The sequence below is a fragment of the Streptococcus oralis genome (assembly GCF_001578935.1).
Lineage (GTDB): Bacteria > Bacillota > Bacilli > Lactobacillales > Streptococcaceae > Streptococcus > Streptococcus oralis_R.
In genome coordinates this window covers 1,053,071-1,134,419 of sequence record NZ_KQ969521.1, presented here as the reverse complement: position 1 = coordinate 1,134,419, position 81,349 = coordinate 1,053,071, and the positions used below count along the sequence as shown (strand labels likewise).

The following is an 81,349-nucleotide window of genomic DNA, read 5'->3' as shown; positions in this document are numbered from 1 at the left end:
AATCCGCATCATTAAGCTCAAGTCAATCAGCGTCAGCCAGCCAGTCAGCATCGACAAGTACTTCAACTTCTGCAAGTGCTCTGGCATCTACTTCAACAAGCACCTCTCTCTCAATGGCAAACATTGCAAGCCAAGGTCAATCCGCTTCAAGCAAGCCGAAACAAGCCTTGCCAAATACAGGAGCGTCGACTTCGGTAGCATCTGCTTTGTTGGGAGCATTGGCAGCTGTGACAGGTATCGGTCTTCTTGCAAAGAAGAGTCAGAATGACGATCAAGAAAGTCATTGATAAGATATAAAAATCAATGAATAAATAGTGAAATGGAAAACCTTTGAAAACATGATTTTTCAAAGGTTTTTTCTATATGTGAGAAGGGGGAAATCCTCTTTTGAGTTTGAAATAAACTAGGGGAAAAGGTATAATAGGAAGGTGAGATAATCATCGAAAAATCAGAATTATAGTAGTAGAAAAGTAGTCAAAAGAATGTGAAAAGAAAAGGGGACGAAATGAAAAAAGAGCTTCAAAAAGCCATTGTACTCGGTGGTGATAATGCTTATATGGACAAGATTGAAACAACAATCAAGTCAATCTGCGCCCATAACCGAGCAGTGACTTTTTATGTTTTCAATGATGATTTGCCATCAGAATGGTTTCAGCTCATGGAGAGACGTCTAGAGCCTCTAGCCTCAAAAATCGTCAATGTCAAGATTAGTCATCATGGCTTAAAAGAGTATCATCTTCCCTTGTCTCATCTAAGTTACGCGGCTTACTTTCGCTATTTTATTCCTCAGTATGTCAGCGAAGACCTAGCCTTGTACCTGGATTCGGATATCATCGTTAGATCAAACTTAGATCAACTCTTTTTAGAAGATATGGCGGACTGGCCAGTAGCTGCTGTCGCAGATGCTCTAGTTCCTAGCACTTTTAATTCTGGAGTCATGCTAATCAATGTCGCTCTCTGGCGTCAAGAAAAGGTGACGGAGCACTTGTTGAGCTTGACAGACCAACTGCATGACCAAGTTTTTGGTGATCAGGGCGTGTTGAATCACCTCTTTGAAGGTCGTTGGAAATCGTTGCCAGCTACCTATAATTTTATGGTTGGTATGGATACAGTGGCTCGAAATTACCAGATGGATTCTTGGTATAGGGATTCTCTTGCTACTGAGAAGACAGCCAAGATTATCCATTATACAGGGGACAAGCCTTGGTACCAAATCAACCTCAACCGTTTCAGGGAGGATTGGTGGTTTTACTACGGACTAGAGTGGTCTGATATCGTCATGAAAAAATGTGATTTCCATAAAGGATTGGCATCTTTAGTTCAAGCTCCTCAGTATGCGACCGCTATTTTTACCAATACGTGTCACATAGAGAGAATCGAACACCTGATCCAAGAATTGCCCGATGTTGAGTTCTCTATCCTAGCTCATACCAATTTTGCGCCGGAAATCATGAACTTGCAATCGCATCTGAATGTACGCCTCTATCCTTACTTTAATCCCATGAATGTCAAAAAAGTCTTAGAAAAGATTGACTTTTACTTGGATATCAATCATGAGGATGAAATTGCAAACATTATCCAAGAGGTACAGCAAAGAGAAATCCCTATATTTGCTTTTGAGACCACTAGTCATGACTCGAGTGGTTACAGTCACGTTTACTCACCAGCAGCCGTAGGTCAAATGATCGAGTCTATCCGCACGCTTTTGGAATCAAAGAAGCAGTCGTTGTGAACTGAAGGAAACTAAATGAAAAAAACAATTGTTCTCGCAGGAGATTATGCCTATATCCGCCAGATTGAAACAGCACTTAAGTCTCTCTGCTATCATAATAGCCGTATCAAGGTTTATATCTTTAATCAGGATATTCCCCAGGAATGGTTCCGTGCTCTCAGACCGATAGTAGAGCAAATGGGTGGTGAGTTAGTGGATGTCAAGATGCTTGGCGCCCAGTTTCAGATGAACTGGAGCAACAAACTGCCCCATATCAACCACATGACCTTTGCCCGTTATTTTATCCCTGATTTTGTTGAAGAGGACAAGGTTCTTTACTTGGACAGTGATTTGGTTGTGACGGCTGATTTGACGTCCCTCTTTGAAATGGACTTGGGAGAAAACTACCTGGCTGCTGCGCCATCTTGTTTTGGAGTTGGGGTTGGCTTTAATGCAGGTGTTCTCTTGATCAATAACAAAAAATGGCGGGCAGAAGCTGTGAGACAAGAGCTAGTTGAGTTGACAGAGCGGGAACACCAACATGTGAGTGAGGGAGACCAGTCCATCCTCAATATGCTCTTTCATGACAGCTATGCTCCTCTGGATCAGAACTATAATTTCCAGATTGGTTTTGACAGTGGGGCTGCCTCGCATGGACATGAGTTCATCTTCCAGATTCCCCTAGAGCCCCTGCCAGCCATCTTGCATTTCCTATCCCAAGACAAACCTTGGAACACTCATTCGGTTGGGCGTTTGCGTGAGGTTTGGTGGCACTATCATCTGATGGAGTGGTCTGCCATTAGTGAAAAATGGCGTCAGGCTGGAATTGACTATCCAGTCACAGTCTATCAGCCAGCTATGTCTTGTGTTAATTTGACCAACTCCTGGAATCTTGAGAAAATCGACTATCTGGTTCAAGCCCTACCAGAGGTGCATTTCTACATTGCAGCCTATACGACGATGGCACCGGAACTCATGCTCTTGTCACGTTTTGAAAATGTGACCCTCTATCCCAACACCTTCCCTCTCTTGGTCGAGAAACTGATCCAGCAGACAGATGTCTATCTCGATATTAACCACGATGACAAGTTGAGTGTCGTTTATGACTATATTTCACGCTTTGAGAAACCAATCTTGACCTTTGACAATACCCAGTCGCGGGAACTGCCTGAAAGTGCCTATGTGGGTATTTTCTCAGTAGAAAGACCGGAAGAAATGGTGGTTGCTTTAACGGCTTATCTGGCCGAGAAAACTCACGAAAACTGAGATAGAGATTTGAAGAGGCTAAGATAAAAAGGCTGGATTGGCCCCATGTGACAGGACAGAAAGATAAAAAAGAAAAGGAGGAGCCAGTGAAAGAATTTCGTTCATCGATAGCAGTAAAAAAAGGGATGCACACACTGTTTTTGCTCTTTATTTATGTGCTCGGGAGTCGTCTGGCTCTTCCTTTTGTTGATCTCAATAGTCGGGATTTTCTCGGAGGAAGCGCAGCCTATCTGGACTTTTCAGTAGCCCTGACTGGTGGAAATCTTCGCAGCCTCTCTCTCTTTTCCATCGGACTTTCACCTTGGATGTCAGCTATGATCTTGTGGCAGATGTTTTCCTTTTCAAAGAAGCTGGGCTTAAACTCGGTTTCTTCGGAAGTTCAGGATAGACGGAAAATGTACTTGACGTTAGGGATTGCCTTGATTCAGGCCTTGGCCTTGACTACAAACCTTCCTGTCCAAGCTTCCTACAATCCCTTCTTGGTCTTTCTCCTCAATACCAGCCTTTTGGTTGCGGGGACCTTCTTCTTGGTTTGGCTGTCTGACATCAATGCGTCTATCGGAGTTGGAGGCCCAATCGTTATTTTATTGGCAAGTATGGTTGCTTCACTCCCTCAGGACATCATCCAATCGGTCCAAGTTCATAAGATCTCTCCCTGGTTGCTTTTCCTATTGGTAGTGCTTGGTGTCCTCTTTACCTATCTAGTCGTTCTCTTTTACCGAGCGCGATACCGCATCCCTATCAATAAAATCGGACTTCATTCTCGCTTTAAACGCTATTCCTATCTGGAAATCATGCTCAATCCTGCTGGTGGCATGCCTTATATGTATGTGATGAGTCTCATGGGCTTGCCTTCTTATCTCTTGCTCTTGCTTCAACATCTGGACAAGGGTAATCCTCTCTACCCTGCCCTACTGGAGCAGTATGCGATGGGGAACCCCTTGTGGATTTACGCTTATATCCTTATCCTCTTTGTCTTTAGCATTGCCTTTGCCTTTGTCAATGTGAGTGGCCAACAAATCGCAGATCGGATGAAACAATCAGGAGATTACATCTACGGGGTCTATCCTGGTGAGGATACCAGTCGCTTTATCAATCGCTTGGTTCTACGATTTGCTCTGATAGGTGCAGTCTTTAACGTTACCTTGGCTGGACTTCCAATCTTGTTTGTCTTGAAGGATGAGAGTTTGTTAAAAGTCAGCATGATTCCCGGACTCTTTTTAATTTTGAGTGGCATGTTATTTACGATTCACGATGAACTGCAAGCGCTCAGACTAAATGAAAGGTATCGGCCACTATTCTAGGAGGTTTTGATGTATTACTTTATCCCAGCCTGGTATGGCAAGGAGCGTCCCTGGCATGCTGATTTGACACCTTGGTATTTTTCTCATTTTAAGCTAGAATTTGATGACACCTTCAATCAGATTCGCCTGATGCAACACCAAGGGATTCCTGCACAGATCCTCCTCATGTCCTATCAGCCTCATCTTCGCTATTTTCTCCATCGCCAAGGTATTTTAGAAGCACCGGTTTATTCCTTATTTGATGAATTGCAGGATTTTCATGAGATTCGACCTCAGGTCTTGCAACTAAGAGATATTGAGTGGGAAGAGGACTGCGACTTTGTTTACAGTCCCTTTACTATTCTGGTGCTGAAGGATGGCAAGCCCTATGCCCAGGTAGAGCATGGGATAGAAGGTTTTATCAGTACGATTCAGTATTTCAAGGAAGATGGGCTTTTGTCTGCCAATTACCTAATGGATGATCGGGGGCTGGTTTCCAGTGTGATTTACTACGAAGAGGGCCAGGCTCTCTACCAAGACTACCTCAATCCCAAGGGACTGTGGCAGTTTAGAGAGTACTTGCAAGATGGGGGGCGTATCGAGGTCAATCCTATCTTTGCTTTTCGCTTCCAAAAAGAGTCTTACCAAGATATGGGAGAATTGATTGCGGAGTTTTTTGACAAGAAAATAGCTCAACTCCCTGAGGAAGGAGCGACCTATTTTCTGCCTGCATGTGATCAACACAATGCCTTCCTTTTAGAACGATTGCCTCACCAAACCACCAAGGTTCTCAGTCTTTTTATCGGACGAAATCCTCAAGAACAATTACCGCAACTGGCAGGTCTGCTGGATAAGGTGGACCTTGTTCTGGTCGACAGAGAGGACACCTTGCGCTTGGTTCAGTCTGTTTTTTCAGAACAAGCAACGAAATTTCGTCATTTATCGCCTTTTGATACCCGCTTGGAGCTGGGAAAGAGCCAGACTCGGAAGGAGTCGCTCCTCTACTATCAACTGGACTTTGAGCAGGGGATAGAGGACCAAGCTCTCTATCAGGTCTTGCGTTTCCTTTCTGAAAACAAGGATACGGAGCTGATCTTTGGAGCCTTTGCTGCTAATCAAGAAGAAATGAAGCAGCTGGAAACACGAGTTGCTAAGATGGTCTCAGATCAGTTTCAAGACCAGGAACTGGAGAAGGAAGTTGATTACCAAGGAGCTGAAAATCCACTTGAGGACAATCGCCATCAGAGCAAGCGCTATTCGTTTGTCAATATGAAGGATGAATCGGAGTTAATCAAGCAACTGGAATTTGTTCGTTTGATTGTCGATTTGAACAGGCAGCCTCTCCTCTATACCCAGATAGCGGGGATTAGTGCCGGTATCCCTCAAATCAATAGGGTCAAAACTGAGTATGTCAGCCATCAGAAGAATGGCTATCTGTTGGAAAACACTGCTGATTTTGCGCAAGCGGCCCATTACTATCTCGATAGCCTGCAGGTGTGGAATGATGCTCTGATCCATTCCATTGAAAAGATAAAGGAACACACTGGCGAGCAATTTCTGATTAAACTAGAGAAGTGGTTGGAGGAGGTGACTCATGGAAAAGAAGTATAAGATCTTGCAAATCGGTCCAGAGGATTGGCGAGATACACTTGCCCTACCAGCCCAACTTGACTGGTATCATGTTCCTCCCAACACACCGTCTGCTATCCAGAAAATCATGGATGAGAATGACTTGGAGCAATTTCATGCTGTCATTCTCACGGATGGGGCCTATCTAGTAGATTTGCTGCCTGTTACATCTAGCTTAGAACCCTATACGGTTTTCTATCCAGAACAGTTTGCAAGTCAGGATCAAGATCTTCAAAATCTCATCAAACAGCACTGCATGCAAGCGATGGACCTGTCAGACCGACAGGGCTTTGTTCGAGACCTTTCCACCTCCCTCTTTGAAGGCGGTTATGGAGACAAGCTGAGTCCAGCTACGATACGGATTCACCCGAGTTTTCAAGGCTCTGTCTCCTATCAAGGGTTTGAGCATCTGGAGTTAGAAGGAGACTTTGGGAAGGTCTATACCCAGCTGGTCTCTTGGGCCTATAATCAGACTGTCCAAGCCCATTCGCCAATCGAACTCTGGCTCGAATATGAAAAAACTGGACCCGTGGAATTGCGCCTGCGTTTGCGAAAGATCCCAGCAGGATCCGTTTCAGAGATTAGACAGGACATTCTCCTTGAGGAAGCAGACTTTGCCTCAGCAATCATAGTGGAGCAAGACTATGATGCTTATCTGAGCATTTCTCTTGAAGCGCGTGGCCAGGGAAAGGTCAACATCGGCAATCTCCACCAACGCTGGAGCCGGAAACAGTTTGGAAAGTTTGTTCTCGGAGGCAATATCCTGCATGACAAAAAACGTGAGGAAATCAACTATTTCTTTCACCCGGGGGATTTCAAGCCACCTCTAGCAGTCTATTTCTCAGGTTACCGTCCGGCAGAAGGTTTTGAGGGTTACTGGATGATGAAGAATCTCCAATGCCCCTTTCTCCTCTTTTCGGATCCCCGATTAGAAGGGGGAGCCTTTTACCTAGGAACTGAGGAATTAGAAGATAAAATTCAAGCAACCATCCAACATTATCTAGACTATCTAGGCTTGGATAGAAGTGACTTGATCCTATCTGGGCTGTCAATGGGAACCTTCCCTGCCCTCTACTACGGAGCCTACTTTGAACCCAAGGGAATCGTAGTCGGAAAACCCTTGACCAATCTAGGAACCATTGCACAGCGGGGACGGCTAGAGGCGCCAGGAGTCTTTCCAACTAGCTTTGATGTCTTGCACCTTCAGACTGGAGGAGTGAGTCAGAAAGACATGAAGGACTTGGATCAACGTTTTTGGACCCGATTTGAAAAAGCTGATTTTTCCCAGACGATCGTTGGTCTTTCTTACATGAAGGACGAGGATATGGATAGTGGTGCCTACGACCAGCTAGTGGAGACTCTTTGCCAGACAGGTGCCAAGATCTTGTCGAAAGGGACAGCAGGTCGACACAATGATGATACAGGAACAAATGTTGCCTGGTTTATTCATTTTTACAAGATGATACTAGAAGAATACGGAAGAGGTGAGACATGATTATCATCAAGAGAGAGGATATTAGGTGGGGCGAGATGGGAGCCACTTATCTTTATGGTAGCCAGATCACCTATCATGCAGACGGTCATGTTACCCTGAAAAATCCTTTGCTGGCTTCAGGTGAAACCCTTAAAACCTGGTTTTCCAGTGTCAACTACCAGGCTACTAGAAGTCAGCCTAGCCTCCCTCTTCTTAAGAAAAATCACACCTACCGTCTATCTATGAAGATGCAGGTTCAACCAGCCAATGGTCTCTATCTCAAACTGACCTTTTTAAACCGTTATGAGGAAATCATCGAGGAGAAGATTGAAAGGCAATTTTTCTTTAGCTTCACCTATCCTGAAGGGGCCTACACCTATCGCCTTTCCTTGATTAGTGCAGGATTTGAGGCTCTTGATTTTGTTTCGTTTTCTATTGAGGAGGATGCTGGTGTTTAATCGTTTGTATCAAGAAAGACAACTGAGAAAGGTCAAGAAGCTTTTAAGCCAAATCAACGCCCTCAAAGAAGAGATGGCAGCTCTCAGTGATGGGGAAATGGCTGCAAAGACAGAGGAGTTTCGCCAGCGCCTTGCCCAGGGAGAAACCGTGGATGAGCTATTGGTAGAAGCCTATGCCCTTGTCCGTGAGGTCGATAAACGGGTCTTGGGTCTCTTTCCCTATGATGTGCAGGTCATGGGAGCCATTGTGATCCACCAAGGAAATGTGGCAGAGATGAATACGGGTGAAGGCAAGACCTTGACTGCAACTATGCCTCTCTATCTCAATGCCCTAACGGGAAAAGGCAGCATGCTAGTCACGACTAATGACTATCTGGCTAGACGGGACGCAAGTGAAATGGGCCCAGTCTACCAATTTTTAGGTTTAACTGTCGGACTGCCCTTTTCAGATGATCCAAAAGAGGACTTGACTGCCGAAGAGAAAAGAAAGATCTATGCCTCAGATATCGTCTACACGACCAATAGTGTACTGGGCTTTGACTATCTCAATGACAATATTGCCTCCACTCGTGAAGGGAAATTCCTGCCTCTCTTTAACTATGTTATCATCGATGAGATCGATGGCATTCTACTCGATAGTGCCCAAACTCCCTTGATTATCGCAGGTTCTCCCCGTGTCCAGTCTAACTATTATGGGATGATTGATACCCTAGTGACGACCTTGGTCAAGGGGGAAGACTACATCTACAAGGAAGAAAAAGACCAGGTTTGGTTAACCCGAAAGGGGGCCCAGACGGTTGAAGCTTTCTTAGGAATTGATCATCTCTACAAGGAAGAGTACGCCAGTTATGTTCGGCATCTAGTCTATGCTCTCAGAGCTCATACGCTCTTTACCAAGGACAAGGACTACCTGGTTCGAGGGCAAGAAATGGTCTTGTTAGACAAGGGAACAGGTCGCCTGATGGAAATGACCAAACTTCAAGGAGGTCTCCATCAAGCCATCGAAGCCAAGGAACATGTGAAGCTCTCTCCTGAAACCAGAGCCATGGCTTCAATCACCTACCAGAGTCTCTTTAAAATGTTTCGCAAAATCTCAGGTATGACAGGAACGGGAAAGGTGGCAGAGAAAGAATTTTTCGAAACCTACCATATGGCTGTCATTCGCATCCCGACCAATCGCCCACTTAGGCGGATTGACCATCCGGACAATCTCTATGTGACCCTCCCTGAGAAAGTCTATGCCTCTCTGGAAGCAATCAAGACCTACCACGCCAAAGGCAATCCACTCCTGATCTTTGTCGGATCTGTAGAAATGTCCCAGCTTTATTCGTCCTTGCTCTTGCGAGAGGGGATTTCCCACAATGTCCTCAATGCCAATCATGCGGCGCGTGAAGCCCAGATCATTGCAGAGTCTGGACAGATGGGGGCAGTGACAGTTGCGACTTCTATGGCAGGTCGAGGGACAGATATCAAACTCGGTCCAGGAGTCGCAGAATTGGGCGGTTTGATTGTGATTGGTACCGAGCGGATGGAGAGCCGACGGATTGACCTGCAAATCAGAGGTCGTTCTGGCCGCCAGGGTGATCCAGGCATGTCTCAATTTTTCGTGTCGCTTGAAGATGATGTGATCAAAAAGTTCGGGCCGTCTTGGGTTCACGACCTGTATCAAAACTACCAAGTGGAAGATATTAGCAACCCCATACTACTCAAGGCTCGCAAGTACCGCAATCTCGTCAGAAAAGCCCAAGAGGCTAGTGATAGTGCCAGTCGTTCAGCACGCAGACAAACCTTAGAGTATGCGGAAAGCGTCAATATTCAGCGTCAGATGGTCTACCAAGAAAGAGATCGTTTGCTGGATGGGAGCCGTGATTTGGAGCATATCCTTGAGGATATACTGGCAGACTATACCAAACGAATCTCAGAAAAAGCCTATAGCAGCCCCCAAGAACTCTTTCACTTTATCGTGACCAATATTAGCTTTGGGATGAGAGAATCACCAGCTGATTTGGATTTAGCTGATGCAGATCAGATTCGGGAGTTACTAGAGGAAATAATAGCCAAGGAAATCGCAGCTAAAAAGGAAGTCCTCCAATCTCACCAGCTCTATGATTCTTTTCTGAGAATATCCATGCTCAAGGCTATTGATGACAACTGGGTTGAGCAAGTCGACTACCTGCAACAGCTCAGTCTAGCAATCGGGAGCCAGTCTGCTTCTCAAAAGAACCCTATCGTGGAGTACTATCAGGAGGCCTATGCCGGTTTTGAAACCATGAAGCAACAAATCCGTACAGATATGGTACGCAATCTTCTCATGGGGATTGTGGAAGTAACGCCCAAAGGTGAGATTCTCACCCATTTTCCATAAAAAGAGGATCATATGACAATTTACAATATAAATCTAGGGATCGGTTGGGCGAGCAGTGGTGTCGAATATGCCCAGGCTTACCGAGCAGGGATTTTTAGAAGTTTAGACCTAGCATCTAAGTTTATCTTTACCGACTTGATTTTAGCAGACAATATCCAGCACTTAACGGCCAATATCGGCTTTGCGGATGACCAGGTAATCTGGCTTTACAATCATTTTACAGATATCAGGCTAGCACCGACCAGTGTTACAGTTGACGATGTCTTGGCTTCTTTTGGTGGCCTTGAGAGTCATAGAGAGCAGGATGGCAAAGTCTTGCGCGTCTACTTTTCAGATGAGGATAAGTTTGTGACCTGCTACTTGGTAGACTCGGCTAAGAATCTAGTACAACATGCAGAGTATGTATTTGGGGGGAACTTGATTCGCAAGGATTATTTCTCCTACACACGCTACTGTACAGAATATTTCGCGCCCAAAGACCAAGTGGCTAGGCTCTATCAACGAACCTTTTTCAATGAAGATGGTAGCACTGCTTACGATATCTTACTGACTGAAGGACAGGAAGAGGTCTATCGATTTAAAGACCGGATTCTGTACGGAAAGCCAGCCCTTATGCGCTATTTTATGCAAAGTTTGAACTTGAGCAAGTCTGATTTGGTCATCTTGGACAGGGAAACAGGGATTGGTCAGGCTGTTTTTGAAGAAGCACAAAAGGCCCATCTAGCAGTTGTCGTTCACGCAGAGCACTATAGTGAAAATGCTGGCAACGAAGACTATCTCCTCTGGAATAACTATTATGAGTATCAGTTTACAAATGCGGACAAGGTCGATTGTTTTATCGTGTCTACGGATCGGCAGAAGGAAGTTCTCGAAGGTCAATTTGCCCAGTACAGTCAGCATCGTCCACGAATCGTCACGATTCCAGTTGGGAGCATTGATCAGTTGATGGAGCCTGCTAGGGAACGAAAGCCCTTTTCTCTCATTACCGCTTCGCGTCTGGCCAAGGAAAAACACATCGACTGGCTTGTCAAGGCGGTTATCCAGGCGCATCAAGTCCTTCCAGAGCTTACCTTTGACATTTATGGCAGTGGGGGTGAGGAGTCCCTTTTAAGGGAAATCATCATGGCTCACCAAGCGGAGAACTATATCCAGCTCAAAGGGCATGCAGACCTGGCTCAGATCTATCCCCAGTACGAAGTCTATCTGACAGCCTCAACCAGTGAAGGCTTTGGTCTGACCTTGATGGAGGCAGTTGGTTCAGGCTTGCCCCTGATTGGTTTTGATGTGCCTTATGGAAACCAGACCTTTATCCAGGACGGTCAAAATGGTTACTTGATCCCAAGTTCGGATGACCATGTTGAAATGGCGATTAAAAGGGCCTTCGCAGAAAAGATCTGCCAGCTCTATCAGGAAAATCATTTGCCAGCTATGCAAACAGCATCTTATGACCTAGCGAGAGAATTTTTAACAGATAAAGTAAGGGACAAGTGGAAGAAAACGATAGAGGAGGTCCTGCATGATTCAACTATTTGATCGATATGGCCAGGAAAGTCGAGATTTACATGAAAGTCTAGAAGTTGCTGGTCTGTCCCATGTCACAGTTGTGATCGAGCCAGATGACTTTCTCCCAGATGGGATTCTTTCTCCCTTTACCTACTATCTAGGTTATGAGTCGGGAAAAGCTCTTTATTTCAATCAAGTAGTCGTACCTGAATTTTGGGAGATTGCGGGCAATAACCAGTCTGCGCATATCCTAGAGGATTCTCGGGATAGGGGCGTGATTCACTATGTGGAGGCTCCTCAGGCTCGTTTGGTCAAGCAAGTCGACTGGAAGGACCTATCCGGTCGCATCTACCAAGCAGACCACTATAACCGATACGGAGCCTGCTTTGCCAAGACCACCTATAGTGCAGATGGGCAGGCTATCCTAACAAAGTACCAGGATGCGAAGGGACAGGAAATTGTCCTAGAAAACCATGTGACAGGCGATATCCTCCTAACCTTGCCCAGACAAGGTCTGCGCCATTTTAAAAATCGAGTGGAGTTTACGATCTTCTTTTTGCAAGATTTAGGAATCGACACTCGCCACCTTCTCTTTAATACTCTCGCCACCTCTTTCTTGGTCTCATACCATTATCCAGACAAGAGCGGACAGGATATCTTAATCTGGCAAGAACCGCTAGATGATTGTCTTCCTGGAAATATGCAGCTACTCTTGGAGCAAGAGGGGATGAGAGCCAAGCAGATCCTCATACCAGATAAAGCTACCTATGAACAGGCCTTGACCTTGACCAATCCTGCCTATCATGACAAGTTTGTCCATCTAGGTTATCATTATCAGTTCAAAAGAGAAAATTTCGTTCGACCAGATGCCTTGATCGTTACCAACTCAGATCAGATCGAGCATATCGAAACCCTGATTGAGTCCTTGCCAATGGTGACCTTCCGAATCGCGGCAGTGACTGAAATGTCGTCCAAGTTGCTGACCTTGCTTTCCTATCCCAATGTCGTTCTCTATCAAAACGCCAGTCCGCAAAAGATTCGAGAACTATTTCAGCTGTCGGATCTCTATCTAGACATCAATTACGGAAACGAGCTTTTGGAAGCTGTCCGTCAAGCCTTCGAGCACAATATGCTTATCCTAGCCTTTGATCAGACAGCTCATAACAGATCTTACACAGCTCCAGAACACCTCTTTAATGTGCAGGCTGTTGGAGATATGATTGCGAAGATTCAAGAAGATCTCAGCAGTCTTGACAAGATGGGCCGAGCCCTTGGACATCAAGGTCGTCATGCCAACTATGTGGACTTGGCTACTTACCAAGAGAGGATGGAAAGGATAATAGGGGAAGGACATGACTAAAAAAGATTTATTTTACAAGGATGTCGAGGGGCGAATGGAAGAGTTAAAGCAAGGAGCGCTTAAGAAAGAAAAGCCTACCCGAGGAGAAAAGATCAGTAAAACCTTCTCCATTTTACTCGGCTTGCTCATCCTTCTTACCCTGATCTTTACATTATTAGGAATCTTGAGGTGAAATTGATGGAAGTTTTGATGATTGTAGGAATAATCCTAGCCGTCGCCTTGATTGTCCTGGTTCTCATCCAACCTCGCCAAAGCCAACTCTTTTCCATGGATGCGACCAGCAATATCGGAAAACCAGGCTACTGGCAGAACAACCGCTTGGTAAAAATTGTAACCCTCTTGATTAGCCTAGCCTTGTTTGTCTTGCTTCTCGTTTTTATGATGGTAACCTATCAGTAAGAAGCGGAACCATTCACAGATAAAGGATACTAGAGACGGGGAAAATACATCTAAACCGGAGGAACATATGGAAAAACAGATTAATGAGAAAATTATCGAAATTGTGCATCAAGCTAACGATATGATTCCAGTTGAGTGGGATGATCTTTATATCAATTTTGAAGTAGATAGAACTTTGAGTGGGGGAATTAACTTTTTCTTTAGATATAATAGAGAGTACCATTATTTCTTTTACATTCCTCGAGATTTTGGTGTCTCTAAGTCGGAATTTTTTGATGAATATGATAAATTATTTGAACAGGCTCAGGAATTAAAAAAAGTATTCATAGATAATGAATTGAGTGATTGGTCGGCAGGGTTAATTCATGTGGATGAAAATAACAAGCTATCAGTGGACTTTGACTATACTCCATGGCTCGAAAGTGATTTTGGCCCAAGTGCTAGAACCTCTTTTTTCCAATATAAATACTTAGGAAAACAACCAGCTAATGAAAAAGAACTAGAACAGTTCAAAGCCATGGAAGACTTTCAGCAAAAATATAACGAAAACTAGTTTCATGGATAAACGGCCACCCTCGAGGTGGTCTTTTATGGTATACTGGGAGTGTAGAGCCAGTAAATTTGGTGATAACTTAGCATCGGTCAGAAAGCAAGCAAGAAATTTCCAAAAAAGTATTGAGATAAAAGGAGAATGGGGATGGGAAACAAACTGTTAATGCCAGGAATGTCGTTCGGTCACGTTAGTTCAGTAGTGCTTGAAGATTTAAAAAGGGGCTTACTTTCAGTAAATGATGAGAGAGAATGTGTATTGCTGATTGCTGAAATCTTAAAAAAGGGAGATTTTACAGTAAAAAACTTGCTGATTGACTTGATGAACCAGACAAAAGATGAAGCCGTGCTCAATCTTTGTATTCGATTGTTTTGTTCAGTTTGTACACATGATGATTTAAAAAAGGTTGAAAATTTTCATTTTTTAAGTTCGGCTTCAGAATTTGCGGTATTTACTTTTGTCGCTGGCGCTGTGGAAACAATGTCCTATGAAGTCGTTCCTTACCTTCTTACTCTGTGGGAGGAGTGGGAAGATACAGAAACCGATGTGGAGTACGCTATTCAAGATGCTTTGGATAGCTTTCTCAACTATCGTTTAATTATAGAGGAAAATGCAAGATTAGAAGAAGTTGGAAGTTTATATTTTGATGTAATAAAGAACAAGAACTTAGATTGCTATTATTACAAAACTCTTCAGGTTTTTCCTGGTGTGTTTACACAAGAAATTATGACTGCTCTATACATCGCTGCTCAAAAAGAACAGAAATACCATCTTTATCTTCAGGCATCCCTTCTGTCTATTTACACAGGCAAGCAGGTCCCAGTGGATACCAATACTCTTATTTCAAAAAATGAAATTGATTTGATGGTTCGTTATATTGATGACTTATCAGACAAAGACTGGACGGAAGGTATGAAATATTTTTACGGCCATCCAGTTGAGGAACTTGTAAAATAATGAAATGGACGATTGATAACAAAGGATACCTTCATGGTGGTCTTTTATTGTTTTCCAAACGCTAGTCCATAGGGTTTATGGTATACTGGGATTATAGAGTCAGTTAATTTGGTGATAATCTGGCAGAGGTATCATCAAACTCTAACGCCTTTTGTGAGAATTTCCATAAGAGTGTAGTGAAACTGAAAGATAACATAGCTCATGCTGGAGCAAACTTTAAGAGGAGAATCAAATGAAATACGATAAAATTAAAATTGCACAGGAAATAGCCAGAGCTGTAGGGGGAGTTCCTCAAGCCTATACATTTAGAAATCACGATAACAAATTAGATTTATTTATTGGAGAGAATCGTCCGGACGATGATTTAACAACTGCAGCAACAATCGGTTTATCAGAATATACCATTTATCGTCGAATAAATGATAAGCCTTTAAGAGTTGAAATCATTGGAGCAGCTGATGCAGAGCTGGAATATTTTCCAAATATTATAGCAGATTGTGGTTTTAATATCGTGAGGGGAGAGTACAGTATCTCTCCAGGTGCAGTCTATCCGAATATTATTAGAAATTACTATCCTAATGCGAAAGTAAATCATATATTTTTCACTCAGCCTTTCTTGTGGGAATTGGAGTCTTTTGATTTTGATGAAGAGTATGTTACGTGGCTACAAGCTATCCCTATTACAGAAGCTGAGCTTCAATTTATAGAAAAGCATGGAGCCGAAGTAGGAGCGCAGAAGTTGGAAGCATTGTTTGAAGAGCATCAGATAGATGTTTATGATTTTATGAGGCCTTCTGTAGTGTAATCAATTTTTTATCTTTTTTCAGGAGCAGGAGTAGAAACCTGCTTTTTTAAAACTCTTCAATATCCGTTGTAAGCCCGATCTTCCTTTCAGCTGATGTGCGAATTCCGTCATTGATGTAATCTACTACATATCTGATGGGAATGAGGCACGCAATTTGATAGAGTAGCTCTCCGAAAGGAGCTGGTAGTTACGATGAACACTCTATGGATTTGGATTTTTGCCTTACAATTTATTAGGTCAAAAAATTTTTTGCTCTAACCACCTTCGAGGTGGTCTTTTTGCAGTTTATCAAGGAGTGGGATATAGGGTTTATGATATACTAGGATTGTAGTGGAATAATGATAGAATCAATTGGAGGAAAATATGGAACAACAGATTAATGAAAAAATTATCGAAATCGTGCATCAAGTTAATGATATGATTCCAGTTGAGTGGGATGATTTGTATATCAACTTTGAAGTAGATAGAACTTTGAGTGGAGAAATTTATTTCTTCTTTAAATACAATGGAAAGTACCATTATTTCTTTTATATTCCTCAAGAATTTGGTATCTCTAAATCGGAATTTTTTGACGAATATCGTTTACTATTTAAAAAAGCTCAGGAATTAAAAAAAGTATTCATGGATCATGAATTGAGTGATTGGTCAGCGGGGTTGATTCATTTGGATGAAAATAACAAGTTATCGGTAGACTTCGATTATGCACCATGGCTTGAAAGTGACTTTGGACCAAGTGCTAGAACTTCTTTTTTTCAATATAAATATTTAGGTAACCAGCCAAGAAATGAAAAAGAACTAGAGCAGTTCAAGGCCATGGAAGCTTTCCAAAGAGAGCATAATCAAAAGTAGAGTAAGCTTGATTACATTTTGAAGAATGTGATTTTTTGAGCCTTGCTGTTATCGTGAAATGGAGGATAAAATGTTAGAAAACTTTGTTAAAGTGGCAGATATGCCACAAGAAGTGATTGAAAAATACCAGAATCAAGTTCCAGCTGAGTTGGTTCAAATTTGGCAGGAGGATGGTCTAGGAACTTTTTTAGACGGTTATCTAAAAGTCATTAATCCAGATGACTATCTTGAGCTTCTCCAAGATAGTTATTTCAGAGGAGACATTGCTTTTCCTATGTTCGTAACAGCATTTGGAGATATTATTACTTGGGAAAAGAATACCTATGTGGGAATTGTCCAATACAATATTCAGGATTTAGATATTATGATTAAGCGTATGGATCGTTTCATAGAGTATGTTGATGATAAAGATTTCAAAGATGATTATTTTGATATCCCACTCTATAAAAAAGCTGTTGCCAAACATGGTCAATTAGCCTACGATGAGTGTTTCGGTTTCGTTCCACTTTTGGCATTAGGAGGCTTTAAAGATGTAGACCACATGGATAAGGTAAAAGTCTTGGAGCACATTTACCTCATGTACCAGCTTACAGGCGGTGTGATGGACGACTAGGAGTTGCTATTTCTTTTTTGAGAATAGTACGAGAGGGAGAAATTTTCCTCCAAATGCAAAACACAAGAACCTCAGAGGAAGTCCTCTGAGGTTCTTTGCGTTCTAGTTTCCATATTTCTGGTAAAAATCGACCTTGACCTGGATAAAGGTTTCGGCTTCGCGTAGTAGTTGCAGGAGGGTGGCACGGGTTTCAAACTCCTGACGTGTTTTAGGGAGACTCCGATTGCGGAAAACTTGCAGATAGCGTTCGATGTCATCAAGTAGGTCATGAGCAGGATTGGTCTGGCTTAGCTGGGCAGCAATCTTTGAAAAGAGCTGGGCCAAGATCAAACTCTCACTTGCGGCCAGATGACAGGTATTGATCTGCTGGGCCATATTTCGCAGGATGCGACTTTGTCGCTGTCTCATCTCAAAGTAGTGGATGTGATAGTCCGTCTGGTGAAAGAGGTGGTCCGAGTGATCCAGGTAGACTAGTTTGAGGGCATCATCGAGGAGCTTGTCTAATTGGTCAACGAGTTGGGCTTGATTGCGTCCGTCTCCTCTTGACAGATAGTATTTAAAGCGAAGCAAGATGTCTTTTAACTTTTCTTCGACCTGAAGGTGGTAGCTTTGGATGGCTTTCTCACGAGAGGGCATATAAAGGTTGACCAACAGAGCAAAGCTTGTCCCGATGAGAAAGAGGAGCACTTCATTAAGCAAGAGATCTGGGGAAGTAGACTCCTGTACCAAGAGATGACCGACCAAGACACTGCTAGGGGTGATGCCGATTTCCCAGCCCATTTTGTAAGCAAGAGGGACATAGAGAGCCAGGTAGAGGCCCAGACTCCAGATGTGAAAGCCCGTCAGCTGAAAGGCTATAACACCGATAGCGAGCGCTAGGAGCATGGAAAAGAGGCGGTTACGTGCTAATTTCAGCGTGCTTCTGCGCGTGTCGGAGAGGCTTAAGAGAGCGATGATTCCAGCTGAAACTGCTGATGATAAATCTAAAAAATAAGCGAGAAAACAAGCGAGACAGGTCGCTAAGATCAGTTTTGTCGTGCGTTGAGTGAGGGACATGAAAATTTCCTAAACTAATAGAATCAAGAGTTTAACGAGGAGTCAGAGACTAGGGGCGAAGTTTTCGGTTTGTTGCATACTCGGCAACCGCTGTAAAGAGGACATCTGTTGAAGAGTTGAGGGCTGTTTCACATGAGTCTTGGATGACACCAATGACAAAACCAACTCCGACAACTTGCATAGCCAAGTCGTTGGAAATCCCAAAGAGGCTACAAGCAACAGGGATTAGAAGGAGCGATCCTCCAGCAATACCAGAAGCGCCACAGGCAGAGATAGCAGCAACTATACTGAGGACAACAGCGGTTCCAAAGTCTACTGAAATCCCTAGAGTGTTGACGGCAGCAAGAGTTAGGGTTGTAATAGTAACTGCTGCGCCAGCCATATTGACAGTAGCCCCTAGAGGGATAGAGACAGTATAGGTATCAGGGTTCAATCCTAAGTCTTTACATAATTTCATATTAACAGGGATGTTGGCTGCAGAACTACGGGTGAAAAAGGCAGTTACTCCGCTGATACGTAAACATTTCAAAACAAGGGGATAGGGATTTTTTCTCATAAAGAGAAAGGCGATAAGCGGGTTAATGACGAGAGCGACAAAGGCCATGGTTGCGATCAAGAGTCCCAGAAGGACACCATAGTTGGCAAGACTGGCAATTCCTTTGTCAGAGATGGTCTTGAAAACCAAGCCCAAAATACCAAAAGGAGCCAGATTGATAATCCACTCAACAATCTTTGAGGTGACATCTGCCATGGTTTTGAGTAATTCCTTGCTATTTTTGCTAGCTTCTCTCATGGCAAGTCCAAAGACCACAGCCCAAGAGAGAATTCCGATATAGTTAGCGGTAATGACTGCATTGACAGGGTTGTCAACGACGTTGAGTAAGAGATTCCCAAGAACTTGAGCAATACCGTCAGGGGCGGCGGTTGCAGTTGTACTTGCGTCGCTGAGGGTGATTTGGATAGGAAAGAGAAAATTAGCGACCACAGCGACGAGAGCTGCTGCGAAGGTTCCGAGCAAGTATAAGAAAATCACAGTTTTCATATTGGTATTTTGCCCCTTTTTGTGCTGGGAGAGGGCATTGGCAACAAGGGCAAAAACCAAAATAGGAGCAATCGCTTTAAGTCCACCTACAAAGAGATCCCCCAGCAGACTAATCCCTGTAAGGTTTGGAAAGAGCATCCCCAATGTAGCTCCCAAAATCATTCCAATAAGGATCCGTTTGATGAGGCTTGCCTTGGTCCAGGCTCTAATGATTCGTTTCATACATGTCTCCTTTAAAGTGTATTGTTTATAATTATAGGATAAATATGCTATATAGGCAAGTGTTTTTTTGAAAAAAAGAATAATAGATGAATAATTATGAAGAAAAAGAAGAGGCGTTTTATGGTATAATAGTAAAAAGGAGTTTTATATGCAAGATTTTTTTCAACGCTATTTTGATAGACTTGACTTAACAACTATTTTAGAGAATCTATTGACCAAAGTGATTTCTCTTTTGATTTTGTTTTTGCTATTTTATATAGCTAAAAAGATGCTTCATGCGACTGTACGAAAGATTGTCAAGCCCTCACTTAAATTTTCCAATCGAGATGCAGGAAGACAAAAAACCATTTCTCGTTTGCTGGAGAATGTCTTTAACTACATTCTTTATTTCTTTTTGCTCTACTGTATCCTGTCTATTTTAGGTTTGCCAGTTTCGAGTCTCCTTGCTGGTGCGGGGATAGCTGGGGTGGCCATTGGTATGGGGGCGCAAGGCTTTCTATCCGATGTCATTAATGGCTTTTTCATCCTTTTTGAACGTCAGCTTGATGTGGGTGATGAAGTAGTTCTCACAAATGGACCGATTACCGTTTCTGGAAAGGTCGTTAGCGTAGGAATCCGTACAACGCAACTGCGAGGTGACGATCAAGCCCTTCACTTTGTTCCTAATCGTAATATCACAGTTGTCAGTAATTTTTCCCGAAAAGACTAGGCCTGTCATTTTGTCTGAAATGTGATACAATAGAAGGAGTTTGGTGAAGGAGCAGATATGCTATTTGTAGAGAAAAAATTAGGTCACGATTGTACATGGATAGACCTTGATGTGGACAAGATTAAAAATATGGAAGACCTTTCTAAAGTCTATGGACTGGACAAGGAAACCATCGAGTATGCTCTGGATAGAAATGAGCGTGCCCACATGGACTATCACCGTGAAACGGGAACGGTAACCTTCATTTATAATGTTCTTGACTTAGAAAAAGATAAAGAATATTATGAAGCGATTCCGATGACCTTTATCGTTGAAAAACAACGGCTGATCACAATTAGCAATCACAAGAATAGCTATGTGATTAAACGTATGGCAACCTACCTTGAAAGCCATGAAGTTGTTTCAATCTACAAATTTCTTTTTGCCAGTTTAGAGATTATTAGTAATGCTTATTATCCAGTGATTGAAGAGATGGATAAAGGTAAGGATGAAATCAGTGCACTTCTTCGTCAAAAAACACTAAAAAAAATCTTTTTGCCCTCTCTGACTTGGAAACTGGTATGGTTTACCTGACAGCAGCTGCCAAACAAAATCGTCTCCTCTTGGAACACATCCAAGGGCATGCTCTTTATCGCAACTTTAATGAGGTAGAAAGAGAACAGTTTGACGATGCCATGATTGAAGCGCATCAGTTGGTTTCGATGACAGACTTGATTTCTCAAGTTTTGCAACAACTCTCAGCCTCTTACAACAACATCCTAAATAATAATCTAAATGATAATTTGACAACTTTGACAATTATCTCAGTCTTGCTAGCTATCCTTGCAGTTATTACAGGATTTTTCGGAATGAATGTTCCCTTACCGCTTGTAGATGAACCAAATGCTTGGATTTATATTTTGCTAGCTAGTCTTATTTTGTGGGTAGTCTTAGCCCAATATTTAAAGAATATTGCTAGAAATTAAAAAGAAAAGGAGCCAGAATGGCGATTGAAAATTACATGCCAGATTTTGCTGTGGAAGCAGTTTATGATCTGACAGTCACAAGCCTGCAGGCGCAGGGTATCAAGGCTGTTCTGGTCGATCTGGACAATACCCTCATTGCTTGGAATAACCCTGATGGAACGCCAGAGATGAAGCAATGGCTACATGACCTCCGCGATGCAGGTATTCGCATTATCGTGGTCTCAAATAACACCAAAAAACGAGTTCAACGTGCAGTTGAAAAATTTGGGATTGATTACGTTTATTGGGCCTTGAAGCCTTTCACATTTGGGATTGACCGTGCCATGAAGGAATTCCACTATGAGAAAAAAGAAGTGGTCATGGTCGGCGACCAACTTATGACGGATATACGAGCAGCCCACCGTGCAGGCATTCGCTCTATCTTAGTCAAACCCTTGGTCCAACACGACTCCATCAAAACGCAGATTAATCGAGCTCGCGAGCGCCGTGTCATGCGAAAAATAACGGAAAAGTACGGACCGATTACATATAAAAAAGGAATTTAACTATGGAAGAAATTCTCTGTATTGGTTGTGGAGCAACCATTCAGACGACAGACAAGGCTGGTCTTGGTTTCACTCCCCAATCAGCGCTTGAAAAAGGTTTGGAGACTGGAGAAGTCTATTGCCAACGCTGTTTCCGTCTCCGCCATTACAATGAAATCACTGATGTCCAGTTGACAGATGATGATTTCCTCAAACTCTTGCATGAGGTGGGAGATAGCGATGCTTTGGTGGTCAATGTCATTGATATCTTTGACTTTAACGGCTCTGTCATCCCTGGCTTGCCACGCTTTGTATCGGGCAATGATGTCCTCTTGGTTGGAAATAAAAAAGATATTCTACCTAAGTCCGTAAAGGCTGGCAAGATTAGCCAATGGCTCATGGAGCGTGCCCACGAAGAAGGTCTTCGTCCTGTGGACGTCGTTCTGACTTCGGCTCAGAATAAGCATGCCATTAAGGAAGTCATTGACAAAATCGAGCACTATCGTAAGGGGCGTGATGTCTATGTGGTTGGGGTAACCAACGTTGGAAAGTCAACCCTTATCAACGCCATTATCCAAGAAATCACGGGTGACCAAAATGTCATCACGACTTCGCGTTTCCCAGGGACAACCTTGGACAAGATTGAGATTCCGCTTGATGACGGATCTTATATTTACGATACACCGGGGATTATCCACCGTCACCAGATGGCCCACTACTTGACAGCTAAAAACCTCAAGTATGTCAGCCCTAAAAAGGAGATCAAGCCCAAAACCTATCAGCTTAACCCTGAGCAAACCCTGTTTTTAGGTGGTCTTGGACGCTTTGACTTCATATCAGGAGAAAAGCAAGGATTTACAGCTTTCTTTGACAATGAACTCAAACTCCATCGTACTAAGCTTGAAGGCGCTAGTGCCTTTTATGACAAACACCTTGGAACCCTTCTGACACCACCAAATAGCAAGGAAAAAGAAGATTTCCCAAAACTAGTCCAGCATGTCTTTACCATCAAGGACAAAACCGACCTAGTCATCTCAGGGCTAGGCTGGATCCGCGTAACAGGCACCGCCAAAGTCGCCGTCTGGGCACCAGAAGGCGTCGCCGTCGTCACACGAAAAGCCATTATTTAAACACAGAAAGGAAAGGGTTATCTGAATTCGGGCGAGCCCTGCGAGCCCATAACGAATACTTTTCGCCGTGGTGTCAGTTGGTACAAGGAGTTGTACCAACTGCGGAAAATTTGAGACCTTAGGCTCAAATTTTAGTCATGAAAGTCCGAAGGACTTTGCTGACGTCCGTCACCACTTCAGAAAAGTATAAAAAGAAACTCTTTTAAAGAAATTATGTCATTAACATCAAAACAACGTGCCTTCCTCAACAGCCAGGCACACACACTCAAACCCATCATCCAAATCGGGAAAAATGGACTCAACGACCAAATCAAAACCAGCGTCCGTCAGGCTCTTGACGCTCGCGAATTGATTAAAGTTACGCTCTTGCAAAACACAGATGAAAACATCCACGAAGTAGCTGAAATCTTGGAAGAAGAAATCGGTGTGGATACGGTCCAAAAAATCGGACGCATCTTGATCTTGTTTAAACAATCCAGCAAGAAAGAAAATCGCAAGATTTCCAAGAAAGTCAAAGAAATCTAAAACCCTACTCCAAACAACTGTTTTTACAGAGAATTAAAGGAAGACGAGCCTATGGCAATCGAATTATTGACTCCCTTTACCAAGGTAGAGTTGGAGCCAAAAATCAAGGAGAAAAAACGCAAACAGGTCGGGATTCTAGGGGGAAATTTTAACCCTGTTCACAATGCCCATCTTGTTGTGGCGGACCAAGTACGACAACAGTTAGGACTGGACCAGGTCCTGCTTATGCCCGAATACCAACCACCTCATGTGGATAAAAAGGAAACCATCCCCGAGCACCACCGTCTCAAGATGCTTGAGTTGGCGATTGAGGGGATTGAAGGCTTAGCCATTGAAACTATTGAGCTGGAGCGCAAGGGCATTTCCTACACCTACGACACCATGAAGATTTTGACAGAGCAACATCCTGACACAGATTATTACTTTATTATCGGGGCTGATATGGTGGACTATCTGCCTAAATGGTACCGAATTGATGAGCTGGTCGACATGGTTCAGTTTGTTGGAGTTCAGCGCCCACGCTACAAGGCAGGGACTTCCTATCCAGTTATCTGGGTGGATGTGCCTCTCATGGACATCTCGTCCAGCATGGTGCGTGACTTCATTGCCCAAGGTCGGAAACCTAACTTTCTCCTACCTCAGACAGTGCTAGATTACATCGAGAAGGAGGGGCTTTACTGATGGCATACCAAGACTATATCAACTCTTCCCGAGAGGCTTTGTTGGAAAGAATGGCAGAGCTTCTGCCTGAAAAACGTTTAACCCATTGTCTAGGTGTGGAGCGTGCAGCCATAGAACTGGCTCAGCGATTTGGAGTAGATGTTGAGAAAGCTGGTTTAGCTGGTCTCCTCCATGACTATGCTAAAAAGCTGTCAGAACAGGAATTTCTAGACTTGATTGACCGTTACCAACTAGACCCTGAACTTAAAAACTGGGGTAATAATGTCTGGCATGGCATGGTTGGCATCTACAAGATTCAGGAAGATTTGGATTTGCATGATCCAGAAATCCTGCGAGCCATTGAAATCCATACAGTCGGGGCTGGTCAGATGACTGATCTTGATAAGGTCATCTACGTCGCAGATTATATCGAGCACAATCGTGCCTTCCCAGGTGTGGATCAGGCGCGTGAGATTGCAAATCTGTCACTCAATAAGGCAGTGGCCTACGAAACAGCTCGTACCGTGGAGCATCTAGCTCATCAGGAATTCCCCATCTATCCCCAAACCCTTGAAACCTATAACGCCTTTGTGCACTATTTGAAAGAGGACTAAATGAACGAAAAAGAATTACTAGAACTAGTCGTGAAAGCGGCTGATGAGAAACGTGCGGAGGATATCCTCGCACTTGACGTACAAGATTTGACCAGCGTGACGGACTATTTTGTCATCACTAGCTCGATGAATAGCCGTCAGTTGGACGCTATCGCAGATAATATCCGTGAAAAAGTAGCGGAAGCAGGCTTTAAAGGCAGTCATGTTGAAGGCGATGCAGCTGGAGGCTGGGTCTTACTAGACCTAGGCGGTGTCGTCGTGCATGTCTTTTCAGAAGAAATGCGTGCCCACTATAACCTAGAAAAACTATGGCATGAGGCGGCTTCTGTAGATATTTCAGAAGCCTTGGCCTAGTAGATGAACTCAGTTGCAGTCAACTGGGTTTTATTTGCTTATGTTAGAAAAAATGGATAGAAAGGTGAGAGCGTTGTGTTTTGTTCATCTCGAAACTGAACACGAGCTAAAAACTGCGAGAAAAAGAGTAACTTCCTTTGTATCTGATGATACAGCAGAAAGTTTCCTATTTTCTCCTTGTTTTTAATGCTCTTTGTATCTTAGAAAGGATTTGAACCCGTCCTGTAATCGTCGGAAAATAGATAGCTTTCCTTGGAGCTCGGCTCCATCGTCAAGCTCCTAATTTTCATTCCGATTACGGGCGGACTTGGTATCATGAATATGGCTACTTATGAAACCTTTGCGGCTGTTTACGATGCTGTGATGGATGATAGTTTATACGATAAATGGACGGATTTTTCTCTGCGTCATTTGCCTAAGACCAAGGAGAGAAAGAAACTCTTGGAGCTGGCTTGTGGGACAGGTATCCAGTCTGTCCGCTTTTCTCAGGCTGGCTTTGATGTGACAGGACTTGACTTGAGCGCGGATATGCTGAAGATTGCTGAGAAGAGAGCGACTTCAGCCAAGCAAAAGATTGATTTTATTGAAGGCAATATGCTGGATTTATCCAAGGCTGGTAAATATGATTTTGTGACTTGTTACTCGGACTCTATCTGCTACATGCAGGATGAGGTGGAAGTAGGAGACGTCTTTAAGGAAGTCTATAATGCCCTCAATGAAGACGGAGTTTTCATCTTTGACGTGCATTCGACCTACCAGACGGATGAGGTTTTTCCAGGCTATTCTTACCATGAAAATGCGGAAGATTTTGCCATGCTTTGGGATACCTATGAGGACGAAGCTCCTCACTCCATCGTGCATGAGTTGACTTTCTTTGTCAAGGAGGCTGACGGTTCCTTTAGTCGCCACGATGAAGTGCATGAGGAGCGGACTTATGAGGTTTTGACCTATGATATTTTGCTGGAACAGGCTGGCTTCAAGTCTTTCAAACTCTATGCGGACTTTGAGGACAAGGAGCCGACAGAAACCAGCACCCGTTGGTTTTTTGTCGCGCAGAAGTAGGAGATGGATATGGTTCGATCAAAATATTCTTGGGAAGAAGTTTCGCAGTTTAATCGTATTCGTCAAAATGGAACGCTTTGGGAGAAAGATGGGCAATACTTCTATGTTCAGGAAGAAGGAACCGTATTTTCAGAGTTAGTCGTTTACGATATGTCTAAGAAACTTTTTGATATGTTAGTAAATGAAATAAAATCGGAGGATGATATCCGACATATGCTGATGTATGGAACATGGCCAATGACAGTTGCTGGATGCCATAGACCAACTATGTTGATAGCTTATCCTGAGTTACAAAAAAATTATAGTAATGAACAACTGGCAGAAATCCTTCCAGTAGGAGAAAAACAATGGCTTAACTGGAGAGGAAGATTGCCTGAGCGGTATCGTAGATTTCGTCATTAGAATAGGAGAACATCATGACCATCACAGGTATTATCGCGGAGTTCAATCCTTTTCATAATGGGCACAAATACTTGCTTGAGCAGGCGGAGGGACTGAAAATCGTTGCCATGTCTGGGAATTTCATGCAGCGTGGAGAACCTGCTATCGTGGACAAGTGGACACGGGCTCAGATGGCGCTTGAAAATGGAGCGGATCTGGTAGTGGAATTGCCCTTTTTAGTCAGTGTTCAGGCGGCAGATTTCTTTGGCCAAGGAGCTGTGGATATCTTGGCTCGCTTGGGTATTGATACTCTAGCTTTCGGGACAGAGGAAGTTCTGGATTATCAAAAGATATCTGACTTATACACAGAGCAAGGTACTGAGATGGAGAAATTTGTGGAAAATCTGCCTGATTCCCTTTCCTATCCCCAGAAAACCCAAGCCATGTGGAAAGAATTTGCAGGTCTAGATTTTTCAGGCAATACGCCTAATCATGTCCTTGCTCTGGCCTATGCAAAGGCGGTTGCAGGACGCAACATCAAACTGCATCCGATTCAGCGTCAGGGGGCAGGTTATCATTCTGTGGACAAGGATGTGGACTTTGCCTCGGCAACAGCCATCCGTCAGCACCAATCAGACCAAGATTTCTTAGAACGCTTTATGCCTTCTGCTGTCCTCTTTGAGCAGGCCAGTAAGGTGAGTTGGGATGACTATTTTTCCTTGCTCCGTTATCAAATCTTATCAAATCCAGACCTGACGACCATCTATCAGGTCAATCAAGAAATGGCTGTGCGCATCAAGGAAGCTATTAAAACAGCCCAGTCTGTGGACGAATTGGTCGAGGCAGTTGCCACCAAGCGTTATACCAAGGCGCGTGTCAGACGCCTCTTGACCTATATTTTGGTGCAGGCCAGAGAAAGCGACTTGCCAGAAGCCATTCATGTTCTTGGCTTTACCGAGAAAGGCAGACAACACCTCAAGTCTCTGAAAGGGCAGGTCCATCTAGTCAGTCGAATTGGCAAAGAACCTTGGGATGCTATGACTCAAAAGGCAGACCAGATTTACCAACTAGGATACCCAAGCATCGCAGAGCAGAATTTCGGCAGGGTTCCGATTAGAATAGAAACAAACTAAGTCTACTGAAAGGTAGGCTTTTTTATTGTATAATTTAATGAAAATACTATTTTAAAGATCTAGAAAGTTTGTTTTGCGATTTCAGAACTTTCTTCTAAAATTAACACAAAACTCTTCAATTTGGGTTTGTGAAAATCGATTTTTTATGATAGAATATTAAGGAATGTATGTCATTCGATAAACAAATTTAATGAGGTAAAAACATGGAAATCATGACACTTGCGATTGCTGTTTTTGCCGTCATCATTGGTTTAGTCATTGGATATGTCAGCATCTCAGCTAAGATGAAATCATCCCAAGAAGCTGCAGAGTTGATGCTTTTAAATGCTGAACAAGAAGCAACTAATTTACGAGGACAAGCTGAGCGCGAAGCGGATTTATTACTAAATGAAGCCAAGAGCGAAAGCAAGTCTCTTAAAAAAGAAGCACTATTGGAGGCCAAAGAGGAAGCCAGAAAATACCGTGAAGAAGTGGACGCTGAATTTAAGTCAGAACGTCAGGAGCTCAAGCAAATTGAAAGTCGTTTGACGGAGAGAGCTACGAGCCTTGACCGTAAGGACGACAATTTGACGAACAAAGAAAAAACACTTGAACAAAAAGAACAAAGTATTTCTGATAGAGCAAAAAACCTTGATGCACGTGAAGAGCAATTAGAGGAAGTCGAAAGACAAAAAGAAGCTGAACTTGAACGTATTGGTTCCCTTTCTCAGACTGAGGCTCGAGATATTATCTTGGCTCAAACAGAGGAAAACTTGACTAAGGAAATTGCTAGTCGCATTCGTGAGGCTGAGCAAGAGGTGAAGGAACGTTCAGACAAGATTGCGAAAGATATCTTGGTTCAGGCTATGCAGCGTATCGCTGGTGACTATGTAGCAGAGTCAACAAACTCAACAGTTCACCTACCAGATGATACCATGAAGGGGCGCATTATCGGTCGTGAAGGTCGAAACATTCGTACCTTTGAAAGTTTGACAGGGGTTGATGTGATTATCGACGATACACCAGAAGTGGTAACCTTGTCAGGATTTGATCCGATTCGTCGTGAAATTGCTCGTATGACCATGGAAATGTTGCTCAAGGATGGCCGTATCCACCCAGCTCGTATCGAAGAGTTGGTGGAGAAAAACCGTCAAGAGATTGACAATAAAATCCGTGAATACGGTGAGGCTGCTGCCTACGAGATTGGTGCGCCAAACCTCCATCCAGACTTGATGAAGATCATGGGACGCTTACAGTTCCGTACTTCATATGGACAAAATGTCTTGCGTCATTCGATTGAGGTTGCTAAGTTATCTGGTATCATCGCCAGTGAACTTGGTGAAAATGCAGCTCTTGCCCGTCGTGCTGGATTCCTTCACGACATCGGGAAAGCTATTGACCGCGAGGTTGAAGGTAGCCATGTTGAGATTGGTACGGAGTTGGCTCGTAAGTACAAGGAACACCCAGTTGTGGTGAATACCATTGCTAGCCACCACGGAGATGTGGAAGCTGAAAGCGTCATTGCAGTAATCGTTGCTGCAGCAGATGCCTTGAGTGCAGCGCGTCCAGGTGCTCGTAGCGAGTCTCTTGAAAGCTACATCAAGCGTCTCCATGACTTGGAAGAAATCGCCAACGGCTTTGAAGGAGTGCAAAATAGCTTTGCCCTTCAAGCAGGACGTGAAATCCGTATCATGGTTAATCCAGGACAAATCAAAGACGACAAAGTCACAATCTTGGCTCACAAAGTTCGTGAGAAAATTGAAAACAATCTCGATTACCCAGGAAATATCAAGGTAACCGTGATCCGCGAACTTCGTGCAGTAGATTATGCTAAATAAATAAGAAAGAGCAGTTGAAAAATTACTGCTTTTTTGTTACACTAGATAGAAAGACTGTAGAAGGATAACTGACGCGATTATCAGTATCCGAGAGAAATTTTACTTTATTTCACAGACTAACTAAAGGAGACATAATGGCAGACCGAGGCTTGCTAATCGTTTTTTCTGGTCCTTCAGGAGTTGGGAAAGGAACGGTTAGAAGAGAGATTTTTGAGAGTTCTGAGAATCAATTTCAATACTCTGTATCGATGACGACGCGTGCGCAACGTCCTGGTGAAGTGGATGGAGTGGACTATTTCTTCCGTACTCGTGAAGAGTTTGAAGAGCTGATCCGTCAAGGTCAGATGTTGGAATATGCAGAATATGTCGGTAACTACTATGGAACTCCGCTGACCTATGTCAACGAAACCCTAGATAAGGGAATCGATGTCTTTCTTGAGATTGAAGTTCAAGGAGCTCTTCAGGTTAAGAAAAAGGTTCCAGATGCTGTCTTTATCTTTCTAACGCCACCAGATTTGGATGAATTGCAAGATCGTTTGGTAGGTCGTGGAACAGATAGCGCTGAAGTGATTGCCCAACGAATCGAAAAAGCCAAGGAAGAAATTGCTCTCATGCGTGAGTATGATTATGCCATTGTCAACGATCAGGTGCCCCTCGCTGCTGAACGTGTCAAGCGTGTGATCGAAGCAGAACACTTCCGTGTGGACCGTGTCATTGGTCACTACCAGGAGATGTTGCCAAAATCTCCAACTACTCGATAAACTATAGGAAACAGGTACAAGCAAATGATGTTAAAACCCTCTATCGATACCTTGCTAGACAAGGTACCATCAAAATATTCACTCGTAATCTTGGAAGCAAAACGTGCCCACGAACTAGAAGCAGGTGCGCCAGCAACTCAAGAGTTTAAGTCTGAAAAATCAACTCTTCGCGCTTTGGAAGAAATCGAGTCAGGAAATGTAACCATTCACCCAGATCCAGAAGGAAAACGTGAAGCGGTTCGTCTCCGTATTGAAGAAGAAAAACGTCGCAAAGAAGAAGAAGAAAAGAAAATCAAAGAGCAAATTGCTAAAGAAAAAGAAGATGGTAGAAAAATTTAAGGTTGGGGGACTCAATCTTATTTTTTCTATTGCAAGAATGTACTGACAAGAAGGAGGTGAGAAGATGGTTATAGCAAAGATTATCGTGGATGTTCCCCTGATGCAGACGGACCAGCCCTATAGTTATAAGGTCCCAGAGGAATTTGTAGAGATGCTGGAAGTCGGTATGCGGGTCCATGTTCCTTTTGGCAAAGGCAATCGTTTGATACAAGGAATTGTTCTTGGCCTGGAGTCCCAGTCGGATGAAGAGGTGGCTGATCAGGACTTGAAAGAGATTGCGGAGGTGCTGGACTTTTCTCCTGTCCTCACGCAAGAGCAACTCTGGCTAGCTGAGGAATTACGAAAGTCCGTCTTTTCTTATAAAATCTCCATTCTAAAAGCCATGCTTCCAGGATTTTTAAACTCCAGCTATGATAAGATTCTCTATCCTCTGGAAGGTCTGGGTCAGGCAGACAAAGAGCGTTTGTTTGGTTCAGAAGATTCGCTAGCCTTTTCTTCTTTAGACCTTGCTAAGCAAGCTGAGATGATGCGCTTGACCAGGAAAGGTCTGCTCCGTTTAGAATACCAGGCAGTCGATCAAAAAAAGGTCAAGACCCAGTCTTGGTATGAAGTTGATGCCACTCAGCTAGAGAAGATCGAGATTTCTGCGCGTGCTAAGAAAAAAGCAGAGCTGAGAGACTATTTGCTGTCTCATCCTGAGAGTGCTCCTCTGGCTAGCTTGTTAGAGTATTATTCGCGGGAGCAAGTCAACTTCTTTGTGGAACAAGGTGCTGTGTCCATAGTCCAAAAGGAAGTGCAACGCTCAGCCGCTTATTTTGAAGGCATTGAAGCAAGTACACCTTTGGAATTGAATCCAGAACAAAGACAGGCGCGTGATGCCGTTGTCAGTGCTATTGGCAGTCAACAGCCTCCATTCCTCCTTCAAGGGATTACAGGAAGTGGGAAAACGGAGGTTTACTTACAGATCATCCAAGGAGCCTTGGACAAGGGTAAGACAGCTATTTTACTGGTTCCTGAGATTTCTCTGACGCCACAGATGACGGAGCGTTTCATTGCTCGATTTGGTGAGAAAGTAGCCATTCTTCACTCAGGCCTGTCCAATGGTGAGAAGTATGATGAATGGCGCAAGGTTGAACGCGGCGATGCCCAAGTTGTTGTTGGCGCTCGATCAGCTATCTTTGCTCCTCTGAAAAATCTAGGTGTCATGATTATCGACGAAGAGCATGAAGCTAGCTACAAACAAGACAGCAATCCCCGTTATCATGCTAGAGAGGTCGCCATTCTACGGGCCCAGTACAATCAAGCAGCCCTAGTCCTTGGTTCAGCAACACCGAGCTTAGAAAGCCGTGCGCGGGCTGGAAAAGGCGTCTATCAACACTTACGTCTGACCCAACGAGCCAATCCTTTAGCCACTATTCCTGAGGTTCAAGTGATTGACTTTCGGGACTATATCGGGCAGAATGAGACATCAAACTTTACGCCTCCTTTGCTAGAGGCCATCCAAGACCGTTTGGATAAAAAAGAGCAGGTAGTCCTCATGCTCAACCGTCGGGGTTATTCTAGCTTTGTTATGTGTCGGGAGTGTGGGACGGTAGATAGCTGTCCCAACTGTGACATTTCTCTGACTCTCCACATGGATACCAAGACCATGAACTGCCATTATTGTGGTTTTTCCAAGGGGATTCCTCATGTCTGTCCCAACTGTCAGAGTAGCAGCATTCGCTACTACGGGACGGGGACTCAGAAAGCCTACGATGAGCTAGCAGAGCTCTTTCCTCAGGCCCGCATTCTACGGATGGATGTGGATACGACTCGCAAGAAAGGCAGTCACCAAGCTATTCTTGACCAGTTTGGCCGAGGGGAAGCAGATATCTTGTTGGGAACTCAGATGATTGCGAAGGGCTTGGATTTTCCAAATGTGACCCTAGTCGGAGTTCTCAATGCGGATACGGCCCTAAACTTGCCTGATTTCCGTTCCTCTGAGAGAACCTTCCAACTCTTAACTCAGGTGGCAGGCCGTGCAGGTCGTGCAGAAAAGGCTGGGCAGGTCTTGATCCAGTCTTATAATCCTGAGCATTATGCTATTCGTTTTGCCAAAGACCAAGACTACGAAGGCTTTTACACTTATGAAATGGGCATCAGGCGCCAACTCGGCTATCCGCCTTATTATTTTACGATTGGGATTACCCTCTCTCACAAGAAAGAAGAAGAGGTTGTCAAACGTGCCTATGAAGTCATGGGGATTTTGCGCTCAGGTTTATCGGACACTAGTAAAATCCTTGGGCCAACGCCAAAACCCATCGCCCGTACCCACAACCTTTATCATTACCAGATTTTGATTAAATACCGTTTAGAAGATGAGCTGGGGCAGACTCTCAACCAGGTTCTGGCCTTGACTCAAGAAAGGGAAAATAGTGAGCTCCGTCTCAGCATTGACCATGAGCCGCAGCAATTTTTATAAGAAGGAGAAGATATGACAAAACTAATCTTTATGGGAACACCCGACTTTTCAGCAACAGTTTTGAAGGGGTTGTTATCAGATGATCGTTATGAGATTCTAGCTGTTGTGACCCAGCCAGACCGCGCTGTCGGCCGTAAAAAAGTCATCCAAGAAACCCCAGTCAAGCAGGCTGCCAAAGAAGCAGGCCTTCCTATCTACCAACCTGAAAAATTATCTGGAAGTCCAGAGATGGAAGCTATTATGAAGCTAGGAGCGGATGGAATTGTGACTGCTGCTTTTGGGCAGTTTCTTCCAAGTAAACTCCTTGATAGCATGGATTTTGCGGTCAACGTTCACGCCTCTCTTCTTCCTAAACACCGTGGTGGCGCCCCCATTCATTATGCCCTGATTCAAGGGGATGAGGAAGCTGGTGTGACCATTATGGAGATGGTCAAGGAGATGGATGCAGGGGATATGATTTCTCGTCGCAGTATTCCTATCACAGATGAGGACAATGTCGGCACCTTGTTTGAGAAATTAGCCATTGTTGGTTGTGACTTGCTTTTGGACACCCTGCCTGCCTATATTGCTGGGGAGATTAAGCCTGTGCCTCAGGACCCAAGCCAGGTCACTTTCTCGCCAAATATTAAGCCAGAAGAAGAGAAACTCGATTGGACTAAAACCAATCGCCAACTCTTCAACCAAATCCGCGGCATGAATCCATGGCCTGTTGCCCACACTTTCCTTAAAGGCGACCGCTTTAAGATTTATGAAGCTCTACCAGTAGAAGCTCAGGGAGCTCCAGGAGAGATTCTATCTATTGGAAAGAAGGAATTGATCGTCGCTACGGCAGAAGGTGCTCTATCTCTCAAGCAAGTGCAGCCAGCTGGTAAACCTAAGATGGATATCGCTTCCTTCCTCAACGGAGTGGGACGGACATTGACTGTAGGAGAACGATTTGGTGACTAAAGTAGAAACGGCTAGAAGTCTAGCTCTAGCAGTGCTAGAGGATGTTCTAGTCAACCAAGCATATTCGAATATTGCTTTAAACAAACACCTTAAGGGGAGTCAACTCTCTGCCCCAGACAAGGGGTTGGTGACAGAGATTATCTACGGAACGGTAGCCCGAAAACTCACTCTGGAGTGGTACCTATCCCACTTTATCGAAGATCGGGATAAGCTAGATAACTGGCTCTATATCCTGCTCCTTCTGAGCGCCTACCAACTTCGGTATCTGGATAAGATTCCTAATCACGCTGTTGTTAATGAAGCGGTGGAACTAGCCAAAGCCCGTAAAAAAGGCAGTGAGAAATTGGTCAACGCCGTCCTGCGTCGTATCTTACGAGAAGGCTGGCCAGATATTGACAGCATTAAGCGAAAAAATAAGCATGATTCCATTGCCTATTCTCTCCCAGTTTGGCTCGTGTCTAAACTCAAGGAAGAATACGGTGAAGAGCGAGCACAAGCCATCTTTGAAAGTCTCTTGGTACGCAACAAGGCTAGCATCCGGGTGACCAACTTGAGTCGAAAAGAGGAAATCAAAGCCTTGTTAGAGGCGACTGATTCCCCTTTGGCTGCCACTGGTCTGGTCAAGGAGCAAGGCCACTTTGCAGGACATGATTTGTTCGCAGAAGGGGCTATAACCATCCAAGACGAGTCCAGTCAACTGGTTGCTCCGACTCTTGATCTACAAGGTGATGAACAGGTCCTGGATGCCTGTGCCGCTCCGGGTGGAAAAACAGCCCATATGGCTTCTTACCTCACATCCGGTAAGGTGACAGCTTTGGACTTGTATAATCATAAGTTGGATTTGATCCAAGAAAATGCGGAGCGTTTGGGTGTGGCAGATCGGGTTCAAACACAAAAGTTGGACGCCAGAAAAGTGCATGAGTTTTTCGGTCGGGACTCTTTTGATAAGATTTTGGTAGATGCCCCCTGTTCTGGGATTGGACTTTTACGTCGCAAACCAGACATCAAATACAATAAAGAAACAGCAGATTTCACATCCTTACAGGAAATTCAGCTGGAAATATTAGGTAGTGTTTGTCAAACGCTACGAAAAGGTGGTATAATAACTTATAGTACCTGTACTATTGTCTCTGAGGAGAACTTTCAAGTCGTTGAGGCGTTTTTAGAAAGTCATCCCGAGTTCGAGCAGGTTAAACTAGAACACGAATGTAAAGATATCCTGAAAGATGGCTGCATCCTGATTACTCCTGAATTGTATGGAAGTGATGGATTTTTTATCAGCCAATTTCGTAAGATATCCGAATAGGAAGGAACTGACACAATGGAAATAGCATTATTAACAGATGTTGGTCAGAAACGGACAAATAATCAGGACTATGTCAATCACTTTGTCAACCGAGCAGGACGCACTATGATCATCTTGGCTGACGGGATGGGAGGACACCGTGCAGGAAATATCGCTAGTGAAATGGCGGTAACAGACCTCGGTGTGGCTTGGGTGGATACCCAAATTGACTCAGTCAATGAAGTTCGTGAGTGGTTTGCCCATTATCTGGAGATTGAAAATCAAAAAATTCATCAACTAGGTCAGGACGAAGCCTACAGAGGCATGGGAACAACGCTAGAAGCTGTTGCGTTTATTGACAACCAAGCCATCTATGCTCACATTGGAGATTCTCGTATCGGTTTGATTCGTGGAGAAGAATACCACCAGTTGACAAGTGACCATTCTTTGGTCAATGAATTGCTCAAGGCTGGTCAATTGACTCCAGAAGAAGCAGAAACTCACCCTCAAAAGAATATCATCACCCAGTCTATCGGACAAAAAGATGAAATCCAGCCAGATTTTGGGATGATTACACTGGGGTTAGGAGATTATCTCTTGCTCAATAGTGATGGTTTGACCAATATGATTTCGGCAAGCGAGATTTATGATATCGTAACCAGTGATATTTCCCTAGCAGACAAGGCGGCAACCCTCATTCGCTTCGCTAACAATGCAGGAGGTTTAGACAACATTACGGTTGCCCTTGTTTACATGAACGAGGAGGCAGCAGAATGATCCAAATCGGCAAGATTTTTGCCGGGCGGTATCGGATTGTCAAGCAGATTGGTCGAGGAGGCATGGCAGATGTTTACTTGGCCAAGGATTTGATCCTCGATGGGGAAGAAGTAGCAGTTAAAGTTCTTAGAACCAACTACCAAACGGACCCTATAGCTGTGGCACGTTTCCAGCGTGAAGCGAGGGCCATGGCGGATCTGGACCATCCTCATATCGTTCGGATAACAGATATTGGTGAGGAAGATGGTCAACAGTACCTAGCTATGGAATACGTAGCAGGCCTTGACCTTAAGCGTTATATCAAAGAACACTATCCTCTTTCAAATGAAGAAGCAGTTCGGATCATGGGGCAAATCCTCTTGGCGATGCGCTTAGCCCATACTCGAGGAATTGTTCACCGTGATTTGAAACCTCAAAATATCCTCTTGACACCTGACGGCACAGCTAAGGTCACGGACTTTGGGATTGCCGTAGCCTTTGCGGAGACTAGTCTGACTCAGACAAACTCAATGCTGGGTTCCGTTCATTATTTGTCACCTGAACAAGCGCGTGGTTCTAAAGCGACCTTCCAGAGTGATATCTATGCAATGGGGATTATCTTCTATGAAATGCTGACGGGACATATCCCTTATGATGGGGATAGTGCGGTGACCATTGCCCTCCAGCATTTCCAGAAGCCACTTCCGTCCGTCATTGCTGAAAACCCATCTGTCCCTCAGGCTTTAGAAAATGTTGTCATTAAGGCAACTGCTAAGAAGCTGTCAGATCGTTATCAGTCTGTTTCGGAAATGTATGTGGACTTGTCAACTAGCTTGTCTTATAATCGTCGGAATGAGCCGAAACTGGTCTTTGACGATGCGAGTAAGGCAGACACTAAGACTTTACCTAAAGTTCCACAAAGTACATTGACATCGATTCCTAAAGCTCCGGCGCAAGAAGAACGCCCTCAGCCAAAGAAACCAACTCAACCGGTGACAGAGCCAGCTCCAGCGCCAAAGCCAGCCAAGAAACGGAAGTTTAAGGCTCGCTATATGATTCTTTTGGCTAGTCTTCTATTGGTTGCAGCCTCTTTGGTCTGGATTTTGTCAAGAACACCAGCAACGATTGCTATTCCTAACGTGGCTGGACAAACTGTTGCAGAGGCTAAGGAAGCTCTGAAGAAATCCAAGTTTGAAGCCGGTGAAGAAAAGTCAGAGGCCAGCGATACCGTAGCAGAAGGACGTGTTATTCGAACGGATCCAGAAGCTGGTAGTGACCGAAAAGAAGGAACCAAGGTCAATTTGATTGTTTCTTCTGGTAAGCAATCCTTCCAATTGAGCAATTATGTCGGACGCAAGTATACGGATGTCGTGGCTGAACTCAAGGAAAAGAAGGTTCCAGAAAATCTAATTAAGATGGAAGAGGAAGAATCTAGTGAAAGTGAACCAGGAACCATCCTTAGACAGACCCCTGCTTCGGGTACGACTTATGATCTCTCGAAAGCAAACACGATTACCTTGACGGTTGCTAAGAAGGTAACTAGTGTCAGCATGCCGAACTACATCGGTTCAAGTCTCGAGTTTACAAAGAATAACTTGACTCAGATTGTCGGTGTGAAGGAAGCAAATATTGAGGTTGTAGAAGTATCGACTGCTCCTGAAGGAACGGCAGAAGGAACTGTTGTAAGTCAAACGCCAAGAGCAGGTGAAATGGTTGATCTTGCAAGTACGCGTATCAAACTTTCCATCTACAAACCAAAAACACCACCATCAACTTCATCCTCTAATCCTGCCCAACGTGGGAACCAGGGTTCCACAACCACTCCAAACCAGGGGAACCAACAAGGAAATCAACAAGGGAACACTCCTTCTAGCAGTTCATCCAATAGTGAAGGAACTCACGAAAGTTCTCGAGATTAAACGAATCTTTGTCATGATTTCATGACAAAGATTTTTTTTCACAAGATTTTGTGATAAAATATAGGAAGTAGAAAAAGGAGGAGAAAATGGACGAATCGAGAGAGTTGAATGCCGTCATTGATGTGATTATGCTAGCAGGAACCATTCTCCTGAAAAGTGGCTCAGAGATTCATCGGGTTGAGGATACGATGATCCGTATTGCCCATTCGCAGGGAATAATGGATTGCAATGTTCTTGCCATGCCCGCAGCTATTTTCTTTTCTATTGAAAACACCAATATTTCTCGGATGAAACGGGTGACCTCATCCTCTTATAACATTGAAAAAGTCTGTGATGTCAACCAAGTATCACGGGAGCTTGTCGGAGGGCAGATTGATCTCTTGACAGCCTTTAAAAAGCTGAAAGAAATCGGCAATCAAACCCTTCCTTATACCAAGTTTCAAGTGACCGTAGCAGCGACCCTCAGTGCCCCTTTCTTCTCGATTATGTTTGGGGGTAATGTCTATGACGCTTTTGGCGCAGCTATTGCGACCTTATTTGGTTTTACCTTCTCTCTCTATGTAGAGAAGTTTGTCCGCATTCCTTTTGTAACGGCCTTTGCGGGTGCCTTTGTTTTCGGATTGATTGCCCAGTTCTGGGCCCGCTATACTGGATTTCCTTCGACAGCAGACCTGATTATAGCAGGAGCCGTCATGCCCTTTGTTCCAGGGATTGCTCTGACAAATGCGGTACGGGATATCATGACTAACCATATCAACTCTGGTATGAGCAAGATGTTTGAATCCTTGCTCATTACCCTCGCTTTAGGGGCAGGCACCTCTGTCGCCCTGGTTTTGATGACATAAGATGACTCTAACAAGTATTTTGCTCCAAGCAGTGGCGAGTTTGCTCGCCATTATCACCTTTCTAATCGTACTGAATGTCCAACGATCCATGCTCTTACCTGGTGGTATTTTGGGAATGGGCGTTTGGCTCCTCTATCTCGTGCTCAAAGAACCAACCAATGTTATTGTCGCGACCTTTATCGCAGCGGTGGTTGGCTCTTGCATCAGCCAGATTTTAAGTATTGTCTATAAGACACCAGCGGTGGTCTTTGTCTTAGCGATTCTTGCCCCCTTGGTGCCGGGTTATTTATCCTATCGAACGACAGCTTTCTTTGTGACAGGCGATTACAGCCATGCTATTGCCAGCGCGACTTTGGTAGTTATGTTAGCTCTGGTCATTTCTATCGGAATGGCAAGTGGAACAGTGATTCTGAAGCTTTATTACTATATCCGAAAGCAGCGAGGAATCTCTTCCTAATGCAGTCAAAGCAAAGACTTGATTTGGTGAATCAAGTCTTTTTTCTCTCTTTTGTCCCTATTTATGATAAAATAGAATGAAACGATTTTTTACAATGAATGAAAAAACAGAGGTAAATATGACAATCGGTATTGATAAGATTGGTTTTGCGACCAGTCAATATGTCTTGAAATTACAAGACTTAGCAGAAGCAAGGGGAGTTGATCCCGAAAAATTTAGCAAGGGACTCTTGTTAAATGAAATTAGTATTGCGCCACTGACTGAAGACATTGTTACCTTGGCAGCTAGTGCAAGCAACTCTATTTTAACAGACAAAGAAAAAGAAGAAATCGACATGGTCATCGTGGCGACCGAGTCAGGGATTGACCAGAGTAAGGCAGCGGCAGTCTTTGTTCATGGCCTATTAGGTATTCAGCCTTTTGCCCGCAGTTTTGAAATCAAAGAAGCTTGTTACGGAGCGACAGCTGCCCTCCATTATGCTAAATTGCATGTAGAAAATTCTCCAGAGTCTAAGGCTTTGGTCATTGCCAGTGATATTGCCAAGTATGGTGTGGGGACTCCAGGTGAACCAACTCAGGGTGCTGGAAGTGTAGCGATGCTAATCACTCAAAATCCGCGCATCATGGCCTTTAACAATGATAACGTTGCCCAAACGCGAGACATCATGGATTTCTGGCGTCCGAACTATTCAAGCACTCCTTATGTAAACGGCATGTACTCGACCCAACAGTATCTTGATTGCCTGACAACGACTTGGGATGAATACAAGAAACGCTATGATTGGACTATGGATGACTTTGCGGCTATCTGCTTCCACTTGCCTTATCCTAAGTTGGCCCTAAAAGGCTTGCGCAAGATGATGGACAAAACTTTGTCTAAAGAAAAACAGGATAGTTTGCAAGAGAACTTTGATAAGTCCATTCTCTACAGTCAGATGATTGGGAATATCTACACAGGTTCCCTTTTCCTTGGTCTCCTTTCTCTTTTGGAAAATGCAGAGACTTTGAAGGCTGGAGATAAAATTGCCCTCTACAGTTACGGAAGTGGAGCTGTTTCAGAGTTCTTTAGTGGTGAATTGGTAGAAGGTTATGAAACTTACCTTGATAAGAATCGTTTGAGCAAACTCAAACAACGTACAGCATTGTCTGTTGCAGACTATGAAAAAGTCTTCTTCGAAGACTTGCAGTTGGATGAGTCTGGCTCAGCTCAATTTGTAGGTTATGAACATCAAGACTATGCCTTGGTTGAAATTGTCGACCACCAACGCCGTTATAGCAAGGTTGAAAAATAATGAAGTTAAGTTGGAATGGATTTTCTAAAAAATCATACCATGAGCGCCTTGAGTTGCTGAAAGCTCAGGCGCTCCTTAGTCCTGAAAAGCACACGAGTCTCGAGCAGGATGAACAAGTCAGCTTGGCAGTTGCAGACCAGCTGAGTGAGAATGTGGTAGGAACTTTTTCTCTGCCTTATTCTATCATTCCAGAGCTTGTGGTGAATGGCCAGGACTACACAGTTCCCTATGTGACAGAAGAACCCTCAGTGGTTGCTGCGGCCAGCTATGCCAGCAAAATCATCAAGCGAGCAGGTGGCTTTACTGCTCAAGTACGTGAGCGCCAGATGATTGGGCAGGTAGCCCTTTATCAAGTTGCTGAACCTGAACAAGCGCAAGAGAAGATTGCCAGCAAGAAAGCCGAACTCTTGGAACTTGCCAATCAAGCCTATCCTTCTATCGTTAAACGTGGTGGTGGGGCGCGTGATTTGCATGTAGAACAGATCAAAGGTGAAACAGACTTTCTCGTTGTCTATCTCCATGTCGATACCCAGGAAGCCATGGGAGCCAATATGCTCAATACCATGCTGGAAGCCTTGAAGCCAGTCTTAGAAGAACTCAGTCAGGGACAGAGCCTTATGGGAATTTTGTCCAACTACGCGACCGATTCTCTGGTGACTTCAAGCTGTCGTATCGCCTTTCGCTACTTGAGCCCTCAAAGGGATCAAGGACGAGAAATTGCGGAGAAAATAGCCTTGGCTAGCCAGTTTGCGCAGGCTGATCCCTACCGAGCAGCGACTCACAATAAAGGGATTTTTAATGGTATTGATGCGATTTTGATTGCCACTGGTAATGACTGGCGTGCCATCGAAGCTGGGGCCCATACCTTTGCAAGTCGGGACGGACACTATCAAGGTCTCAGTCGATGGAGTCTAGATAGGGACACAGAAGAATTGGTCGGTGAGATGACACTACCTATGCCCGTAGCGACCAAGGGTGGCTCTATCGGACTCAACCCTCGTGTAGCCCTCAGTCATGAACTACTAGGAAATCCTTCAGCCAAGGAATTAGCTCAGATTATCGTGTCCATCGGTCTTGCCCAAAACTTTGCGGCCCTGAAAGCCTTGGTCAGTACGGGCATCCAGCAAGGTCACATGAAACTACAGGCCAAATCGCTAGCTCTCCTAGCTGGTGCTAGTGAGTCTGAAGTTGCTCCCCTAGTTGAGCGCCTCATAGCAGATAGAACCTTTAACTTAGAGACAGCCCAGCGCTATCTGGAAAATTTACGATCATAAAAAACTCAGACGAATCGGTCTGAGTTTTCTTGTGTTTAAATACTTTTCCCTGGTAATAATGTAACCGGTAAGAAGTAACCGGTTGTTGCGACTTCCTTGCCTTCAATCTTCTGTAAGAGGAGATCAACAGTGAGTTGGGCAATCTCTTTCATAGGCTGCTTAATCGTTGTCAAGTGAGGATAGTAGTTCTCGATAAAGTAGGTACCATCATAGCCGATGACCTTGAGCTCCTCAGGAACAGAAATTCCCAGTTCTTGAGCAATTTTAATGACCAGAATAGCTGTCAAATCATCCGAAGCAAAAATCGCATCTGGTTTTTGTTTGGTCAAGATATTCTTGATTTCCATTTCTTTTCTGACGGGAGAGAAGTCACTCGAAACATTGATAATGGGCGCTTTTGGGAGAATAGAGGCAAAGCCAGCGTGGCGCAGTCCAGTCGGTGAGTTCGAGTTGTCATTTCCTGTAATCATGATGATAGACTGTGCTCCTGTCTTGACTAAGGTTTGGGCGGCGAGAACCCCGCCACCGTAGTTGTCAGAGGAGACGACAGGGATGTCAGGTGATAGATTTCGGTCAAAGGAAATGATTGGGGCTGTCACACGATTGTAGTCTTCGATTCCCAAGTTGTGACTCCCAGAAATGATACCGTCTACCTGGTTGGCCTCCAGCATTTCAATGTACTCCCGTTCTTTTTCGGAGTCATGTTCGCTGTTACAGATGATGGTCTTGTAGCCATTCTTGAAGAGTTGGTGTTCCAACTTGTCAATCAACTCCGCATAAAAGACATGACTGATGTTTGGGAAAATGAGTCCAATCAACTTGGCAGACTTTCCTTGGAGACTGCGAGCCAGATTGTTGGGCTTGTAGCCCAATTCTCGCATGGCTTCATTGACCTTTTGAATAGTTTTTTCAGATAGATAACCCTTTTTATTGATGACCCGTGAGACGGTAGTAGGGCTGACGCCTGCAAGTTTTGCGACATCAGTTAGTTTTGCGACCATAATCTAATTCATAGTAAGTTCCAGTTGGGTTTCCAGACTTGATGAGGATACCATTTTGGTCCGCATGTGGGAAGACACGACCAGAAAATACTTTTTCTCCTTTATTGATGAAAATTTCAAAGACTGACTTGTCGATGAAGATAGTGGCAGTAGTAGTTTGGTTATCGATAGGGCAAGAACGAGTTGTCCCAAATTCTTGGGCGTACTGTTCACCAGCCAGACTACGATCCACTGTGACTTGACCATTTACAAGGTCAAAGTTGATTGAAAGCCCCTTGCCTTCTTTGTCAGCGAGCAAGACAATTTCGCTTTGGCTATTGGCCTCCAAGTTGAGCTCCAGTTCATAGGTGTTTTTGGTTTGAGTACGATTTGAGAAGACCTCTTCAGAAGAACGAAGTTCTTTGACGGCTGAGACAGGATATTGGTAGAGTTTGCCATCTTTGATAGTGAGTTCTTTGACCAATGAGAAGGTTCCTTGGTGGTCAAAACGATCAGATGGATAGGAAACATCTGGCAGTCCAAGCCAACTTACTGCTAGTGCACGCCCATCCGGAGCGTTGAAGGCTTGAGTTGCATAGGCTTCAAAACCATAGTCTAGATTTTGCAATGGAGACACATCTATCATTTTAGCATTCTCAGGATCAAAGGATGCTCCGATTTTGTACATATTTGGATAGATATTGTCGTAGTCTAGAACAGCTTTATCCAATCCTTGTGGACAGTAGAGAAGGACAGGGTGCTCGCCTACAAATACCAGATTTGGACATTCCATCATATAGGCAGTACGGTCGTTAGCAAAGTCAAGGTCGCCAACTGTTTGCCAGTTTGTGTAATCATTGTTCACAGCCTTGTAGAGACGGACGAAGCCTTTTTTCTCCAAGTCCTGTCCACCGACGATAGCATAATATTGTCCCTTAAAGTTAAAAATTTGCGGATCGCGGAAGTGGTCAGTAGCGTCTGCGGGCTGGTCAATCAAGACTTTGTCAATCTTTTCAATCTTCCCAGTCTTGTCCATTAAGGCGCCAATTTGGTAGGGGTGACGGATCCAATTTTCATCACGGACATTTCCAGTATAAAATAGGAACAACTGATCGCCAAACTGCATGGCAGAACCAGAGTAGGCACCGTGGCTATCTAATGGAGTATCTGGCAAAACTTTGACTCCAGTTTCTGTAAAGTGCACTAAATCATCACTTTCAAGCTGCACCCAAGACTTCAGCCCATGGGCTGCACCAAAGGGGAAGTTCTGGTAAAAGAGAATCCATTTGCCATCAAAATAAGAAAAGCCATTCGGGTCATTGAGAAGCCCCATTTTAGGCTCGACATGGTAACGAGTATGCCAAGGAGATTGTGCCATATTTTCCTTAATTTGCTTGATTTCATCATTAGACCAGTCTTCATAGCGTCTATAACGGCGCTCGGTTGTCCATTCCATTTTATCTTTCCTCCATAAGTTCTATTCTATAATAATAGTAAACGTTTTCGGGAAAAAAAGCAAGTCTTTTATGTCAAAAAAGAGAAAAATATGTCAAACGTTCGTTATAAATTAAGTAAAGGAAATCTGGCAAATTTTCACGAAAAAATGAAAGAAAATGTAAACAAAAGCCTTAGTTCTTCAAATATAAAGATATTTTTTTGAGAAAAAAGAGAATATCCCTCAAAAACGAGCAAAAATAATCAGAGAAAAAAGAAAGGGAATAAAAATTTCTGCAAAACGCTTGACATATTTTAGAAACGTGATAAAATAATAGTCGTAGGGCGAATAAAATCGCTTTCAAACAATAACAAAAATTTTATAAGGAGATTTTTGCAAATGAACAATCAGGATATTGCAAAAAAGGTCATCGAAGCCTTGGGTGGACGTGAAAATGTCAACAGTGTAGCCCACTGCGCGACTCGTCTACGTGTTATGGTCAAAGATGAAGGGAAAATCAATAAGGAAGTGATTGAGAACTTGGATAAAGTTCAAGGAGCTTTCTTTAACTCAGGTCAATACCAAATCATCTTTGGTACTGGAACAGTAAATAAGATGTACGACGAAGTCGTTGCACTTGGTTTGCCAACATCTTCTAAAGAAGATATGAAAGCAGAAGCTGCTAAACAAGGAAACTGGTTCCAACGTGCTATCCGTACTTTCGGTGACGTCTTCGTGCCAATCATTCCAGTTATCGTAGCGACTGGTCTCTTCATGGGTGTTCGTGGTCTCTTGAACGCTCTTGGAATGACACTTCCAGAAGATGTTACCATTTACAGCCAAATCCTCACAGATACAGCCTTCATCATCTTGCCAGGTTTGGTGGTATGGTCTACCTTCCGCGTATTTGGTGGTAACCCAGCTGTTGGTATCGTCCTCGGTATGATGCTGGTTTCTGGCTCACTTCCAAACGCTTGGGCAGTAGCATCAGGTGGTGAAGTAACAGCTATGAACTTCTTTGGCTTCATTCCTGTTGTTGGTTTGCAAGGTTCTGTTCTTCCAGCCTTCATCATCGGGGTGGTCGGAGCTAAGTTTGAGAAGGCTCTTCGCAAAGTAGTTCCAGATGTCTTGGATCTTTTGGTGACACCATTCGTGACACTTTTGGTCATGTCTATCCTTGGACTCTTTGTCATCGGACCAGTCTTCCATGTTGTTGAAAATTACATCCTTCTTGGAACAAAAGCTATCCTTGGCTTGCCATTTGGTCTAGGTGGTTTGGTCATCGGTGGGGTTCACCAATTGATCGTCGTATCAGGTGTACACCATATCTTTAACTTGCTTGAAGTGCAATTGCTTGCTGCTGACCATGTGAACCCATTTAACGCTATCATCACTGCAGCGATGACAGCTCAAGGGGCTGCAACTGTTGCCGTTGGTGTTAAAACTAAAAATCCTAAACTGAAAACACTTGCTTTCCCAGCTGCTCTTTCTGCCTTCCTCGGTATTACAGAGCCTGCTATCTTCGGGGTTAACTTGCGCTTCCGTAAACCATTCTTCCTTTCATTGATCGCTGGTGCTATCGGTGGTGGATTGGCTTCTATCCTTGGACTTGCTGGTACTGGTAATGGTATCACCATCATCCCTGGTACAATGCTTTATGTTGGTAATGGTCAATTGCTTCAATACCTTCTTATGGTAGCTGTATCATTCGTCCTTGGTTTTGCTCTTACTTACATGTTTGGTTATGAGGATGAAAAAGAAGTTGCAACTGAAGTAGCGACAGAACGTTTGGTTCAAGAAGAAACAACTGGCGACCTTCCAGTAGCTCGTCAAGATGAAACGATCTTAACTCCAGTTGAGGGGGAAGTAGTTGCCCTTAGCGATGTAAATGATCCAGTTTTCTCTAGCGGTGCTATGGGGCAAGGAATTGCTGTAAAACCAAGCCAAGGTGTGGTGTATGCTCCTGCTGATGCCGAAGTAACGATTGCTTTTGCGACAGGACATGCTTATGGTTTGAAAACTGCAAACGGAGCTGAGCTCTTGATCCACGTGGGGATCGATACAGTCACTATGAACGGTGAAGGATTTGACCAAAAAGTTGCTCAAGGCGACAAGGTTAAAGCTGGAGATGTTCTTGGAACCTTTGATTCAAGTAAGATTGCAGCAGCAGGACTTGATGATACGACTATGATCATCGTAACTAACACTGCTGATTATACTTCCGTAACTCCGGCCGCATCTGGAACAGTTACTAAGGGAGATGCAGCAATCGAAGTCAAAGCTTAATTTCTGACGAACTAGAAATGAAAACGAACAAATGTGATGTTTGTTCGTTTTTGCTTGAATGATATGATTTACAGAGGAAAATCTAAAATCTAGAGTCATTTCTATCTAGAAATTATGCTATAATAAAAGAAATAATTAAAAGAGGTTTATCATGACAAAATTATATGGAAGCTTAGAAGCGGGCGGTACAAAGTTTGTCTGTGCTGTCGGAGATGAAAATTTTAACATTGTAGAAAAGACACAGTTTCCTACAACAACTCCTATCGAGACTATCGATAAAACCATTGAGTTCTTTTCAAAATTTGACAATCTTGCAGGTCTTGCCATCGGTTCTTTCGGTCCAATTGATATCGATAAAAACTCAAAAACCTATGGCTTTATCACAACGACTCCAAAACCTCACTGGGCAAATGTAGACTTGCTAGGTAGTCTCCGTCGTGCCCTAAACGTGCCGATTTATTTCACAACAGACGTAAATAGTTCTGCCTACGGTGAAGTCGTTGCTCGTAACAATGCTGGTGGCCGTATCGAAAACTTGGTTTACTACACAATCGGTACAGGTATCGGTGCAGGTGTCATTCAACGTGGTGAGTTTATCGGCGGTAGCGGTCACCCTGAGATGGGTCACTACTATGTGGCTAAACACCCAATGGATATTGAAAAAGAATTCAACGGTGTTTGTCCTTTCCACAAGGGATGTTTGGAAGGTTTTGCGGCTGGTCCAAGTCTGGAAGCTCGTACAGGTATTCGTGGTGAAAACATTGAACTGAACAGCTCTGTCTGGGATGTTCAAGCCTACTATATCGCTCAGGCTGCGGTCAATGCTACCGTGACGTTCCGTCCAGACGTCATCGTCTTTGGTGGTGGCGTTATGGCCCAACAACACATGCTGGACCGTGTGCGTGAGAAATTCACAGCTCTCCTCAACGGCTACCTACCAGTACCAGACGTGCGTGACTATATCGTGACTCCAGCAGTCGCAGGGAATGGTTCTGCCACACTTGGGAACTTTGTCCTTGCTAAGAGTGTCGCAAAATAAAACAAAGAAAATATCCGCTTGGGAAACCAAACGGATGTTTTGTTTGACGAAAATGTTTTTGAGCCTTTCCTTAAGTGATGACGGACGGTAGCGACTTTCTTCGAAATTCCATACCTAAACTTTGAGCCTAATGTCTCAAAGTTTCCCAACACCTGAAACCATTAAATTTCAGGTGTTTTTATCACGGCGGAAAGGCTAGGTACGTCCTCGATTCACTATCAAAAAATAGGCATGATTTCCATACCAAAGTATATTTAGTATCAGGCTATAGTCTATCTATGATCTAAAAATCCGTTTGATTTCCCAAACGGATTTTTCTATTCTCAAAACATCTGCCAGAAGAAATCAATAATATAAGTCAAACCATAAGTATAAACCACTAGGGTAAAGGGCTTGGTCAAAACAATGATAATCATATAGCGTTTGAAGGTCATCTTGGTCAGGGCAGCCAGCATACAGAGAAAGTCAGCTGGGCTAACTGGCCAGATCATCATAAAGATAAAGAACCGCTCGAAACGATTGCCCTTATCTAGCCAACCGATGTACTTGTCATAGGTGCGCTTGCTGACGACGGACTGGACAAAGGCAGCCCCATAGAGACGGACGAGGTAAAAGATAATGGCACAGCCAATCACGATGCCGATATAGTTATAGATAGTTCCGATGATGTGGCCGTAAATAAAGACCCCAGCCACCGAGGTCAATGCTCCAGGAATGATCGGAACGACGGTTTGTAGGATCTGTAAAAAGATAAAGAGTGGTGGCCCCCAAACCCCAGCTTGCTGGATAAAGGCCGATAGGGTTTCCTTGGACTGTAACACTCCTGCCTGATAGGCCCAAATACAGAAAATCAAGGTGCCGACTCCCCCGACGATAGATGAAATATTGATGACTTGCTGTAGAAGGGGAGAAACAGCTTTCATTTGCTTATCCTGTGACATGTAAACTCCTCATAGATAGTATGATTCTACTATACCATATTTCATGGAGAAAAACTATCTGGATTATCTGACTGGTGAAATAAGTGTGGTAAAATGAGAATAAGAAAATGATGGTATAGAATAAGGGGTATCATGTTAGGTTTAAACTTTAAAGGAAGCTGGCGCCAATATCAAAAACAGGTCTTGGATCGTTTTCAGGACTATCAAGCAGACGGTCATGTTCATCTAGTGGCAGCTCCAGGGTCTGGAAAGACAACCATTGGTATCGAGCTAATCGCTCGTTTTGGCAACCCAGCCCTCATCTTAGTTCCAACTGTCACTATTCGTGAACAATGGGTAGATAGGATTCAAACTGCTTTTCTAGGGGAGGGTCAGAGACTTTCAGATCTCGTTTCCCAAAACTTAAAGGAGATGAAGGCATTAACGATTGTGACCTATCAGGCTTTTCATAGTGCCATGAACCAATTGCAATCACAAGAAGATGGAGAAGCAGAGGATTTTGTGGGGTTTGATTTGCTTGCAAGCCTAAGAGCTCAGAAAGTTGCGACTCTTTGCTTGGACGAATGCCACCACCTGCGCAATGAATGGTGGAAAAGTCTGGAAGCCTTTCGCAAACAGTATGAACCGCTGCAAGTCATCTCCCTGACAGCGACACCACCATATGACAGCGAGCCAGAACTCTGGGAACGCTATATCCGAATGTGCGGGGAGATCGATCAAGAAATCACGGTACCTGAACTAGTCAAGGAAGACACTCTTTGCCCTCATCAGGATTTTGTCTATATGTGTTCACCAACAGCTGAAGAGGCGGAACGTCTCAAACGGTTTGAGGAGACTAAGCGGGACTATATTCATCACCTTATAGTCAATCCTGATTTTCAAACATTTGTAACAGGGTCTAAGGTACTCAAAGGAAACATTTCATCCGATGTTCTACTAGAAGACCCCAAGTACTTGTCTGCTATGTTGATTTATATGCATTCTCAGGGGTTAACGATTCCTCCCTCTTTACAAAATTTACTGGGAACCCAGAAGCTTCCAGCATTGACCTCCTACTGGCTGGAGACGCTGTTGCAGAGTATACTCTATCAGACACCAGATTGGTATGAGGAACCAGATGGATATAGGAAAAAGTTAGAGGCTGACTTGAAGGCGCGTGGGTTGGTGGAAAAACGTCAGGTTTATCTAGTTAAGTCCAAGGCTTCCGATCAGCTTTTAACCCAATCTCTGGGGAAGTTGTCTGCCATTGCCGATATCTTCTGGGCAGAGTATGAGAGTCTAGGTCAGGAACTGAGACAGTTAATACTAGCTGACTATATTCGCAAGGATTTTGCCGCCTATCTGGGAGATGATCAGGCAACCATTTCTCAGTTGGGGGTTCTCCCTTATTTTGAAAGCATTCGTCGAAAAGCTCAGGAGCAAGAGATCCCTGTATCTTTGGCTGTCTTGTCAGGTAGTGTCGTTATTTTGCCTACCGATGTGGCAGCAGAGTTGAAGGAACTCTTGCCTCAGGTTCCTCTTAGTTTCTCATCTATTGGTCAGTTAGACCAAGAGGATTATGTGCTGGTGGGATTCCCTAGTACGGCTAAGGGTATTGTAGGGGCGGTGACGGAGCTTTTTCAACGAGGGCGGATTCAAGTCCTAGTCGGAACCAAATCTCTCCTCGGAGAGGGTTGGGATGCTCCTTGTGTTAATTCCCTAATCCTCGGAAGCTTTGTGGGGAGCTTTATGCTGAGTAACCAGATGCGCGGGCGTGCCATTCGTATCTGGCCGGGGCATCCAGAAAAGACCAGCAACATCTGGCATCTGGTAGCCGTTCAAGCGCAAGCACTTATCACTCTTCCTGGTGAGGAGCCTAGACCAGAGAGCAATCAGGATCTGCAGACCTTGTCGCGACGGATGGAGCATTTTCTTGGACTGGCCTATAATCAGGAGAGTATTGAGACCGGTTTGGATCGTTTGGATTTTCCAAAGCCCCCTTTTAAGAAAAAGCAAATCAGAGAGTATAACGAACGGATTAAGATGTTATCCAAGGATCGAGCAGGCTTGAGACAAAAATGGCAAGATGCTCTTGTCGTAGCGGATCAGTTCGAGATAGTTACAGAAGTCGCAACTCAAAAACAGAAAATCCCAGTCATTCTCTTGCTTGATGCATTAAAATGGGTTCGCATGTTATTGCTCTTGTTGGCAGTAGATTTGTTGGTCTTGCTATTTAGATTGAGATTGATCGGTGTTTGGTGGCTTACAGCAGCCTGTCTCCTCTTTTTGGTCTTTGCATCTTGGCGCTACCTCCGCTATAAGAGTCCCTATAAACGCTTGCAGTCTCTGGGTGAGCAGATCCGAAAGGCTCTGCTAGATTCGGGGCATCTAACGGATGATCAATCCCGTGTTCAGGTAGAGGAGAATAAGGAAAATTACATGGTCTTTGCCTATCTCAAGGGAGGAAGCATGAGGGACAAGGAGCTGTTTGCGCAGACTGTGGGAGAGTTCTTTGCACCAGTGGACAACCAGCGCTATCTCTTGAAGGCAGAGAAAATCCGACAAGGTCAGTCACCTTACTATGTCGTGCCTAGTCTTTTTGACAAGCGCAAGGAAGAAGCACAGAAATTCCTCGACTTTCTGACGCCGACTATCGGACGTTATCATCTCGTCTACACACGAACAGAGACCGGACGGAAAACCCTTCTAGAAGCTCGTATCAAAGCTCTCTCCAATCAAAACGACCGTACCTTGACTAAGAAGAAAGTTAAAAGCCGATTGGAGTAGGGGAGGTAAAATATTACCCCTCTAGAAAATAAAAAAGCAAAGGGAGAAAATATGGCAGATACTATTCTAATTCTGGGTAATGGTTTTGATATTGCTATGGATCGAAAAACAAAGTATACCGATTTTATTGACTTTGAAAAACAATTATTCTCTAATCCAAATGAGGAGTTACTGGAGTTCCTAAAAGTTAAAAATATAAGGATTGAGAAATACAAAGATAATCTATATTTGAGATTTATTAATGAAAACGAAGAAACTCTAGGGATAAATTGGTCGAATATTGAACTCATTATTTCAAGACTTTTAGATGCTATTATATATTTTAAAAACAACAGTGATGTGTTATTTGAAAGTATTGGCTATTTTGATACTTATGAATTTGATAATGTTTTATTAGATAGAAGAAATTATATTGCAAAATATTATGTTGTTAAAGTGATTGCGGAGAATTTTGGTCAGATTGAGTTTGATAATAAACAAAAAGAGCTACTAATAGAGAAACTTGATGAGTTATTTCTTGATCAACTTGATTTACTAATTGAACTATTAGAAATCTATCTGTCTTATTTGGACTATCTTGATTTTAGTGTTCGAAATATTCAGGTAAGACCAACGGCTTTGGATGCAGTACCTCATTTATTAAGTTCTTATGTTTTAAATTTTAATTATACTAACACGTCAGCTTATTTATTTGGAACTGTTGAAGAAAGAACTCATTTCATACATGGGCGAATTGATTTAGATAGAACGTTTAATAGGATCAATACCATGGTCTTTGGAATAGAGGATAAAGAAAATGATGTCAACAGTGATTTGATTCCTTATCAGAAGTATTACCAAAGAGTTGTTAAAGAGAGTGGAAATCAATTTGAAGAATTTTTCAAACCAAAAGACAAGTATTCAAATGAGGGAGTATCTAAATCACTATCAAAAAATATCATTATTTATGGGCACTCAGTAGACCCCTTGGATAAAGAGATATTTCAAAAATGTTTTGAATTAGCAGCTCTTGGTGGGTATCCATATCGATTTATTTTTACTTATTACGATGAATTAGCTAAACGATCAATTATTAAGAATCTCGCAATCATCCTTGGGAAGGAAAAACTGATAGAGTTAACAGGTAAACGGAATGTCGTATTTGTAAAGAGTGATGATAAGGACCGTATGAACAAAGAGCTACTACCTTAATAAAGTTAAGAATAGTTTATAGCCCACTCGCTCTAGTCAGGTCGAGTGGTTTTTCTTGAAATATGATAAAATAGAAAAGATAATACATTAATTAAGGAAAGTAAAAATGGCAAGTAAAGAAAATGCAGAACGCAAGGAGCTGCATCGTAAAATTTGGGCGATTGCAGACGATGTTCGTGGAGCTGTAGACGGTTGGGATTTTAAGCAATATATCCTAGGAATCCTGTTCTATCGTTTTATTTCAGAGCACATGGCAGACTATTTTGACCGTGCGGAGCATGAGGCTGGTGATTTAGAATTCCGTTATGTTGACTTAAGTGACCAAGAAGCTGAGCAAGATTTCAAACCAGGGACAGTTGAGGATAAGGGGTTCTTTATCCTTCCAAGTCAATTATTTGAAAATGTCGTCAAGAACGCCTCGCAAAATGAAAATCTAAACGAAGACTTAGCCAATATTTTCCAAGATATTGAGAAGTCGGCGATTGGATTCAAATCAGAAGATGATATCAAAGGTTTGTTTGATAACTTGGATACCCGAAGCAACATCCTTGGTGGAACTGTTCCAGAAAAAAATAAACGCCTTTCTGACATTCTAAATGGTATCAATAGTATTAACTTTGGAAACTTTGAGGAAAATGACATTGATGCCTTTGGGGATGCCTATGAGTTCTTGATTTCCAACTATGCGAGCAATGCTGGTAAAAGTGGTGGGGAATTTTTCACTCCTCAGACAGTTTCTAAATTACTAGCTCGTTTGGTAATGGTTGGTAAGGACAAGATTAACAAAGTCTATGACCCAACATGTGGTTCAGGCTCTCTCCTTCTTCAAATGAAAAAACAATATGAAGAGCATATCCTAGAGGATGGATTCTTTGGTCAAGAAATCAACATGACCAACTATAACTTGGCTCGTATGAATATGTTCTTGCACAATATCAACTACAATAACTTTGATATTAAGCGAGGAGATACCCTTTTAAATCCTCAGCATTTGGAAGAAAAGCCTTTTGATGCTATTGTTTCTAACCCTCCTTACTCTGTCAAATGGGTGGGAGATGGAGATCCAACTCTGATAAACGATGACCGTTTCGCTCCAGCAGGGAAACTAGCTCCTAAGTCAAAAGCTGACTTTGCCTTTATCATGCACAGTCTCAACCACTTGTCTAATAAAGGTCGAGCAGCTATTGTTTGTTTCCCGGGCATTTTCTATCGTGGAGGTGCTGAAAAGACCATTCGTCAGTATCTGGTAGATAACAACTTTGTTGAAGCGGTTATTGCCCTTCCAGACAATCTCTTCTTTGGCACTTCTATTGCGACTACAATCTTAGTTCTGGCGAAGAATAAACTAGAAAACAAAACCCTCTTTATTGATGCGAGTAAAGAATTCAAAAAAGAGACCAATAATAATGTCTTGACAGATAGTAATATCGATTATATCGTTGAATTATTCACTAATTATCAAAGTGTAGACTATAAAGCAGCTCTTGTTGATAATCAAATGATTGGTTCAGAGCAGGACTATAACCTTTCTGTCTCTACCTATGTTGAACAAGAAGATACACGTGAGAAGATTGATATTGATGAGCTCAATAAAGAAATCGCTGAGACTGTTACTAAGATTGACTACTTACGTGCAGAGATAGATAAGATTGTAGAGGAGCTTAGCCATGGCAAATGATGTGATTCTCTATAGAACTGATGACGGGGAGTCCTCTATTGAACTCCACTTGGATAATGGAACAGTCTGGCTGACCCAACAAGAACTAGCTGAGCTTTTTCAGACTTCCAAGCAAAATATTAGCAAACATATCAAGGCTATCTTTGAAGATGGTGAATTATCAGAAGAGGCAACTGTCAACTATAAGTTGACAGTTCAAAATGAGGGTAATAGAAGTGTTCAGCGAAATGTCGCCTACTATAATCTCGATATGATTTTGGCGATTGGTTATCGAGTTCGTTCTCCTCGTGGAATCCAGTTTAGACACTATGCTTCGACAGTCTTGAAAGAGTATCTGATCAAAGGCTTTGCTATGGATGATGAGCGCTTGAAAAACTTGGGTGGAGGCTCTTACTTTAAAGAACTCCTGGAAAGAATCCGAGACATTCGCTCCAGTGAAAAAGTCTTTTACCGTCAGGTTTTGGATCTTTTTGCGACATCAAGTGACTACAATGCAAATTCACTAGAGGCAAAGAAATTCTTTGCGACAGTTCAAAACAAAATGCATTATGCTATTCACCACAATACTGCCAGTGAACTCATTTATAACCGTGTTGATAGTGAAAAGGAGTTTATGGGCTTGACCACTTTTAAGGGCGATCTCCCTACTCTATCTGAAGCAAAAGTTGCCAAGAACTATCTGACAGAGAAGGAGCTTCGTGGGCTTAATCAGCTTGTATCGGGATATCTAGACTTTGCTGAAAGGCAGGCAGAGCGAGAAGAAGTCATGACCATGGCTGACTGGGTGGTTCACGTAGATCGTATTCTTCAGGCTACTGGCGAAGACTTGCTGGATAATAGTGGTTCTATCTCTCGTGAACAGATGAGGCAGAAGGTAGATAAGGAATATAAGAGTTACCAAGCCAAGACCCTTAGTCAAGTTGAAAAAGATTACCTCAAAGAAATTAAAAGCATTGAAAATCTAGCCAAGGAAGGAGGTAACTGATGAACATCCTAGAAGAAATACAAAACTGTCCTGTTGAATGGAAAGAGTTGGGGGAAGTGGTTGAATTTCATAGAGGGAACGGGTTGCAAAAGAAAGACTTTGTTGATGAAGGAAAACCTGTAATACATTATGGTCAAATATATACAAAATATAAATTTTCGACAAAAACCACTGTATCTTTTACTGATGATAGTGTATTTTGTAAGTTAAGAAAAGCGAAGCCTAATGATATTATTATGGCGACGACGTCAGAAAATATAGAGGATGTAGGGAAATCCATTGTATGGGAGGGAGATGAGGAAATAGGCATCTCTGGAGATTCCTATGTTTTAACGACTAATCAGAATTCAAGGTATATCAACTATTATTTTAGAACTTTTCAATTTCAAAAGCAGAAAGAGAGAAAAGTGACAGGGACTAAAGTAATTAGAATTAATTCTAAAGATATGGAAAAATTTTTAATTCCAATCCCACCTCTAGAAATTCAAGAAAAAATCGTGCAAATACTTGACAAATTTACCAATTATGTTACAGAATTGACCTCAGAATTGACCTCAGAATTGACCTCACGTAAAAAGCAATATTCTTTTTATAGAGATAAACTGTTATCATTTGATGATGAGGTTTATCAGGTTGAGTGGAAGAAGTTGAACGAATGTCTTAAAAAAGGAAAAGGAACTAAAATTACAGCTAGTCAGATGAAATTACTTCACAAAGATGGTGCGCCAATCCGTATCTTTGCAGGAGGAAAGACTTACGCTGATGTGAACTATGGAGATATTCCCGATAAAGATATTCACACAGAAGAGGCAATTGTTGTAAAATCTCGTGGAATTATTGATTTTGAATACTGCACAGAACCATTTAGTTTTAAAAATGAATTTTGGTCATACAGTTCAGACAATGAAAATATCAACTTAAGATATATTTATCATTACTTAGTTCATAATAAAGAACATTTTCAAAACATCGCTAATAATATGCAGATGCCACAAATTTCTAGTAATGATACTGAAAAATTCAAAATTCCAGTCCCTTCCCTCGAAATTCAATCTCGCATTGTTCAAGTTCTAGACAACTTTGATACGGTTTGTAACGACTTAAACATCGGACTTCCCAAGGAGATTGAACTACGCCAAAAACAGTATGAATATTTTAGAGAAAAACTCTTGACATTCGTCGCCGAAGGCGAGTACACTGAGAGTAGAGTAGAGTAGAGGAGTGGGACAACTCCGCTATTATCAAGCTTTTACAGTGGGTATTTGGTCCAATTCGAGTGAAGTTGGGAGTAATTTGTGATTTTGTAAGAGGAAATGGACTTCAGAAGAAGGAGTTTACAGAAAATGGGAAATCTGTTATTCACTACGGACAAATTTACACTAAATACGATTTTATAGTTGTTGAAACTCTTTCTAAAACTAGTGAAATAGTATTCGAAAAGTTAAAAAAAGCCTATCCTAATGATTTGATAATGGCAACAACATCTGAAAATGTTGAAGATGTTGGGAAATCAATTGTTTGGGAAGGAAAAGAAGAAATTGGAATTTCTGGAGATAGTTATATCATTCGTACGAGTCAAAATTCACGGTACTTGAATTATTGGCTAAGATCGATTTCGTTTCAATCTCAAAAGGAAAGAAAAGTGACCGGGACAAAAGTTGTCCGAATCAATTCGAAGGATATGGAAAAATTTAAAATTGTTCTGCCTCCTCTCACTGAACAAAAAAGAATTGTCTCCATTCTTGACAATTTCAACACCTTAACCAACTCTATTTCTGAAGGTCTTCCAAAAGAAATCGAACTAAGACAGAAACAGTATGAATACTGGAGAGACAGAATATTAGATTTTGATGAAAAGGAAAAAGAGAATTATGACGGATTATAAAAGTTTTAAATCACTGGAAGATGTTGCAAATGATCTTATTTTAAGAAAATCTAAGAGTTCTCTTCTATATGCTTTCAATGGAAGTGGAAAAACTAGACTTTCCATGGTAGTCAAGCAAATTTTAGATGATAATCGAGATAAGGTAGAACAAGAAATATCTATCAAGGACAAGAAAATTTTTTACTACAATGCTTTTACAGAAGATCTTTTTTCTTGGAATAATGATTTGGATCAAGATGAAGTTAGAAGTCTAAACATTAATCCCGATTCAAAATTTGTAAAGTATATTATTGAGGAACAAGGATTGGATAGAAATATAATTAATCTGTTTCAAGATTACCTAGGCATTTATCCAGTAGGTCATGTTAAAAGAAACCACCAGCAGATAATTGAGCCAAGATTTAATGATTATACAAATGTTTCTTTTTCAAAAACTTATACTGATAAAAATGAGAATGGAACATCTACTAGAATTACAGAGAACGATATAAAAATTTCTAAGGGAGAGGAAACAAATTTTATATGGAGTCTTTTCTATACTTTTATAAATGAAGTTATTGAAAGTAAAAATGATGATCCAGATTCTTTTCCAGAACTTAAATATATTTTTATTGATGATCCTGTTTCTTCATTAGATGATCGGAGAATCATTGAAATTGCTGTTGATTTAGCTAGTTTAATAAAGAAAAGTAATTTTAAAAAAGAAACATCAGAAGCATCTATATCAGCGGGTTTAAAATTCATTATTACAACACACCATCCTTTATTTTTTAATGTATTGTTTAATGAACTTAGAGGAGATTCACTTACAAGATTGGTATTTGAGCACAGAGTATCATCAAATGATGGTAGAGAAACATACTATCTAAAAGAGACTAATGATTCTCCATTTGCCTATCATTTGAAGGTAATTGACATTATTGATGAAGCAATCCAACAAGAACAATTGGAAAAATATCATTACAATTTATTAAGGACAGTTTTTGAAAAAACTTCTACTTATTTAGGGTATAAAGAGTGGAAAGGACTTTTACCTGTTAACGAAAATACAGCTATTTATAATAGATACTTAAATTTATTTAGTCATGATAAGCAGTCCTCCGAGGAATTTCCAGAGTTGACAGAGGATGATAAAGTATATTTTAAAGAAATATATAAAACGTTTATTGAAAAACTATATTTTAACAAAGATATTAATCATTTAAACTAGAATATACATAGAATAACGAGAGATTATGATTATGGTTGATTATTCAAAAGTACATGAAGTAATTGCGGAAACAAATGAAGGGATTCTCTTGGCTGAGTATCAACCAGAGTATCGCACAGATAGAGAATTTCAGTCTGAGGCAGATTTGGAAAGACAATTGCTTACGGATTTGGTCAATGGTCTCAATTATGAACGATTGGATATCCATACTCCTTCAGAGCTTTTAGCGAATGCAAAGGTTCAAATTGAAAAGCTTAATAAGGTGAGCTTTACGGATGCTGAATGGCAACGTTTTGTAGTCGAGTATTTAGACTGTCCCAATGAAGGTTTGGTTGAAAAGACACGAAAAATCCAAGAAAATCATATCTATGACTTTGTCTTTGATGATGGACGGATTAAAAATATTTTCATCCTCGACAAGAAAAATATTCACAACAACAGCATGCAGGTCATCAACCAAGTGACGCAAGTGGGGAGTCATACCAACCGTTATGATGTCACTATTTTGGTAAATGGTCTTCCGCTAGTTCAGATTGAATTGAAGAAGCGTGGAGTTAGTCTACAAGAAGCCTTTAATCAGGTTCACCGTTATAGTAAGGAAAGCTTTAACAGCGAAAATTCTTTGTATAAGTATGTTCAGATTTTTGTGATTTCGAATGGCACTTATACACGCTACTTTGCAAATACGACAGCTCAAAATAAAAATCACTATGAGTTTACCTGTGAGTGGGCAGACCGTAAGAATAAGACTATTCACGAATTGGAAGATTTTACTATTACTTTCTTAAGTAAGCGTGTCCTCTTGGAAGTCTTGATCAAGTATTGTGTTTTTGATGTGGATAATACCTTGCTCATCATGCGCCCTTATCAGATAGCAGCAACTGAAAGTATCTTGCGCAAGATTCATTCTTCCAATGAAATGAAGAATTTTGGAACCATCAATGCTTGTGGTTATATCTGGCATACGACGGGTTCAGGGAAAACCTTGACCAGCTTTAAGACTGCACGCTTGGCAACAGAGTTGGACTATATTGATAAAGTAATTTTTGTGGTGGATAGAAAAGACTTAGATTATCAAACCATGAAGGAATATCAAAAATTCCAACCAAATTCAGTCAATGGTAGCAATAACACAAAAGAACTACAACGCAGTATCGAAGAAAATGATGATCGAATTGTTGTCACAACTATTCAGAAGTTAAATAAATTTATAACAGCAAATCCAAATCATGAAATCTACAATAAAAAATGTGTTTTGATTTTTGACGAGTGTCACCGCTCCCAGTTTGGGAAGGCGCAAAAGCGTATTAAGAAGGCCTTTAAACAGTACGCCTTGTATGGATTTACAGGAACACCGATTTTCCCAGAAAATAGCTTAACGGGAGAAACGACCCAGGAAGTTTTTGGAGAACAACTTCATAACTACGTTATCACAGATGCTATTCGAGATAAAAAAGTATTGAAGTTCAAGGTTGACTATAACTATATCAAGCCTGAAATCAATAAATATAGAGAAGCTGAAAAAGCAGTTGGCCAAGAGATTGATGAGAAGAAACTCAAAAAGATGGAGAAGGAACTCCTTTTGCATCCAGAACGGATCGCAACTATCACAGAGTATCTGTTGAGAGTTTATAATGACAAAACGCATCGAAATCAACATTATACTCATAAGCAAAAACAACTGTTTGGATTTAATGCCATGCTAGCTGTACAAAGTATTGAAGCTGCTAAACTATACTACGACGAACTCCAGCGACAACAAGCAACTTTACCAGAAGCTAAACGCTTGAAAGTTGCAACCATCTTTAGCTTCGCACCAAATGAAGAACAGTCAGCTTATGGGGAAATTCAAGATGAAGAGCTCGAACCGCAAGATACAGCCATGCCACAATCTTCTAAAGAGTTTCTGGAAAAAGCGATTGATGACTATAATCACATGTTCAAGACTAACTTCTCAACTGATGGGAAAGAGTTTCAAAATTACTATCGTGACCTTTCTAAACGAGTTAAGTCTAAAGAAGTGGATTTGCTGATTGTAGTTGGTATGTTCTTGACGGGATTTGATGCCCCGACTATGAATACACTCTTTGTCGATAAAAATCTACGTTATCATGGTTTGATTCAGGCATTCTCGAGAACCAATCGGATTTTTAACAAAGTTAAACCTTTTGGGAATATTGTTTGTTTCCGTGATTTAGAAAAGGCTACGCAAGAAGCAATTAAGACTTTTGGGGACACCAATAAGCTTGAAATCATCTTAGAAAAAAGCTTTAGTGAATACATGGATGGTTTCGTCGATCAAGTAACGGGTATCGAGGTCAAAGGATATACTGAGGTTTGTCAGGAAATTCTGGAAAGATTCCCGAACCCGCAAGAAATTGAGACAGATCATGAGAAAAAAGAGTTTGTTAAGTTATTTGGTGAGTTGTTGAAACTTGATAATGTTCTTCGAAATTATGATGAATTCCAAGAAATCGACAAACCTATTTCAGAAGGTTATCTTCAAGATTTAAGAAGTGCCTATGTGGAAATTCGAGATGAATTTTTGAATCTTAAAAACTATGAAAAGACTAAGGATTTGGATGTTGACCTTTCAGATGTCGAATTTGAAATTGAGTTACTAAAAACTGATGAGATTAACCTAGACTATATCTTGGCGTTAATTGTTGAAAAATCGAAGAATTCTGAGTCTAAAGAAGTAATGAAAGCAGAAGTTAGTCGTGTAATTCGTTCTAGTATCGATATTCGTGCCAAAGAAGAGTTGGTTATCGGATTTATCAATGACACCGATTTGCAAAAATTGAAAGACCATGATGGGATTATCAATGCTTTCTATGAATATGGCAAGGAGCGCAAGAAAATCGCGATTCACGACCTAGCCGAGGCTGAGAAACTTGTAGCTGATTATCAATTGTTTATCGACAAATCAATTCAACGAGGTTATGCTGAAAATAGTGGGACTGATTTAGATTCGATTATTCCACCAACTTCTCGTCGACAGGGAGCGCGTGAACGGAAAAAGCAAGAAGTTTTACGTAAGATTCAGTTGTTAGTAGAGACTTATTCAGGTATTTAAGGGGTTGTCGAACAAGGTTTATTAGAAAAATCAGGAACCACACCAGAAGCCGATGCTGAACTTAAAGAGTTTTTGAAAAACTTTAAAGGGTGATGGAGTAATTGATTCGCTCATTTTATAGAAATAACTTTGTTTCCATATTTCCCGGAAACGGATAGAAAACAAGGAGAAAGATGGAACAAACTAACCCAAAATCCCAGTGTCAGCAACTCTGGGCTAGAAACAAATACCTCGTTTTGAGTCATTCTAGCAATATTTACAATGAGATTCGCCAGTATCTAAAGCAAGAAGTGGTGGAGCTGAGTCGGGTTCAAGAGATGATTGATCGTGCTTGCCGGATTCCAGAACATAGAGGTCAGGTTTGCAATGCCTTTCAGCATATTTGGGGCTATTTCAAAAAGAAAGCGACAGATGCTGAGCGCAGAGACTATATGCTCTTGCTGGATCGCTACCGCTTTGGTCAAGCTTCTAAGGAAGATGTGATTGCTAAGACTCGAGTGTTGCTGGATTGCTATCCCAATACCTACTTGCAACATTCTACCTTACTGAAAGGAGACTCCCATGAGACTTTGGCATGAAGCTTTGATTTCACAACTTCCCCGTCCTCAGCTCTTGGGGCAACATCGAGAGTGTTGCGCCCTTCGTGGCAATGGCTGGGGCAGAAAGCATGCGACGGTGAACTATGTCTTTACCCACTCGCCCTATCGTCTCTATGCCTATCATCGCTTGATCATGGAGGAGATGGCTAACCGTGGCTACAATGTCAGTCAAGAGTGGCTGGACAAGAACTACCGTGGCAAAACCTGTCCTCCTTATGAAGACTTGCCTGAGGAAAAGTTGGGGAATCCCGTCTATAGTGAGCATGATGCAGAATACTATGAGGAGTGTCTGGCTAATCTCCGAGAGAAAAGCATTGAGCTGGAGTAAGAGTCAGGCTTAGCTCCACATTATAACTCTTCTCGTAAATTTTTCGAATAATAAAGATGAGACCTTTAGAAAATGATTCTAAGGTCTCCTTTTTATGAATATTAGAATTTACTTTTAATAACTTTTGAGTTATAATTGAGTTAGAAAGAGGGTACTTGGTGCATACGATTTACTTCTATAAGGAAAAAATGGAAATGAGCCAGTCTTAGATTATATGAGAGAATTGGCTAGAAAGAAGAGTAAGGACAAGTCGCATCAAACTCAATAAACTAAATGACTATATCGAGTTGCTTAGTCAGCATGGGACTAGAGCTGGTGCAAACATTTGGAAGATGAGATTTGGGAACTAAGACCTCTGAGGGATAGGATATTATTTGTGCCTTGGCTTGATGGGAGTTTTGTTCTCTTACATCATTTTGTCAAAAAGACTCAGAAAACTCCTAGGAGAGAAATTGAAAAAGCCAAGCGTGGACTGAAGGACATAAAAGAAAGAGGGTTAAGTGATGAAGAATAGTGCCATTGGAAGTAATTGGAAGGATGTCCGAACAGAACTCTTTACCAAGGAAGAAATTCTTGAAAGTGATATGCGAGTGGCTATTATGAGTGAGTTGATTGAGGCTAGACATGAGCAAGGTATCAGTCAGAAAAAACTAGAAGAACTCAGTGGAGTAAGCCAGCCTGTCATAGCTAGGATGGAAACAGGAAAGACTAGTCCTCAGTTGGATACGGTCTTGAAAGTCTTAGCCAGTTTAGGAAAGACACTAGCAGTCGTCCCACTTGAACAGGAAAAAAGTTGATAGAGATGAGATTACTTGGTTGGCTAAAATCATCCACAGAACAATTTTACCTCCCGTCCGCACTTTTTCAGGGAAATATCAAAAATACCAAAGGAAAATCAACCTATAGTCTTTTCTAATAGCAAGCCATAGTCACTTATAAGAATTGTCAATGGCTCGTTTGAGCATTTCAACTAAAATACAGCCATAAAACTAGCAATACAAAGGATTTGAGACGCAGGTCTCAAGTCTTTTTTTGTTACCCAAAGAGTGATATAGTTTCAAACTATATCAAAGCCTAATTATTTACAATTATACAGACAGTCTCTTTTCTGTTAAGATAGTTTCAACAACAAATTTTGGAGGACACATCATGTCAACTACGATCATCGGTTTCCCTCGTTTGGGCGAATTCCGCGAATTAAAATTTACAACTGAAAAATACTTTAGAAAAGAAATCTCAGAAGAAGAACTTTTGGCAGCAGCTAAAGACTTGCGCGCAAAACACTGGAACATTGTCAAAGAAAAAGGCATCACTGAAATCCCATCAAATGACTTTTCTCACTATGACAACTTCCTAGATGCAGCCTTCCTTTTCAACGTGGTCCCTGCATCTGTTCAAAACTTGGACTTGTCTGAGCTTGAGCGTTACTTTGCTTTGGGACGTGGTTACCAAGGAGAAAAAGGGGATGTTCGTGCCCTTCCGATGAAGAAATGGTTCAACACCAACTATCACTACATCGTTCCTAAATTTGAAAAAGACACTCAAGTTAAATTGGCTGGTCACAAGATTTTTGATGAGTTCCAAGAAGCAAAAGAACTTGGATTGAACACTCGTCCTGTTCTTGTAGGTCCATTCACTTTCCTTCAATTATCAGACTTTGAAGAGGGCGTGAAAGCAGAAGACTTCGTAGACAGCTTAGTAGCTGCTTACCAAGAAGTTTTTGCAAAATTGGCTGAACTTGGTGCGACTCGCATCCAACTCGACGAAGCGGCTCTTGTCAAAGATTTGACAGCTGAAGAAAAATCTCTCTTCTTGAATATCTACAACAAACTCTTGGCTGACAAAAAAGGTCTCGAGGTCTTGATTCAAACTTACTTTGGTGATGTGCGTGACGTTTATGTTGATCTTGTGAACTTGCCAGTTGATGCCATCGGTCTTGACTTCGTTGAAGGTAAGAAAACTCTTGAACTCGTTAAAGGTGGTTTCCCAGCTGACAAGACTCTTTATGCAGGTATCGTCAATGGTAAAAACATCTGGCGCAACAACTACGAAAAGAGCTTGGCTGTTCTTGAGCAAATCCCAGCTGAAAACATCGTATTGACAAGCTCATGCTCACTTCTTCATGTGCCATTTACAACTGCTAACGAAGAATTTGAACCAGCAATCCTGAACCACTTTGCCTTTGCAGTTGAAAAATTGGAAGAACTTCGTGATTTGGATGCTATCCGCAATGGTCAAGGTGCAGAAGCACTTGCTGCTAACAAAGAACTCTTTGCTACTGAGCGTGTGGGTGAAAATGCAGAACTTCGTGCGCGCATCGCTGGTTTGACAGATGCTGACTACACTCGTTTGCCAGCCTTTGCTGAACGTGAAGCCATCCAAGAAGAAGCTTTCAAACTTCCAGCCCTTCCAACGACAACGATTGGTTCCTTCCCTCAAACTAAGGAAATCCGTGCCAAACGTTTGGCTTACCGTAAGGGTGAATTGTCACAAGAAGAATACGATGCTTTCCTTGCTGAAACGATCGACGAATGGATCAAATGGCAAGAAGAAGTTGGATTTGACGTGCTTGTACACGGTGAGTTCGAGCGTAACGACATGGTTGAGTACTTCGGTCAAAACTTGTCAGGTTACCTCTTCTCTAAAAATGGTTGGGTACAATCATATGGTATGCGTGGGGTGAAACCACCGATCATCTGGGGTGATGTCACTCGTCTCAACCCAATCACTGTCAAATGGTCTAGCTACGCACAAAGCCGTACAAACAAACCTGTTAAGGGTATGTTGACAGGACCTGTTACCATCCTTAACTGGTCATTCCCACGTGAAGACATCTCTATCAAGGACTCAACTCTTCAAATCGCTCTTGCCATCAAGGATGAAGTTCTTGATCTTGAAGCTGCTGGTGTGAAAATCATCCAAATCGACGAGGCTGCTCTTCGTGAGAAATTGCCACTCCGTCGTAGCGACTGGTACGAAGACTACCTTGACTGGGCAATTCCTGCCTTCCGCTTGGTACACTCTACAGTTGCGCCAGATACTCAAATCCACACTCACATGTGTTACTCAGAATTTACAGATATCATCCCAGCTATCGACAACATGGACGCGGACGTTATTTCCTTTGAAGCAAGCCGTTCAAACCTTGAAATCTTGGACGAACTCAAAGCGAAAAACTTCCAAACAGAAGTGGGACCTGGGGTTTACGATATCCACTCACCTCGTGTGCCAAATGAAGGTGAAATTGACCACACAATCGATGCTATTCTTGCCAAAGTTCCAAGCAAGAAAGTTTGGATCAACCCTGACTGTGGTTTGAAAACACGTGGTATTCCAGAAACAAAAGAAAGCTTGATTCGCCTTGTCGAAGCAGCAAAAGCTGCGCGTGAGAAATTATAAGATAAGATTTCTCTCTTGACCCTGGCTGATCAAGGAACTGCTTGGCCCAAGCCGGCTTAGCAATCATGAAATCAAAAAGAAAAGGATAATGACTATGTCACGCCAAACGCCGTCACTTTCATTTGAAGTGTTCCCTCCAAACCCAGCTGTGGGTAATGATAAAATTATTTCAGCTTTGCAGGATATGCGGGAGCTGACGCCGCACTTTATCAGTGTGACCGCCAGCAATAATAAATTTAATATCAAGGAAACAACGGTTCGGTTGGCTGACTTTATCCAAAATGACTTGGAGATTCCAACCATTGCCCACTTACCAGCCATCTATTTGACTAAGGACAAGGTTGCTGAAACCATTGCAGACTTGGATAAGGTTGGGGTACAGAAAATCTTGGCCTTGCGTGGGGATATTATCCCTGATGTGGAACCACAAAGGGATTTCCGCTACGCAACAGATTTGATTGAGTTCATCAAGGAACAAGCTCCTCACTTTGATATTATTGGCGCTTGTTACCCAGAGGGGCATCCTGACTCGCCAAACCAAATCTCAGATATTCAAAATCTCAAGAAAAAAGTGGATGCTGGCTGCTCTAGCTTAGTTACCCAACTCTTCTTTGATAATGAGCGCTTCTATGATTTCCAAGACAAGTGTACCCTGGCTGGGATTGATGTTCCTATTCATGCAGGGATTATGCCTATTCTGAATCGAAATCAGGCTCTCCGCCTCTTGAAGACTTGTGAGAATATCCACCTTCCACGTAAATTCAAGGCCATCTTAGACAAGTATGAGCATGACCCTGAGTCGCTCAGAGCAGCAGGACTTGCCTATGCAGTGGATCAAATCGTGGACTTGGTAACCCAGGATGTCGCCGGTGTACATCTCTATACCATGAACAATGCTGAAACAGCAAAATACATCCACCAAGCAACCCATGCCTTGTTTAACCATCAGTCTTTAGGATAATAAAAAGCAAACCATTCTTCTCAAGTGAGGGGAATGGTTCCTTTTTAATAGAAAAGCCCGCACTTTTTAAGAAAAATATGATAAAATAGACTCTGTACGTACTTGATACAAAGATGAGGGTATAAAAGTTTTAAAGGCTTTGTCGATTCTCGATTTTATGACAGAAATTTTTTCATAATTTGTTCTTTTTAGCATTTAGTTGAAGCGACACGAACGAGTCAAATCGATAATATTTGACGAGAGAGCTAGCAAAGCATTTAGTTAATCGTCTGATAGCGATTAGCGTGAAAGGATTAGATGCTTTAGCATCAAACCTTTCTAATGATTTGTATCTTGAAAGTTGAACACGGGCTAAATCCCTAGTGAAAAAGATAGGTTTCCTGGTGTGCATCGCACACTGCGTCAATCTCCTATTTTCATACGGGATTCTTTACGCCCTTTGTATCCTGATTTTTGTAGGCAAGACGTATAATATAATCAATCCAAAGGGGATTTTAATGACAAAACAAGTGTTTCAAACGACTTTTGCGGGTCGTGAGTTAATCGTAGAGACTGGTCAGGTTGCTAAGCAAGCAAATGGCTCTGTTGTCGTGCGTTACGGTGAGTCAACTGTCTTGACTGCTGCCGTTATGTCTAAGAAAATGTCAACTGGGGATTTCTTCCCACTTCAAGTCAACTACGAAGAAAAAATGTATGCGGCTGGGAAGTTTCCTGGTGGCTTTATGAAACGTGAAGGACGTCCTTCGACAGACGCAACCTTGACAGCGCGTTTGATTGACCGTCCCATCCGTCCTATGTTTGCGGAAGGTTTCCGTAATGAAGTGCAAGTCATCAACACAGTGCTTTCTTATGATGAAAATGCCTCTGCACCAATGGCAGCTATGTTTGGTTCATCCTTGGCGCTTTCTATATCAGATATTCCGTTTGACGGACCAATCGCTGGGGTACAAGTAGGTTATGTTGATGGCCAAATCATCATCAACCCAAGTCAAGAGCAAGCAGAACGTTCACTTCTTGAATTGACAGTAGCTGGTACCAAGCATGCTATCAACATGGTTGAGTCTGGTGCCAAAGAATTGTCAGAAGAAATCATGTTGGAAGCCCTTCTAAAAGGGCATGAAGCCGTTAAAGAATTGATTGCTTTCCAAGAAGAAATCGTTGCAGTAGTAGGTAAGGAAAAAGCAGAAGTCGAATTGCTTCACGTAGATGCTGAATTACAGGCTGAAATTATCGCAGCCTATAACAGCGACCTTCAAAAAGCCGTTCAAGTCGAAGAGAAATTGGCGCGTGAAGCTGCGACTCAAGCGGTTAAAGACCAAGTAACTGCAGTTTACGAAGAAAAATACGCAGACCACGAAGAATGTGACCGTATCATGCGTGATGTAGCTGAAATCTTGGAACAAATGGAACACGCAGAAGTGCGTCGTTTGATCACAGAAGACAAGGTTCGTCCCGACGGTCGTAAGGTCGATGAAATCCGTCCTTTGGATGCGGTTGTTGACTTCCTTCCTCGTGTGCACGGTTCCGGTCTCTTTACTCGTGGACAAACGCAAGCCCTTTCTGTCTTGACCTTGGCTCCGATGGGAGAAACTCAAATCATCGATGGTTTGGACCCAGAGTACAAGAAACGCTTTATGCACCACTATAACTTCCCTCAATACTCTGTAGGGGAAACAGGTCGTTATGGTGCGCCAGGTCGTCGTGAAATTGGTCACGGTGCTCTTGGTGAGCGTGCTCTTGCTCAAGTTTTGCCAAGTTTGGAAGAATTCCCATATGCGATCCGCTTGGTAGCAGAGGTCTTGGAATCAAACGGTTCTTCATCTCAAGCCTCTATCTGTGCGGGAACTCTTGCCCTTATGGCTGGTGGTGTGCCAATCAAGGCGCCAGTAGCAGGGATTGCCATGGGTCTCATCTCAGATGGAAATAACTATACAGTATTGACAGATATCCAAGGGTTGGAAGACCACTTTGGAGACATGGACTTTAAGGTTGCCGGAACTCGTGACGGGATTACAGCCCTTCAAATGGATATCAAGATCCAAGGGATTACTGCAGAAATCTTGACTGAGGCTCTTGCTCAAGCCAAGAAAGCGCGTTTTGAAATCCTTGATGTGATTGAAGCAACGATTCCAGAAGTTCGTCCAGAATTGGCTCCAACTGCTCCGAAAATTGACACCATCAAGATTGATGTGGACAAGATCAAGATTGTTATCGGTAAGGGTGGTGAAACCATCGATAAGATTATCGCTGAAACGGGCGTTAAGATTGACATCGACGAAGAAGGAAACGTCTCTATCTACTCAAGTGACCAAGACGCCATTAACCGTACCAAAGAAATCATTGCCGGTTTGGTTCGTGAAGCTAAAGTGGATGAAGTTTACCACGCTAAGGTGGTTCGTATCGAGAAATTTGGTGCTTTTGTCAACCTTTTTGATAAGACAGATGCACTTGTGCACATTTCTGAAATGGCTTGGACTCGTACCAACCGTGTCGAGGACTTGGTAGCTATCGGTGATGAAGTCGATGTTAAGGTTGTCAAGATTGATGAAAAAGGCCGTATCGATGCCTCTATGAAAGCTCTTCTTCCTCGTCCTCCAAAACCTGAGCATGATGAAAAAGGTGAAAAGTCTGAGCGACCTCACCGTCCACGTCATCACAAGGACCACAAACCTAAGAAAGAAGTTACAGAAACACCAAAAGATTCAGAATAAGAAAAGGAGAAATGTATGGGATGGTGGCGCGAAACCATTGATATTGTAAAAGAAAATGATCCAGCGGCACGCAACAGTTTGGAAGTTTTGCTGACTTATCCAGGTGTTAAGGCCTTAGCGGCTCACCGTCTCTCGCATTTTCTCTGGAAGCACGGCTTCAAACTCCTAGCTCGGATGCACAGTCAGTTTTGGCGCTTTTGGACCCAAATCGAGATTCATCCGGGTGCCCAGATTGACTCAGGTGTTTTTATCGACCATGGTTCAGGTCTGGTGATTGGAGAGACGGCTATTGTTGAAAAAGGCGTTCTTCTCTATCATGGAGTAACACTTGGTGGGACAGGGAAAGATGTTGGCAAACGCCATCCGACTGTGCGTAAAGGAGCTCTCATATCAGCCCATGCCCAAGTCATCGGACCGGTAGAAATCGGTGAAAATGCCAAAGTCGGTGCTGCTGCAGTAGTCGTGGCAGACGTACCTAGTGATGTGACAGTTGTCGGTATTCCAGCTAAGATTGTTCGCGTTCATGGACAGAAGGATGAACCAACGATCCACGAAGTCGAAGAAAAACGAGAGTACTACGTCAATAAACTCGAGCAGGCTAGAGAAGCCAGCCACAGATCGTCTGGTTTGTAGAGGATACCTATATGATTCAAGCAAGAAATAAGTTGAGCCAAGAAGAGTTATTTGAAGCGAAAAAACTAATTGACTGTTGCCAAGCCTATGATGGAACTTATCGTGCTCCTTATCTCTCTAACATGCTTAATTTTGACCCAAACATGCCCGCCTTTTTCCTTTATTATGAAAAAGGCGAACTTGTTGGTCTATTAACTGTCTATGCTGATGACCAAGATGTGGAAGTGACGATACTGGTTCATCCAAATCATCGCCGTCAGGGAATTGCGCGTGCTTTGTTTACGAGTTTTGAGAAAGAAACGGCTTCTTTCCCTATTCGTTCAGTTACTTTTCAGACAGAACGTATTTTTCTAGATCGTCATCCTGATTTTGTCAGCAACTGGGGATTAGTCGAGGATGAAGATACAGAAACCTGGTTAGGTAAGGATAGAAGACCTTATCCGTTAGTAAAACTTTCCAATCTTGAAGTTTTGTTAGCAGATAGTTCATATCAGGAGCAAATTAGCCAGTTAAATTTTCAGGCATTTTCAGAGGAACATGAATCGAGAGAAGTTGCAGATAGATATGTTGCTGAAGCTCTAAAAGATCCAGAAAGTCGCCTATATATTTTATTAAAAAACGGTCAGGTTATTGGGACTTGCACGGTAGATTTATCGACTAATACGAATTACTTCTACGGTTTAGCAATATCGGAACCTGAACGTGGAAAAGGCTATGGAAGCTACTTAGCAAAATCTCTTGTCAACCAACTGATTGAGCAAAATGATAAGGAATTTCAGATTGCAGTAGAAGATAGCAACGTAGGTGCCAAGCGCTTGTATGAAAAAATTGGCTTTGTCAAACAGACCCAGGTGGTTTATCTGAATGAGAAAGGGTAGAAAATGCTCTTGGAAGAATTCGAAAATGTACCTGCTGTTATCGAACCAACTGATCCAAGTCTTTGTGGTGGTGGAGAAGTCTGTGAGACGATTATTTTATCTTTTAATGGAGAAATCCTTGAAGGAGTCAAGCAGTGTGAAGGTGTTTATGAAGCTGGCTATCTCACCAATCTAAATGGTAAATTTCCATGGTATATCTATAAAGTAGCTGGTCGTAAACTTGCAGTAGCCATGATTGGGATTGGGGCTCCGATGGCTGTAGGACTCTTAGAAGAGCTCAAAGCGAGAGGGTTTAAAAACTTTATCATTTTAGGATCTTGTGGCGTTCTGGATCAGTCTATTCAGGCGGATAAGATTATCCTACCAAGTTCAGCTATACGTGATGAAGGTACAAGTTACCACTATGCTCCTGCAAGTGATGAGATAGCTTATGACGAAACTTTGCTCTTGACCATGGAAGAAGCTTTGAATAAATCTGGTATTGAGCATATCCGCACCAAAGCTTGGACGACGGATGCCTTTTATCGAGAAACGCCTGATAAGGTCAAGCGTCGCTTGGCTGCTGGAGCCAAAGTGGTGGATATGGAAGCTTCAGCTATCATGGCTTGGAGTCAATTTCGACAAGCAAAAGTCTATCAGTTCTTCTACACAGCTGACTATGTGGATCATCATAACCGAACCTGGGATGCCCGCCGTGAAGAGCGGACAGCTGATGCCATGACTTTTTTCACTATCGCTTTGACAATAGCAAAGGAACTAGAAAGGTAACTACAAGAATGGCAGTATATTTTTACGGCTGTATTACCATGGATGGCTACTTGGCAGACAGCCAGCACAGGATAGACTGGTTGCATCAGCTTGGTTCTGTAGAGGATACAGGATATGATGCCTTTTACAGGCAAATGGATATCACCATCATGGGCAAGCGGACCTTTGAGGAAATCCAAGATTTGCAAGATGTAGAAAGTTTTTATCAAGCTACGGAAAACTATGTCTTTACGCATGATAGGCACCTGCCTGTCAGCCATTACCAGCCAGTAGCTGGGGATGTGGTGGACTTTGTTCGCCAGATTGACAAAGGCAAAAATGTCTTTGTGATTGGTGGTAATTCCTTGGTAGGACCGCTCTTGGATGCGGATCTTTTCGACCACCTCATTATTCAGATAGCGCCCCTTATCCTAGGAAAGGGGGTTCCCCTCTTTACCCAAGAGGAAGGGCAGCGCTTTTACCAACTGGATAGCCTCAGACAATTTGGTCCTTTTGCAGAGCTGGTTTTCAGCCGAAAAATTCAGAAATAGAGAAGGGAGTGGACCACATGATTAAAATTTACGACACCATGTCTCGTGATTTACGAGAATTTGTCCCAATCGAGGACGGCAAGGTTAAAATGTATGTCTGTGGACCGACAGTCTACAACTATATCCACGTGGGGAATGCCCGTTCGACGGTGGCTTTTGATACCATTCGTCGTTACTTTGAGTACCGTGGCTACGAGGTTGCCTATATTTCCAATTTTACGGATGTAGATGATAAGATCATTAACCGTGCCAAGGAAGAAGGCATCACGTCTCAGGAGGTTGCGGATAAGTACATCGCAGCCTTTCGGGAGGATGTAACGGCTCTAGGTGTCAAACCTGCGACCCGCCATCCACGAGTGGTGGAGTTTATGGATGACATCATCCGTTTTGTGGAAGACTTGATTGAGAAAGGCTTTGCCTATGAGAGTCAAGGGGACGTTTACTTCCGTGTGGAAAAATCCCACAACTATGCTAAGTTGGCTAATAAAACCTTGGAAGATTTGGAGCTGGGTGCTTCAGGTCGTACTGATGAAGAAACAGCTCGCAAGGAAAATCCTGTAGACTTTGCCCTTTGGAAAGCTGCAAAACCAGGCGAGATTTCTTGGGACAGTCCTTGGGGACCTGGTCGTCCGGGTTGGCATATCGAATGTTCAGTCATGTCGACAGAGATTTTGGGAGATACCATTGATATCCACGGTGGGGGAGCCGATCTGGAGTTTCCGCATCATACCAATGAAATTGCCCAGTCAGAAGCCAAAACAGGCAAGACTTTTGCCAACTACTGGATGCACAATGGCTTTGTCAATATCGACAATGTCAAGATGTCTAAGTCCTTGGGCAACTTTATCACCGTCCATGATGCCCTCAAAACCATTGATGGTCAAGTGCTTCGTTTCTTCTTTGCGACTCAGCATTACCGTAAGCCTATCAACTTTACTGAAAAAGCAGTGCGAGACGCCGAGACTAACCTCAAATATCTGAAGAACACTTACGAACAACCATTTACAGAAAACGTGGATACCCAAGAGTTACAAGCCTTTAAAGACAAGTTTGTAGCTGCTATGGATGAGGATTTCAACTCTGCCAACGGTATCACAGTCGTCTTTGAAATGGCCAAGTGGATCAACTCCGGCAACTATGATGCAAGTGTTAAGCAAGCTCTTGCGGCGATGTTGGAAGTCTTTGGGATTGTCTTTGTTGAGGAAGTTTTGGATGCAGACATTGAATCCTTAATCCAAAAACGCCAAGAAGCGCGTGCTAATCGTGACTTTGCGACAGCGGACCAAATCCGTGATCAATTGGCTGCTCAAGGAATTAAGCTCCTTGATACCAAGGATGGAGTGAGGTGGACTCGTGATTGATGTCAATCTCATTAACGGGATTGCGCTGGCTTTTGAAGGAGATGCGGTTTATTCCATGTATATTCGTCGCCATCTCATTCTCAAAGGCATGACTAAACCCAACAAGCTCCACCAAGAGGCAACTAAGTATGTGTCAGCCAAGGCTCAAGCTCACTTGATTGCCCTCATGTTGGAAGAGCAAGTCCTGACGGAAAAAGAAGAAGAAATCTACAAACGAGGTCGCAATACCAATAGTCATACAAAGGCTAAAAATGCAGATGTGGTGACTTACCGCATGTCTACTGGCTTTGAGGCGGTGATGGGCTATCTCCATCTGACTGAAAATGTGGAGCGCCTAGAGACCATAATTTCTTGGTGCATCCAAAAAGTGGAGGGCTAGAATATGATTGCAAAGGAATTACAAGACTGGTTTCCTGAAGCTCAGATTTCAGATCAGCCAGTAGAGAAACCAGGCTATCTCACTCTCCCTTTAGCTTCTCAGCAGTGGATTTTACTGGAGGAAGATGGGCTCAGCGAGCGTGAAAAGCAGCTGGTTGCCCTTTTGACCCAGCAAGAGCAGGCTCGTTCGCTCAATCCTTGGTATCCCTATCTGATTGAGGGGAAGGGGCAGGCACCGCAAGCATTTAAAAAAATTCAGCTGGTTTATTGCCATCTTTCCTATTTCCAACAGGAAAGTCTATCCTCTTGGCTAGACATGATGCGGACTCTTTTTCCCAACTGTCAGACGGTACTTCAGGTCGGTGCTCAGGATTATGTATTTGTGCTTCAACAAGATAAATATACCTCTGTTCGCTCAATCTTATCTGATACGATTGAAGCGGTTGAGTATGACTTTGGCCTTCGTCTGTCTATCATGTTAGGCCAGGTTTGGTCTCAGACAGGTCCTCAAGCCCTGTCAGACCTAATCAAAACGGAGCGAGATTTGTTTAAGACTTGGTGGCGTCAGGGACATCAAGGTGTACACACCTTTTCACAACTCTATCTGTGGAGTATGGGAGAAAGACTAGTGGACCTGAAGGTAATCAAGGAATGCCTGCACCAGATGATCTTGGATCAGGATCAGATTCAGGAAATTATTCTCTCCCTTTGGGAAAACAGTGCTGTTCTGACTAAAACAGCCCAGCAACTCTATCTGCACCGCAACTCTCTCCAATACAAGATTGACAAATGGGAAGAATTGACAGGACTTCAGTTGAAGGAGTTAACGGATCTCACCTTGTGTTATCAGTTGATTTTACCAGATATTCTTTAAAGTTTTGTGCAAGTTGCACAGAACTTTTTTATTTTTTTGGTCACTTTGCCATAGAAAAGTAAAGCGTTTTCATTTATAATAAAACTATCAAAAGACAAAAGGAGTTCACCTCGATGGTAGAATTAAATCTTAAAAACATTTACAAAAAATATCCAAACAGCGAACACTACTCAGTTGAAGACTTCAACTTGGACATCAAAGACAAAGAATTTATCGTTTTCGTAGGTCCTTCAGGATGTGGTAAATCAACAACTCTTCGTATGATTGCTGGTCTTGAAGACATTACAGAAGGTACTGCATCTATCGATGGCGTGGTTGTCAACGACGTAGCTCCAAAAGACCGTGACATCGCCATGGTATTCCAAAACTACGCTCTTTACCCACACATGACTGTGTATGACAACATGGCTTTCGGTTTGAAATTGCGTAAATACAGCAAAGAAGACATCGACAAACGTGTGCAAGAAGCGGCAGCAATCCTTGGTTTGAAAGAATTCTTGGATCGTAAACCTGCTGACCTCTCAGGTGGTCAACGTCAACGTGTTGCCATGGGTCGTGCCATCGTCCGTGATGCAAAAGTATTCTTGATGGACGAACCTTTGTCAAACTTGGATGCCAAACTTCGTGTATCAATGCGTGCTGAAATTGCGAAAATCCACCGTCGTATCGGAGCTACAACTATCTACGTAACGCACGACCAAACAGAAGCGATGACACTTGCGGACCGTATCGTTATCATGTCAGCAACTAAGAACCCTGCTGGTACCGGTACTATCGGACGTGTTGAACAAATCGGTACACCTCAAGAAGTTTACAAAAACCCAGTTAACAAATTTGTAGCAGGATTCATCGGAAGCCCAGCTATGAACTTCATCAATGTGAAATTGGTTGGTAGCGAAATTGTTTCTGACGGTTTCCGCTTGAAAGTTCCAGAAGGTGCTTTGAAAGTTCTTCGTGACAAAGGCTACGAAGGAAAAGAATTGATCTTCGGTATCCGTCCAGAAGATGTGAATGCAGAACCTGCTTTCCTTGAAACATTCCCAGAATCAGTTGTCAAAGCTACTATCTCAGTATCAGAATTGCTTGGTTCAGAATCTCACCTTTACTGCCAAGTTGGTAAAGACGAATTTGTTGCAAAAGTGGATGCTCGTGACTACTTGCAAACAGGTGCAACAGTTGAACTTGGATTTGACTTGAACAAAGCACACTTCTTCGACGTAGAAACTGAAAAAACAGTCTATTAAGCAAATGAAATGTCAAAACACTGCTAGAGAAATCTGGCAGTGTTTTTGGTGGTTAAAAAGAAGCAGGACGAGTCTCGCCTTGCTTCTATTGTGTTATTCTTCCTTTTTCTTGAGAGAAAGTCCAAGCCCTGCTAGAATGACACCTAGGAAGGTTAGGATAGACGTTTTCTCACCTGTATTTGGTAGGGTAGTAGCTACTGGATTATGAGCGCTTGGTAAAATAATAGTTTGACCACCGTTTGCAAGAGTGATTGCATCGCCTTGATTTTGTCCCTGCGTATCTTGGAACTCGTGGTGATTTGTTTCTGCAGGTTCAGTCTTAGGCTCTACATAGAGAAGGCGGTATTCGCCAAAACCTTCTTGGTCAGAGCTTGCTAGATATTGAATGTCACCATCTGTGCCGACCAAGTCTTTGGCTTTATCAGCTGTCAAGAAACGCACATCCAACCCTTTTATGCTGTTTGTGAAGTGCCAGTTTTTATCTGCACTTGGGTTGATATTTTTTACATCGAGGATATAGTTGATGATAACTTGGCGATTTTCAAGTCCGAGGAGACGATTGAGGCTAGCATCACGAACACCAGGGAATTTACCATTTGCGCGATAATTGTTGGTTACCACGATGAATTCCTGATCTGGACGGACATCTTTTCCTTGGTATTTTAGATTGCGGACACGACTAGCATCTGGGTGGATCAACTTACCTTCGCGATCGTATTTATTTGGTTGGGTGACGTCGTACTCATAGGTTACACCGTCAATCACATCAAAATTATAAGTACGGTAGCTTGGATTGATGAGCTGTTGCGCTTCTTTTTTAGTTGGATCAATCGTGTTGAACTGACCAGCAGACATTTCCAACCATTCTTTGAGTTGAGCTCCAGTGACTTTTAGGATAGCCGTGACATTGTCGTAGAGGTAGAGATCGGCTACATTTTTGATGGCGATTGGGCCAGCTGGAATATCTGTATAGGCAGTAGCATCTCCACGGGTTCCCGCCTTAAATGGTGCCGCAGCCGAGAGAATAGGAAGATCTCCTTCAGGAGTTCCTGCTAGTTCTTTCTTAGCATACCAGATTTGCGCGTTATTGACGATTTGAACAGATGGATCATCCTTGACAAGGGCAAAATAACTTGTGATTGGTGCAGTTGTTGTTCCGACTTGTTGGCGAACGTATTGGATGGTTCCTTCGTGGGCTGTTTTGGCAATTTCCTTGATTCGTTCATCAGCGTCTTTGGACTTAGTGTGAATCTTGCGAATAGAGCCTTTGCTGTTGGCAACAGTCCATTTTCCATTTTTGTAGATAAGGTTGAGGTCGATAATGCCGAGGTGATCCCCATATTTTCCAGCCATGGTTACAGGAGTACCATTAATCTTACCATTTACGCCATCAACACCAGCATATTTTTCATAAAAGCCAGTGCCATTTCCACTTGGAAATTCAGCGTGAGAATGCCCTGTTACGACTGCATCCACACCAGGTAGGCTTGCAATTTGATAGCCTTCGTTTTCTTCCCCTTTTTCGTACTTATCATCTCCGATACCTGAGTGAGAGAGTACAAGAGTGATGTCTGCACCTGCTTTGCGCATTTCAGGGATTATCTTTTGGATAGCTTCTACGGAGTCATTGACCTGAATTTTTCCTTCGAGGTTGGCCTTATCCCAGCTGAGAATTTGAGGGGGAACAATTCCAGTCACCCCAATTTTGACGGTCGTTTTGCGACCAGTTTTATCAACAAAGGTTTTGCTGATGATTTTATAGGGATCGTAGACATAAGCGCCCGTTTTAGGATCTACAACATTGGCGTTGACAATTGGCATTCCAGCTGTATCAATGACACGTTTGAGGTAGTCTAAACCATAGTTAAACTCATGATTTCCTAGTGTACCAGCTTCAAAACCGAGCTTTTGAAGGGCTGCATACATAGGGTGTTGTTCTCCTTCTTTGACCGGGTTAACGATGGCCTTGTAAGTTCCAAGTGGCGTTCCTTGGATGGTGTCTCCATTATCTACGAGAAGTGTATTGCTATTTTCTTTTTTAGCTTCCTCGATGAGAACAGCTGTCTTTGCTAGTCCAACGTTCTCAGCAGGTTTGTCTTGGTAATAATCATAGTTAACTAGATTGGTGTGAAGGTCAGTTGTTGCAAGGATGCGGACATCGACTTCCTGTCCTTCTGTTGGTTGAAGGGCTTTGTCTTTTGCAAGGTTAGAAGGGGGTGTTGCAGTACTTGCTACTGGAGTAGCATTTTCATCTTGTTTAGCAGGAGCGTCCGTTTTTTCAGATGCCGTTTCCTTCTCATTTCCAGTAGCTGCAACAGTTTTTTCTGATTGGTTTGCTACTGGTGTAGGTGTTGTGCTAGTATCTAGATTTGTAGCTTTTTCATCTGCTTGTGCAGTAGAAGCTGCAAATACAGCTGCAGTCAGACCTAAAAGGACTGCTTGTTTACGAAATGATGACATAAAAATCTCCTCAAAAATAGTTTCACTCTATTATACAGGATGGAAGCCAATCAATCAAGTTAGATACGAATGTTTTTATAAAATTTATTAAAAATGATAAGAAATAGCTAGTTTGTTTATAAAATCCACTCATTAATTATAAAAGTAAATAGAAATAATAAAACAGTTTAAAGTTTATTGTTCTTTTTGAGATCCTTGTAAGGAATGGAGTAAATTATAGAACTGCAGAGCTTTTCTAGTTTTCATATCCTTAAAAAAGTGATAAAATGGTAGGAAGAATTGGAGAGTATAGATGCCGAAAGAAGTGAATTTGACGGGCGATCAGGTAGTCGCTTTAACGAAAGAATATTTGACAAAGGAAGACGTTGCTTTTGTACAAAAAGCATTGATTTACGCAGTTGATTGTCATAGTGGGCAGTTTCGGAAATCAGGTGAGCCCTATATTATCCACCCCATTCAGGTAGCAGGCATTCTGGCTAAGCTCAAGCTGGATGCCGTAACCGTTGCCTGTGGTTTTTTGCATGACGTTGTTGAGGACACAGATGCGACACTGGATGATCTGGAGCGGGAATTTGGTCATGATGTTCGGATTATCGTTGATGGGGTGACCAAGCTTGGTAAGGTTGAGTACAAATCACTTGAGGAACAATTGGCTGAAAATCACCGCAAGATGCTCATGGCCATGTCTGAGGATATCCGTGTTATCTTGGTTAAATTATCGGACCGTTTGCACAATATGCGGACTCTCAAACACCTACGAAAGGACAAGCAAGAACGGATCTCCAGAGAAACCATGGAAATTTACGCACCACTTGCTCATCGTCTAGGGATTTCCAGTGTCAAGTGGGAGTTGGAAGATCTATCTTTCCGTTATCTCAATCCAACTGAGTTTTATAAAATCACCCACATGATGAAGGAAAAACGCAGAGAACGTGAGGCTTTGGTCGATGAAGTCGTAACCAAGTTGGAAGAGTATGCTACCGAACGCAATCTCAAAGGGAAAATCTATGGTCGTCCTAAGCATATCTATTCGATCTATCGCAAGATGCAGGATAAGAAGAAACGCTTTGAGGAAATTTATGACCTGATTGCCATTCGCTGTATCTTAGATACCCAGAGCGATGTTTACGCCATGCTGGGTTATGTACATGAACTTTGGAAACCTATGCCAGGCCGCTTCAAAGACTATATCGCCAATCGTAAGGCCAATGGTTACCAGTCTATCCATACAACCGTTTATGGGCCAAAAGGGCCGATTGAATTTCAGATTCGGACCAAGGAAATGCACGAAGTGGCTGAGTACGGGGTTGCGGCTCACTGGGCTTATAAGAAAGGCATTAAAGGGCAGGTCAACAGTAAGGAATCTGCTATTGGGATGAACTGGATCAAGGAGATGATGGAGCTCCAAGATCAGGCTGATGATGCCAAGGAATTTGTGGACTCTGTTAAAGAGAACTATCTGGCGGAGGAGATTTACGTCTTTACTCCAGATGGTGCGGTTCGCTCCCTTCCAAAAGATTCAGGACCGATTGACTTTGCCTATGAAATTCATACCAAAGTCGGTGAAAAAGCGACTGGTGCCAAGGTCAATGGCCGTATGGTTCCACTGACAACCAAGCTCAAGACAGGGGATCAGGTTGAAATTATCACCAACCCCAACTCCTTTGGTCCGAGTCGTGACTGGCTCAATATGGTCAAGACCAGCAAGGCACGCAACAAGATTCGTCAGTTCTTTAAAAATCAAGACAAGGAATTATCCGTTAACAAGGGCCGTGAGATGCTGATGGCCCAGTTCCAAGAAAACGGCTATGTAGCCAATAAATTCATGGACAAGCGTCACATGGACGAGGTCCTTCAAAAGACCAGCTACAAGACAGAGGAAGCCCTCTACGCAGCCATTGGTTTTGGAGAAATTGGCGCTATTACCGTCTTTAACCGTTTGACCGAAAAGGAACGTCGTGAGGAAGAACGTGCCAAGGCTAAGGCGGAAGCAGAAGAGCTTGTCAAAGGTGGCGAAGTTAAAGTCGAAAACAAAGAAACCCTCAAGGTTAAGCATGAGGGTGGTGTGGTCATTGAAGGTGCTTCAGGTCTTTTAGTGCGGATTGCTAAGTGTTGCAATCCAGTTCCGGGTGACGACATTGTCGGCTACATTACTAAGGGACGCGGTGTAGCTATTCACCGTGTGGACTGTATGAATCTCCGTGCCCAAGAAAACTATGAGCAACGTCTCCTTGATGTGGAATGGGAAGATCAATTCTCAAGCAAGGAATACACTGCTCACATCGATATCTATGGTCTCAACCGCACAGGGCTTTTGAACGATGTTTTACAAGTTCTCTCAAACACGACCAAGAATATCTCAACTGTTAATGCTCAGCCAACTAAGGATATGAAATTTGCTAATATCCATGTCTCCTTTGGTATTTCCAACCTCTCTACACTGACCACAGTCGTGGATAAGATTAAGAGTGTGCCAGAGGTCTACTCTGTCAAACGGACCAACGGCTAATTCTCCCTTCAGTTACTAGAAAGGCTATTATGAAAATCATTATCCAACGGGTTAAAAAAGCCCAAGTCAGTATCGAAGGTCAGGTTCATGGAAAAATTAATCAGGGTCTCTTATTATTGGTCGGTGTTGGCCCAGAGGACCAAGAGGAAGATCTGGACTATGCTGTAAGAAAGCTTGTTAACATGCGAATTTTTTCAGATGTGGAAGGGAAAATGAACCTATCTGTCAAGGATATTGAGGGGGAAATTCTCTCTATTTCTCAGTTTACCCTCTTTGCGGATACCAAGAAGGGCAATCGTCCAGCTTTTATAGGAGTAGCTAAGCCGGATATGGCAACAGATTTCTATGATGCTCTCAATCAAAAGCTAGCACAGGAAGTACCTATTCAGACAGGTATCTTTGGAGCGGATATGCAGGTGGAGCTGGTCAATGACGGACCAGTCACCATCATTCTTGATACTAAAAATAGATAAGAAAACCAAGCCCAGCTTG

General features: G+C 42.7%; 71 protein-coding genes and 2 pseudogenes. 67 read left to right on the top strand and 6 right to left on the bottom strand.

Annotated features, from left to right (window positions below; translation table 11 throughout):
• The 17 genes from SORDD15_RS10540 to SORDD15_RS05545 all read left to right on the top strand — a co-directional run.
• Positions 1 to 287 (top strand): LPXTG cell wall anchor domain-containing protein (locus SORDD15_RS10540; RefSeq protein WP_231097635.1); only part of this gene is annotated, 287 nt, incomplete at its 5' end.
• Between the two features lie 218 nt (positions 288 to 505).
• Positions 506 to 1,732 carry a glycosyltransferase gene (locus tag SORDD15_RS05620; protein WP_061415342.1) on the top strand — a complete coding sequence of 409 codons (1,227 nt, stop codon included), beginning with the start codon at positions 506 to 508 and terminating at the stop codon, positions 1,730 to 1,732.
• Between the two features lie 15 nt (positions 1,733 to 1,747).
• On the top strand, positions 1,748 to 2,977 hold the full coding sequence (locus tag SORDD15_RS05615) for a glycosyltransferase (protein WP_061415339.1): 1,230 nt from the start codon (positions 1,748 to 1,750) through the stop codon (positions 2,975 to 2,977).
• A gap of 86 nt (positions 2,978 to 3,063) precedes the next feature.
• Entirely contained in the window at positions 3,064 to 4,281 is a 1,218-nt protein-coding gene (gene secY2, locus SORDD15_RS05610) for an accessory Sec system protein translocase subunit SecY2 (protein WP_061415705.1), read from the top strand.
• Positions 4,282 to 4,290: 9 nt separating this feature from the next.
• Positions 4,291 to 5,871, top strand: a complete 1,581-nt coding sequence (gene asp1 / locus SORDD15_RS05605) for an accessory Sec system protein Asp1 (protein ID WP_061415336.1) — start codon at positions 4,291 to 4,293, stop codon at positions 5,869 to 5,871.
• Positions 5,855 to 7,384: an accessory Sec system protein Asp2 gene (asp2, locus tag SORDD15_RS05600; protein ID WP_061415333.1), complete on the top strand. Its 1,530-nt coding sequence runs from the start codon at positions 5,855 to 5,857 to the stop codon at positions 7,382 to 7,384. Before asp1 ends, asp2 begins: the two co-directional genes overlap by 17 nt.
• The gene (gene asp3 / locus SORDD15_RS05595) at positions 7,381 to 7,821 is read left to right on the top strand and encodes an accessory Sec system protein Asp3 (RefSeq protein WP_061415330.1); all 441 of its coding nucleotides are present in this window, start codon (positions 7,381 to 7,383) and stop codon (positions 7,819 to 7,821) included. Before asp2 ends, asp3 begins: the two co-directional genes overlap by 4 nt.
• Complete coding sequence (gene secA2, locus SORDD15_RS05590) at positions 7,814 to 10,186, top strand: accessory Sec system translocase SecA2 (RefSeq protein WP_061415326.1); 2,373 nt, start codon at positions 7,814 to 7,816, stop codon at positions 10,184 to 10,186. Before asp3 ends, secA2 begins: the two co-directional genes overlap by 8 nt.
• Positions 10,187 to 10,198: 12 nt before the next feature.
• Positions 10,199 to 11,719, top strand: a complete 1,521-nt coding sequence (gene gtfA / locus SORDD15_RS05585) for an accessory Sec system glycosyltransferase GtfA (protein WP_061415323.1) — start codon at positions 10,199 to 10,201, stop codon at positions 11,717 to 11,719.
• Entirely contained in the window at positions 11,703 to 13,049 is a 1,347-nt protein-coding gene (gtfB, locus tag SORDD15_RS05580; protein ID WP_061415319.1) for an accessory Sec system glycosylation chaperone GtfB, read from the top strand. Before gtfA ends, gtfB begins: the two co-directional genes overlap by 17 nt.
• Positions 13,042 to 13,221, top strand: a complete 180-nt coding sequence (asp4, locus tag SORDD15_RS05575) for an accessory Sec system protein Asp4 (RefSeq protein WP_000161925.1) — start codon at positions 13,042 to 13,044, stop codon at positions 13,219 to 13,221. Before gtfB ends, asp4 begins: the two co-directional genes overlap by 8 nt.
• 5 nt (positions 13,222 to 13,226) lie before the next feature.
• Positions 13,227 to 13,448 carry an accessory Sec system protein Asp5 gene (gene asp5, locus SORDD15_RS05570; protein ID WP_080976137.1) on the top strand — a complete coding sequence of 74 codons (222 nt, stop codon included), beginning with the start codon at positions 13,227 to 13,229 and terminating at the stop codon, positions 13,446 to 13,448.
• Positions 13,449 to 13,515: 67 nt separating this feature from the next.
• Complete coding sequence (locus SORDD15_RS05565) at positions 13,516 to 14,001, top strand: TIGR01741 family protein (RefSeq protein WP_061415315.1); 486 nt, start codon at positions 13,516 to 13,518, stop codon at positions 13,999 to 14,001.
• A 144-nt stretch (positions 14,002 to 14,145) separates the two neighbouring features.
• Positions 14,146 to 14,955 carry an Imm47 family immunity protein gene (gene imm47 / locus SORDD15_RS05560; RefSeq protein ID WP_061415310.1) on the top strand — a complete coding sequence of 270 codons (810 nt, stop codon included), beginning with the start codon at positions 14,146 to 14,148 and terminating at the stop codon, positions 14,953 to 14,955.
• A 232-nt stretch (positions 14,956 to 15,187) separates the two neighbouring features.
• Positions 15,188 to 15,760, top strand: a complete 573-nt coding sequence (locus SORDD15_RS05555; RefSeq protein WP_061415307.1) for a suppressor of fused domain protein — start codon at positions 15,188 to 15,190, stop codon at positions 15,758 to 15,760.
• 363 nt (positions 15,761 to 16,123) lie between these two features.
• A complete protein-coding gene (locus SORDD15_RS05550) occupies positions 16,124 to 16,609 on the top strand; it encodes an immunity protein YezG family protein (RefSeq protein WP_061415304.1) in 486 nt (161 codons plus the stop codon).
• A 70-nt stretch (positions 16,610 to 16,679) separates the two neighbouring features.
• The gene (locus tag SORDD15_RS05545; RefSeq protein ID WP_061415300.1) at positions 16,680 to 17,222 is read left to right on the top strand and encodes a T6SS immunity protein Tdi1 domain-containing protein; all 543 of its coding nucleotides are present in this window, start codon (positions 16,680 to 16,682) and stop codon (positions 17,220 to 17,222) included.
• 102 nt (positions 17,223 to 17,324) lie between these two features.
• Here SORDD15_RS05545 and SORDD15_RS05540 read toward each other — a convergent pair whose 3' ends face one another.
• Both SORDD15_RS05540 and sstT read right to left on the bottom strand, forming a co-directional pair.
• Positions 17,325 to 18,278, bottom strand: coding sequence for an aromatic acid exporter family protein (locus SORDD15_RS05540; protein WP_061415298.1), 954 nt, complete (start codon positions 18,276 to 18,278; stop codon positions 17,325 to 17,327).
• A gap of 49 nt (positions 18,279 to 18,327) precedes the next feature.
• A complete protein-coding gene (gene sstT, locus SORDD15_RS05535) occupies positions 18,328 to 19,542 on the bottom strand; it encodes a serine/threonine transporter SstT (RefSeq protein WP_061415292.1) in 1,215 nt (404 codons plus the stop codon).
• A gap of 148 nt (positions 19,543 to 19,690) precedes the next feature.
• Between sstT and SORDD15_RS05530 the strand changes: the two genes are divergently transcribed.
• The 23 genes and pseudogenes from SORDD15_RS05530 (at position 19,691) to SORDD15_RS05420 (ending at position 41,752) form a co-directional block, all read left to right on the top strand.
• Entirely contained in the window at positions 19,691 to 20,251 is a 561-nt protein-coding gene (locus SORDD15_RS05530; protein WP_061415287.1) for a mechanosensitive ion channel family protein, read from the top strand.
• A 57-nt stretch (positions 20,252 to 20,308) separates the two neighbouring features.
• Positions 20,309 to 21,216, top strand: a pseudogene (locus SORDD15_RS05525) (magnesium transporter CorA family protein).
• Between the two features lie 17 nt (positions 21,217 to 21,233).
• The gene (locus tag SORDD15_RS05520; RefSeq protein ID WP_061415282.1) at positions 21,234 to 21,761 is read left to right on the top strand and encodes a YqeG family HAD IIIA-type phosphatase; all 528 of its coding nucleotides are present in this window, start codon (positions 21,234 to 21,236) and stop codon (positions 21,759 to 21,761) included.
• Positions 21,762 to 21,763: 2 nt separating this feature from the next.
• A complete protein-coding gene (yqeH, locus tag SORDD15_RS05515; protein WP_061415280.1) occupies positions 21,764 to 22,870 on the top strand; it encodes a ribosome biogenesis GTPase YqeH in 1,107 nt (368 codons plus the stop codon).
• Positions 22,871 to 23,083: 213 nt separating this feature from the next.
• Positions 23,084 to 23,395, top strand: coding sequence for a ribosome assembly RNA-binding protein YhbY (gene yhbY, locus SORDD15_RS05510; RefSeq protein ID WP_000060169.1), 312 nt, complete (start codon positions 23,084 to 23,086; stop codon positions 23,393 to 23,395).
• Between the two features lie 51 nt (positions 23,396 to 23,446).
• Positions 23,447 to 24,076 (top strand): nicotinate-nucleotide adenylyltransferase, encoded by a 630-nt coding sequence (locus SORDD15_RS05505; protein ID WP_061415278.1) that lies wholly within the window; start codon positions 23,447 to 23,449, stop codon positions 24,074 to 24,076.
• Positions 24,076 to 24,669, top strand: a complete 594-nt coding sequence (gene yqeK, locus SORDD15_RS05500; RefSeq protein WP_061415275.1) for a bis(5'-nucleosyl)-tetraphosphatase (symmetrical) YqeK — start codon at positions 24,076 to 24,078, stop codon at positions 24,667 to 24,669. Before SORDD15_RS05505 ends, yqeK begins: the two co-directional genes overlap by 1 nt.
• Positions 24,670 to 25,023: a ribosome silencing factor gene (gene rsfS, locus SORDD15_RS05495; RefSeq protein WP_061415268.1), complete on the top strand. Its 354-nt coding sequence runs from the start codon at positions 24,670 to 24,672 to the stop codon at positions 25,021 to 25,023.
• A 321-nt stretch (positions 25,024 to 25,344) separates the two neighbouring features.
• On the top strand, positions 25,345 to 26,085 hold the full coding sequence (locus SORDD15_RS05490) for a class I SAM-dependent DNA methyltransferase (RefSeq protein ID WP_002879593.1): 741 nt from the start codon (positions 25,345 to 25,347) through the stop codon (positions 26,083 to 26,085).
• Between the two features lie 9 nt (positions 26,086 to 26,094).
• On the top strand, positions 26,095 to 26,487 hold the full coding sequence (locus tag SORDD15_RS05485; protein WP_000252453.1) for a hypothetical protein: 393 nt from the start codon (positions 26,095 to 26,097) through the stop codon (positions 26,485 to 26,487).
• Between the two features lie 14 nt (positions 26,488 to 26,501).
• Positions 26,502 to 27,599, top strand: a complete 1,098-nt coding sequence (locus SORDD15_RS05480; RefSeq protein ID WP_061415266.1) for a nucleotidyltransferase — start codon at positions 26,502 to 26,504, stop codon at positions 27,597 to 27,599.
• A gap of 203 nt (positions 27,600 to 27,802) precedes the next feature.
• Entirely contained in the window at positions 27,803 to 29,416 is a 1,614-nt protein-coding gene (locus SORDD15_RS05475) for a ribonuclease Y (protein ID WP_000404959.1), read from the top strand.
• A gap of 134 nt (positions 29,417 to 29,550) precedes the next feature.
• Positions 29,551 to 30,177 (top strand): guanylate kinase, encoded by a 627-nt coding sequence (gmk, locus tag SORDD15_RS05470; RefSeq protein WP_000775041.1) that lies wholly within the window; start codon positions 29,551 to 29,553, stop codon positions 30,175 to 30,177.
• Positions 30,178 to 30,201: 24 nt separating this feature from the next.
• Entirely contained in the window at positions 30,202 to 30,516 is a 315-nt protein-coding gene (gene rpoZ / locus SORDD15_RS05465; RefSeq protein ID WP_061415262.1) for a DNA-directed RNA polymerase subunit omega, read from the top strand.
• A 64-nt stretch (positions 30,517 to 30,580) separates the two neighbouring features.
• The gene (locus SORDD15_RS05460; protein WP_061415260.1) at positions 30,581 to 32,977 is read left to right on the top strand and encodes a primosomal protein N'; all 2,397 of its coding nucleotides are present in this window, start codon (positions 30,581 to 30,583) and stop codon (positions 32,975 to 32,977) included.
• 12 nt (positions 32,978 to 32,989) lie between these two features.
• On the top strand, positions 32,990 to 33,925 hold the full coding sequence (gene fmt / locus SORDD15_RS05455; RefSeq protein ID WP_061415258.1) for a methionyl-tRNA formyltransferase: 936 nt from the start codon (positions 32,990 to 32,992) through the stop codon (positions 33,923 to 33,925).
• A complete protein-coding gene (rsmB, locus tag SORDD15_RS05450) occupies positions 33,918 to 35,231 on the top strand; it encodes a 16S rRNA (cytosine(967)-C(5))-methyltransferase RsmB (RefSeq protein WP_061415703.1) in 1,314 nt (437 codons plus the stop codon). The genes fmt and rsmB overlap by 8 nt, the downstream gene beginning before the upstream one ends.
• A 15-nt stretch (positions 35,232 to 35,246) precedes the next feature.
• Positions 35,247 to 35,987 carry a Stp1/IreP family PP2C-type Ser/Thr phosphatase gene (locus SORDD15_RS05445; protein ID WP_061415256.1) on the top strand — a complete coding sequence of 247 codons (741 nt, stop codon included), beginning with the start codon at positions 35,247 to 35,249 and terminating at the stop codon, positions 35,985 to 35,987.
• On the top strand, positions 35,984 to 37,885 hold the full coding sequence (pknB, locus tag SORDD15_RS05440; protein WP_061415254.1) for a Stk1 family PASTA domain-containing Ser/Thr kinase: 1,902 nt from the start codon (positions 35,984 to 35,986) through the stop codon (positions 37,883 to 37,885). The genes SORDD15_RS05445 and pknB overlap by 4 nt, the downstream gene beginning before the upstream one ends.
• 86 nt (positions 37,886 to 37,971) lie before the next feature.
• Positions 37,972 to 38,730: a threonine/serine exporter family protein gene (locus SORDD15_RS05435; RefSeq protein WP_061415249.1), complete on the top strand. Its 759-nt coding sequence runs from the start codon at positions 37,972 to 37,974 to the stop codon at positions 38,728 to 38,730.
• A gap of 1 nt (position 38,731) precedes the next feature.
• Positions 38,732 to 39,187, top strand: coding sequence for a threonine/serine exporter family protein (locus SORDD15_RS05430; RefSeq protein WP_061415246.1), 456 nt, complete (start codon positions 38,732 to 38,734; stop codon positions 39,185 to 39,187).
• A 118-nt stretch (positions 39,188 to 39,305) separates the two neighbouring features.
• On the top strand, positions 39,306 to 40,478 hold the full coding sequence (locus tag SORDD15_RS05425) for a hydroxymethylglutaryl-CoA synthase (RefSeq protein WP_061415701.1): 1,173 nt from the start codon (positions 39,306 to 39,308) through the stop codon (positions 40,476 to 40,478).
• A complete protein-coding gene (locus tag SORDD15_RS05420) occupies positions 40,478 to 41,752 on the top strand; it encodes a hydroxymethylglutaryl-CoA reductase, degradative (RefSeq protein ID WP_061415243.1) in 1,275 nt (424 codons plus the stop codon). Before SORDD15_RS05425 ends, SORDD15_RS05420 begins: the two co-directional genes overlap by 1 nt.
• A gap of 35 nt (positions 41,753 to 41,787) precedes the next feature.
• Here the strand turns inward: SORDD15_RS05420 and SORDD15_RS05415 are convergent, their stop codons facing one another.
• The gene (locus tag SORDD15_RS05415; RefSeq protein ID WP_061415241.1) at positions 41,788 to 42,753 is read right to left on the bottom strand and encodes a LacI family DNA-binding transcriptional regulator; all 966 of its coding nucleotides are present in this window, start codon (positions 42,751 to 42,753) and stop codon (positions 41,788 to 41,790) included.
• The gene (locus SORDD15_RS05410; RefSeq protein ID WP_061415239.1) at positions 42,734 to 44,188 is read right to left on the bottom strand and encodes a sucrose-6-phosphate hydrolase; all 1,455 of its coding nucleotides are present in this window, start codon (positions 44,186 to 44,188) and stop codon (positions 42,734 to 42,736) included. Before SORDD15_RS05410 ends, SORDD15_RS05415 begins: the two co-directional genes overlap by 20 nt.
• Before the next feature lie 378 nt (positions 44,189 to 44,566).
• Between SORDD15_RS05410 and SORDD15_RS05405 the strand changes: the two genes are divergently transcribed.
• Positions 44,567 to 46,453 (top strand): sucrose-specific PTS transporter subunit IIBC, encoded by a 1,887-nt coding sequence (locus tag SORDD15_RS05405; protein ID WP_061415237.1) that lies wholly within the window; start codon positions 44,567 to 44,569, stop codon positions 46,451 to 46,453.
• Positions 46,454 to 46,604: 151 nt separating this feature from the next.
• Positions 46,605 to 47,492 (top strand): fructokinase ScrK, encoded by an 888-nt coding sequence (scrK, locus tag SORDD15_RS05400; protein WP_061415235.1) that lies wholly within the window; start codon positions 46,605 to 46,607, stop codon positions 47,490 to 47,492.
• A 323-nt stretch (positions 47,493 to 47,815) separates the two neighbouring features.
• On the opposite strand, the gene SORDD15_RS05395 is transcribed toward scrK, so the two are convergent.
• A complete protein-coding gene (locus SORDD15_RS05395) occupies positions 47,816 to 48,433 on the bottom strand; it encodes a TVP38/TMEM64 family protein (RefSeq protein WP_000076177.1) in 618 nt (205 codons plus the stop codon).
• Positions 48,434 to 48,565: 132 nt separating this feature from the next.
• Between SORDD15_RS05395 and SORDD15_RS05390 the strand changes: the two genes are divergently transcribed.
• From SORDD15_RS05390 to SORDD15_RS05280, 23 genes and pseudogenes are all read left to right on the top strand, one after another.
• Positions 48,566 to 51,199: a DEAD/DEAH box helicase family protein gene (locus SORDD15_RS05390; protein WP_061415232.1), complete on the top strand. Its 2,634-nt coding sequence runs from the start codon at positions 48,566 to 48,568 to the stop codon at positions 51,197 to 51,199.
• 51 nt (positions 51,200 to 51,250) lie between these two features.
• Positions 51,251 to 52,390 (top strand): AbiH family protein, encoded by a 1,140-nt coding sequence (locus tag SORDD15_RS05385; RefSeq protein WP_061415230.1) that lies wholly within the window; start codon positions 51,251 to 51,253, stop codon positions 52,388 to 52,390.
• Between the two features lie 106 nt (positions 52,391 to 52,496).
• Positions 52,497 to 54,068, top strand: coding sequence for a type I restriction-modification system subunit M (locus SORDD15_RS05380; RefSeq protein ID WP_061415228.1), 1,572 nt, complete (start codon positions 52,497 to 52,499; stop codon positions 54,066 to 54,068).
• Positions 54,058 to 55,053 (top strand): virulence RhuM family protein, encoded by a 996-nt coding sequence (locus SORDD15_RS05375; protein WP_061415226.1) that lies wholly within the window; start codon positions 54,058 to 54,060, stop codon positions 55,051 to 55,053. The genes SORDD15_RS05380 and SORDD15_RS05375 overlap by 11 nt, the downstream gene beginning before the upstream one ends.
• Positions 55,053 to 56,270 carry a restriction endonuclease subunit S gene (locus SORDD15_RS05370; protein ID WP_061415221.1) on the top strand — a complete coding sequence of 406 codons (1,218 nt, stop codon included), beginning with the start codon at positions 55,053 to 55,055 and terminating at the stop codon, positions 56,268 to 56,270. The genes SORDD15_RS05375 and SORDD15_RS05370 overlap by 1 nt, the downstream gene beginning before the upstream one ends.
• Before the next feature lie 59 nt (positions 56,271 to 56,329).
• The gene (locus SORDD15_RS05365) at positions 56,330 to 56,938 is read left to right on the top strand and encodes a restriction endonuclease subunit S (protein WP_061415220.1); all 609 of its coding nucleotides are present in this window, start codon (positions 56,330 to 56,332) and stop codon (positions 56,936 to 56,938) included.
• A complete protein-coding gene (locus SORDD15_RS05360) occupies positions 56,925 to 58,148 on the top strand; it encodes an ATP-binding protein (protein WP_061415217.1) in 1,224 nt (407 codons plus the stop codon). Before SORDD15_RS05365 ends, SORDD15_RS05360 begins: the two co-directional genes overlap by 14 nt.
• Positions 58,149 to 58,179: 31 nt before the next feature.
• The gene (locus tag SORDD15_RS05355) at positions 58,180 to 61,224 is read left to right on the top strand and encodes a type I restriction endonuclease subunit R (RefSeq protein ID WP_061415699.1); all 3,045 of its coding nucleotides are present in this window, start codon (positions 58,180 to 58,182) and stop codon (positions 61,222 to 61,224) included.
• Between the two features lie 173 nt (positions 61,225 to 61,397).
• A complete protein-coding gene (locus tag SORDD15_RS05350; protein WP_061415214.1) occupies positions 61,398 to 61,802 on the top strand; it encodes a YbgA family protein in 405 nt (134 codons plus the stop codon).
• The gene (locus SORDD15_RS05345) at positions 61,786 to 62,151 is read left to right on the top strand and encodes a TIGR02328 family protein (RefSeq protein ID WP_061415211.1); all 366 of its coding nucleotides are present in this window, start codon (positions 61,786 to 61,788) and stop codon (positions 62,149 to 62,151) included. The genes SORDD15_RS05350 and SORDD15_RS05345 overlap by 17 nt, the downstream gene beginning before the upstream one ends.
• 158 nt (positions 62,152 to 62,309) lie before the next feature.
• Positions 62,310 to 62,665: pseudogene (locus SORDD15_RS05340) on the top strand (type II toxin-antitoxin system RelE/ParE family toxin).
• Positions 62,655 to 62,948: a helix-turn-helix domain-containing protein gene (locus SORDD15_RS05335; RefSeq protein ID WP_000797751.1), complete on the top strand. Its 294-nt coding sequence runs from the start codon at positions 62,655 to 62,657 to the stop codon at positions 62,946 to 62,948. The pseudogene SORDD15_RS05340 and the gene SORDD15_RS05335 overlap by 11 nt, the downstream one beginning before the upstream one ends.
• Positions 62,949 to 63,300: 352 nt before the next feature.
• Positions 63,301 to 65,550 (top strand): 5-methyltetrahydropteroyltriglutamate--homocysteine S-methyltransferase, encoded by a 2,250-nt coding sequence (metE, locus tag SORDD15_RS05330; protein ID WP_061415209.1) that lies wholly within the window; start codon positions 63,301 to 63,303, stop codon positions 65,548 to 65,550.
• Positions 65,551 to 65,644: 94 nt separating this feature from the next.
• Positions 65,645 to 66,511, top strand: a complete 867-nt coding sequence (metF, locus tag SORDD15_RS05325; protein ID WP_061415697.1) for a methylenetetrahydrofolate reductase [NAD(P)H] — start codon at positions 65,645 to 65,647, stop codon at positions 66,509 to 66,511.
• A 497-nt stretch (positions 66,512 to 67,008) separates the two neighbouring features.
• Positions 67,009 to 69,222, top strand: a complete 2,214-nt coding sequence (gene pnp / locus SORDD15_RS05320) for a polyribonucleotide nucleotidyltransferase (protein ID WP_061415207.1) — start codon at positions 67,009 to 67,011, stop codon at positions 69,220 to 69,222.
• 15 nt (positions 69,223 to 69,237) lie between these two features.
• Positions 69,238 to 69,855, top strand: coding sequence for a serine O-acetyltransferase (gene cysE / locus SORDD15_RS05315; RefSeq protein WP_000539961.1), 618 nt, complete (start codon positions 69,238 to 69,240; stop codon positions 69,853 to 69,855).
• Positions 69,856 to 69,866: 11 nt separating this feature from the next.
• Positions 69,867 to 70,733, top strand: a complete 867-nt coding sequence (locus tag SORDD15_RS05310; protein ID WP_061415204.1) for a GNAT family N-acetyltransferase — start codon at positions 69,867 to 69,869, stop codon at positions 70,731 to 70,733.
• A gap of 3 nt (positions 70,734 to 70,736) precedes the next feature.
• Positions 70,737 to 71,501 (top strand): nucleoside phosphorylase, encoded by a 765-nt coding sequence (locus SORDD15_RS05305; RefSeq protein WP_061415202.1) that lies wholly within the window; start codon positions 70,737 to 70,739, stop codon positions 71,499 to 71,501.
• Positions 71,502 to 71,509: 8 nt separating this feature from the next.
• Positions 71,510 to 72,031: a dihydrofolate reductase family protein gene (locus SORDD15_RS05300; RefSeq protein WP_061415200.1), complete on the top strand. Its 522-nt coding sequence runs from the start codon at positions 71,510 to 71,512 to the stop codon at positions 72,029 to 72,031.
• A 17-nt stretch (positions 72,032 to 72,048) separates the two neighbouring features.
• On the top strand, positions 72,049 to 73,392 hold the full coding sequence (gene cysS, locus SORDD15_RS05295) for a cysteine--tRNA ligase (protein WP_061415198.1): 1,344 nt from the start codon (positions 72,049 to 72,051) through the stop codon (positions 73,390 to 73,392).
• On the top strand, positions 73,385 to 73,771 hold the full coding sequence (locus SORDD15_RS05290; protein WP_000567904.1) for a Mini-ribonuclease 3: 387 nt from the start codon (positions 73,385 to 73,387) through the stop codon (positions 73,769 to 73,771). Before cysS ends, SORDD15_RS05290 begins: the two co-directional genes overlap by 8 nt.
• A 3-nt stretch (positions 73,772 to 73,774) precedes the next feature.
• The gene (locus SORDD15_RS05285; RefSeq protein ID WP_061415194.1) at positions 73,775 to 74,644 is read left to right on the top strand and encodes a helix-turn-helix domain-containing protein; all 870 of its coding nucleotides are present in this window, start codon (positions 73,775 to 73,777) and stop codon (positions 74,642 to 74,644) included.
• Between the two features lie 113 nt (positions 74,645 to 74,757).
• Positions 74,758 to 75,888, top strand: a complete 1,131-nt coding sequence (locus SORDD15_RS05280) for an ABC transporter ATP-binding protein (protein WP_000229944.1) — start codon at positions 74,758 to 74,760, stop codon at positions 75,886 to 75,888.
• A gap of 93 nt (positions 75,889 to 75,981) precedes the next feature.
• Here the strand turns inward: SORDD15_RS05280 and SORDD15_RS05275 are convergent, their stop codons facing one another.
• The gene (locus tag SORDD15_RS05275) at positions 75,982 to 78,348 is read right to left on the bottom strand and encodes a bifunctional 2',3'-cyclic-nucleotide 2'-phosphodiesterase/3'-nucleotidase (protein ID WP_061415183.1); all 2,367 of its coding nucleotides are present in this window, start codon (positions 78,346 to 78,348) and stop codon (positions 75,982 to 75,984) included.
• Positions 78,349 to 78,640: 292 nt separating this feature from the next.
• Between SORDD15_RS05275 and SORDD15_RS05270 the strand changes: the two genes are divergently transcribed.
• Positions 78,641 to 80,857 (top strand): RelA/SpoT family protein, encoded by a 2,217-nt coding sequence (locus SORDD15_RS05270; RefSeq protein ID WP_001123776.1) that lies wholly within the window; start codon positions 78,641 to 78,643, stop codon positions 80,855 to 80,857.
• A 29-nt stretch (positions 80,858 to 80,886) separates the two neighbouring features.
• On the top strand, positions 80,887 to 81,330 hold the full coding sequence (gene dtd, locus SORDD15_RS05265) for a D-aminoacyl-tRNA deacylase (protein ID WP_061415175.1): 444 nt from the start codon (positions 80,887 to 80,889) through the stop codon (positions 81,328 to 81,330).
• Positions 81,331 to 81,349: the final 19 nt, after the last annotated feature.

Bases quoted from the DNA above. Each gene is read 5' to 3' on its own strand.
- SORDD15_RS05620 (WP_061415342.1), top strand. From the start codon at position 506: ATGAAAAAAGAGCTTCAAAAAGCCATTGTACTCGGTGGTGATAATGCT.
- SORDD15_RS05615 (WP_061415339.1), top strand. From the start codon at position 1,748: ATGAAAAAAACAATTGTTCTCGCAGGAGATTATGCCTATATCCGCCAG.
- asp1 (WP_061415336.1), top strand. From the start codon at position 4,291: ATGTATTACTTTATCCCAGCCTGGTATGGCAAGGAGCGTCCCTGGCAT.
- asp2 (WP_061415333.1), top strand. From the start codon at position 5,855: ATGGAAAAGAAGTATAAGATCTTGCAAATCGGTCCAGAGGATTGGCGA.
- asp3 (WP_061415330.1), top strand. From the start codon at position 7,381: ATGATTATCATCAAGAGAGAGGATATTAGGTGGGGCGAGATGGGAGCC.
- gtfA (WP_061415323.1), top strand. From the start codon at position 10,199: ATGACAATTTACAATATAAATCTAGGGATCGGTTGGGCGAGCAGTGGT.
- gtfB (WP_061415319.1), top strand. From the start codon at position 11,703: ATGATTCAACTATTTGATCGATATGGCCAGGAAAGTCGAGATTTACAT.
- asp4 (WP_000161925.1), top strand. From the start codon at position 13,042: ATGACTAAAAAAGATTTATTTTACAAGGATGTCGAGGGGCGAATGGAA.
- asp5 (WP_080976137.1), top strand. From the start codon at position 13,227: ATGGAAGTTTTGATGATTGTAGGAATAATCCTAGCCGTCGCCTTGATT.
- SORDD15_RS05565 (WP_061415315.1), top strand. From the start codon at position 13,516: ATGGAAAAACAGATTAATGAGAAAATTATCGAAATTGTGCATCAAGCT.
- imm47 (WP_061415310.1), top strand. From the start codon at position 14,146: ATGGGAAACAAACTGTTAATGCCAGGAATGTCGTTCGGTCACGTTAGT.
- SORDD15_RS05555 (WP_061415307.1), top strand. From the start codon at position 15,188: ATGAAATACGATAAAATTAAAATTGCACAGGAAATAGCCAGAGCTGTA.
- SORDD15_RS05550 (WP_061415304.1), top strand. From the start codon at position 16,124: ATGGAACAACAGATTAATGAAAAAATTATCGAAATCGTGCATCAAGTT.
- SORDD15_RS05545 (WP_061415300.1), top strand. From the start codon at position 16,680: ATGTTAGAAAACTTTGTTAAAGTGGCAGATATGCCACAAGAAGTGATT.
- SORDD15_RS05540 (WP_061415298.1), bottom strand. From the start codon at position 18,278: ATGTCCCTCACTCAACGCACGACAAAACTGATCTTAGCGACCTGTCTC.
- sstT (WP_061415292.1), bottom strand. From the start codon at position 19,542: ATGAAACGAATCATTAGAGCCTGGACCAAGGCAAGCCTCATCAAACGG.
- SORDD15_RS05530 (WP_061415287.1), top strand. From the start codon at position 19,691: ATGCAAGATTTTTTTCAACGCTATTTTGATAGACTTGACTTAACAACT.
- SORDD15_RS05520 (WP_061415282.1), top strand. From the start codon at position 21,234: ATGGCGATTGAAAATTACATGCCAGATTTTGCTGTGGAAGCAGTTTAT.
- yqeH (WP_061415280.1), top strand. From the start codon at position 21,764: ATGGAAGAAATTCTCTGTATTGGTTGTGGAGCAACCATTCAGACGACA.
- yhbY (WP_000060169.1), top strand. From the start codon at position 23,084: ATGTCATTAACATCAAAACAACGTGCCTTCCTCAACAGCCAGGCACAC.
- SORDD15_RS05505 (WP_061415278.1), top strand. From the start codon at position 23,447: ATGGCAATCGAATTATTGACTCCCTTTACCAAGGTAGAGTTGGAGCCA.
- yqeK (WP_061415275.1), top strand. From the start codon at position 24,076: ATGGCATACCAAGACTATATCAACTCTTCCCGAGAGGCTTTGTTGGAA.
- rsfS (WP_061415268.1), top strand. From the start codon at position 24,670: ATGAACGAAAAAGAATTACTAGAACTAGTCGTGAAAGCGGCTGATGAG.
- SORDD15_RS05490 (WP_002879593.1), top strand. From the start codon at position 25,345: ATGGCTACTTATGAAACCTTTGCGGCTGTTTACGATGCTGTGATGGAT.
- SORDD15_RS05485 (WP_000252453.1), top strand. From the start codon at position 26,095: ATGGTTCGATCAAAATATTCTTGGGAAGAAGTTTCGCAGTTTAATCGT.
- SORDD15_RS05480 (WP_061415266.1), top strand. From the start codon at position 26,502: ATGACCATCACAGGTATTATCGCGGAGTTCAATCCTTTTCATAATGGG.
- SORDD15_RS05475 (WP_000404959.1), top strand. From the start codon at position 27,803: ATGGAAATCATGACACTTGCGATTGCTGTTTTTGCCGTCATCATTGGT.
- gmk (WP_000775041.1), top strand. From the start codon at position 29,551: ATGGCAGACCGAGGCTTGCTAATCGTTTTTTCTGGTCCTTCAGGAGTT.
- rpoZ (WP_061415262.1), top strand. From the start codon at position 30,202: ATGATGTTAAAACCCTCTATCGATACCTTGCTAGACAAGGTACCATCA.
- SORDD15_RS05460 (WP_061415260.1), top strand. From the start codon at position 30,581: ATGGTTATAGCAAAGATTATCGTGGATGTTCCCCTGATGCAGACGGAC.
- fmt (WP_061415258.1), top strand. From the start codon at position 32,990: ATGACAAAACTAATCTTTATGGGAACACCCGACTTTTCAGCAACAGTT.
- SORDD15_RS05445 (WP_061415256.1), top strand. From the start codon at position 35,247: ATGGAAATAGCATTATTAACAGATGTTGGTCAGAAACGGACAAATAAT.
- pknB (WP_061415254.1), top strand. From the start codon at position 35,984: ATGATCCAAATCGGCAAGATTTTTGCCGGGCGGTATCGGATTGTCAAG.
- SORDD15_RS05435 (WP_061415249.1), top strand. From the start codon at position 37,972: ATGGACGAATCGAGAGAGTTGAATGCCGTCATTGATGTGATTATGCTA.
- SORDD15_RS05430 (WP_061415246.1), top strand. From the start codon at position 38,732: ATGACTCTAACAAGTATTTTGCTCCAAGCAGTGGCGAGTTTGCTCGCC.
- SORDD15_RS05425 (WP_061415701.1), top strand. From the start codon at position 39,306: ATGACAATCGGTATTGATAAGATTGGTTTTGCGACCAGTCAATATGTC.
- SORDD15_RS05420 (WP_061415243.1), top strand. From the start codon at position 40,478: ATGAAGTTAAGTTGGAATGGATTTTCTAAAAAATCATACCATGAGCGC.
- SORDD15_RS05415 (WP_061415241.1), bottom strand. From the start codon at position 42,753: ATGGTCGCAAAACTAACTGATGTCGCAAAACTTGCAGGCGTCAGCCCT.
- SORDD15_RS05410 (WP_061415239.1), bottom strand. From the start codon at position 44,188: ATGGAATGGACAACCGAGCGCCGTTATAGACGCTATGAAGACTGGTCT.
- SORDD15_RS05405 (WP_061415237.1), top strand. From the start codon at position 44,567: ATGAACAATCAGGATATTGCAAAAAAGGTCATCGAAGCCTTGGGTGGA.
- scrK (WP_061415235.1), top strand. From the start codon at position 46,605: ATGACAAAATTATATGGAAGCTTAGAAGCGGGCGGTACAAAGTTTGTC.
- SORDD15_RS05395 (WP_000076177.1), bottom strand. From the start codon at position 48,433: ATGTCACAGGATAAGCAAATGAAAGCTGTTTCTCCCCTTCTACAGCAA.
- SORDD15_RS05390 (WP_061415232.1), top strand. From the start codon at position 48,566: ATGTTAGGTTTAAACTTTAAAGGAAGCTGGCGCCAATATCAAAAACAG.
- SORDD15_RS05385 (WP_061415230.1), top strand. From the start codon at position 51,251: ATGGCAGATACTATTCTAATTCTGGGTAATGGTTTTGATATTGCTATG.
- SORDD15_RS05380 (WP_061415228.1), top strand. From the start codon at position 52,497: ATGGCAAGTAAAGAAAATGCAGAACGCAAGGAGCTGCATCGTAAAATT.
- SORDD15_RS05375 (WP_061415226.1), top strand. From the start codon at position 54,058: ATGGCAAATGATGTGATTCTCTATAGAACTGATGACGGGGAGTCCTCT.
- SORDD15_RS05370 (WP_061415221.1), top strand. From the start codon at position 55,053: ATGAACATCCTAGAAGAAATACAAAACTGTCCTGTTGAATGGAAAGAG.
- SORDD15_RS05360 (WP_061415217.1), top strand. From the start codon at position 56,925: ATGACGGATTATAAAAGTTTTAAATCACTGGAAGATGTTGCAAATGAT.
- SORDD15_RS05355 (WP_061415699.1), top strand. From the start codon at position 58,180: ATGGTTGATTATTCAAAAGTACATGAAGTAATTGCGGAAACAAATGAA.
- SORDD15_RS05350 (WP_061415214.1), top strand. From the start codon at position 61,398: ATGGAACAAACTAACCCAAAATCCCAGTGTCAGCAACTCTGGGCTAGA.
- SORDD15_RS05345 (WP_061415211.1), top strand. From the start codon at position 61,786: ATGAGACTTTGGCATGAAGCTTTGATTTCACAACTTCCCCGTCCTCAG.
- SORDD15_RS05335 (WP_000797751.1), top strand. From the start codon at position 62,655: ATGAAGAATAGTGCCATTGGAAGTAATTGGAAGGATGTCCGAACAGAA.
- metE (WP_061415209.1), top strand. From the start codon at position 63,301: ATGTCAACTACGATCATCGGTTTCCCTCGTTTGGGCGAATTCCGCGAA.
- metF (WP_061415697.1), top strand. From the start codon at position 65,645: ATGTCACGCCAAACGCCGTCACTTTCATTTGAAGTGTTCCCTCCAAAC.
- pnp (WP_061415207.1), top strand. From the start codon at position 67,009: ATGACAAAACAAGTGTTTCAAACGACTTTTGCGGGTCGTGAGTTAATC.
- cysE (WP_000539961.1), top strand. From the start codon at position 69,238: ATGGGATGGTGGCGCGAAACCATTGATATTGTAAAAGAAAATGATCCA.
- SORDD15_RS05310 (WP_061415204.1), top strand. From the start codon at position 69,867: ATGATTCAAGCAAGAAATAAGTTGAGCCAAGAAGAGTTATTTGAAGCG.
- SORDD15_RS05305 (WP_061415202.1), top strand. From the start codon at position 70,737: ATGCTCTTGGAAGAATTCGAAAATGTACCTGCTGTTATCGAACCAACT.
- SORDD15_RS05300 (WP_061415200.1), top strand. From the start codon at position 71,510: ATGGCAGTATATTTTTACGGCTGTATTACCATGGATGGCTACTTGGCA.
- cysS (WP_061415198.1), top strand. From the start codon at position 72,049: ATGATTAAAATTTACGACACCATGTCTCGTGATTTACGAGAATTTGTC.
- SORDD15_RS05285 (WP_061415194.1), top strand. From the start codon at position 73,775: ATGATTGCAAAGGAATTACAAGACTGGTTTCCTGAAGCTCAGATTTCA.
- SORDD15_RS05280 (WP_000229944.1), top strand. From the start codon at position 74,758: ATGGTAGAATTAAATCTTAAAAACATTTACAAAAAATATCCAAACAGC.
- SORDD15_RS05275 (WP_061415183.1), bottom strand. From the start codon at position 78,348: ATGTCATCATTTCGTAAACAAGCAGTCCTTTTAGGTCTGACTGCAGCT.
- SORDD15_RS05270 (WP_001123776.1), top strand. From the start codon at position 78,641: ATGCCGAAAGAAGTGAATTTGACGGGCGATCAGGTAGTCGCTTTAACG.
- dtd (WP_061415175.1), top strand. From the start codon at position 80,887: ATGAAAATCATTATCCAACGGGTTAAAAAAGCCCAAGTCAGTATCGAA.